Source organism: Halomonas sp. M4R1S46 (assembly GCF_025725685.1).
Lineage (GTDB): Bacteria > Pseudomonadota > Gammaproteobacteria > Pseudomonadales > Halomonadaceae > Halomonas.
Genome location: NZ_CP107008.1, coordinates 1,349,219 through 1,459,685, shown reverse-complemented (window position 1 = coordinate 1,459,685; position 110,467 = coordinate 1,349,219). Strand labels below are relative to the sequence as shown.

General features: G+C 66.8%; 109 protein-coding genes and 2 pseudogenes (2 of these 111 cut by a window edge). 59 read left to right on the top strand and 52 right to left on the bottom strand.

Annotated features, from left to right (window positions below):
- Nucleotides 1–335, bottom strand: the 5' portion of a protein-coding gene (locus OCT48_RS06950; protein ID WP_263591973.1) for a LysE family translocator. The gene continues 265 nt to the left of window position 1, outside the view; the window shows 335 of its 600 coding nt (coding positions 1–335); the start codon lies at nucleotides 333–335; its stop codon lies off the left edge, out of view.
- A gap of 98 nt (nucleotides 336–433) precedes the next feature.
- On the opposite strand from OCT48_RS06950, the gene OCT48_RS06945 reads away from it, so the two are divergent.
- Nucleotides 434–1,831, top strand: a complete 1,398-nt coding sequence (locus OCT48_RS06945) for a PLP-dependent aminotransferase family protein (protein WP_263591972.1) — start codon at nucleotides 434–436, stop codon at nucleotides 1,829–1,831.
- Nucleotides 1,832–1,846: 15 nt separating this feature from the next.
- Nucleotides 1,847–2,163 (top strand): annotated as a pseudogene (locus tag OCT48_RS06940) (ammonium transporter); the annotation flags it as partial.
- Nucleotides 2,164–2,249: 86 nt separating this feature from the next.
- On the opposite strand, the gene OCT48_RS06935 reads toward OCT48_RS06940, so the two are convergent.
- Nucleotides 2,250–2,678, bottom strand: coding sequence for a GFA family protein (locus OCT48_RS06935; RefSeq protein WP_263591971.1), 429 nt, complete (start codon nucleotides 2,676–2,678; stop codon nucleotides 2,250–2,252).
- Nucleotides 2,679–2,834: 156 nt separating this feature from the next.
- Between OCT48_RS06935 and OCT48_RS06930 the strand changes: the two genes are divergently transcribed.
- The 3 genes from OCT48_RS06930 to OCT48_RS06920 are packed head-to-tail and all read left to right on the top strand — an operon-like array spanning nucleotide 2,835 to nucleotide 6,656.
- Entirely contained in the window at nucleotides 2,835–4,583 is a 1,749-nt protein-coding gene (locus tag OCT48_RS06930) for a chloride channel protein (RefSeq protein WP_263591970.1), read from the top strand.
- Nucleotides 4,573–5,688 carry an extracellular solute-binding protein gene (locus OCT48_RS06925; protein ID WP_263591969.1) on the top strand — a complete coding sequence of 372 codons (1,116 nt, stop codon included), beginning with the start codon at nucleotides 4,573–4,575 and terminating at the stop codon, nucleotides 5,686–5,688. Before OCT48_RS06930 ends, OCT48_RS06925 begins: the two co-directional genes overlap by 11 nt.
- 17 nt (nucleotides 5,689–5,705) lie before the next feature.
- Complete coding sequence (locus OCT48_RS06920) at nucleotides 5,706–6,656, top strand: threonine/serine dehydratase (RefSeq protein WP_263591968.1); 951 nt, start codon at nucleotides 5,706–5,708, stop codon at nucleotides 6,654–6,656.
- 107 nt (nucleotides 6,657–6,763) lie between these two features.
- Here OCT48_RS06920 and OCT48_RS06915 read toward each other — a convergent pair whose 3' ends face one another.
- Entirely contained in the window at nucleotides 6,764–7,291 is a 528-nt protein-coding gene (locus OCT48_RS06915) for a MarR family winged helix-turn-helix transcriptional regulator (RefSeq protein WP_263591967.1), read from the bottom strand.
- A 423-nt stretch (nucleotides 7,292–7,714) separates the two neighbouring features.
- On the opposite strand from OCT48_RS06915, the gene hmgA reads away from it, so the two are divergent.
- The 7 genes from hmgA (at nucleotide 7,715) to OCT48_RS06880 (ending at nucleotide 13,562) form a co-directional block, all read left to right on the top strand.
- Nucleotides 7,715–9,025 carry a homogentisate 1,2-dioxygenase gene (hmgA, locus tag OCT48_RS06910; RefSeq protein WP_263591966.1) on the top strand — a complete coding sequence of 437 codons (1,311 nt, stop codon included), beginning with the start codon at nucleotides 7,715–7,717 and terminating at the stop codon, nucleotides 9,023–9,025.
- 61 nt (nucleotides 9,026–9,086) lie between these two features.
- Nucleotides 9,087–10,106 carry a fumarylacetoacetate hydrolase family protein gene (locus tag OCT48_RS06905; protein ID WP_263591965.1) on the top strand — a complete coding sequence of 340 codons (1,020 nt, stop codon included), beginning with the start codon at nucleotides 9,087–9,089 and terminating at the stop codon, nucleotides 10,104–10,106.
- A gap of 19 nt (nucleotides 10,107–10,125) precedes the next feature.
- Nucleotides 10,126–10,770: a maleylacetoacetate isomerase gene (gene maiA / locus OCT48_RS06900; RefSeq protein WP_263591964.1), complete on the top strand. Its 645-nt coding sequence runs from the start codon at nucleotides 10,126–10,128 to the stop codon at nucleotides 10,768–10,770.
- Nucleotides 10,771–10,915: 145 nt separating this feature from the next.
- A complete protein-coding gene (locus tag OCT48_RS06895) occupies nucleotides 10,916–11,338 on the top strand; it encodes a secondary thiamine-phosphate synthase enzyme YjbQ (protein WP_263591963.1) in 423 nt (140 codons plus the stop codon).
- Between the two features lie 301 nt (nucleotides 11,339–11,639).
- The gene (locus tag OCT48_RS06890) at nucleotides 11,640–12,494 is read left to right on the top strand and encodes a Spy/CpxP family protein refolding chaperone (protein WP_263591962.1); all 855 of its coding nucleotides are present in this window, start codon (nucleotides 11,640–11,642) and stop codon (nucleotides 12,492–12,494) included.
- Between the two features lie 50 nt (nucleotides 12,495–12,544).
- Complete coding sequence (locus OCT48_RS06885) at nucleotides 12,545–12,979, top strand: DUF411 domain-containing protein (RefSeq protein WP_263591961.1); 435 nt, start codon at nucleotides 12,545–12,547, stop codon at nucleotides 12,977–12,979.
- 112 nt (nucleotides 12,980–13,091) lie between these two features.
- Nucleotides 13,092–13,562 carry an aminoacyl-tRNA deacylase gene (locus OCT48_RS06880; RefSeq protein WP_183385183.1) on the top strand — a complete coding sequence of 157 codons (471 nt, stop codon included), beginning with the start codon at nucleotides 13,092–13,094 and terminating at the stop codon, nucleotides 13,560–13,562.
- 53 nt (nucleotides 13,563–13,615) lie between these two features.
- Here the strand turns inward: OCT48_RS06880 and OCT48_RS06875 are convergent, their stop codons facing one another.
- Complete coding sequence (locus tag OCT48_RS06875; RefSeq protein ID WP_263591960.1) at nucleotides 13,616–14,812, bottom strand: SAM-dependent methyltransferase; 1,197 nt, start codon at nucleotides 14,810–14,812, stop codon at nucleotides 13,616–13,618.
- A 131-nt stretch (nucleotides 14,813–14,943) separates the two neighbouring features.
- On the opposite strand from OCT48_RS06875, the gene OCT48_RS06870 reads away from it, so the two are divergent.
- The 3 genes from OCT48_RS06870 (at nucleotide 14,944) to OCT48_RS06860 (ending at nucleotide 18,622) form a co-directional block, all read left to right on the top strand.
- Nucleotides 14,944–16,098, top strand: coding sequence for a ChaN family lipoprotein (locus OCT48_RS06870; RefSeq protein ID WP_263591959.1), 1,155 nt, complete (start codon nucleotides 14,944–14,946; stop codon nucleotides 16,096–16,098).
- 376 nt (nucleotides 16,099–16,474) lie between these two features.
- Nucleotides 16,475–17,959, top strand: a complete 1,485-nt coding sequence (gene nhaD / locus OCT48_RS06865) for a sodium:proton antiporter NhaD (RefSeq protein WP_263591958.1) — start codon at nucleotides 16,475–16,477, stop codon at nucleotides 17,957–17,959.
- A 177-nt stretch (nucleotides 17,960–18,136) separates the two neighbouring features.
- Nucleotides 18,137–18,622: an SRPBCC family protein gene (locus OCT48_RS06860; RefSeq protein ID WP_263591957.1), complete on the top strand. Its 486-nt coding sequence runs from the start codon at nucleotides 18,137–18,139 to the stop codon at nucleotides 18,620–18,622.
- Nucleotides 18,623–18,732: 110 nt separating this feature from the next.
- On the opposite strand, the gene OCT48_RS06855 is transcribed toward OCT48_RS06860, so the two are convergent.
- From OCT48_RS06855 to OCT48_RS06845, 3 genes are all read right to left on the bottom strand, one after another.
- Nucleotides 18,733–19,008: a hypothetical protein gene (locus tag OCT48_RS06855; RefSeq protein WP_263591956.1), complete on the bottom strand. Its 276-nt coding sequence runs from the start codon at nucleotides 19,006–19,008 to the stop codon at nucleotides 18,733–18,735.
- Nucleotides 19,009–19,411: 403 nt separating this feature from the next.
- Entirely contained in the window at nucleotides 19,412–20,149 is a 738-nt protein-coding gene (locus OCT48_RS06850; RefSeq protein ID WP_263591955.1) for a hypothetical protein, read from the bottom strand.
- Nucleotides 20,150–20,309: 160 nt separating this feature from the next.
- Complete coding sequence (locus OCT48_RS06845; protein ID WP_263591954.1) at nucleotides 20,310–21,314, bottom strand: zinc ABC transporter substrate-binding protein; 1,005 nt, start codon at nucleotides 21,312–21,314, stop codon at nucleotides 20,310–20,312.
- Between the two features lie 81 nt (nucleotides 21,315–21,395).
- Here OCT48_RS06845 and OCT48_RS06840 point away from each other — a divergent pair, with 81 nt between their 5' ends.
- Genes OCT48_RS06840 through OCT48_RS06830 form a run of 3 tightly spaced genes read left to right on the top strand, consistent with a single transcriptional unit; the run spans nucleotide 21,396 to nucleotide 23,406 of the window.
- A complete protein-coding gene (locus OCT48_RS06840; protein ID WP_263591953.1) occupies nucleotides 21,396–21,881 on the top strand; it encodes a transcriptional repressor in 486 nt (161 codons plus the stop codon).
- Complete coding sequence (locus tag OCT48_RS06835; protein WP_263591952.1) at nucleotides 21,869–22,585, top strand: metal ABC transporter ATP-binding protein; 717 nt, start codon at nucleotides 21,869–21,871, stop codon at nucleotides 22,583–22,585. The genes OCT48_RS06840 and OCT48_RS06835 overlap by 13 nt, the downstream gene beginning before the upstream one ends.
- On the top strand, nucleotides 22,582–23,406 hold the full coding sequence (locus OCT48_RS06830; RefSeq protein ID WP_263591951.1) for a metal ABC transporter permease: 825 nt from the start codon (nucleotides 22,582–22,584) through the stop codon (nucleotides 23,404–23,406). Before OCT48_RS06835 ends, OCT48_RS06830 begins: the two co-directional genes overlap by 4 nt.
- A gap of 47 nt (nucleotides 23,407–23,453) precedes the next feature.
- Here OCT48_RS06830 and folE2 read toward each other — a convergent pair whose 3' ends face one another.
- The 3 genes from folE2 to OCT48_RS06815 are packed head-to-tail and all read right to left on the bottom strand — an operon-like array spanning nucleotide 23,454 to nucleotide 25,041.
- On the bottom strand, nucleotides 23,454–24,362 hold the full coding sequence (gene folE2 / locus OCT48_RS06825; protein ID WP_263591950.1) for a GTP cyclohydrolase FolE2: 909 nt from the start codon (nucleotides 24,360–24,362) through the stop codon (nucleotides 23,454–23,456).
- On the bottom strand, nucleotides 24,359–24,613 hold the full coding sequence (locus OCT48_RS06820; protein WP_263591949.1) for a hypothetical protein: 255 nt from the start codon (nucleotides 24,611–24,613) through the stop codon (nucleotides 24,359–24,361). Before OCT48_RS06820 ends, folE2 begins: the two co-directional genes overlap by 4 nt.
- Nucleotides 24,610–25,041, bottom strand: coding sequence for a TraR/DksA family transcriptional regulator (locus OCT48_RS06815; protein ID WP_263591948.1), 432 nt, complete (start codon nucleotides 25,039–25,041; stop codon nucleotides 24,610–24,612). The genes OCT48_RS06820 and OCT48_RS06815 overlap by 4 nt, the downstream gene beginning before the upstream one ends.
- A 202-nt stretch (nucleotides 25,042–25,243) precedes the next feature.
- Here OCT48_RS06815 and OCT48_RS06810 point away from each other — a divergent pair, with 202 nt between their 5' ends.
- Nucleotides 25,244–25,828, top strand: coding sequence for a DUF1826 domain-containing protein (locus tag OCT48_RS06810; RefSeq protein WP_263591947.1), 585 nt, complete (start codon nucleotides 25,244–25,246; stop codon nucleotides 25,826–25,828).
- Nucleotides 25,829–25,836: 8 nt separating this feature from the next.
- Here OCT48_RS06810 and OCT48_RS06805 read toward each other — a convergent pair whose 3' ends face one another.
- The 4 genes from OCT48_RS06805 to OCT48_RS06790 form a co-directional block, all read right to left on the bottom strand.
- Entirely contained in the window at nucleotides 25,837–26,415 is a 579-nt protein-coding gene (locus OCT48_RS06805) for an antibiotic biosynthesis monooxygenase (protein WP_263591946.1), read from the bottom strand.
- A gap of 28 nt (nucleotides 26,416–26,443) precedes the next feature.
- Nucleotides 26,444–27,385, bottom strand: coding sequence for a pirin family protein (locus OCT48_RS06800; protein ID WP_263591945.1), 942 nt, complete (start codon nucleotides 27,383–27,385; stop codon nucleotides 26,444–26,446).
- A gap of 103 nt (nucleotides 27,386–27,488) precedes the next feature.
- Entirely contained in the window at nucleotides 27,489–28,112 is a 624-nt protein-coding gene (gene ycaC / locus OCT48_RS06795; protein WP_263591944.1) for an isochorismate family cysteine hydrolase YcaC, read from the bottom strand.
- 77 nt (nucleotides 28,113–28,189) lie between these two features.
- On the bottom strand, nucleotides 28,190–29,059 hold the full coding sequence (locus OCT48_RS06790; protein WP_263591943.1) for a pirin family protein: 870 nt from the start codon (nucleotides 29,057–29,059) through the stop codon (nucleotides 28,190–28,192).
- 305 nt (nucleotides 29,060–29,364) lie between these two features.
- Between OCT48_RS06790 and OCT48_RS06785 the strand changes: the two genes are divergently transcribed.
- Complete coding sequence (locus OCT48_RS06785; protein ID WP_263591942.1) at nucleotides 29,365–30,276, top strand: LysR family transcriptional regulator; 912 nt, start codon at nucleotides 29,365–29,367, stop codon at nucleotides 30,274–30,276.
- A gap of 101 nt (nucleotides 30,277–30,377) precedes the next feature.
- Here OCT48_RS06785 and OCT48_RS06780 read toward each other — a convergent pair whose 3' ends face one another.
- Nucleotides 30,378–30,995: a cell wall hydrolase gene (locus OCT48_RS06780; protein WP_263591941.1), complete on the bottom strand. Its 618-nt coding sequence runs from the start codon at nucleotides 30,993–30,995 to the stop codon at nucleotides 30,378–30,380.
- A gap of 206 nt (nucleotides 30,996–31,201) precedes the next feature.
- Nucleotides 31,202–31,660: an HIT family protein gene (locus OCT48_RS06775; RefSeq protein ID WP_263591940.1), complete on the bottom strand. Its 459-nt coding sequence runs from the start codon at nucleotides 31,658–31,660 to the stop codon at nucleotides 31,202–31,204.
- Between the two features lie 129 nt (nucleotides 31,661–31,789).
- Between OCT48_RS06775 and OCT48_RS06770 the strand changes: the two genes are divergently transcribed.
- The 6 genes from OCT48_RS06770 to OCT48_RS06745 all read left to right on the top strand — a co-directional run bounded on the left by OCT48_RS06770 (nucleotide 31,790) and on the right by OCT48_RS06745 (nucleotide 36,502).
- Nucleotides 31,790–32,068 carry a peptidylprolyl isomerase gene (locus tag OCT48_RS06770; protein ID WP_263591939.1) on the top strand — a complete coding sequence of 93 codons (279 nt, stop codon included), beginning with the start codon at nucleotides 31,790–31,792 and terminating at the stop codon, nucleotides 32,066–32,068.
- Nucleotides 32,069–32,229: 161 nt separating this feature from the next.
- Nucleotides 32,230–32,436 (top strand): DUF6494 family protein, encoded by a 207-nt coding sequence (locus tag OCT48_RS06765; protein WP_263591938.1) that lies wholly within the window; start codon nucleotides 32,230–32,232, stop codon nucleotides 32,434–32,436.
- Entirely contained in the window at nucleotides 32,429–33,373 is a 945-nt protein-coding gene (locus tag OCT48_RS06760; RefSeq protein WP_263591937.1) for an ABC transporter ATP-binding protein, read from the top strand. Before OCT48_RS06765 ends, OCT48_RS06760 begins: the two co-directional genes overlap by 8 nt.
- Nucleotides 33,370–34,131 carry an ABC transporter permease gene (locus OCT48_RS06755; RefSeq protein WP_183385160.1) on the top strand — a complete coding sequence of 254 codons (762 nt, stop codon included), beginning with the start codon at nucleotides 33,370–33,372 and terminating at the stop codon, nucleotides 34,129–34,131. Before OCT48_RS06760 ends, OCT48_RS06755 begins: the two co-directional genes overlap by 4 nt.
- Before the next feature lie 68 nt (nucleotides 34,132–34,199).
- Complete coding sequence (gene yejK / locus OCT48_RS06750; RefSeq protein WP_263591936.1) at nucleotides 34,200–35,204, top strand: nucleoid-associated protein YejK; 1,005 nt, start codon at nucleotides 34,200–34,202, stop codon at nucleotides 35,202–35,204.
- 77 nt (nucleotides 35,205–35,281) lie between these two features.
- Nucleotides 35,282–36,502, top strand: coding sequence for a GGDEF domain-containing protein (locus tag OCT48_RS06745; RefSeq protein ID WP_263591935.1), 1,221 nt, complete (start codon nucleotides 35,282–35,284; stop codon nucleotides 36,500–36,502).
- Between the two features lie 122 nt (nucleotides 36,503–36,624).
- On the opposite strand, the gene trxC is transcribed toward OCT48_RS06745, so the two are convergent.
- Nucleotides 36,625–37,074 carry a thioredoxin TrxC gene (trxC, locus tag OCT48_RS06740; RefSeq protein WP_263591934.1) on the bottom strand — a complete coding sequence of 150 codons (450 nt, stop codon included), beginning with the start codon at nucleotides 37,072–37,074 and terminating at the stop codon, nucleotides 36,625–36,627.
- Nucleotides 37,075–37,213: 139 nt separating this feature from the next.
- Between trxC and OCT48_RS06735 the strand changes: the two genes are divergently transcribed.
- Complete coding sequence (locus OCT48_RS06735) at nucleotides 37,214–39,004, top strand: ABC transporter ATP-binding protein/permease (RefSeq protein ID WP_263591933.1); 1,791 nt, start codon at nucleotides 37,214–37,216, stop codon at nucleotides 39,002–39,004.
- Nucleotides 39,005–39,026: 22 nt separating this feature from the next.
- Here OCT48_RS06735 and OCT48_RS06730 read toward each other — a convergent pair whose 3' ends face one another.
- The 24 genes from OCT48_RS06730 to OCT48_RS06615 form a co-directional block, all read right to left on the bottom strand.
- Nucleotides 39,027–41,390 carry a DNA polymerase II gene (locus tag OCT48_RS06730; RefSeq protein ID WP_263591932.1) on the bottom strand — a complete coding sequence of 788 codons (2,364 nt, stop codon included), beginning with the start codon at nucleotides 41,388–41,390 and terminating at the stop codon, nucleotides 39,027–39,029.
- A 666-nt stretch (nucleotides 41,391–42,056) separates the two neighbouring features.
- Nucleotides 42,057–42,773 (bottom strand): FadR/GntR family transcriptional regulator, encoded by a 717-nt coding sequence (locus OCT48_RS06725; RefSeq protein ID WP_263591931.1) that lies wholly within the window; start codon nucleotides 42,771–42,773, stop codon nucleotides 42,057–42,059.
- Nucleotides 42,774–42,847: 74 nt separating this feature from the next.
- The gene (locus OCT48_RS06720) at nucleotides 42,848–43,606 is read right to left on the bottom strand and encodes an SDR family NAD(P)-dependent oxidoreductase (RefSeq protein WP_263591930.1); all 759 of its coding nucleotides are present in this window, start codon (nucleotides 43,604–43,606) and stop codon (nucleotides 42,848–42,850) included.
- Between the two features lie 5 nt (nucleotides 43,607–43,611).
- A complete protein-coding gene (locus OCT48_RS06715; protein ID WP_263591929.1) occupies nucleotides 43,612–44,439 on the bottom strand; it encodes a sugar phosphate isomerase/epimerase family protein in 828 nt (275 codons plus the stop codon).
- Nucleotides 44,440–44,547: 108 nt separating this feature from the next.
- On the bottom strand, nucleotides 44,548–45,807 hold the full coding sequence (locus OCT48_RS06710; RefSeq protein WP_263591928.1) for a TRAP transporter large permease: 1,260 nt from the start codon (nucleotides 45,805–45,807) through the stop codon (nucleotides 44,548–44,550).
- Nucleotides 45,804–46,367, bottom strand: a complete 564-nt coding sequence (locus OCT48_RS06705) for a TRAP transporter small permease (RefSeq protein WP_263591927.1) — start codon at nucleotides 46,365–46,367, stop codon at nucleotides 45,804–45,806. The genes OCT48_RS06710 and OCT48_RS06705 overlap by 4 nt, the downstream gene beginning before the upstream one ends.
- A gap of 16 nt (nucleotides 46,368–46,383) precedes the next feature.
- The gene (locus tag OCT48_RS06700) at nucleotides 46,384–47,352 is read right to left on the bottom strand and encodes a TRAP transporter substrate-binding protein (RefSeq protein ID WP_263591926.1); all 969 of its coding nucleotides are present in this window, start codon (nucleotides 47,350–47,352) and stop codon (nucleotides 46,384–46,386) included.
- 59 nt (nucleotides 47,353–47,411) lie between these two features.
- Nucleotides 47,412–48,410: a transketolase family protein gene (locus OCT48_RS06695; protein WP_263591925.1), complete on the bottom strand. Its 999-nt coding sequence runs from the start codon at nucleotides 48,408–48,410 to the stop codon at nucleotides 47,412–47,414.
- Nucleotides 48,411–48,421: 11 nt separating this feature from the next.
- Nucleotides 48,422–49,282: a transketolase gene (locus tag OCT48_RS06690; RefSeq protein WP_263591924.1), complete on the bottom strand. Its 861-nt coding sequence runs from the start codon at nucleotides 49,280–49,282 to the stop codon at nucleotides 48,422–48,424.
- A gap of 404 nt (nucleotides 49,283–49,686) precedes the next feature.
- Complete coding sequence (locus tag OCT48_RS06685) at nucleotides 49,687–51,012, bottom strand: sodium ion-translocating decarboxylase subunit beta (RefSeq protein WP_263591923.1); 1,326 nt, start codon at nucleotides 51,010–51,012, stop codon at nucleotides 49,687–49,689.
- 10 nt (nucleotides 51,013–51,022) lie between these two features.
- Nucleotides 51,023–52,828: a sodium-extruding oxaloacetate decarboxylase subunit alpha gene (gene oadA, locus OCT48_RS06680; protein ID WP_263591190.1), complete on the bottom strand. Its 1,806-nt coding sequence runs from the start codon at nucleotides 52,826–52,828 to the stop codon at nucleotides 51,023–51,025.
- A gap of 57 nt (nucleotides 52,829–52,885) precedes the next feature.
- Nucleotides 52,886–53,128 carry an OadG family protein gene (locus tag OCT48_RS06675; RefSeq protein WP_263591922.1) on the bottom strand — a complete coding sequence of 81 codons (243 nt, stop codon included), beginning with the start codon at nucleotides 53,126–53,128 and terminating at the stop codon, nucleotides 52,886–52,888.
- Nucleotides 53,129–53,165: 37 nt separating this feature from the next.
- Nucleotides 53,166–54,176 (bottom strand): Ldh family oxidoreductase, encoded by a 1,011-nt coding sequence (locus OCT48_RS06670; RefSeq protein WP_263591921.1) that lies wholly within the window; start codon nucleotides 54,174–54,176, stop codon nucleotides 53,166–53,168.
- A gap of 67 nt (nucleotides 54,177–54,243) precedes the next feature.
- Nucleotides 54,244–54,999, bottom strand: a complete 756-nt coding sequence (locus OCT48_RS06665) for an SDR family NAD(P)-dependent oxidoreductase (RefSeq protein WP_263591920.1) — start codon at nucleotides 54,997–54,999, stop codon at nucleotides 54,244–54,246.
- A 28-nt stretch (nucleotides 55,000–55,027) separates the two neighbouring features.
- The gene (locus tag OCT48_RS06660; RefSeq protein WP_263591919.1) at nucleotides 55,028–55,786 is read right to left on the bottom strand and encodes an SDR family NAD(P)-dependent oxidoreductase; all 759 of its coding nucleotides are present in this window, start codon (nucleotides 55,784–55,786) and stop codon (nucleotides 55,028–55,030) included.
- Between the two features lie 59 nt (nucleotides 55,787–55,845).
- Nucleotides 55,846–56,475, bottom strand: coding sequence for a short chain dehydrogenase (locus OCT48_RS06655; protein WP_263591918.1), 630 nt, complete (start codon nucleotides 56,473–56,475; stop codon nucleotides 55,846–55,848).
- Entirely contained in the window at nucleotides 56,472–57,185 is a 714-nt protein-coding gene (locus OCT48_RS06650) for a GntR family transcriptional regulator (RefSeq protein ID WP_263591917.1), read from the bottom strand. The genes OCT48_RS06655 and OCT48_RS06650 overlap by 4 nt, the downstream gene beginning before the upstream one ends.
- A 63-nt stretch (nucleotides 57,186–57,248) precedes the next feature.
- Nucleotides 57,249–58,268, bottom strand: coding sequence for a proline racemase family protein (locus tag OCT48_RS06645; RefSeq protein WP_263591916.1), 1,020 nt, complete (start codon nucleotides 58,266–58,268; stop codon nucleotides 57,249–57,251).
- 65 nt (nucleotides 58,269–58,333) lie between these two features.
- Nucleotides 58,334–59,815: an aldehyde dehydrogenase family protein gene (locus OCT48_RS06640; protein ID WP_263591915.1), complete on the bottom strand. Its 1,482-nt coding sequence runs from the start codon at nucleotides 59,813–59,815 to the stop codon at nucleotides 58,334–58,336.
- A 24-nt stretch (nucleotides 59,816–59,839) separates the two neighbouring features.
- Nucleotides 59,840–61,087 (bottom strand): NAD(P)/FAD-dependent oxidoreductase, encoded by a 1,248-nt coding sequence (locus tag OCT48_RS06635; RefSeq protein ID WP_263591914.1) that lies wholly within the window; start codon nucleotides 61,085–61,087, stop codon nucleotides 59,840–59,842.
- A gap of 66 nt (nucleotides 61,088–61,153) precedes the next feature.
- Nucleotides 61,154–62,026, bottom strand: a complete 873-nt coding sequence (dapA, locus tag OCT48_RS06630; RefSeq protein ID WP_263591913.1) for a 4-hydroxy-tetrahydrodipicolinate synthase — start codon at nucleotides 62,024–62,026, stop codon at nucleotides 61,154–61,156.
- A 40-nt stretch (nucleotides 62,027–62,066) separates the two neighbouring features.
- Nucleotides 62,067–62,729 (bottom strand): amino acid ABC transporter permease, encoded by a 663-nt coding sequence (locus tag OCT48_RS06625; RefSeq protein ID WP_263591912.1) that lies wholly within the window; start codon nucleotides 62,727–62,729, stop codon nucleotides 62,067–62,069.
- A 10-nt stretch (nucleotides 62,730–62,739) separates the two neighbouring features.
- Nucleotides 62,740–63,411: an amino acid ABC transporter permease gene (locus OCT48_RS06620; protein WP_263591911.1), complete on the bottom strand. Its 672-nt coding sequence runs from the start codon at nucleotides 63,409–63,411 to the stop codon at nucleotides 62,740–62,742.
- 11 nt (nucleotides 63,412–63,422) lie between these two features.
- Nucleotides 63,423–64,241 carry an amino acid ABC transporter ATP-binding protein gene (locus tag OCT48_RS06615; protein ID WP_318152581.1) on the bottom strand — a complete coding sequence of 273 codons (819 nt, stop codon included), beginning with the start codon at nucleotides 64,239–64,241 and terminating at the stop codon, nucleotides 63,423–63,425.
- Nucleotides 64,242–65,115: 874 nt separating this feature from the next.
- On the opposite strand from OCT48_RS06615, the gene OCT48_RS06610 reads away from it, so the two are divergent.
- From OCT48_RS06610 to OCT48_RS06600, 3 genes are all read left to right on the top strand, one after another.
- A complete protein-coding gene (locus tag OCT48_RS06610) occupies nucleotides 65,116–65,943 on the top strand; it encodes a substrate-binding periplasmic protein (RefSeq protein ID WP_263591910.1) in 828 nt (275 codons plus the stop codon).
- Nucleotides 65,944–66,206: 263 nt separating this feature from the next.
- Complete coding sequence (locus OCT48_RS06605; RefSeq protein WP_263591909.1) at nucleotides 66,207–66,653, top strand: universal stress protein; 447 nt, start codon at nucleotides 66,207–66,209, stop codon at nucleotides 66,651–66,653.
- A 2-nt stretch (nucleotides 66,654–66,655) separates the two neighbouring features.
- Nucleotides 66,656–68,191 carry an alanine/glycine:cation symporter family protein gene (locus OCT48_RS06600; RefSeq protein WP_263591908.1) on the top strand — a complete coding sequence of 512 codons (1,536 nt, stop codon included), beginning with the start codon at nucleotides 66,656–66,658 and terminating at the stop codon, nucleotides 68,189–68,191.
- A gap of 66 nt (nucleotides 68,192–68,257) precedes the next feature.
- On the opposite strand, the gene OCT48_RS06595 is transcribed toward OCT48_RS06600, so the two are convergent.
- Nucleotides 68,258–69,178, bottom strand: coding sequence for a LysR family transcriptional regulator (locus OCT48_RS06595; RefSeq protein WP_263591907.1), 921 nt, complete (start codon nucleotides 69,176–69,178; stop codon nucleotides 68,258–68,260).
- 175 nt (nucleotides 69,179–69,353) lie between these two features.
- Between OCT48_RS06595 and OCT48_RS06590 the strand changes: the two genes are divergently transcribed.
- From OCT48_RS06590 to OCT48_RS06565, 6 genes are all read left to right on the top strand, one after another.
- On the top strand, nucleotides 69,354–70,694 hold the full coding sequence (locus tag OCT48_RS06590; protein ID WP_318152580.1) for an aspartate aminotransferase family protein: 1,341 nt from the start codon (nucleotides 69,354–69,356) through the stop codon (nucleotides 70,692–70,694).
- A 775-nt stretch (nucleotides 70,695–71,469) separates the two neighbouring features.
- The gene (locus OCT48_RS06585) at nucleotides 71,470–72,792 is read left to right on the top strand and encodes an aspartate aminotransferase family protein (RefSeq protein ID WP_263591906.1); all 1,323 of its coding nucleotides are present in this window, start codon (nucleotides 71,470–71,472) and stop codon (nucleotides 72,790–72,792) included.
- Between the two features lie 421 nt (nucleotides 72,793–73,213).
- On the top strand, nucleotides 73,214–74,704 hold the full coding sequence (locus OCT48_RS06580) for a CoA-acylating methylmalonate-semialdehyde dehydrogenase (protein ID WP_263591905.1): 1,491 nt from the start codon (nucleotides 73,214–73,216) through the stop codon (nucleotides 74,702–74,704).
- An 84-nt stretch (nucleotides 74,705–74,788) separates the two neighbouring features.
- Nucleotides 74,789–74,920 carry a hypothetical protein gene (locus tag OCT48_RS06575; protein WP_263591904.1) on the top strand — a complete coding sequence of 44 codons (132 nt, stop codon included), beginning with the start codon at nucleotides 74,789–74,791 and terminating at the stop codon, nucleotides 74,918–74,920.
- 96 nt (nucleotides 74,921–75,016) lie between these two features.
- Nucleotides 75,017–76,534 (top strand): sodium/proline symporter, encoded by a 1,518-nt coding sequence (locus OCT48_RS06570; RefSeq protein ID WP_318152614.1) that lies wholly within the window; start codon nucleotides 75,017–75,019, stop codon nucleotides 76,532–76,534.
- Nucleotides 76,531–77,052: a hypothetical protein gene (locus OCT48_RS06565; RefSeq protein ID WP_263591903.1), complete on the top strand. Its 522-nt coding sequence runs from the start codon at nucleotides 76,531–76,533 to the stop codon at nucleotides 77,050–77,052. Before OCT48_RS06570 ends, OCT48_RS06565 begins: the two co-directional genes overlap by 4 nt.
- On the opposite strand, the gene OCT48_RS06560 is transcribed toward OCT48_RS06565, so the two are convergent.
- Nucleotides 77,027–77,173, bottom strand: coding sequence for a hypothetical protein (locus OCT48_RS06560; protein WP_263591902.1), 147 nt, complete (start codon nucleotides 77,171–77,173; stop codon nucleotides 77,027–77,029). The genes OCT48_RS06565 and OCT48_RS06560 overlap by 26 nt on opposite strands.
- 322 nt (nucleotides 77,174–77,495) lie before the next feature.
- On the opposite strand from OCT48_RS06560, the gene OCT48_RS06555 reads away from it, so the two are divergent.
- The 7 genes and pseudogenes from OCT48_RS06555 to OCT48_RS06525 all read left to right on the top strand — a co-directional run bounded on the left by OCT48_RS06555 (nucleotide 77,496) and on the right by OCT48_RS06525 (nucleotide 84,413).
- Nucleotides 77,496–78,995, top strand: a complete 1,500-nt coding sequence (locus OCT48_RS06555; protein ID WP_263591901.1) for a CoA-acylating methylmalonate-semialdehyde dehydrogenase — start codon at nucleotides 77,496–77,498, stop codon at nucleotides 78,993–78,995.
- 468 nt (nucleotides 78,996–79,463) lie between these two features.
- Nucleotides 79,464–79,628: pseudogene (locus tag OCT48_RS06550) on the top strand (IS701 family transposase); the annotation flags it as partial.
- 527 nt (nucleotides 79,629–80,155) lie between these two features.
- Nucleotides 80,156–81,070 carry an NAD(P)-dependent oxidoreductase gene (locus tag OCT48_RS06545; RefSeq protein WP_263591900.1) on the top strand — a complete coding sequence of 305 codons (915 nt, stop codon included), beginning with the start codon at nucleotides 80,156–80,158 and terminating at the stop codon, nucleotides 81,068–81,070.
- 105 nt (nucleotides 81,071–81,175) lie between these two features.
- Nucleotides 81,176–81,913, top strand: coding sequence for a DUF72 domain-containing protein (locus tag OCT48_RS06540; protein WP_263591899.1), 738 nt, complete (start codon nucleotides 81,176–81,178; stop codon nucleotides 81,911–81,913).
- Between the two features lie 202 nt (nucleotides 81,914–82,115).
- Nucleotides 82,116–82,760 carry a hypothetical protein gene (locus tag OCT48_RS06535; RefSeq protein WP_263591898.1) on the top strand — a complete coding sequence of 215 codons (645 nt, stop codon included), beginning with the start codon at nucleotides 82,116–82,118 and terminating at the stop codon, nucleotides 82,758–82,760.
- Complete coding sequence (locus tag OCT48_RS06530; protein WP_263591897.1) at nucleotides 82,757–83,500, top strand: DUF3307 domain-containing protein; 744 nt, start codon at nucleotides 82,757–82,759, stop codon at nucleotides 83,498–83,500. Before OCT48_RS06535 ends, OCT48_RS06530 begins: the two co-directional genes overlap by 4 nt.
- Before the next feature lie 4 nt (nucleotides 83,501–83,504).
- Nucleotides 83,505–84,413 (top strand): N-acetylmuramoyl-L-alanine amidase, encoded by a 909-nt coding sequence (locus OCT48_RS06525; RefSeq protein ID WP_263591896.1) that lies wholly within the window; start codon nucleotides 83,505–83,507, stop codon nucleotides 84,411–84,413.
- Here OCT48_RS06525 and OCT48_RS06520 read toward each other — a convergent pair.
- A complete protein-coding gene (locus OCT48_RS06520; RefSeq protein ID WP_263591895.1) occupies nucleotides 84,410–85,138 on the bottom strand; it encodes a FadR/GntR family transcriptional regulator in 729 nt (242 codons plus the stop codon). The two genes, OCT48_RS06525 and OCT48_RS06520, sit on opposite strands and share 4 nt — an antisense overlap.
- Before the next feature lie 216 nt (nucleotides 85,139–85,354).
- Between OCT48_RS06520 and OCT48_RS06515 the strand changes: the two genes are divergently transcribed.
- From OCT48_RS06515 to OCT48_RS06485, 7 genes are all read left to right on the top strand, one after another.
- Complete coding sequence (locus OCT48_RS06515) at nucleotides 85,355–86,329, top strand: TRAP transporter substrate-binding protein (RefSeq protein WP_263591894.1); 975 nt, start codon at nucleotides 85,355–85,357, stop codon at nucleotides 86,327–86,329.
- Between the two features lie 69 nt (nucleotides 86,330–86,398).
- Nucleotides 86,399–86,953 carry a TRAP transporter small permease gene (locus tag OCT48_RS06510; protein WP_263591893.1) on the top strand — a complete coding sequence of 185 codons (555 nt, stop codon included), beginning with the start codon at nucleotides 86,399–86,401 and terminating at the stop codon, nucleotides 86,951–86,953.
- On the top strand, nucleotides 86,950–88,230 hold the full coding sequence (locus tag OCT48_RS06505; RefSeq protein ID WP_263591892.1) for a TRAP transporter large permease: 1,281 nt from the start codon (nucleotides 86,950–86,952) through the stop codon (nucleotides 88,228–88,230). Before OCT48_RS06510 ends, OCT48_RS06505 begins: the two co-directional genes overlap by 4 nt.
- A 13-nt stretch (nucleotides 88,231–88,243) precedes the next feature.
- Nucleotides 88,244–89,275 (top strand): 4-hydroxythreonine-4-phosphate dehydrogenase PdxA, encoded by a 1,032-nt coding sequence (locus OCT48_RS06500; protein WP_263591891.1) that lies wholly within the window; start codon nucleotides 88,244–88,246, stop codon nucleotides 89,273–89,275.
- Nucleotides 89,276–89,314: 39 nt separating this feature from the next.
- The gene (locus OCT48_RS06495; RefSeq protein ID WP_263591890.1) at nucleotides 89,315–90,487 is read left to right on the top strand and encodes an L-rhamnonate dehydratase; all 1,173 of its coding nucleotides are present in this window, start codon (nucleotides 89,315–89,317) and stop codon (nucleotides 90,485–90,487) included.
- 8 nt (nucleotides 90,488–90,495) lie between these two features.
- Nucleotides 90,496–91,494 (top strand): AraD1 family protein, encoded by a 999-nt coding sequence (araD1, locus tag OCT48_RS06490; protein WP_263591889.1) that lies wholly within the window; start codon nucleotides 90,496–90,498, stop codon nucleotides 91,492–91,494.
- Nucleotides 91,495–91,508: 14 nt separating this feature from the next.
- The gene (locus tag OCT48_RS06485) at nucleotides 91,509–93,086 is read left to right on the top strand and encodes an aldehyde dehydrogenase (NADP(+)) (protein ID WP_263591888.1); all 1,578 of its coding nucleotides are present in this window, start codon (nucleotides 91,509–91,511) and stop codon (nucleotides 93,084–93,086) included.
- Between the two features lie 35 nt (nucleotides 93,087–93,121).
- Here the strand turns inward: OCT48_RS06485 and OCT48_RS06480 are convergent, their stop codons facing one another.
- On the bottom strand, nucleotides 93,122–93,697 hold the full coding sequence (locus OCT48_RS06480; protein ID WP_263591887.1) for a helix-turn-helix domain-containing protein: 576 nt from the start codon (nucleotides 93,695–93,697) through the stop codon (nucleotides 93,122–93,124).
- 119 nt (nucleotides 93,698–93,816) lie between these two features.
- On the opposite strand from OCT48_RS06480, the gene OCT48_RS06475 reads away from it, so the two are divergent.
- The 5 genes from OCT48_RS06475 (at nucleotide 93,817) to OCT48_RS06455 (ending at nucleotide 99,213) form a co-directional block, all read left to right on the top strand.
- Nucleotides 93,817–95,010, top strand: coding sequence for a benzoate/H(+) symporter BenE family transporter (locus tag OCT48_RS06475; protein WP_263591886.1), 1,194 nt, complete (start codon nucleotides 93,817–93,819; stop codon nucleotides 95,008–95,010).
- A 105-nt stretch (nucleotides 95,011–95,115) separates the two neighbouring features.
- A complete protein-coding gene (locus OCT48_RS06470) occupies nucleotides 95,116–95,712 on the top strand; it encodes a GNAT family N-acetyltransferase (RefSeq protein WP_263591885.1) in 597 nt (198 codons plus the stop codon).
- Entirely contained in the window at nucleotides 95,709–96,620 is a 912-nt protein-coding gene (locus tag OCT48_RS06465) for a carbon-nitrogen hydrolase family protein (protein WP_263591884.1), read from the top strand. The genes OCT48_RS06470 and OCT48_RS06465 overlap by 4 nt, the downstream gene beginning before the upstream one ends.
- Nucleotides 96,621–96,815: 195 nt before the next feature.
- Entirely contained in the window at nucleotides 96,816–98,537 is a 1,722-nt protein-coding gene (locus OCT48_RS06460; RefSeq protein WP_263591883.1) for a proline--tRNA ligase, read from the top strand.
- 28 nt (nucleotides 98,538–98,565) lie between these two features.
- Nucleotides 98,566–99,213 carry a lytic transglycosylase domain-containing protein gene (locus tag OCT48_RS06455; RefSeq protein WP_318152579.1) on the top strand — a complete coding sequence of 216 codons (648 nt, stop codon included), beginning with the start codon at nucleotides 98,566–98,568 and terminating at the stop codon, nucleotides 99,211–99,213.
- Between the two features lie 90 nt (nucleotides 99,214–99,303).
- Here OCT48_RS06455 and ccoM read toward each other — a convergent pair whose 3' ends face one another.
- From ccoM to rfaH, 5 genes are all read right to left on the bottom strand, one after another.
- On the bottom strand, nucleotides 99,304–99,426 hold the full coding sequence (ccoM, locus tag OCT48_RS06450; protein ID WP_263591882.1) for a cytochrome c oxidase subunit CcoM: 123 nt from the start codon (nucleotides 99,424–99,426) through the stop codon (nucleotides 99,304–99,306).
- Between the two features lie 178 nt (nucleotides 99,427–99,604).
- Entirely contained in the window at nucleotides 99,605–100,801 is a 1,197-nt protein-coding gene (locus tag OCT48_RS06445; protein ID WP_263591881.1) for a PqqD family peptide modification chaperone, read from the bottom strand.
- Nucleotides 100,801–101,118, bottom strand: coding sequence for a hypothetical protein (locus OCT48_RS06440; RefSeq protein WP_263591880.1), 318 nt, complete (start codon nucleotides 101,116–101,118; stop codon nucleotides 100,801–100,803). The genes OCT48_RS06445 and OCT48_RS06440 overlap by 1 nt, the downstream gene beginning before the upstream one ends.
- A gap of 136 nt (nucleotides 101,119–101,254) precedes the next feature.
- Nucleotides 101,255–101,761, bottom strand: coding sequence for an FKBP-type peptidyl-prolyl cis-trans isomerase (locus OCT48_RS06435; protein WP_263591879.1), 507 nt, complete (start codon nucleotides 101,759–101,761; stop codon nucleotides 101,255–101,257).
- Nucleotides 101,762–101,788: 27 nt separating this feature from the next.
- On the bottom strand, nucleotides 101,789–102,331 hold the full coding sequence (rfaH, locus tag OCT48_RS06430) for a transcription/translation regulatory transformer protein RfaH (RefSeq protein WP_263591878.1): 543 nt from the start codon (nucleotides 102,329–102,331) through the stop codon (nucleotides 101,789–101,791).
- A 166-nt stretch (nucleotides 102,332–102,497) separates the two neighbouring features.
- Here rfaH and OCT48_RS06425 point away from each other — a divergent pair, with 166 nt between their 5' ends.
- A complete protein-coding gene (locus OCT48_RS06425; RefSeq protein WP_263591877.1) occupies nucleotides 102,498–103,859 on the top strand; it encodes an AmpG family muropeptide MFS transporter in 1,362 nt (453 codons plus the stop codon).
- A gap of 12 nt (nucleotides 103,860–103,871) precedes the next feature.
- On the opposite strand, the gene OCT48_RS06420 is transcribed toward OCT48_RS06425, so the two are convergent.
- Together OCT48_RS06420 and OCT48_RS06415 are read right to left on the bottom strand one after the other, a co-directional pair.
- On the bottom strand, nucleotides 103,872–105,695 hold the full coding sequence (locus OCT48_RS06420; RefSeq protein ID WP_263591876.1) for an SEC-C domain-containing protein: 1,824 nt from the start codon (nucleotides 105,693–105,695) through the stop codon (nucleotides 103,872–103,874).
- Nucleotides 105,696–105,758: 63 nt separating this feature from the next.
- Nucleotides 105,759–107,003: an ABC1 kinase family protein gene (locus tag OCT48_RS06415; protein WP_263591875.1), complete on the bottom strand. Its 1,245-nt coding sequence runs from the start codon at nucleotides 107,001–107,003 to the stop codon at nucleotides 105,759–105,761.
- Nucleotides 107,004–107,124: 121 nt separating this feature from the next.
- Between OCT48_RS06415 and OCT48_RS06410 the strand changes: the two genes are divergently transcribed.
- The 3 genes from OCT48_RS06410 to OCT48_RS06400 form a co-directional block, all read left to right on the top strand.
- Nucleotides 107,125–109,059 (top strand): DNA topoisomerase III, encoded by a 1,935-nt coding sequence (locus OCT48_RS06410; RefSeq protein WP_263591874.1) that lies wholly within the window; start codon nucleotides 107,125–107,127, stop codon nucleotides 109,057–109,059.
- Nucleotides 109,056–109,949, top strand: a complete 894-nt coding sequence (locus OCT48_RS06405) for a ketopantoate reductase family protein (protein ID WP_263591873.1) — start codon at nucleotides 109,056–109,058, stop codon at nucleotides 109,947–109,949. The genes OCT48_RS06410 and OCT48_RS06405 overlap by 4 nt, the downstream gene beginning before the upstream one ends.
- Nucleotides 109,950–110,045: 96 nt before the next feature.
- Nucleotides 110,046–110,467, top strand: partial view of a hypothetical protein gene (locus OCT48_RS06400; RefSeq protein WP_263591872.1) — the 5' portion only. It continues 154 nt past the right edge of the window; the window shows 422 of its 576 coding nt (coding positions 1–422); it begins with the start codon at nucleotides 110,046–110,048; its stop codon lies beyond the right edge, outside the window.

The following is a 110,467-nucleotide window of genomic DNA, read 5'->3' as shown; positions in this document are numbered from 1 at the left end:
GCCTGCCAGAAGCTCAGCGGGCGTCCCTCGGCGTTGCCGAACTCCGGCGGCGGCGCCGTGGCGATGCCCCAGGCCAGGTACAGCAGGTAGAGGCTGCCGATGATGCGCAGCAGGGTCTGCACGATCGGGAAGCGCTCGAAGACGATGCCCAGGCCCAGCGCAATGGCCCCGAACAGCAGGAAGCAGCCGCCCATGATGCCCAGCAGGTGTGGCAGGGTCCGGCGAAAGCCGTAGTTCGCCCCGGAGGCGGTGAGCATCACGTTGTTGGGCCCGGGAGTGAGGGTCATGGAGATCATGAACAGGGACGCGGGTCCCAGGAAGGCCAGGGTTTCCATGGTATTGTACCCATACAATTTTGGATTGATCGCTGGATATTGCGCGTCTTTCAGAGCATAATAGGTACAATAATGGCGTCAAAGGTTTTATTGTCACCATGACAATCTGGACACCGACCCTCCCCGACGATGGCCCCCGCTATCGCCGCATCGCCGAGGCCCTGGCCGAGGCCATCACCAGCGGCGAGCTGGCCCCGGGCGAGAAGCTGCCGCCCCAGCGCCAGCTCGCCGATCGCCTGGGCGTCACCGTGGGCACCATCACCCGGGCCTACGCCGAGGCCCACCGCCAGGCCTGGGTGGAATCCCGCGTCGGCAGCGGCACCTATGTGCGCCGACCGGCCGAGGCGGACCACGCGCCCTTCTTTCGCGCCGGCCAGCCGGTGGCGGACGGGGTCATCGACATCAGCATGAGCCTGCCGCCGCCCCACCCGCTGCGTGCCCGGGGCCTGCAGCGGGCGCTGCAAGCGATCACCGAGGACCCCGCGGCCCTGCAGGCCGCCACCGACTACCAGCCGGAGGCGGGCAGCGAGGCCCAGCGGGCGCGCATCGCCGCCTGGCAGGGCAGCCTCGGCCTCCCCGACGACCCCACGCGATTGCTGATCACCCAGGGGGGCCAGCACGGCATTCACCTGGTGACGCGCACCCTCGCCCAGCCGGGCGACCTGGTGGCAGGCGACGCCCTGACCTATCCCGGCTTCGTCTGCGCCGCCCAGCAGGCTCACCTGCGTCTGATGGCAGTGCCGATGGACGAGGACGGCATGGACGTCGAGGCCCTGGCCCGGCTGTGCGCCCGTCAACCGCCACGCCTGCTCTACACCACTCCGGACCTCAACAATCCCACCGGGGCACGGCTCTCCGACGCCCGTCGCGAGCGCCTGGCGGCCCTGGCCCGGGAACATGACATCTGGCTGGTCGAGGACGCGGTGCAGTACCTGCCCGAGGCCGAGCGAGGCACGCCGCTGATCGAGCTGGCCCCCGAACGCACCCTGCACATCTTCAGCACGTCCAAGGTGCTGGCCGGCGGGCTGCGCATCGGCAGCCTCACGGTGCCTGAGCAGTTGCAGGAACGCCTCTGCTCGGCCCTGCGCTCCCAGAGCTGGATGGTGCCGCCGCTGATGGTGGAGGCGGCCTGTCGCTGGATGGAGGATCCCGGCAGCCGCGAGCTGCTGCGTTGGCAGGTCGACGAGCTCGCCGCTCGCCGCACCCTGGCACTGGAACGCCTGGCCGCCTACGGGCCGATGAGCCGCGAGGGCTCGTCGCTGGTATGGCTGCCGCTGCCGGCGGGACGACGCAGCAGCGAGGTGCAGGCACTGCTCGCCCGGCGAGGGGTCAAGGTCTCCACCCCCGAGCCGTTCTGCATGGGCAGCGAGCCGGCGCCCCAGGCCGTGCGACTATGCCTGGGCCCGGCCGAGACCCGCGAGATCCTCGATCGAGCGTTAACAATCGTCGATGAGCTATTATCGGAGCCGCCCTCCTCGCCCTGGCAGACCCTATGACGGCGTGATTCACCCTTCGTGGTGCTCTTCGAGTGGGCCCAGGAACGGGTCGAGCGCCTCGACGACGTGCTGGGGGTCTGGCCGCTGCACGGCGTGTGCGGCCTGTGGGGCGGCATCGCCGCGGGCATCTTCGGCCAGGCGTGGCTGGGCGGCCTCGGCGGGGTCAGCCTGATGGCCCAGCTGGTCGGGTCGCTCGCCGGCGTGGCGGTCGCGGTGGCCTGGTCGTCTACGGCCTGGTGGCCAGGGTCTCCGGCCTGCGCCTGACCCAGGAGGAGGAGTTCAACGGCGCCGACCTGAGCATCCACCGCATCGGCGCCACCTCGCTGGACTGATCCCGCCCGTGGGGCACCGCGTGTGCCGCAACTCCTTGCTGGCGCTGCCCGCCGAGACTCACCGGCGGGCAGCGGACGGTCAGGGCCTATTCGTCCAGGGTTTCTCCGGACCCGCCGAGCTCCACCGGGACGTCCTTCATCTTGGGCAGGCCATCAGGGATCCGCAGCACCGCCTCCTGGTAGTGCACATGCAGCCGGGGCTCGAAGGGCAGATCGGCCAGCAGCGCCGCGTAGACATCGACCAGGCCCATCCCGGGGTGCTCGGTCAGGACATGGCCGCCGCAACGCCGGCACCATTGGCGCCGGCTATTGGGGGTCTTCTGGTAGCTGTCCAGCTCCTCACGGCCTTGGGTGATCTGCACCGCCTCGGGCTTCCAGAGGGTGAAGGCGTTCACCGGGCCGGCCGACCAGTGCCGGCAGGACTCACAGTGACAATACCCCATGGCCTCCGGCGCCCCCACGACCTCTACCTGCACGGCGCCACAGAAACAGCCGCCTCGATAGTGCTGACTCATCGTTCACCTCCGTCGCCACCACTGGGTTCCCGTTCAGTGTAGCGTCCGGATCGTCCCGCCCTCCCGGCGGAATGAACGAGCGATGCCGCGCCCGGGGGGCCGGAGCCTCCGAGGGTGGACCTTCCGTCGCCCAGCACCTACACCTTGAACATGGGCATGCCACAGGCAGGGGACCGCGCGGTGCAGGGACCGGGGGGCGTCATTCGCTTCCTGGGCCTGGTGCTGCTGGGGGCACTCATCGGCGGCCTGGCGGCGCTGGCGGCCGTGGGGTTCGTGGCCGCGGTGCTGTGGCTCAACGACCTGCTGCTGATCTCCCCCCGCGGGCGTATGATGTTCGCCCACCCCGAGCTGCTGGCCCTGGCCACCGTGCTGGTGCCGGCCATCGGCGGCCTGGTGGTGGGCCAGCTGCACCGCGCCATTCCCGAGCGTCGCCCCCACACCCCCGCCGACGTGATCGCCGCGGTCCAGACCCGGCGCGGCCGCCTGCCTGCCCGGGCCGGGGTGCTCTCGGCCCTCTCCGGCCTGGTCTCCCTGGGGGCCGGGGCCTCGGTGGGCCAGTACGGCCCGCTGGTGCACATGGGCGCGACTCTCGGCTCGGCGGCGACGCGGCTGCTGCGCCTGGGCCGCTCGGAGGACAACATCACCATCGCCTGCGGCGTCGCGGCGGCCATCGCCACCGCCTTCAACGCGCCCCTGGCGGGCATCGTCTTCGCCCACGAGGTGGTACTGCGCCACTATGCCCTGCGCGCCTTCGCGCCGGTGGCCGCGGCGGCCCTGGTCGGGCACGTGATCGCCACCAACGTGCTGGCCCGCGGGGCCCTCTTCCACGTGGTCGAGCCCGCCCTGCCCCGACCCTGGGAGTTCGCCGCCTTCCTCGCCATCGGCGGCCTCGGCGCCCTGGTGGCCGGCGCCTACATGCGCAGCATCCTGGCGGTGGGCCGCCTCGCCGCTCGCCTGCCTTTGGCGCCCCCGCTGCGCCCGGCGCTGGCCGGGGCGATGCTCGGCGTGGTCGCGCTGTGGGTCCCCGACATCCTGGGCATGGGCCAGGAGGCCCTGCGCTTCGCCACCATCGCCGGGGCCTTCGGCGGCCTCGAGCTGGGCGTGGTGCTGGTGCTCAAGCTGGCGGCCACGGCGCTGTGCCTGGGGATGGGCTTCGGTGGCGGGGTGTTCAGCCCGGCGCTGGTGATCGGCACCCTCTTCGGTGCGCTGTGCGGCACCCTGGTGGCCGCGGCCGGCGGCGCCCAGGACACCTTCGTCTTCTACGCCATCTGCGGCATGGTGGCGGTGACCGCGCCGGTGATCGGCGCCCCCCTGACCAGCCTGCTGATCGTCTTCGAGCTCACCGGCAGCTATGCCCTGACCACCGCGGCCCTGGCCAGCGTGACCCTGGCGAGCCCCATCGCCGCCCAGCTGTTCGGCCGCTCGCTGTTCGACATCCAGCTCGCCGGGCGCGGGCTCGACCTCTCCTCGGGGCGCAGCCGCGCGGTGCTCGAGGACGCCCGGCTCGAGCAGCTGATGAGCCAGGAGGGCGTGACCCTGCGCCCCGACGCCAGCGTGGCCGAGGCCGTGGCGCGGCTCGGCCGAGCCGGCCACGGCGAGGCCTACCTGGTCGACGCCGAGGGCCGCTACCGGGGCAGCGTGACCCTGGCCGACCTGGAGGTGATCCGCGAGCAGGGCGAGGAGGCGCGCACGGTGGACGACTGCCCGCAGACGCCGCGCCCGGTGCTCGGCCCGCAGACCTCGGTGTGGACGGCGATGCGCCAGCTGCAGGAGATGACCGGCGAGGCCATCGCCGTGGTGGATGACGACGACACCTTCCTGGGCGTGGTCTTCGAGGCGAGCATCGCCCGGGCCTTCCTGCGCTACAGTGACGAGCTGCGGCGGGAGGAACACGGTGCGGGCTAGCGGCCTCTGCCGGGCGTGCGCCCTGGCACTGGGGCTCTGGGCGGCCTGGCCGGCCGCCGCCGCCCCCGAGGGCATCACCGTGCTGAGCTGGGGGGGCGCCTACGAGCGCGCCCAGCAGCGCGCCCTCTTCACGCCCTTCACCGCGGCCACCGGCACCCCGGTCAGCGTGGCCCGCTACGATGGCGGGCTCGCCGGCCTGCGCCGGGCCGTTGCCACGGGCGAGGTGCCCTGGGACGTGATGGACATGACCCGCAGCGAGGCCATGGCGGCCTGCCGCGAGGGGCTGCTCGCGCCGCTGTCGCCGTCGCTGGCCGAGCCGGCACCGGACGGCACCCCCGCCGAGCGCGACTTCATCGACGGCGCCTTCGGTCCCTGCAGCATCACCCACTCGGTGTTCGCCACCGTGGTGGCCTATCGCCGCGACGCCTTCCCCGGCCGGCGGCCCACGCGGATCGCCGATCTCTTCGATCAGCGGCGCTTCCCCGGCCCGCGGGCCCTGCAGCGCACCCCCTCGGTCAACCTGGAATGGGCCCTGCTGTCCTACGACGTGCCCCGCGAGGAGCTCTACCGGCTGCTCAGCACTCGGCGCGGCCTGTCGCTGGCCCTGGAGCGCCTGGCCGGCCTGGAGGACCTGCGCTGGTGGGAGGCCGGCAGCACCCCGCCCCAACTGCTGGCCGAGGGCGAGGTGGTGATGGCCTCGGGCTACAACGGCCGTTTCTTCGATGCCATGGTCAACCGCGACGTGCCCATCGACATCCTCTGGGACGGCCAGGTCCAGGAGCACGAGGTGTGGGCCATCCCGCGCCAGGCGCCGCATCCCGAGGCGGCCCGGGCCTTCATCCGTTTCGCCACCGCCACCGAGCGCCAGGCGGCGCTGACCCGCTATATTCCCTACGGGCCCTCGCGGCACAGTGCCGCCATGCGCATCACCACCCACGAGGACAGCGGCATCGACATGCGCCTGCACATTCCCACCCATCCGCTCAACGCCGAGCGGGCGGTGACCAAGGACGAGGCCTGGTATGCCCGGACCCGGGAGCGCATCGGCGACTACTTCCGCGCGGCCCTGCTCCCCGACGCCGACGAGACGACGCCCGACGACTGACCCTCACAGGAGAGCCCATGCTCGACATCGCCACCCTTCGCGAGGCCCGGGCGCGCCTGGGCGACACCCTGCCCGTCACGCCCCTGGTGCCGGACCATGGCCTCTCCGAGCGCCTCGGCCGGCGGGTCTGGCTCAAGGCCGAATCGCTGCAGCGGACCGGTTCCTTCAAGGCCCGCGGGGCCCTGAACTGGCTGCGCACCGCGAGCCCCGACGAGCTGGCCGGCGGCCTGGGGGCGGTCTCGGCCGGCAACCATGCCCTGGGGCTGGCCTGGGCCGCCCGCCAGGCCGGGGTGCCGGTGACCATCGTCATGCCCGAGGACGCCAGCGCCTTCAAGGTCGCGGGCAGCCGCGAGCTGGGTGCCGAGGTGATCCTCCACGGCGACATCCACGCCGCCTGGACGCTCATGCACCGGCTGGTGGACGAGCGCGGCCTGACCCTGGTGCATCCCTACGACGACGAGCGCATCATCGCCGGCCAGGGCAGCGTCGGCCTGGAGCTGCTCGACCAGGCCCCCGAGGCCAGTGCCGTGCTCTGCCCCATCGGCGGCGGCGGACTGATCTCGGGCATCGGCGTGGCTGCCGCGGCCCTGCGGCCGTCGCTGCGCCTGATCGGGGTGGAGCCCCTGGGCGCGGCCAGCATGGCCCATGCCTGGGCCGAGGGCGGCCCGGCCCCGCTGGCCCGGGTCGAGACCGCCGCCAAGAGCCTCGCCGCGGCCATCGTCGGCGAGCACACCTACCCGCTGTGCCGGGCCCATGTGACGGCCCTGGCGCAGGTCGGCGAGGCCGACCTCGAGCGCGCCATGCATCACCTGCTCTACGGCGCCAAGCTGATGGTCGAGCCCGGCGCCGCCGTGGGCATCGCCGCCCTGCTGGCCAGGCACGGGCCCGACCTGCCGCCGGACGGCGACCTGGTGGTGGTGCTCACCGGCGCCAACCTCGGCCCCGACGAGCTGCGCGACTTCACCTGATAGAGGGATCGCGGGCACTGCCGCCAAGAATCACGCAGCGCCACAGCGAGGACACCCGGCGCAGGCCGGCTGTCGGAGAGGGTGACGGGGTACGGCGAGGCGAAGGGCTAACGCCGGCCGATCCGCTCCAGCTGCCGCTCCAGCTTGCCCATGGCATTGAACAGGTCGCGATACTCGCCAACGCTCAGGGTGGCCACCAGTTCGGCTTCCCAGGCCTGCGCATCGGGGACCAGGCTCGCGAGCAGTTCCTCGCCCGCCGGGGTCAGGTGCAGGTCATGGACGCGCTGGTCGTGGACCGACGGCTCCCGATGGATCAGGCCACGGTCCTCCAGCGCCTGAACGGCGCGCGAGACCCGCGCCTTGTCCATGTTCGTGTAGGTGCAGATCTTCTTCGCCGTCAGCTCGTCGCAGTGGCTGAGCCAGGCCAGCACCCGCCACTGGGCGACATTGATGTCGTAGCGCTCGGCGTACATGCGCTCCAGCTCGTCGCTGATGCGATCGGCCAGCCGGTTGAGCCGATAGGGCAGGAACTGGGACAGATCCAGCTCCGCACGGGGAAGGGAACCGGATCCGGCATCCCCCTCCGCGCCGGCGGAGGCCCCATGCTCACCGCTTGATCGCTCGTCTACCTCCATGGGCCCTCCTCAGTAAGGTCGTGTCGCCGGGGAGAGTACGACAGCGGGCAGGGCCGGCGCCAGCCAGCCCGTGGCCCCACCACCCCGGCCACTGGATAGTCTCATCATCAACCAAAAAACCGACATTCACGCACAAGACTTAAGTCTACACACGGGGTAACCGTCTGTTTTACCTCGATTACCATACCCAGCTACGACATTTCCCGGCAGGAGGTGCACCAGCTCGCTGGACAAATGGTTTCAATAGAAACTATATTGCCGTCATTCGCCCACGGCGGCCGGTAAGGCCAGGGCCCCGTCGCCCACGATCGGAGACACTGCCGGGGCCCGCCTGACCCGGCATTCGGCGTCCCGGCCGAGGCCGCCGAATCGCCAGGCCCGTCAGGCCAACAGGAACAGCGCCGATTTCCAGAGGATTACGAGATGGTCACCGATACCCTTGAGTATCAAAGCGGTTTTCGCAATCACTTCGCCACCGAGGCGTTGCCCGATGCCTTGCCCAAGGGTCAGAACTCTCCCCAGCGCTGCGCCTATGGCCTCTATGCGGAACAGCTGACCGGCTCGGCCTTCACCTCGCCGCGCCCGCAGAACCTGCGCAGCTGGCTGTACCGCATCCGCCCCTCGGTGGTGCAGGGCGCCTATCAGCCGCTGGACAACCGGCGCGTGGCCACCGCGCCGCTGGCCGAGCCGGCCGCCGACCCCAACCAGATGCGCTGGGATCCGGCCCCCCTGCCCGACGCCCCCACCGATTTCGTCGAGGGTCTGCTGACCATCGCCGTCAACGGTGACGCCGGCGCCCAGTCGGGCTGTGGCGTGCATGTCTATGCCTTCAACGCGGACATGACCGAGCGCTTCTTCTACGACGCGGACGGGGAACTGCTGATCGTGCCCCAGCTGGGCACGCTGCGGCTGCGCACCGAGCTGGGCGAGCTGGACGTGGCCAATGGCGAGATCGCGGTCATCCCCCGCGGGATCAAGTTCCAGGTGCGGCGCGGCGACGGGGTGGACGCGGCCCGGGGCTATGTCTGCGAGAACTACGGCAGCCCCCTGGAACTGCCGGGCCTGGGGCCCATCGGCGCCAACGGCCTGGCCAACCCCCGGGACTTCCAGAGCCCGGTCGCGGCCTACGAGGACCGCCCGGGCGACATCTCGCTGGTGGCCAAGTTCGCCGGTCGCTTCTGGCAGACCCGCCTGGACCATTCCCCGCTGGACGTGGTGGCCTGGCACGGCAACTACGCGCCCTACAAGTACGACCTGGCCAACTTCAACACCATCAACACCGTGAGCTTCGACCACCCGGATCCCTCGATCTTCACGGTGCTCACCTCGGCCTCGGACACCCCGGGCATGGCCAACCTGGACTTCGTGATCTTCCCGCCGCGCTGGATGGTGGCCGAGAACACCTTCCGCCCGCCCTGGTTCCACCGCAACCTGATGAGCGAGTTCATGGGCCTGATCCACGGCGCCTACGATGCCAAGGCCGAGGGCTTCGTGCCGGGAGGCGCCAGCCTGCACAACTGCATGTCGCCGCATGGGCCGGATGCCGAGACCTTCGACAAGGCCTCCACGGCAGAGTTAACACCGCAGTATCTAGGGAATACGTTGGCCTTCATGTTCGAGAGCCGCTATGTCTATCACCCGACCGGCGCCGCGCTGGACGCCGATTTCCGCCAGCGCGACTACGTCGATGTCTGGTCGACGCTGCGCTCGCACTTCGACCCGACCCAGCCCTGAACCGCTGACTTCCGGACGGGGCCGCCACGGCCTCGCCCCCTGACGAAAGGATCAAGAGACGATGAAACTCGCTACCCTCAAGACCGGTCGTGACGGCGAACTGATCGTGGTCTCCCGCGACCTCAGCCGCGCCGTTCGCGCCACCGAGATCGCCCTCACCCTGCAGCAGGCCATCGAGAACTGGGACGAGTTCAGCCCGCAGCTCGAGGCCCTCTACACCCGGCTCAACGAGGACCAGGCCGAGGGCGCCTTTGACCTCGACATGGCGAGCCTGCACTCGCCGCTGCCGCGCACCTACAACTGGGCCGACGGCTCGGCCTACCTCAATCATGTGCAGCTGGTGCGCCGGGCCCGCAATGCCGAGATGCCGGAGACCTTCTGGACCGATCCGCTGATGTACCAGGGCGGCGGCGATCGCTTCCTGGGACCCCGGGACGACATCGAGGCCGTCAGCGAGGCGCATGGCATCGACTTCGAGGGCGAGATCGCGGTGATCACCGACGACGTGCCCATGGCCGTCGCCCCGGAGCAGGCCGCCGGCCACATCAAGCTGGTCATGCTGGTCAACGACGTCAGCCTGCGCGGCCTGATCCCGGGCGAGCTGGCCAAGGGCTTCGGCTTCTTCCAGGCCAAGCCGGCCTCCGCCTTCTCGCCGATCTGCGTGACGCCGGACGAGCTGGGCGACGCCTGGCAGGACGGCAAGGTCCACCTGCCGCTCACCGTGCACCTCAATGGCGAGAAGTTCGGCGAGCCGGAGGCGGGCCCCGACATGATCTTCGGCTTCCCGCAGCTGGTGGCCCATGCGGCCAGGACCCGCTACCTGGGCGCCGGCGCCATCATCGGCTCCGGCACGGTCTCCAACCCCGACGCCGATGGCGGCCCCGGCAAGCCGGTCGCCGACGGCGGGGTGGGCTACAGCTGCCTGGCCGAGGTGCGCATGGTGGAAACCATTCTCCACGGCGAGGCGAAGACCCCCTTCATGCGGTTCGGCGATCGCGTGCGCATCGAGATGTTCGACCGCCAGGGCCAGAGCATCTTCGGCGCCATCGACCAGCAGGTCGTGAAGTACGACCCCGAGTGACGGCCCCGAGGAGGCAACCATGACGACGCTGTATGGCTACTTCCGCTCGTCGGCCGCCTATCGGGTGCGCATCGCGCTGAACCTCAAGGGCCTGGCCTATGACCAGGCCCCGGTCAACCTGGTCAGGGGCGAGCAGCGCGGCGACGACTTCCGGGCCCGCAATCCCCAGGGCCTGGTCCCGGTGCTCGAGACCGACGAGGGCCACCGCCTGACCCAGTCGCTGGCGATCTGCGAATACCTGGAGGAGCGCCATCCCGCCCCCGCCCTGCTGCCGGCGGACGCCGCCGGGCGGGCCCGGGTCCGCGGACTGGCCCAGCTGGTGGCCAGCGAGATCCATCCCCTCGACAACCTGCGTGTGCTCAAGTACCTGGTCCACGAGCTCGAGGTCGACGACGCGGCCAAGCTGGCCTGGTACCACCACTGGATCCACGAGGGCTTCGCCGCCCTGGAGGCCATGCTGACCCGGGAGGCCGGCACGGGCGAGTTCTGCCACGGCGACACGCCGACCCTGGCGGATATCTGCCTGGTGCCCCAGGTCTTCAATGCCGAGCGCTTCGACTGCGACCTCTCGGCCTACCCGACGATCCGGCGGATCGTGGCCACCTGCCGGGGGCTGCCGGCTTTCCAGCAGGCCGCCCCGCAGGCGCAGCCGGACGCCACCTGAACCGCCACATCCAGACGACGTGACGGGCGCGGTGGCCACCGCGCCCGTCTCGGTCAGACACGCCGACCCTAGGCACCCGAGCAGGGTGTCGAGGGGCACATACTCCCTTTATGCTGGCCACAATCGACGACCAAGGGAGACCACCATGACCTGGGACCAGCAGGAGATCCGCCTCGCCCCCCGCCCCCGGGGCTTTCACCTGATCACCGACGAGATCACGGCCGCCCTGCCGGGGCTCGCCGACCTGGAAGTAGGCCTGCTGCACCTGCAGCTGCTGCATACCTCGGCCTCGCTGACCCTCAACGAGAACGCCGACCCGGACGTGCGCCATGATATGGACGCCTTCCTGCGCGACCTGGTGCCCGGCGACCTGCCCTACTTCCGCCATACGCTAGAGGGGCCGGACGACATGCCCGCCCATGTGGCGGCGAGCCTGCTCGGCACCCAGCTGACCCTCGCGGTGCGCGGCGGTCGGCTGGCGCTCGGCACCTGGCAGGGCCTCTGGCTCGGCGAGCATCGCGATCAGGGCGGTGCCCGACGGCTCATGGCGACCCTCAACGGGCGCTGAGCACGTTGAGGCACAAGAAGCTGGCGCGGCCCGCGAGCGTCCCACAGGCGAGCGCGGTCCAGGCCGAGCGCCGGCTCCCCCGCGCCGATCGAATCATGAAAAATCACTGCATAACAACGACCTATGTCCTGCACACAGGTTTACTTCCCGCCGCGCCATTGATACAAGTCAAGGGTCCACATCCGCTGCTGAGCTAGCCTTGAAGGCACCTGGGTTCCGCGCACGTTGCACAGGCGGACCGCGGGGCAACCACCGATCGATGCTGACTCGAGCGGGCCCCGGGCCCGCCAGGAGACATACCATGCAACGTCGCAGCTTTCCCCTCTCCCTGGGCACGGCCCTGGCCCTCGCGGTGCTCGCCAGCCCGGCCGCCATGGGGCATGGCGGTGCGCATATGGACCCCGATGATCAGGACCGAGGCCCCGCCATGATGGGCGGCTATCCCGGCCAGGACATGGGCCCCGGCATGATGGGCGGCTACCCCGGCCAGGGCACGGGGCCCGGCATGATGGGCGGCTACCCCGGCCAGGGCATGGGGCCCGGCATGAGGGGCGGCTACCCCGGCCAGGGCATGGGGCCCGGCATGATGGGTGGCTACCCCGGCCAGGGCATGGGCCCCGGCATGATGGGCGGCTACCCCGGCCAGGGCATGGGCCCCGGCATGATGGGCGGCTATCCCGGCCAGGGCATGGGCCCCGGCATGATGGGCGGCTACCCCGGCCAGGGCATGGGGCCCGGCATGATGGGCGGCTATCCCGGCCAGGGCATGGGGCCCGGCATGATGGGCGGCTACCCCGGCCAGGGCATGGGCCCCGGCATGATGGGCGGCTATCATGGCCAGGGCATGGGGCCAGGTTTCTGGACCCTGCTCACCCCGGAACAGCACCAGCAGGCCCGACAGCTGATGACGGAACACCAGGCCGCCCAGTATGAGCGCCGCGGCGAGATGATGCGGCTCCGGCAGTCCCTGATGGCGGAACTCCATGCCGAGGACGCACCGGATGCCGACGCCCTCGCGGAGACCCAGGCCCGCCTGGCCGAGCTGCAGCGCCAGATATGGCTCGAACATCGCGCCCTGCATGATGCCCTGCTGGGCCTGCTCGACGAGGAGCAGCGCCAGCGACTCACCCCCGGGGACCAAGCCTCCCCCGAATGACCTGCGACCCGGCCGGCCCCCCGCCGGCCATCCATCACCGGAGACCCACGATGAAAGCCAGCCTGGCCCCCCTGCTGACCACCGGCCTGCTGCTCACCGGCGGCATCGCCCACGCCGATGCCCTCGAGGCGCGGCTCTACAAGAATCCCTCCTGCGGCTGTTGCACGGCCTATGCCCGCCAGATGGAGGCCCGCGGCTTCGAAGTGGAGGTCATCGACACCCAGGACATCGGCAGCGTGAAGCAGGCCGCCGGCATCCCCTACGGGGAAGGGGCCTGCCATACCATCGAGCTCGAGGGCTATGTGATCGAGGGCCATGTGCCCTTCGCCGCCATCGATCGCCTGCTGGAGGAACGCCCCGACATCGACGGCATCGGCCTGGCCGGCATGCCCACGGGTACCCCGGGAATGCCCGGCCCCAAGCAGGCCCCCTATGAGGTGAAGCAGTTCACCGACCGTGAGGCCTCGCCCTGGATGACGATCTGATCGCATCCACGGCCAGCCGCGCTATGCTGGAAGGTGTGGAGTCCTACATGCCAAGAGAAGGGAGACACGGTAACCCGACGTTTCGGCCCTGGCGGCCGAAGGAGGCAATGTCATGGCCATGCCGATGACGATACGGGAATACCTCCGCGCCTGTGATATCGACTACGAGGAAGTTCCCCACCCACGCGAGGTCTCGACCAGCCGCATTGCGCAGATGTCGCATGTCGGCGGCAACCAGATGGCCAAGGCGATCATGCTGCATGGTGACGCCGGCTATCGCGTCGCCGTGGTGCCCAGCACCTGCGATGCCGACCTGGAGAAGCTCTCGCAACTCTTCCACGAGAAGCTGGAACTGGCCTCGGAAGACGAGATCCGGCGGGAGTTCGAGGACTGCGACCCCGGGGCCACCATCGCGGTGGGCCAGGCCTACGGGCTGCAGGTCTATCTCGACGACCAACTGCGTCACCAGCCGGATATCTACTTCGATGCCGGCGACCATGAGACCCTGGTGCACATGAGCGGCAGCGAGTTCGACCGCCTGATGGCGGACAGCCGCCACGGCGAGTTCAGCCGTCACCACTGACACCAGGCCTCTCGACCTCGACCGGCCATGCGGATACCCGCATGGCCGGTGTTCTATGGGGGCGTGGCCTCGATCAGCAGGTTGCGCGGGGTGAGATCCCGCTCGCAGAAGGTGGCCAGGGCGACCCGGAAGCCGGCCTCCTCCAGCAGGCGCACGCGGTCCAGGGCCAGCCAGATCTCCAGCGGGCGCCGGAACAGGTGGCGGACCAGCTCCAGCCGCGTGACCGCGGCCAGGCGCCGCCAGCCGGCGGCCTCATAGGCGGGCCAGTCGAGTCCCGCCGGCAGGGCCAGGCCCTTGCGCTCGGCCGCCCAGTGGCAGAAGCCGGCGAAGCCGTCGGGCAGCTTGCCATAGGCCAGGCTGGGCACCGGCAGGTAGGCATCGACCTGCCGCACCTCCCGCTGCAGCAGGTCGAACCCCAGCCGCCAGGCATTGGCCCGTTCGCGGTGGCGGCGCACGCCGCGCGGCGCGGTGACCGTCTCCTGCACCGCCATGGCCAGGTCCTCCCGGCTCGGCGTCCAGTCCCCGGCCGCCAGGAGCTCCCGGCCCTGGCGGGACAGCGGCCGGTAGTCCGCCGCGGCGGTGCGGTGGTAGCAGCAGGGGGCCAGGCTCACGGCGGTGCCGGTCGCGGCGGCCAGGCTCAGCAGCCGCCCATGCAGGTCGCCGCAGGCATGCAGGGCCGCGACCCGCACGCCGGGCGCCAGCCAGCGCGCGGCGTCGGTGGCCATCACGTCCTGGGGCTGCAGGCGGACCGTCAGGCCCTGCCGGTCGGCCCGGTCCTGGCCCGCCTCGCAGAGGCTCGGCTGCCACTCCAGCCCCGTCACCGGTCGCCGATGCAGCCGTGCCAGGGTCCGGCCCAGGTGGCCCTTGCCGGCACACCACTCCACCAGCTCCCCCTCACCGACGGGCACCCGGGACGCGAAGGCCTGGATCTGTCGCCACTTGCGCGCGCCGATGCCCTCGCCCCAGTCATCCGGCAGCGCGGAAGCGGGCGACGCGCCCGACGGCAGGGCCACCAGCGCGGCCAGCTCGTCCACCGGCAACCAGGCCGCCAGTGGCGAGTCCTCGAAGGGCGCGGCCTGCAGCCGATCCACCGCGTCGTCGGGCAACGCCAGCAGGGTATCCGCGAGACCGGCGGCGCGACCGCGCCAGGGCATCTCGCGATGCTGGAAGGGCAGCGGGCGCCACAGGGCCTGCCACTCGGCCAGCAGGGCGGTCAGGCGCTGGAAGCGTTGGGCATGGGACAGGGGCATGACGCCTTCCGGGGATGGATCGCGGGAGACGCAGGGTAACGCATTCCCCGCCCCGGAGCATGGCCCGCTTTGCTCGCGCCCCGCCTCGGGGTAGGGTGAGATACCCAGCCGCCCCCGCGAGGAAGCCTCCCATGTCGCGACGTGCCCGTCTCGCCGACCTCGGGTCCCGCCTGGCCCTGGTGGCGGGGCTCGCCCTGCCGCTCACCGCTCTGGCCGAGCCCTGCCCGGCGCCCGGCCAGTGGCTGGCCGCCGACGGCACACCGGTGGCCGCCGACGCGCTGATGCGCGACCTGGCCCGCCAGTCGGTGGTGCTGCTCGGCGAGGAGCACGACCGGCTGGCCCATCATCGCTGGCAGCTGCATACCCTGGCCGGCCTGCATGCCCTGCGCCCCGACATGGTGATCGGCCTGGAGATGCTGCCCCGGGAGGCCCAGCCGGCCCTGGATGCCTGGGTGGCCGGTGAGCTCGATGAGGCCGCGTTCCTCGAGGCCAGCGACTGGGCGGCGGCCTGGAGCCTCGACCCGGCCCTCTACCTGCCGATCCTGCACTTCGCCCGCATGCATGGGGTGCCCCTCAGGGCGCTGAACGTCGCCCCCGCCCTGCGTCGCCGGCTGGCCAGCGACGGCTGGGCGTCGGTCCCCGCCGGGGAGCGCTTCGATATCCCGCCTCCCGCCGCCCCCTCGCCGGCCTACCGTCGCTCCCTGGCCGAGGCCTTCGACCGGCATGCCGGGGACGACGATCCCGCCGCGCTGGAGCGCTTCGTCGCCGCCCAGCTGGTCTGGGACCGGGCCATGGCCAGCGCCCTGGCCGAGGCCGCCGAGGGCGATGCCCTGGTGGTGGGCCTGATGGGCCTGCGCCACCTGACCTTCGGGCACGGCGTGCCCCATCAGCTGGCCGACCTGGGCGTGACCGATCAGCAGAGCCTGATGCCACGCCCGCGGCAAGCGGACTGCCAGGCGCCACCCGAGGGGCTGGCCGATGGCTACTTCACCCTCGGCGACGAGGCTCCCTTCGCGCCCCCGGCGCCGCCGCGCCTCGGCGTGATGATCGGCCCCCACCCGGTCGGGGTGGTGATCCAGTCGGTCGGGCCGGACTCGGTGGCCGCGGCGGCCGGCCTGCGCGAAGGCGACGTGATCCTCGCCGCGGCGGGTCGGCCGCTGGACGCCCCCGCGGAGCTGTCCGCCCGGGTCCGCGAGCAGCCCCCGGGGACGCTGCTGCCCCTCGTGATCCGTCGCAACGACGATGTCCGGGAGGTGCTGGCCCGCTTCCCGGCCACGCCCCCGTGACGCGGTGGCGTCCTGCACCATCATGGCCGGCACCGCCATGTGGTCCAGGATGCCGGCGGCGAGACGCAGGCACCTGGCCGGCGCCCCCGCCTCGCTCTCGGTGCGCCCGCCACGCCCGGGAACGAGGGTCCCCGGGGCCCGTCCTCCCCGCGGCCCGCCCTTCCTTAAGAAAGCCTTAAGCTTTCCCCCTCAGACTACCGCCGCCACGCACGCCCCGCCGGCATCAGGATCCTCGGCCATGCAGGACGGGATATCCCGTCGATGACGACATTTCATAAGTCGATCAACCAGACCAAATAGTGATATCTCCGGTCCTGATGTAGAATCTTGCGCGCTTCCACCCCCTCCTCCCATCTTTCCCAGGATGTTTTCGTTCATGCTGACTCACCGACATTCCCCCCACTGGCTCCGGCACAGCGCCCGATGGCCAGGGGTTCTCGTGCTCGTCGTTCTGGCGCTGTTCAGCCCACCGGTGCTGGCCGCCGGTGCCGGTGAGCTCGACCTGACCTATTCGCTGAGCGGCTTCACCGCGGTGATGCTGTTCCTCGTCGCCTATGGCCTGGTGATGGCCGAGGAACAGCTGCACATGCGCAAGTCGAAGCCCGTGCTCGTGGCGGCGGGCCTTATCTGGATGTTGATCGGTTGGATCTATGTCCAGGAAGGCCTGCCGGACGCCGCCGAGCACGCCTTCGGCGAGACCCTGCTGGAGTACACCGAACTGCTGCTCTTCCTGCTGGTGGCGATGACCTACGTCAACGCCATGGAAGAGCGCCGCGTCTTCGACAAGCTGCGCGCCTGGATGGTGCAGAAGGGCTTCAGCTACCGCACCCTGTTCTGGATCACCGGCATCCTGGCCTTCTGGATCTCGACCGTCGCCAACAACCTGACCACCGCCATGCTGATGTGCGCGGTGGTGCTCAAGGTGGCCGAGGGTGACAAGCGCTTCATCAACCTGTGCTGCGTCAACATCGTGGTGGCCTCGAATGCCGGTGGCGCCTTCAGCCCCTTCGGCGACATCACCACCCTGATGGTATGGCAGGCCAAGCTGGTGGAATTCCAGGAGTTCTTCGAGCTGCTCGGGCCGTCGCTGGTCAACTACCTGCTGCCGGCCCTGGTGATGAGCGCCTTCATCAGGAACCGCAAGCCCGGCTCCCTCGAGGAGATGGTCTGGCTCAAGCGCGGCGCCCGGCGCATCGTCTTCCTGTTCCTGCTGACGGTGGTGATCGCCGTGCTCTGCCATACCGTGCTGCAGCTGCCGCCGGCCCTGGGCATGATGATGGGCCTCGGCTTCCTGCAGTTCTTCGGCTATTACCTGCGCCGCAGCCTGCCGCGCTCCCTGGCCCGCAAGCGTACCCGCTACAGCCAGCGCGGCGACTGGCGCAAGCTCGAGGCGCTGGGCAGCGTGGTGCCCTTCGACGTCTTTACGCGTATCGCCCGCTCCGAGTGGGATACCCTGCTGTTCTTCTACGGCGTGGTGATGTCCGTGGGCGGCCTGGGCTTCATGGGCTACCTGGCCCTGCTGTCCGAGAGCCTCTATGCCGGCTGGGATCCCACCTGGGCCAACATCGTGCTGGGCATGGTCTCGGCGGTGGTCGACAACATTCCGGTGATGTTTGCGGTCATCTCCATGGAGCCGGACATGTCCATGGGCAACTGGCTGCTGATCACCCTCACCGCCGGTGTCGGCGGCAGCCTGCTCTCCGTGGGCTCCGCGGCCGGGGTGGCGCTGATGGGCCAGGCCCGGGGCATCTACACCTTCGCCGGCCACATGCGCTGGGCCCCGGTCATCGCCCTGGGCTATGTCGCCAGCGTGCTCATGCACCTGTGGCTGAATGCCGAGAGCTTCAACGTCTTCCACTGATCCTGCCCCGCCCGGCGCCTCGGCGCCGGGCCCGCCATGGCTCCTCGAAGCGGGCCATCTCTCCCTCTCCCGCCGCTTGGCGTGACGTCGACGCCCGCCGCCATCGGCCCGGGGAGGGTGACGGCACTGCTATGCTGTTCGGCAAGTACAGCCAGAGCCGCTCCGGCCCCCTGACCCATGACACTCTACCGTTTCGTCACCTGCTGGCGGCTCGAGGCGCCCATCGACCGGGTCTACCGGGCCTTGAGCCACCCGGACCAGTGGCCGGGCTGGTGGCCGGGGCTGGTCGAGGTGGAACCCCTGGCCCGGGGCGACCGACGGGGCATCGGCAGCCGCTACCGCTATACCTGGCGAAGTCGCCTCGGCTACCGATTGCGCTTCGCGATTCGCGTGACCCGGGTGCGCCCGCCCACGCTGATCGAGGCCGAGGCCCGGGGGGACCTGGAGGGCGTGGGACGCTGGGAACTCCGCGAGACGGGAGACGGTACCGAGGTTCGCTACCACTGGCAGGTGCGCACCCGCCGGCGCTGGATGAACCTGCTCGCTCCCCTCGCCCGCCCCCTCTTCACCTGGAGCCATCACGCCATGATGCGACGAGGCGCGCTCGGTCTGGCCGGCTTCCTCCGGGTCCGGCTGCTGGCCAGCACCCCGGCTCGGGAGTGACGCTCGCGACGGCCCGGCTCAGCGCACCAGGCCGAGGCGCGCTCCCGCCCGGCATCGCCAACAAGAGGGCCGGGGCACGAGGCCCCGGCCCGAGACATGCTGTCACCGCCTTACCGCCACCAGGGAGTCTCTTCCCTGACGCTGCGCTGCTGCTCCTGGAGCTGTTCCTGGGGAACCAGCGCCTTGTGCAGGCGTGCACTGCGTTGTTCCCAGTAAGCGGAATCGTTGGCCAGGACCGGAAGCTCACCGGCCTGCATCAGGCTGGTACCACTGCCGGTGTGTAGCCCCGCACTGCGCTGCTGCAATGCCGACGAATCCATGGCCAGCGCCGATGCGGAGGCCAGCAAGCACAGGACGAACGAGGTCGTAAGAATCGTGCGTTTCATGGGACACCTCGAACTGCCGTGAAGCCATCAATGCCGTTCCGCGGAGGCCTGATCCACCTCGTCAAGGCGATCCGCAGACAACCATGCCAGGTCCGGCCGGTCCTGGTGAGAGAGAAGAGGAATCGCATGAAGAAGATGAGGTCGCACATGGGGTACATAGACCCAGGTTCTTTGCGCTTAGCCTTCTGGCCGCCTGGGGTGGGCGTCCGGCCTGGCCTATTAACTATAGTCCCTGGCGAAGCCGAGGGTATCGGCAACCCAGGGGAAAAGGCGGTGGCCGATGCAAAATCAGGCTTTCGACTGCCGAGAGACCCGGCCATGGGCCGGCGACCTTGATGGGCGCCCTATTCTCGGGACTGAGCGCCCGGGACCGGCCCTTGGGCACCGACCGATACCAGCATGGTTAGCGTGCCGCCGCCAGATCACCGAGCAGGGTCGGCGGACAGGCGGGCCACCCGAGGCGCTTGAGCCCCGCCCAGAGGCTGACCTGGTTGGCGGTCAGGACGACGCTGCCGGCCTCCCGGCCCACCGCCGCCAGCCGACCGAGCGTGTCGACGGCCGTGTCGGGCACCAGCAGGGGCATCGAGGGATCGGGGTGCCGGTCGCGGAAGCGGCGGATCTCCGCCAGGAGATCGGCCTGGTGGGAATCGGCGGCATAGGGGCAGTCCAGCGCCTTGGCGTGGCGCACCGTGACGCCCCCCTCACGGAGGAAGTTCACCAGCCGCAGCGTCACATCATCGGGATAGGGGCTCAGCAGGTCGACGTGGTCGCGCCCCAGCGCCTCGAGGGCCTCGAGGAAGGCCAGCGCCGTGCTCGTGACCGGTACGCCCAGTGCGGCCTGCAGCGCGGCGGCCTGCTGCCGGGCCCAGTCCAGGCCCCCGACGAAGCTGGCGCTGGTACAGGCCCAGACCACCGCCTGGGCGCCCTCCGCTACCAGCGCGGTCCCGGCCGGGGCAAGCCGTTCGGGGGCGCCGAGGGCCAACAGTGCGGCCGGGGTATGGTGGCCATCGCTGGGAATCCTGCCGATCTCGAGGCGGGGCAGTCGCTCAGCGTCGGGCCGTGTCGTCCCCAGGGTGTACCACTCGTAGTCATCCGGCCCGTCATCGGGCAGCAGGATGCCCAGGCAGGGCGCAGGCGTCATGGTCGGCCTATTTCGGTCACAACGGAACGCTTCGATCTCGTCTGGCCTTACGCTGGCACATGGCATGTCCCTGGGCAATCCCGTCGGTCAGGCATCGCCAACCTTTCCGGCGCTTCCCGCCGCCTGCATCGAGGCCTCACGTCCTGGGGGCGAGCCGGCGTCACTCTGCCGCGCAACGTGCCACGCCCTCCGCCAGGTCGTGGATGACGCCGGCATAGAGAGCCGGACCGGGCGAGTGCCCCACGCCCAGGGGATCGATGACCACCGAGGTGTCCACGGCCATGTCGCCGAACACGCTGCGCACCAGCTCGGGATTGTACTGCGGCTCGGAGAACACGCAGTCGATGTCGAGCGCCTCGACCCGGCGCTGGATCTCCCGCACCCGCGCCGGGCTCGGGTCGGAGGCATCGCCCAGGGAGATGGCACCGGCGGCCGGCACATCGAAGCGCCGCTCGAAGTACTGGTAGGCATCGTGGAAGACGATGAAACGGGACTCCCCGGCCGCCGCCAGGCGCTGCTCGACGTCCTCGATCAGCCGCTCCAGCTCCGCCTGGCCCTGCAGGGCGTTCTCCCGATAGGTCGCGGCGTGGGCCGGGTCCGCCTCGGCCAGCGCCTCGGCCATGACGCCCAGCCAGACCTGGGCATTGCGAGGATCGAGCCAGGCATGGGGATCGGGGCCCTCATGGCCATGCTGATGGCCACGCTCGACCTGGTGGTCATGGTCATGGTCATGGTCATGGTCATGGTCATGGTCGTCAGTATCGTGGTGACCATGCGCCGGTTCCTCGCCATGCGCATGGGCCTCGAAGGTGGCCCCGTGGCGGTAGTCATGGCGGACCAGGCCGGGCACGTCCAGCAGCTCGACCGTGGTAGCGTCGCCGGCCAATGACGCGAGCGAGCGCTCGAGCCAGGGCGTCAGCGCCTCCCCGACCCAGAACACCACCTCGGCCCGGTCCAGGCTGGCGGCCTCGGAGGGACGCATGGAGTAGCCATGGGGCGAGGCACCGGGCCGGATGACCAGCTCGGGCGCACCGAGGTCCCCCATGACCTGGGAGGCCAGGGCATGCACCGGCGGGATGTCCACCGCCACCGTGGGGACCTCGGCGGCCGCCAGGGCGGGGGTGGCGAGCAAGGGAAGCAGTAGCGAGCGGGAACTGACGAGCATGCGATATCTCCGAGAAGGCCCGTTGCCGGCCATGTTATGTAATGATATAACATCACCAAAATTACCAAGTGTCTCATCAGCATGCAAGGCGATACCACGGTCCTTCCCTCACCGCCAACCCCCCGGCTGCTGGCCGAGGCGGAGCGCCTCTGCCGGCGACGGCGCCTGCAGCTGACGCCCGGCCGTCGGCGGGTCCTGGAGATCCTGCTCGACCGCCGGCGGGCCATGAAGGCCTACGACATCCTCGATTGCCTGGCCGAGGAAGGCGCAGGCGCCCAGCCGCCGATCGTCTATCGCGCGCTGCGCTTCCTGGTCCATCACGGCCTCGTCCACCGCCTGGAGAGCGCCAACGCCTTCGTCGCCTGCCGCGCACCGGAAGCGCGCCATGAGGCGGCCTTCACCCTGTGCCGGCGTTGCGGGTCGGTCGAGGAGATCCTCCTCGAGCCGGGCACCACCGGGATGGTGGCGCCGCCCGGGGGAGCCGGCTTCCGGGTCGACGCCACCATGATCGAGATGCACGGACTCTGCGCCACCTGCCGTCACGAGGACACTCCATGCCCCTGCTGACCCTGCACGACATCGGCGTCACCCGGCGCGGCAACACCATCCTGGCGGGCATCGACCTGGCCCTGCAGGCGGGCGAGATCGTGACCGTCGTGGGACCGAACGGCTCGGGCAAGACCACCCTGCTGCGGGTGATCATCGGTGCCCTGACGCCGACCCGGGGCAAGATCGAGCACCACTCGGCGTTGACCCTCGGCTATGTGCCGCAACGCCTGCACATCGATCCGACGCTGCCCATGACCGTGGCCCGCTTCATGGCCCTGCCCCGGCGCCGGCCCGCCGACGCCCTGCACCGGGCACTCGAGCAGGCCGGCGCCGAGGGGCTGGCCGACCGCCAGATGGCCACGCTCTCGGGGGGCCAGTTCCAGCGCGTGCTGCTGGCCCGCGCCCTGCTCGGGCGGCCCGACCTGCTGATCCTCGACGAGGCCAACCAGGGTCTCGACCATCGCGCCACGGCGGCCTTCTATCGCCAGATCGACCGCGTGCGCCGGGAGCTCGGCTGCAGCGTGCTGATGGTCAGCCACGAGCTGCACGTGGTGATGAAGGCCTCGGACCGCGTGATCTGCCTCAACGGCCACATCTGCTGCCAGGGCCGGCCCGAGGCGGTGGCCAGCTCTCCGGCCTACCGCAACCTGCTGGGCATCGACGAGCGGGACGCGGTGGCCTTCTACCGACACGATCACGCCCTCACGGAGGCCTTGCCATGATGCTCGACGACTTCCTGGTCCGCGCGGCCCTGGGCGGTACCGGCGTGGCCCTGGCCGCCGCGCCGCTGGGCTGCTTCGTGGTCTGGCGACGCATGGCCTATTTCGGCGACGCCACCGCCCATGCGGCCATCCTCGGGGTGGCACTCTCCCTGGTGCTGTCCACCTCGCTGTTCGCCGGGGTGCTGACGGTCTCCTTGCTGATGGCGGTGACCGTGTCGGTGCTGAGCGGCCGGGGCTACGCCATGGATACCCTGCTGGGCGTCACGGCCCACTCGGCGCTGGCCTTCGGGCTGGTAGCGGTCTCCTTCGTCTCCGGCGTGCGCATCGACCTCATGGGCTATCTCGTCGGCGATATCCTGGCCGTGAGCCGGGCGGACCTGGCGATCATCTGGGGCGGCGCGCTGCTGGTGCTGGCCTTGCTCGGCCTGCGCTGGTCGGCCCTGCTGACCGCCACCCTGAGCCCGGACCTGGCCCATGCCAGCGGCATCGACCCGAAGCGCGAGCAGCTGGTGCTCACGCTGTGCCTGGCGATGGTGGTGGCCGTGGCCATCAAGGTGGTGGGCGTGCTGCTGATCGCCGCCTTGCTGATCATCCCCGCCGCCGCGGCCCGGCCCTTCAGCCGTACCCCGGAACGCATGGTGCTGGTCGCGGCGGCGATCGGCGTCCTCTCGGCCAACGGCGGCCTGGCCGCCGCCTATCGCCTGGACACCCCCACCGGCCCCACCATCGTCTGCCTGGCGACGCTGCTGTTCCTGGCGGCCAGCCTGGTCGGACGGCGGCTCGGGCCCACGGCCCCGCGGTCCACCGGACCACGCCAATAGGCGGGCGAGCCTTCTCGTCGCGCCCTCTCGGCCGATGGATCGAGGCGTCAGATCGGCCCTGCCTCGCGCCAGTTCCACTGGCTGCGCGCCACGGCGTCATGGGCGTGCAGGCTCTCGGCGTGCACCACCCGCAGCCGGAAGCCGATCACGCCGGGCTGCTCGCGCAGGACGCGATCCAGCCGACGGGCGGCGTCCTCGCAGAACATCAGGTTCTGCCCGTTGGCCAGGGCGAAGGCCTGCTCGTCGACCCGCTTGACCGCCGTCTGCAGGGCCGTGCCCAGGGCCGACTCCACCCGGTCGATGACCTCGACCACGGGCAGAGTCTCGGTGTCGGGAGCCAGCCGCAGCTGGAGATGCGCCTGGCTGCGCTGGCTGTGCGGCGTGGCGGCGATGCCCTGCTCGTTGCCCAGCCAGGCCCGCACGGCCTCGCGGTCGACGGCCTGCTCCCCGGCGAAGTCGCGGTCGAAGCGTTCCTGGATGAGCTGGCGGGCCAGGGCCGCGGAGCAGGGACAGGTCGAGGAGTAGCCGATGCTCAGCTCCAGCCGCGCCTCGAAACCCGCGGAGGTGAGGCGGCTGCGGATGGCCAGGGGATAGGCCTTCCAGCCCGCCAGGGGGCTGACCAGGGCGGGCCGGCGCAGCATGGCCTCGCCCTCGAACTCGAGGAAGGCGCTCTGCGAGAGCCCGTGGTGGCTGTCGAGGAAATGCGCCAGCACCTCGCGCAACCGCGTCGGGGTGAGGTCCTGGCCGACCAGGCGCTCGAGGGCCAGGTAGAGCCGCGACATGTGGATGCCCCGGGCCTCGGTGTCGTCCAGGCTGACCCCCGCGTCGGCCCGGGCGGCCATGGGCTGCCCCGCCACCTGCAGCGGCAGGTCGATGCCCTCCATGCCGACCCAGGCCAGGATGGCGGGCTGATGGGCGCTGCCCTCGGCGATGTCGATGAGTGAGGTTTGCGTCATGCGTTCGGGTCCTCGGCGGTCTCCGCCTCGATGTCGTGGGTAATGAAGACGAACCGCGGGATGCCGTCGGCATGGGGGCTTTCGTCGCCCGTGTGCAGCCCGGTCCCGATCAGCAGGTCGGCGGCCAGAGCGCCCCGTGTGACCCGGAGCTGCTCGGCGGCGGGGGAGACGTGATCGTCCGACACCGGGTCCGCCTTGCTGATCAACAGCCGGTCGGCGAAGGGGCCGGGCAGGGACTGAGACTGGCTCATCGGGTATCTCCTCTCGCCTTGTGGTAATGGCGTTCCCGTTGTTCCTGACGTGCCTTGGCCTCGACGCAGAGCCGTGCCGTGGGACGAAACATCAGGCGGGCCAGGCCGATCGGCAGGCCCGTCTCCTCGCAATAACCGTATTCGCCCTCGTCGAGGCGTCGCAGCGCCGTATCGATGTTGCGCAACAGGCGGGTCTCACGATCCGCCTGGCGCAGCGCCAGGCGCATCTCTTCCTCGCCGGCGGCCTGATCGAGCTCATCGCCGCCACGCTCATGGTGGGCGATCGATTCGCGCACCTCCTGAAGGCGCATCCCGATGATCTCTCGCTCGGCGAACAGACGGCGCCGAAAGAAGGCCCGCTGCTCGTCGTCCATGTAGGCCTCGTCGGGCATCGCCAGCAGGCGACGCTCCTCTGCGCTGTACGCCATATCGGGGGACTCTCCTGAGCAGCGGGGCGGAAGGTGGCTTCAAACGGCGAAAAAAAGATACGTTATAACATACCATTAAATCAAGCCACTCACGCGTGCCGAACGCTACCGCCGAGGAGTTGCCCATGCCGCTGACCGCCCCCCTGCCCTGCCCCGCCCCCCCGCCACGACGCCTCACTGGGCGGAAGGCGGGGACATCGAGGTGCTGCCACGCATCTTCGAGGACGCCATCAACCTGGCCATGCTGCGCCGTCCGCTGCCCCATGATCTGCTGGCCGGTGCCCTGGCCGAGACGCAGGCCAAGCGCCCCCTGTCCTTCACCTGGCGTGGCGAACCCGGCGATGCCTTGCGGAGCGCGCTGCGGGAGGTGCTGCACTGCCCCGTCGCCTGCGGCCCCCTGGTGGAGGACATCCAGACCCTGGCCGAGGCCATGGCGTTCCTGTTCGATACCGACGAGGTGGGCCTGCGGCTGCGCCGGCTGGACGCGCCCATGTGCCCGCGCTTCCACTGCGACAACCTGCCGGTGCGGCTGGTCACCACCTACCTGGGCCCGGGCAGCGAGTGGCTGCCCGAGGCGGCGGTCGACCGCGCCGGCCTCGGCGCCCCGCACCCCGACAAGCCGGATATCGTCCTCGCGGATGCTGCCATCCAACGACTGCAGGCCGGGGATGTCGCCCTGCTCAAGGGCAGCGGCTGGATCGGCAACGAGGGCCGAGGGCTGGTCCATCGCAGCCCGGCGATAGGGGCCGACCAGCCGCGGCTACTGCTGACCATCGACCCCGCCTAGGGAAGGTCCTACTCGAACATCCAGTGCGCCACCAGGCGCACCACCCGGGGCATGACCAGGTAGACCACCAGGGCCACCACGGTGGCGGCGACGATCCCGTGTCGCAGCCCCCAGCTATCGAGCAGGGGAAAGAGGGAGAAGAGCGGCTGCCAGAGCAGCGGTACCAGCATGGTCAACGGCCAGATGACGCCCGTGGTAACCAGCCACTGCTTCCAGCGGACGGGCTGCCTGGCCGTCGACGCCTGGGGCGTGAACCAGTAGTCGATGCCGCTGAGGATCTCGACCGCCTCGTCCTGCTGCAGGGCATCGCGGATGTCGTCCAGCAGCTCGCGGCGGTCATCGGAGGCGCGCCAGCGCTCGGCCTGGGCCTCGGAGGCGAAGCGCACCGCGATCTCGTAGTCCTGGCCGCCCTCATGGGGCCTCAGGATATGCACGCCCTGATGGCCGGCGTAGCGCCCGGCGACCGCGATGATCCGGCGCAGCCAGGTCTCGTAGCGGTCCTTGGCGTCGGGACGCACCCGATGGTGGATGCGCAGAGTGATGCCCTCGCCGCCTTCGGACCGCGAGGAAGCATGGGGATCGATCATGTCCTGGCCCCTTCGGTGATGGCTTGCCTTAGCCCTTCCAGGGTAGCGGCGGCGGCATCAGGCGCTCGCCGTCGTAGTCGGGAATGCTGCCGAAGCGCTCGCTGCCGGCTTCCCAGTCCCGCTGCGCCTCGGCGATCTCGGCCTTGCTGTGGCCGACGAGGTTCCACCAGATGAGGATCTCCTCGTCCAGGGGCTCGCCACCGATCAGGATGGCCCGGCCGCCTGCGGGCAAGTCGAGGGTGACGGCCTCGCGGCCCCGGCCCAGGTAGGCCAGCTCGTTGGGCGCGAAGCGGTCGCCCTCGATGGCCAGCTCGCCCTCCAGGGGCAGCACGCCGTACTCGAAATCTTCCCGAAGCGTCAGCCGCAGGGTGCTCGCCTCCCGGCTGACGAGATCCAGGCCGACCAGCGGCGAGAAGGCCAGGGTCGGTGCCCGCCGGCCGGCGAACTCGCCGGTAAGCAGGGTGAAGGCGACGCCCTGCTCCTCCCAGGACGGCAGGTCCGGGTAGTGGTCGAAGCGCGGGTCGGTGCGTCGGTCCGCCTCCGGCAGGGCGATCCATAGCTGGGCGGCATGCAGCTGGCTCTCGCCGGGCACCGATTCCTCGGTGTGGCTGATGCCGCGTCCGGCGGTCATCAGGTTGACCTGGCCGGGGCGGATCACCTGCCGGTTGCCCAGGCTGTCGCGGTGCAGCACCTCGCCCGCGATCATCCAGGTGAAGGTCTGCAGGCCGATATGGGGGTGGGGACCGACCCGCAGGCCGCGGGAGTCGCCCTTGAAGACGGCCGGGCCGGCATGGTCGAGGAAACACCAGGCGCCCACCAGGCGCCGCTGCCGCGACGGCAGCACCCGGTTGACGGGGATGCCGCCGACATCGGCGGTGCGCGGCGTCACGTGCTGGACCAGCCGCCTGCCCTCGACGACCGGGCAGTCCAGCGACGAGGCCAGGTCGCGATCATCGACGAGAGTGCTCATGTGCGTATCCTTTCGAAAGAAGCGAACGGGGCTCGGCCCCACGGGGGCCGCCTTCAGCATAGGCGGCCCCCTGGACTATCGCTCGGGACCGAGTCGACCGCGCTTAGCCCTGGCTCTGCTGGGCGTAACTCTGCATCAGGTTGGCATAGGCCGGGAGATGGCCGGCCAGCAGGCCGCCGAAGCCTTCGATGTCGTTACGCCAGTCACGATGCAGCTCACAGCCGACGCCGAACCAGGTGACCATCTGGGCCCCGGCCTGGGACATGCGATCCCAGGCGGCGTCCCGGGTAATCGGGTTGAAGGTGCCGGAGGCATCGGTGACCACGAACACCTCGAACTCCTCCTCCAGGGCGGAGAGCGCCGGGAAGGCCACGCAGACCTCGGTGACCACGCCGGCGATCAGCAGCTGCTTCTTGCCGGTGGCCTTGACCGCCGCCACGAAGTCCTCGTTGTCCCAGGCGTTGATCTGGCCCGGGCGGGCGAAGTAGGGCGCATCGGGGAACGCCTCCTTGAGCTCCGGCACCATGGGCCCGTTGGGGCCATCCTCGAAGCTGGTGGTGAGGATGGTGGGGATGTCGAAGAACCTGGCGATATCGGCCAGCGCCAGGACGTTGTTCTTGAACTCGTCCGGGCTGTAGTCGCGCACCAGGGACAGCAGGCCGGCCTGGTGGTCGACCATCAGCAGGGCCACGTCATCCTTGTCCAGGCGGTTGTAGGTAAAGGACATGGTGGGTCTCCTTTCATCGGGTTGGAAAGGCCCGGCAGCCCAACTGCCGGGCAAGCACGCCAGCGGAAGTTCCCCCGCTAGTCGTTCAGGGCGCCGTACTTCCCGCGCTGGAAGTCGGCGAAGGCCTGGTGGATCTCCTCCACGCTGTTCATCACGAAGGGCCCGTGGCCGACGACCGGCTCCTCGATGGGTTCGCCGCTGAGCAGCAGCAGCTTGGCGCCGTTGTTGGCCTCGAGGTGCAGCTCCTCGCCGCGACGTTCGAAGCTCACCACGGCCTCGTCGCGCACGATGGTCTCGCCATTGACCTGGACGGTGCCCTCCAGGACCACCAGCAGGGTGGTATGGCCGTCCGGCACCGGCAGGGTGGCATGCCGGCCCGCGGCCAGCCGCACGTCCCACAGGTTGATCGGCGTGAAGGTGCTGGCGGGCCCCGCGTGTCCAAGATACGCCCCCGCCACCACGCGCACCCGGCCGGCCTCGTCGTCCAGCGGCACGCTGGGAATGTCGGCGTCGAGCAGCGTCTGGTAGGCCGCCGGGGTATCCTTGTCCCGAGCCGGCAGGTTGACCCAGAGCTGCACCATCTCCAGCCTGCCGCCTCGCGCGGTGAAGGCCCGGGAGTGGAACTCCTCGTGGAGGATGCCGGCACCGGCGGTCATCCACTGCACGTCCCCCTCGCCGATCTTGCCGCCGCTGCCGGTGGAATCGCGGTGCTCGAGCTCCCCTTCGTAGACCAGGGTCACCGTCTCGAAGCCGCGGTGGGGATGCTGCCCCACGCCGCGCGGCCGCTTGGCCGGCTTGAAGGTGTGGGGACCGGCGTGATCCAGCATCAGGAAGGGGCTGATGTGCTCGGCGCCCATGCGGTCATAGGTGAACAGGGAACGCACGGGGAAGCCGTCGCCGACCCAGTGGCCGTGGGGGGCGCCGTATACCGCCTGGATCTGTTTCATGGTCGGGCTCCAGAGTGTGGTGGGGAGGCATGTGGCCTCGATGCAGGAAGCCTAGGAAAGGAACGCCGCCTACAGTAGATGGTAGAATTCAGACGGACCGTTCCACTGACAGAACAATCAACTCCCCTTTCCAAACACCCCGCGGTGGTGGGCGCCGGGGGCAAGACGAAGCGAGGGTCTTTTGCCATGGATAGCAAAAGTAGCGCCCAAGGACGGGTTTACAGCGCCCTCGCGATGGTCCGACACTTCGGGACTTGCCGCCGGGGAAGCCCATCCTTACTGCAGGGTTGTGTGAGGAGTTATCAATGCCGGACCTCAACGACCTCTACTACTTCGTTCAGGTGGTGGATCACGGAGGGTTCGCCCCCGCCGGCCGCGCCCTGGGCATCCCCAAGTCCAAGCTGAGCCGGCGCATCGGCCAGCTGGAGGAGCGCCTGGCGACCCGGCTGCTTCAGCGTTCGACGCGGCATGTCTCGGTGACCGAGCTCGGCCAGGCCTACTACCGACACTGCGTGGCGATGCTGGTGGAAGCGGAGGCCGCCGAGGAGCTGATCGCGCGCCACCGCGCCGAGCCGCAGGGCACCGTACGGCTGAGCTGCTCCCCCAGCGTGCTGCACTACCTGATCACCCCCCTGCTGGTTCGCTTCATGGCCCGGTGTCCGAAGGTGGAGGTGCAGGTCGAGGCCACCAGCCGGCGCGTCGACGTGGTCAAGGAAGGCTTCGACATGGCGATCCGCATCCGCTTCCCGCCCCTGGAAGACAGCGACCTGACCATGAAGGTCCTGTCGCGCAGCCCCCAGCGGCTGGTGGCGGCCCCCGGCCTGTTCGCGGACCGCCCGCGCCCCCGCACGCCTGCCGACCTGTGCCAGCTGCCCAGTCTGGATTTCGAGCAATACCACAAGCAGCACGCCTGGGACCTGGTGGGCCCCGAGGGTGCCACCGCCCAGGTCCACCACCGGCCGCGCCTGGTGACGGACAGCGCCGAGACACTGCATGAAGCGGCCCTGGCCGGGATGGGTGTGGTCAAGCTGGGCCTGCTGGTCGCCGAGCGCGACCTCCAGGCCGGCCGGCTGGTCGATGTGCTGCCGGGCTGGGAGCCCCGCGGCGGCATCCTGCATGCCGTCTTTCCCTCCCGGCGCTGCCTGCTGCCCTCGGTCCGGGCCCTGCTGGACTTCCTCGCCGAGGAAATCGCGGAAGAGGATTTCATCCTGGCCTAGGAGCCTGCTTCGTTAAATAGCACGCTACTCGCCTCAACAGATCGATAAATTTGACTCGAAATCCGTGAATCTCGTGACGATCGGTCAAATCCGACAGGCTCCTAGTGAGACGCCCCGCCGCGGGGCCGGTAGAAGGCGAACCTGCCGACGTCGACCGTCTTGTCGAATTCCGCGGCCCAGGGAGGGAACACCGAGCGGTGGTGGAAATAGAGGGCACCGTCGGTGCGGTCGCTGAGCTGCTGGTTGAGGGCGCGCCGGGCGATCTCCTTGGCCTGCGCATAGGCGGCGTCCTCGTCGGCCTCGTCCACACGACCGTCACACCACCAGGAGAACTGGCAGGCGCCCTGCTCGGCCCCCTGCCTGACCACCGCGCAGACCGTGTCGGGGAAGCCCTCGTGGGCGAGGCGGTTCATCACCACATTGGCCACGGCCTCCATGTCGGCGACCGTTTCGCCCCGGGCCTCCCAGTAGATGCTGCGGGCCAGGCAGGTGATGGCATCGTCCAGCGGCTCTTCACCGCTCGGGTCGACCGCCTGGGCCTCCGGCTTTTCGATGGTGACGGCCGGCGTGTCGGGGCCGTCCTCGCCCGCCTCCGCCACACTTTGCTCCAGCTGCGCCGCCTTGCGCTCGGCCACCTCGGCCGACTCGTCCGCCATGGCCAGGGGCACCAGCAGGCCGGCGGCCAGCCAACACACGAAGAAACGCCAAGACTGGCGCATGCCATGTCTCCGGGCGTCTCTCGCCAGGCCAACTTCCTCGACAGTCGCCGGGACGCCGACGACACCCGGATCGGCAGGCCCGGACAGCGGCTGGCGAGACCCATCGTGCCGCCCCGCAGGGCGGGCCGATGCCATCTCAGTGTAGCCTCAAGCCCGCCATGACGGGCGCTGTCAGGGGGATCCCAGGGGGCCAGGGGGCCAGGAGGCTAGGCGAAGGTGCGGATCCGGGCGGCGAGTTCGGCGAGCCGCTCGTCGTCGGCCCGGCGGTAATCGTGCGAGGACAGGTAACCCTCGTAGCGCTCGAAGTACTTGTCCACCCGTGACTCCACGGCCTGGAAGGTCGGGTCGTTGCCCGTGCCATGCATGGGAAACAGCTTGCTGTGGAGGTGATCGACGCCGTAGCCCTCGAAGAACATGCCAGTGCGGGCGACGCCTTCCAGCGCCCGGTCCAGCAACCGAGCCACGCGCTTGGTGGCGAGCATCAACTGGCACAGCACCTCGTCCGACTGGTCGAAGGCATAGCTCGCGTGGTGGACCTTGGGAATCACCACGGTGAAGCCCGGCGTATTGGGGTAGAGGGAGAGGAAGGCCAGGTGCGCCTCGTCTTCCCATATCCGATGACAGGGCGAGCGCCCCGCGACGATGTCACAGAAAATGCAGCTCATGGGTGGTTCCTCCTTGAGCCGGCTGACCAGCGCGGCCAAGCGCGCCGTTGTGGCGTCCCACCGCGGGGCCGGCGTGGTATCCTTGTCCCTTCATCCACCACCCTATCATGCCCCTGTGAGGAGATTCCCATGACTCAGGCATCCGCCCGTCACATCCTGGTCAGCAGCGAAGAACAGTGCCAGGCCCTCAAGGCCGAGATCGAAGGCGGCCGCGACTTCGCCGAGGTCGCCCGCGAACATTCCCAGTGCCCGTCCGGCCACCAGGGCGGCGAGCTCGGCAGCTTCGGCCCGGGCCAGATGGTGCCGGAGTTCGACAAGGTCGTGTTCTCCGCTGAGCTCAACAAGGTCCAGGGTCCCGTGAAGACCCAGTTCGGCTACCACCTGCTGGAAGTCACCAGCCGCACCTGATCCGCGGTGAGGACCCGCGATCCCCGGCGTCCTCCCAGGCGGACCCTGACCAACGAAAGCCGCGTGTGGGCCACCACCGCGGCTTTCGTCTTTGGTGGGCGATGTTCCATGGCGCCAGCCGCGCTAGGATGGGAGGGCAGCCCACCCATAAGGAAATACCGATGAATGACGAGACCTTTCACCAGAGCATCCGCAAGCTGCTGAAGACCGTCGGGGTCCAGTCCCAGCAGCACATCGAGGAGGCCGTGGCCCAGGCGCTGGCCGAGGGACGACTGGCGGGTGACGAGTCCTTGCCGGCCAGTGTGACGCTGGAGGTGGCCGGGCTCGAGCTGAAGGTGGAGTTCCGGGGAGACATCGAGCTTGAGTGACGACACCGTGATCCGCGTCGAGGGCCTGTCGAAGACCTATGACAGCGGGTTCCAGGCGCTCAGCGATGTGGACCTCGCGATCCGCCGCGGCGAGATCTTCGCCCTGCTCGGCCCCAACGGCGCCGGCAAGACGACCCTGATCAGCGTGATCTGCGGCCTGGTCAATGCCAGCCAGGGCCGGGTGCTGGTGGATGGCCACGACAACGTCCGCGACTTCCGCCGCGCCCGGGAACGCATCGGCCTGGTTCCCCAGGAACTGACCAGCGAGGCCTTCTCCACGGTCTGGGACACGGTGAGCTTCAGCCGCGGGCTGTTCGGCAAGCCGAAGGATCCCGCCCATATCGAGAAGGTGCTGCGCTCGCTGTCGCTCTGGGAAAAGCGGCGCAACCGGCTGATCACCCTCTCCGGGGGCATGAAGCGCCGGGTGCTGATCGCCAAGGCGCTGGCCCACGAGCCCGAGATCCTCTTTCTCGACGAGCCCACCGCCGGCGTCGATGTCGAGCTGCGCCGCGACATGTGGGAGGTGGTGCGGGGCCTGCGCGACAGCGGGGTGACCATCATCCTGACCACCCACTACATCGAGGAGGCGGAGGAAATGGCCGACCGCATCGGGGTGATCCGCGGCGGCTCGCTGGTGCTGGTGGAGGAGAAGCGCGAGCTGATGCGCAAGCTCGGTAGAAAGGAACTGACGCTGCACCTGCGCGAGCCGATCTCGCGGGTACCGACCACCCTCAACGGCCACCGGCTGACCCTGGCCGATGACGGCCATGCCCTGGTCTACACCTATGACGGCCGCCACAACGGCGAAGACGACCAGGCCGGCATCGCCGAGCTGCTGGCCGACCTCGATGCCGCCGGCATCCGCTTCAAGGACCTCCACACCCGGCAGAGCTCGCTGGAGGAAATCTTCGTCAACCTGGTCAGGGAGCGCACATGAACCTGCAGTCCGTGAAGACCATCTACCTGGCGGAGATGGCCCGCAGCCTGCGTACGGTGCTGCAGAGCATCGTCTCGCCGGTGATCTCCACCTCGCTGTACTTCGTGGTGTTCGGCGCGGCCATCGGCACCCGCATCAGCGAGGTGGACGGGGTCAGCTACGGGGCCTTCATCGTGCCCGGCCTGATCATGCTGATGCTGCTGACCCAGAGCGTCTCCAACGCCTCCTTCGGGATCTTCTTCCCGCGCTTCTCGGGGTCGATCTACGAGATCCTCTCCGCCCCCATCTCGTACTTCGAGGTGGTGCTCGGCTTCGTCGGCGCGGCGGCCACCAAGTCGGTGCTCCTGGGATTGATCGTGCTCGGCACGGCCAGCCTCTTCGTGCCCTTCTCCATCGCCCATCCGCTGGTGATGCTGCTGTTCCTGGTGCTCACGGCGCTGACCTTCAGCCTGCTCGGCTTCATCATCGGCATCTGGGCCGACGGCTTCGAGAAGCTGCAGCTGGTCCCCCTGCTGGTGATCACCCCGCTGACCTTCCTCGGCGGCACCTTCTACTCCATCGACATGCTGCCGCCCTTCTGGCAGGCGGTGACGCTGGCCAACCCGGTGGTCTACCTGGTCAGCGGCTTTCGCTGGAGCTTCTACGGCCTGGGCGACGTCAGCATCTGGGCGAGCCTGGGCATGATCGCGCTGTTCCTGGCGGTCTCGCTGGCGGTGGTCAGCTGGATCTTCCGCACCGGCTATCGCCTCAAGCCCTGAGGGGCAGCCGAGTACGGGGTGGCTGCGGTATCATCGCCGCCTTTCCACCGCAAGTCGCGAGGTCCCCCATGCCGATCCTGCACAGCATCATCCACCGCATCGACAAGGGCGACGGCGAGACGCCGGCGCGCCTCGCGCCCGCCCAGGCGGAACTGGCCGCCTCCCCGGCACTCGACGACCTGCTCGCCGGGCTGGGCGACGCCTATCACGCCAAGACCAAGACCTGGGGCCGCTTCGTCGACGACGAGGAGGCCGCCGGCCCCTTTCCCGTCGCGCTGGCCCGCTACCTGGAGGACGGCCTCGACTTCGCCGAGCTGACCCGGGCGCTGGCCGAGCGCCTGGCCCCGCTGATCGATGCTCACCTGCCGGTGGGCGGCCACTTCCTGGTCATCGACCACCGCCAGGGCGAGGCCCGTTACCTGATCATGGCACTGCTGCACCATCGCCAGGGATTCGGCATCAGCGAGACGCTCGAGGTGGTGCCGAGCCACCAGCTCAACCTGACCCAGATGACGCTGGCCGCGCGGCTCGACATCGGCCAGTGGCAGGGCGGCTCGTCCTCGCACCCCTACCTGTCCTGGACCCGCGACCGCGGCGGCAAGAAGCTGGCCGAGGGCTTCGCCGAGGTGCTGGGAGCACGGGAGCAGGTCGATGCCACCCAGGAGACCCGCACCCTGCTCAAGGCCTTCAGCGACTACGTGGAGCAGGAGGACCTGCCCGAGGAGGCGAGCCGCGAGAAGACCGACGCCCTGATCGACTACGCCAGCGACCAGGCGAGCCGTGGCGAGCCGATCACCCTGGAGGAACTCTCCGAGCTGGTCGACGAGCAGCAGCCCAAGGCCTTCTTCGATCACATCCGCAACAGCGACTATGGCCTGGCGCCGGAGATCCCGCCGGACAAGCGCACCCTCAAGGCGTTCCGGCGCTTCACCGGGCGCGCGGCGGGCGTGTCGATCAGCTTCGACTCCCACCTGCTGGGGGCCGCCGTGGAGTACGATGAGGAGCAGGATCGCTTGATCATCAAGAAGGTGCCCAACGGCCTGCGTGACCAGCTCAAGCGGCGCCAGGAGTGATGCGCCCGCAGCCGCCTATCGCGGGAGACGCCAAGCCGAACTAGTCTGTCGAAAGGGCCCCATGGAGCCGTCTCACCGTGATTGCATCGGACCGTCATGTCCTGACGCCGTGGACCGCGGAGTTTACCGATCCTCGGCTGGAAGCCGACTATCGGCGTTCCGTGCTGCCCCGTACCGCCGGCCAGCTGCAGACCTCGCTGCTGGTCATCGCCCTGCTGTTCACCCTGCTGGGCCTGGCCGACTATACCCTGCTCGGCGCATCGCCGACCTTCTTCCTGCTGTTGACCCTGCGCGTGCTGGTGGCGATCGCCTGCCTGCTGACCTGCCTCGCCGTGCGCCGGCAACCCGCCCGGGTGTTTCGCTTCCTGCCCCTCAACCCGGTGCTCTGGCTCGGCTGCCTGGTGATCATCCTGATCGTGCCGCTGCGCGCGGAATCCATCGGCATCCATGCCCCCTCCACGGCCGTCGCCGTGATGGCCCTCTACCTCTTCGTGCCCAACCGCCTGCCGTGGATGATCACGGCCAGCCTGCTGCTGAGCCTGGGCTTCCTGTCGGCGATGGTGATCTGGGCCGCGGTGCCCGCCGGCGTCACCCTCATCCAGGCGGTCGTGCTGCTGTTCGCCAACACCGTGGGGCTGATCACCGCCCGGCGCCTGGCGCGCCTGCAGCGCGAGCAGTACGCCTCGCTGCTCGACGAGCACGCCTTCAACGAGCGGCTGAGAAACGAGATCGGCGATCACCTGCACCTCGAGGAGCGGCTTCGCCACATGGCCGGCACCGATGAGCTCACCGGCCTCGACAACCGTCGGCGCTTCTTCGAGCGTGCCGACCAGGAACTGCGTCGCGCCCTTCGCCATGGCTCGCCACTGAGCTTCTGCATGGTCGATATCGACCACTTCAAGGCCATCAACGACCAGCATGGCCACTCGGTGGGCGACCTGGTACTGGCCCAGGTGGCAACCCGCCTGCGCGAGCACCTCCGCGGGGTCGATTTCATCGGGCGTTTCGGCGGCGAGGAGTTCGTCATCGCCCTGCCCGGTGCCGACCTGGCGGCCGCCCGGGAAGTGGCCGAACGCTTGCGCGGCTGCATCGCCGAGCTGCCCCACCCCGACTCCGGCATTCCTCGCCGGTTGAGCGTGACCATCGGCATCGCCCGGCTGGCTCCCGGCGAGACGACCCTGGCCCCGGTGCTGAAGCGGGCCGACCAGGCGCTGTATCGCGGCAAGGCCAGCGGCCGCAACACCGTGGTGCTGGTCGACGAGCGGGAGGAGCCCGGGCTCGCGGCGGTGGAAGGCTGAGCGACCGACCGCGCGGGTCGAGGCCTTCCTGGACGAGGCAGGCAACCCCTAGGAGTGCAAGGGGGCGGATCGGTTCGGTGGAGAGGCTGGCCCGTTGCGTGTGGGGCGAGGGAGCGCGCCGATCACCCCGGCTCACCGGCCAGGTGAGGCACCAGCCACTGCCGGAGCTGTGGCCCCTGCAGCAGCCCCGGCTGGCGCGCCACCTCCTGACCGCCCCGGAACACGATCAGGGTGGGAATGCTGCGGATGCCGAAGCGGGCGGCGAGCCCCTGTTCGGCCTCGGTGTCGAGCTTGGCGAAGCGCATGCGCGGCTCGAGCTGCCGGGCCGTTTCGGCGAAGATCGGCGCCATCGTCTTGCAGGGGCCGCACCAGCTGGCCCAGAAGTCCACCACCACCGGCAGCTCGCTGCGCCCCACCAGGGCATGGAAGTTGGCCCCGGTCAGCTCGACGGGCTCGCCGGAGAACAGCGGCAGCTTGCACTTGCCGCAGCGGGGACCGGACGCCAGGCGGCCGGCGTCGACGCGATTCAGGGCGGCACAGTGGGCACACCCCAGGACGAGGGATTCGGACATCATGCGGCTCCGCGGGCAGGGATCACTGCCGACGACTATGGCCGCTCGACGGGGCTCCATCAAGCCCATGCAGCCTCGCCGGTGGGCTGGTAACGTGCCATGAGACCGACGCCCTCCCCACCCGCTCCCGGAGAACGCCATGGGTCCAAGGCCTGATCCGCGTGTCCTGCTGCGCCTGCTGGGGCTGCTGCGTCCCTACCGCTCTCGGCTGCTGCTGGCGGGACTCGCCCTGCTGGTGGCGGCCGGCTGCGTACTGTTGCTTGGCCAGGGCCTGCGCCTGGTCATCGACCAGGGCTTCCTGGCCCGCGATGCCCGGCAGCTCAACCAGATCCTGATGGGCATGATCGCCGTGGTGGCAGTGCTGGCCGGCGCCTCCGCCCTGCGCTACTACCTGGTGACCTGGATCGGCGAGCGGCTGGCCGCCGACCTGCGCCGCCGCGTCTTCGACCGGCTGCTCGACCTCGAGCCCGGCTTCTTCGAGAGCGCGCAGGAGGACGACCGCGGCGCCGGCGAGATCGCCTCGCGGCTGACGGCGGACACCACCGTGCTGCAGAGCCTGTTCGGGTCCTCGGTGTCGCTGGCGCTGCGCAACCTGCTGCTGCTGATCGGCGCCGCAGGCCTGATGCTGGTGACCCAGCCCTGGCTCTCGGCGCTGGTGCTGCTGGGGATTCCCGCCACCCTGGCCCCGATCCTCTGGTACGGGCGCCGGGTACGCCGCCTCTCGCGCCATAGCCAGGACCGGGTGGCGGAGCTGGGCCGCTACGCTGGCGAGGCCCTGTCGGGGATCCGCACCATCCAGGCCTTCAACCACGAGGAAGCCGACCGCCGCGGCTACGGCCGTCGCGTCGAGGAGGCCTTCGACACGGCGATCGCGCGCAGCCGCCAGCGGGCCTGGCTGACCGGGGCCGCCCTGCTGGTGGTGTTCGGTGCGGTGGGCATCATGCTGTGGCAGGGCGGCCGGGCGGTGCTCGCCGGCGACCTCACCGCCGGGGAGCTCTCCGCCTTCGTCTTCTACGCCGTGCTGGTCGCCGGGGCCGTGGCCACCCTGGCCGAGGTGGCCGGTGACGTGCAGCGCGCCGCCGGGGCCGCCGAGCGCCTGCTGGAGCTGCAGGACGCCCGGCCGCGGATCGCCGCCCCGCCGGCGCCCACCGTCCTGCCCCGACCGATCGCCGGCGCGATCCGCCTCGAGGCGGTGGACTTCACCTACCCGGGCCGCGAACGCCCGGCGCTGGCCGGGCTGGACCTGACAATCCAGTCCGGGGAACGGGTCGCCCTGGTCGGGCCCTCCGGGGCCGGCAAGAGCACCCTGCTCGCCCTGCTGCTGCGCTTCCACGACCCCGACCGTGGTCGGCTGAGCCTGGATGGCATCGACCTCCGGGACCTCGACCCGCATGCGCTGCGCGCGGTGATCGGCCTGGTGGCCCAGGAGCCGGTGCTGTTCACCGGTTCCGCCGCCGAGAACCTGCGCTTCGGCAAGCCGGACGCCAGCGACGAGGAGCTGCGCCAGGCCGCCCGCGACGCCAACGCCCTGGACTTCCTCGAGGCCCTGCCCCAGGGCCTCGACACGCCCCTGGGCCCGGGCGGGGTACAGCTCTCCGGCGGCCAGCGCCAGCGCCTGGCCATCGCCCGAGCCCTGCTCAAGTCACCCGCCGTGCTGCTGCTCGACGAGGCCACCAGCGCGCTGGATGCCGAGAGCGAGCGGCTGGTCCAGCAGGCCCTGGACCGGCTGATGACCGACCGCACCAGCGTGGTCATCGCCCATCGCCTGGCCACGGTGGTGGCCGCCGACCGCCTGCTGGTGATGGACGAGGGACGGCTGGTGGCGGCCGGGCGCCACGACGAGCTGCTCGCCTCGAGCCCCCTCTACCGACGGCTCGCCGACCTGCAGTTCGGCCGGCCGCCAGGGGCCAGGGCCGCCGGTGGCGCCTGAGGCGGCTGCGCCGGGCGCCGACTCAGAACAGGCCGAGCTGACGATCGATCAGGGCCGCGAAGTCGTCGCCCACGAAGGGCAGGATGGCATCCGCCACCGGCCGCAGCTGGCTCGTCAGGTAGTGGTCGGTGTCGATGACCGAGCGCCGGCGCTCCAGGGGCTCCGGCCCGGCCACCGTCATCACGTAGCGGATCCAGCCGCCCTGCTGGTACTGGCGCGGCCGCCCCAGCCGGTCGTTGACCTCGTCGGCGAGCCGGGCGGCCCGCACGTGGGGCGGCACGTTGCGCCGGTAGTCGGAGAGTCGCCGGCGCAGGCGCTTGCGATAGACCAGCCGGTCGTCGAAGTCGCCGGCCAGGGTGCGACGCACGTAGTCGCGCACGAAGTCCCGGTAGGGCTCGCCGGTGAAGATGCGTCGGTAGAGCTCCTGCTGGAACTCCTTGGCCAGGGGCGTCCAGTCGCTGCGCACGGCTTCCAGGCCCTTGAAGACCACCCGCTCCCGCCCCGCCGCGTCACGCACCAGCCCGGCATAGCGCTTCTTGCTGCCCGCCTCGGCGCCGCGGATGGTGGGCATCAGGAAGCGCCGGTAGTGGGTCTCGAACTGCAGCTCCAGGGCGCTCTGCAGGCCGTACTCGTCGGCCAGGTGCGCGCGCCACCAGGCATTCACCCGGGCCACCAGCCGTCGGCCGATCGCCGCCGCCTGCGCCTCGGGATGCGCGCTGCCGAGCCAGACGAAGGTGGAGTCGGTATCCCCGTAGATAACGGTATATCCCTCGGCCTCGATCAGCGCCCGGGTGCGGCGCATGATCTCGTGGCCGCGCAGGGTGATCGACGAGGCCAGGCGCGAATCGAAGAAGCGACAGCCCTTCGAGCCCAGCACCCCGTAGAAGCTGTTCATGATGATCTTCAAGGCCTGGGCGAGCGGGACATTGCCGGCGGCCTTGGCGGCCTCGCGCCCCGCCCAGAGCTGCGCCACGATGGCCGGCAGGGCATGCCGCGTGCGCGAGAAGCGCGCCCCGCGAAAGCCCGGCACCGAGGCGGCCTCCGAGGGGTCGGCCAGGCCCTCGAGCAGCCCCGCCGGGTCGATCAGGAAGCTGCGGATGATGGCGGGATAGAGGCTCTTGAAGTCGAACACCAGCACCGAGTCGTAGAGGCCGGGGCGGGAATCCATGACGAAGCCGCCGGGGCTCTCGGCGGACTGCCCCTCGCCGAGGTTCGGCGCCACCAGGCCCAGGCGATGCAGGTGCGGCAGGTAGCGGTGGGTGAAGGCCGCCACCGACCCGCCGCTGCGGTCGGCGGGAAGCCCGGTCACGCAGGCCCGCTCCAGCAGGAAGTCCAGCAGCTCGGTGGCCGCGAAGATCCGTGTCACCAGCTCGCAGTCCCGGAGGTTGTAGCGCGCCAGCGCCGGCTTGTCCTCGGCGAACATGCGCAGGATGTCGTCCAGGCGCTGGTAGGGACTGTCGATGGCCTTGCCCTCGCCGAGCAGGGTGCGGGCGACGTTCTCCAGGCTGAAGGAGGGGAACTGCCAGGTGGCCGAGCGCAGCGCCTCGATGCCGTCGATGATCAGCCGCCCCGCCGCCGAGGCCACGTAGCGGTTGGCCTGGTGGCCATGGGCACGCCACTCCAGCGTTTCCCCGCCGCGGCCCAGCCGCAGCGCCACGCCACACCCTCGGGCATGCTCGTGGAGGATCCGCAGGTCGAACTGCACCAGGTTCCAGCCGATGATCGCGTCCGGGTCGTGCTCGGCGAACCACTGGTTCAGCCGCTCCAGCATCTCTGCGCGGCCGGCGCAGTAGCCGAGGCGGAAGTCGAGCCCCTCGGCCTCGCCGTTGGGCGGGCCCAGCATCAAGACCCGACGCTCGTCGCCGCTCTGCAGGGCAATGGAGTAGAGCTCGCCCCGGGCACTGGTCTCGATATCCAGCGACACCAGCCGCAGCCGGGGGCGATAGTCCGCGGCGGGCCCGAGTCGCGCCGCCACCAGGCCGCCCTGCCCGTCGGGCTCACCCTCGACACTGACAGATGCGGTGATAAAGCGCTCCATCAGGTAGCGCTCCGGCGGGCGGATGTCGGCCTCGTAGAGCGCCACGCCGGCGTCCTTCAGGCGGCGCGCCAGGGCGACCAGCCGGCGGTGCTGCCGGCAGTAGAGCCCCAGCACCGGGCGACGCTGGAAGTCGCACAGCGACAGCGGCCGCAGGTCGACGTCCGACGCGTCGCGCAGGGCGGCCGCCGCCCGCTCGCGCTGCTCCGCCGGCAGGAAGGCCACCGACGGCCGGGGCGGCAGGCGTACCCTGAGCGGCCCGGCGTCGGTCGCCAGCCAGAACGCGACCTCGATGCCCTCGGGCGTGTCCTGCCAGTGCCGGGTCAGGATGAACCCCTGTCGTGACTCCACCGCCGTTCCTCGCCCGCTGCCCTCGACGCCTCGATCTTACAGGCGCCCGCCCCGCCTCACACCTTGATCACCGGATCGGGAGGGATGCTCGATGATCCGGAATTCCGGCATCGATCGGAGCGCCGCCGGCTCCGCCACTACCGGATCGTGGTCGGGCACCTCGGCATGCAGCGCGAAATCGGTCCACAGGGTGAGGCCATGGAAGCGCACGCCGCTCAGGGTCAGGCTGCGGTTGTCCAGCAGGTGGATGCCCAGCCGCGCTGGCCAGTTCGGTGCGCAGCCTCGCCATGCAGGTGCCGTAGAATTCGTGGTTGCCGGGCATACACAAGTAGCTGGCCCTACCTCGCTTCAGGATCTAGCGGAGTTGCTGCATCAGGCGTTGTAGACTGGACGTGGGGAGAGTCAGCCGTGGCAGCGTGTAGCCCAGATACCCCCGATTCCAGGGGCGATCCACCGCACTCTTGGCGCGGTTGCCCGTCAGCCGGAGTGAGCTCTCGAGAAAATCACTCAGGCTGGCCATGACACGCTCGCCCGCCCGCCGGCTCCTGACATACACTTACAGGTCGTCAGCGTAGCGGCAGACGCGGTGTTGCCGCCCGCTCATCGCAAGATGAGTGGGCTTGGATTACCGATGAGCATCACTTGGCCCTGGCCGGTAATTTCGTACTATTCCTCTATGAGACTATCCGTTGGCTGGCGATAAATATTCATGATGTTCTGATTCCATGTCTCGAAATGCTGATCCATGGCCTGGCGGGCCTGCTCCCTGTCTCGAGTCTTAACGGCATTCACGATGGCAATATGGATCTTGTTGGTCTTCTCCTGGGCGACTATCGATCGCCGTGCCAGCACGCGGCGCTGATGAAGCACCTTCTTTAGCACAGATGACAGGCCTTGGAAAATAATCAGGATGGCAGGGTTCTTGGCCATGATAGCCAGCTGTTCATGGAACTCATAGTCAGCCTGGATTCCTTCCAGTACATCCTTGGAATTCACGATCCTGTCGCAGATCGCTTCCAGCGTTTCTATTTCCGAGTCCATGTGGTTGACCGCGGCAGCCTGGATGATCTCCCGCTCGAACATTTCCCGTGCGGTTTCCAGATGATCGACCGAGATGTAATTCAGCTTTAGAGCCAACTCGAAATACAACTGGATGAAGATCGGCTCCGGCATCTTGAGGAAGGTGCCACTGCCCTGTTTCCGCTCGATAAACCCCAAGCTCTGCAAGACAGAGAGAACATTTCTAACTGACGTTCTATGCATGCCGAAATGGTCGCAAAGAGCTCTTTCGGGAGGCAGCTTCAAGCGACCATCCTTGGAAAGCTCTGACACGGAAACGAATTCCTTGAGTCTATCCAGAAGTCTCGGGTCAATATCGTTCATAGGGTCACCTCATCCCGCCCCTGACGATCCCCTTCTTCTTTTCGGAAGGGGCCATCAGGGACGGCCTAGTGTCACTAATGGATGTGCATGCCACCATTTACGTCGATCGTGCTACCCGTAATGTAATCGGAAAGATCGGAAGCCAGGAACAGGAAAGCCTTGGCAACGTCTTCCGGATTGCCCAGGCGATTGAGGGGAATACCTTCCAGAATCTTCTGCTTCATGGCATCGTCCAGCTTGTCGCCGGTGATATCGGTGGCGATCAGGCCAGGGGCCACGGCGTTGACGCGGACTCCGAAGCCACCCAGTTCCCGCGCCATGGCCTTGCCCAGCCCGAGCATGCCGGCCTTGGCTGCGCTGTAGTGGGGCCCGCCGAAGATACCGCCACCGCGCTGGGCGGAGACGGATGAGGTATTGACGATGGATCCCGAACTCTGCTGCTTCATCTGAGGTGTTACCGCCTGGGACATGTACAGCATACCACGCAAGTTGACGTCGAGAATTCTATCATAGTCCTCGGGCATGATCTCTTCGAACTTCACGGGCTGAGTGATGCCGGCATTATTCACCAGGACATCGATGCGGTCGAACTTTGCCACCGTCTCCCTGGCCACTCGCTCGCAGTCATCCTTGCTGGCCACATTGGCGACCAGTACCAGCGATCGGTCCTGGTCGAACAGGTGACGAACGTCGTCACAGGCCCTCTCGTTGACATCGGTGATGACGATGGACGCGCCGTTTTCATAGAACAACTTGGCGGTACGCAGCCCGATGCCGTTGATACCGGCCGCGCCGGTCACAATGCAGACTTTATTGTCGAGTAACTTGGTCATGGTGATCAGATCTCCGATTGGATGTTGTTGACCCATTGAATCGAGTGAATGATATTTTCCTCGATCTCTTTCAGCGGCACTGCTGAATCCAGTCGCCACGGTTGCGCATCACGATCACGGCGCAGCCGGAAGGGCAGTTCCAAGGAAAACGGGATACCGTCCTTCAACAGCCGTCGAAGCAGTGGTGCCTCATCGATATCCCCCTCACCCAGGTAGGTAAAGACAATGCCGTCGTCACCCCGGTGACAGGGCTTGATATGGAAATGATCCACGCAAGGCACTGCTGCCAGGGCGTCAGCAAGAGGGTCGAACTCCGGGCAGTGGGATAGCAGGTTGCCCACGTCAAAGTTGATGCCGAATTCCGGAGTTGCCAGCTTTTCCAGGATGGGGGCGAGGTGGCCCGAGTGGTCGATCAGGTTGGCGATGCGGTTTCCCGGGTTTTCCAGCAGAATGCGCATGCCGTAATGCCTGGCGATAGCGGCCAGCTCATCGGCCTGGGCCAGGAAGGCTTCGCTGGAGGCCATACTGGCCGCATTGGTGATCACGAAAGACGCCCCGAGGGAAGAGGCGAACCGGCAGCGTGCCTCCAGCCGTTGACAGGCGTCAGGCTCGCCCAGGTCGATATGGCCGGAGAAGTAGCGGCACTCCTGGCCGTTGCGGCGCATTTCCTCCCGAAGCTCGCGACCATAGGCCGTGGTCAGGTCATCGTCGGAGAAGGCCGCGACATAGCCCTCGATAAAGGCGACCTCGACCTGTTCCACGCCACACCGAGCAAGTGACGGGAAAATTTCATGGAAGTCATAGCCATCGTACGCTGCGGTGCTGACCGACATAGGCCGGGTCTTCGTTTCACTGCACATTGCGTTCTCCGCTGTCCGTTGCCGCTTCATCGGCGATGTTTCGCTTGCCATCCTGCCCGTGCCCTGGTGCAGGCGCGCCTCCTAGTAGAGGATCAGCGCAGGCACGAAGGACACCAGCAGCAGGACGGCCAGTGCCACTAGATAGAACGGCACCAGTTCCTTGACCACTGCGCCGATCTTTTCCTTGGCGATCGCCGAGGATACGAACAGGGTGGTGCCGATGGGCGGTGTGAACAGGCCGATGCTCAGGTTGACGCACATCATGATGCCGAGCTGGACCAGATCCAGGCCGATGGCGTTGGCAATGGAGACCAGGGTCGGGCCAAGCAGCAGGATGGCGGCTGGCAGATCCAGGAACATGCCAATGACCAGCAGCAGCAAGTTGATGGCAAGGATGATCAACAGGGGATTCTGGAGATATTCCAGCGCCCAGTTGGCGACGGCCTGGGGTACGCCACCAGACGTCAGAATATAGCCGATGATGTTGGCCGCGGCGATGATCAGCATGACCACACCGGTGGTGATCACGGTATTCTGCAGGGCTGCCATGATCCTGGCGCCGTTCAGGTCGCGGTAGATCACGGCACTGACCATCAGGGCATAGGCCACGGCGATGATACTGACTTCGGTTGGAGTCGCGATACCGACCCGCAGCAGCACCAGAATGAACACTGGCATCATCAAGGCAGGCAGGGCACTGAGAAGGGTCGACCTTACCTCGGCCCGGGTGTATTTCATTGTCAGCCGGGGGAACCCACGACGCTTTCCGGTTATGTAACAGGCGAGCATCATGCCGATGGCCAGCAGCAAGGCCGGAATCACGGCGGCAATGAAGAGAGAGGCGATAGAGGTGTTGGATACTACCGCGAACAGGATCAGTGGGATGGACGGCGGCATCAGGCCGGCGATGACCGAAGATGACGAGGTAACCGCGGCACCGAACGCCCCCGGATAACCCTCTTTCTTCTGCCAGGGAATCAGCATGGAGCCCAGCGCCGAGGCTTCGGCCACGGAGGAGCCAGAAACCCCACCGAAGACGGTAGACCCCACGACGGTGACCTGGCCAAGGCCGCCGTGGTACTTGCCGACCAGCATGGAAGCGAGGCTCACGAGTTTCTGGCCCAGCTTGCCGGACATCATCAGGCTGCCTGACAGGATGAAGAATGGAATGGCCAACAGAGGGAAACTCTGGGTCGGCTGGAAGATCTTCATCACCACCATGCTGGATGGCACTGAACCGAAGACCGAGAGCGCCGCCCAACCGCTGATGACCAGGGAGTAACCCACCGGCATGGCCAGCAGCATGAAGACAATAAAACCCAGCAACATATGGACGGTCATAGCTCTTCCTCCCCGTGAGGGACCTGGGATGCAGCATGTTCCTCCCGGCCGGTAAGCAACATTCCGATGTTCGCCAAGGAGACGACTGCCATGGCTGCGAATCCGGCCACCACCGACCAGTAGGCCCAGGACATGCCAACCTGAGTGATGGGCAGGCGTTGACTACCGGCAATATTGACCACATCCAGGCCGCGGTAGGCGATCAGTCCGAAGGCGATCACGGCCAGGGCGTTGGTCAAGAAGAGAACCGGCTTCCTCATGAGCACTGGCAGCTGATCCACAATCAGGTCGATGCCAATGTGCTCGTTCCTGGCCGCCGCTGCGACGATGGCGCTCATGGTCAGCCAGGGAAAGAAGAGGTTGGGTATTTCCGTCACCCAGCCCAGGTTGGTGGAAAGTACGTAGCGCACTATCACACCTGTCATCAGCGACAGGAACATGATAACGATAGACAGGATAGCGACCCACTTGGCTAGCTGGTAGATCGCATTCTTGGAGCTCATCATCAGCGAGGTGGCCGGAGCCACCTCACCGACGTGGCTCTCCTCGGAGAGCTTCATCACAGCGTCCTCCCGCTCACTGAGCATCGCCCTGGGCTGCCTCGACGACCATATCCACAAGCTCCGGATACTCTTCACGCCAGGCGTCATAGACCGAAGAGGTGGCCTGGACGAAAGGCTGCTTGTCGACCTCATTGAATTCGACACCGGCCTCGATCATCTGGCTCTTCAGCTCCTCGTCGGCTTCGAGTGAAGCCTTCCGGTTGAATTCGCCGGCTTCGAGTGCGGCCTCCTGGATCGCTTCCTGATACTCCGGCGCCAGGGAATCCCAGACCATCTTGCTCATCAGTACAGGTGTCGACTCGTACTTGTGGCCTGTCATCGAGATGTAGTCCTGCACCTCGTGAAGCTTGGATGAGTAGATGTTCATCAACGGGTTCTCCTGCCCGTCCACGACACCCTGCTGAAGCGCGATGTAGAGTTCCGAGAAGTTCATCGGGGTCGGGTTGGCACCCAGGGCCTCGAAAATGTCGACGGTCATTTCATCCGGTGGCGTGCGAATCTTCAAGCCATCGAGGTCTTCCGGTTTCTCGATCGGTTTCACGTTGTTGCTGACATGACGAATGCCGTTATCCCACATGGCGAGCAACACCAAGCCATTCTGTTCAGCGAGTTTTTTCAGCTCGTCGCCCACTTTTCCATCCATGACACGCCATGCAGTGGGCAGAGAATCAAACAGGAATGGTAGGCCGAGCACGGAGAATTGGGGCACCACAGAGGACGTGGTGCCTTGGGAGTTGGCGCTCAGCGCCAGGGTGCCCAGGCGCATCTGCGTCAGGGCCTCCATGTCGTCGCCATACTGGGAGTTGCCGCCTACATCGATCCGGATCTCAGCGTCGGTCGCTTCCTGGACCAGCTCAGCGAACAACTCGGAGGCCTCCCACTTGGGGTTGCCCTCGGCGGCACTATGGGTCATCTGTAATGTTTGTGCAGCCAGCGCGGAAGAGGTGACGAGCATTGAGCCGGCGACAAAGGCATATTTCATGAAGGGTTTCATTAGCGATAGCTCCGTATTGTGCGTTGTTGTGTCGTTGATGCTTTCACTCAAGCTTCGAGCGAACCTTCTATTTTTCTTACCACCTCCCGAGTCGAAATGCCGTAGCGATCATGCAGGGTGGGCAATGCCCCGGCATTCAGGAACTCGTCCGGCAAGCCGATCTGCTGGAACCTGGCCTGTACACTGTTCCGCATCAGCAGCGAGGCAACGCTTTCGCCCAGCCCACCGACCACGGAATGGTTCTCGGCGACGAACACCGGCTTGCCTGAATGACGACGTGCTTCGGCCAGGATCGTCTCCTCGTCCAGCGGCTTGATGGTCGGGCAGTGAACGACCGTGACTGCAATACCTTTCTCTTTCAGCTCGTCGGCGGCCTCCACCGCGCGCATGGTCATCAGACCGGTTGAAATGATCAGCGCATCGCCGCCATCGATCAGGCGCTTGGCCTTGCCGATCTCGAAACGGTAATCATCGAAGCGATCCAGCACATTGGGCACCTTGCCGCGCAGCAGGCGCATATAGACGGGACCATCGTGGTCGACCATGGCCTGTACGGATTGCTGGGTGTCGATGGCATCGCAGGGGTCGATGATGGTGAGATTCGGCATGCCCCGGAAAATGGCGACATCCTCGGTGGCCTGGTGGCTGGGGCCATAGCCGGTAGTCAGGCCCGGCAGGGCACAGGCGATCTTCACATTCAGCTTTTCCTCGGCGATGGCCATGGCGATGAAGTCATAGGCCCGGCGCGAGGCGAAGACACTGTAGGTGGTGACGAAGGGGATGAAGCCTTCCCGGGCCATGCCGGCACCGGCGCTCATCAATAGCTGCTCGGCCATACCCATCTGGTAGAAGCGATCGGGGTACTCGTTACCGAAGATATGCAGGTCGGTATATTTGGCCAGATCCGCGGACATGCCCACGATCCTGTCATTCGATGCCGCCGCTTCCACCAGGGCGTGCCCGAAGGGAGCCGCCGTCGTCGATTGCCCTTCCGAGGCGATGGAGGCGATCATCGCCGAGGTCTTCAACTTCTTCTTGGCTGTCATGCCGTGTCTCCTCACTCGATCCCGTAAACGTCGTCCAGCTGTGCCAGTGCGACGCTCCATTCGTTTTCATCCACCCGGATGAAGTGGGTCTTGTCGCGGGTTTCCAGCAGCGGGACGCCGCGGCCCATCAAGGTGTCGCAGATGATTACGCGAGGCTTGTCGGACTGACTGCCGACGGCGGCGTCGAAGGTCTGTGTCAGCGCTTCCAGGTCATTGCCGTTGACACGCCAGGTTTCCCAGCCGAAGGCCGTCCACTTGTCCGCGATCGGCTCGTAGTTAAGCACCGTCGATGACTTGTCGTCGGCCTGCTGGTCGTTGACGTCGACGATGGCGACCAGGTTATCCAGCTTCCAGTGAGCGGCCGATGCCGCCGCTTCCCAGGTGGAGCCCTCGTTCAGCTCACCATCGGAGAGCAGGTTGTAGATGAGCGAGTCGCTGCTCTTGCGCTTGAGGCCCAGGGCCATGCCGACACCTATCCCCAGGCCATGACCGAGGGAACCACCGGTGATTTCCATTCCTGGTGTATAGGCCGCCATGCCGGACATGGGCAGGATGCTTTCATCGCTGCCGTAGTTCTCGATCTCGTCTTCCGAGACGATGCCGGCCTCGATCAGGGCGGCATAGAGTGCGATGGCATAGTGGCCGATGGAGAGCAGGAAGCGATCCCTGCCTTCCCATTCGGGGTCATCGGCCCGGAACTTGAGGTGGCGGAAATAGGCCACCGCGAGCACATCGGCCACGCCCAGCGCCTGGCCGACATAGCCCTGTCCCTGCACCTCCCCCATCCGCAGTGCGTTGCGGCGGATGCGGTACGCATGCTGCTTCAGCTGCTCCAGATCCTCGGGCTCTACTCTCGACAACGAAGCACTCATTGGTCGTTCCTCATATTGGTTGACCAATACAGAGTAGGCTTGAGAGCTACTGAGCGATATTGAACTTTTGTCTATGCCATATATATTCTTCAACCTATTGATTATAAACATTAATAAGAATTTACAACTTTATATATTGCTTTTTCTTCGGTCTTTTTTTGGGCATTACAAATGTCGACCATTTGTCACCTGAGATGATATTGGCACCACTGCGCTGCGCACCATTACAGAGAGCGCCCTGGCGGGCCATGCCTGCTGCAGGACCAGAGTCCATATTGCAGGACTGGTGCCGACCGATCGGAAGATCGTTGGGGGGTGAGCCGGCAGGTAACAGGAAGATGGCGGCCACAACGCGAAACGGCGCCCCGAGGGGCGCCGTTTCGCGGACGGACGTGGCGGCGCCCTCAGCCGAGGTACTTGATCATCACGCCGGCGGCCACCGCCGAGCCGATCACGCCGGCCACGTTGGGCCCCATGGCATGCATCAGCAGGAAGTTGTGGGGATTGGACTCCAGTCCCACCTTGTTCGACACCCGCGCCGCCATGGGCACCGCCGAGACGCCGGCGGAGCCGATCAGCGGGTTGATCGGCATCTTGCTGACGCTGTTGAGCAGCTTGGCCATCAGCACACCGCAGGCGGTGCCGATGGCGAAGGCCACCATGCCGAGCCCGAGGATGCCCAGGGTCTCCACCGCCAGGAAGCGGTCGGCCATCAGCTTGGAGCCCACCGACAGCCCCAGGAAGATGGTCACGATGTTGATCAGGGCGTTCTGGGCGGTGTCGGACAGCCGCTCGACCACCCCGCACTCGCGCATCAGGTTGCCGAAGCAGAACATCCCCAGCAGCGGCGCGGCATCCGGCAGGAAGAGCACCACCAGGATCAGCAGGCTGAGCGGGAAGACGATCTTCTCCAGCTTGGACACCGGCCGCAGCTGGGTCATGGCGATCTCGCGCTCGTGCCTGGTGGTCAGGGCGCGCATGATCGGCGGCTGGATCAGCGGCACCAGCGCCATGTAGGAGTAGGACGCCACGGCGATGGCCCCCAGCAGCTCCGGGGCCAGGATGCTCGAGACATAGATCGAGGTCGGCCCGTCGGCGCCGCCGATGATGCCGATGGCGGCAGCCTGGTTGAGCGTGAAGTCCATCCAGCCCATCGCCGACATGCCCACCGCCCCGAGCAGGGTGGCGAAGATGCCGAACTGGGCGGCCGCGCCGAGGAACAGCGTGCGCGGGTTGGCGAGCAGCGGACCGAAGTCGGTCATCGCGCCCACGCCCATGAAGATCACCAGCGGCGCCACGCCGGAGGCGATCGCCACGCTGTAGAACTGGTAGAGCATGCCGGGGGCATGGCCGGCCCCCTTGGCCACGTCGTTGGCGGCGCGGATCAGCTCGGGCGGGGTGTCGCCGTGCAGCACCTCGGTGAGGGTGTGGCGCCAGGCCTCGACGCCGGCGGCCGGGTCCAGGCTCAGCTGCAGCGCCGCCGCCATGCGCTCGAGCAGCTCGGGCCCGGCCAGGTGGGCCGCCTGCTCGGCGGCCGACAGCGCCAGCCCCGCCTCGGGAATGTTGGCCAGGATGCCGCCGAAGCCGATCGGCACCAGCAGCAGCGGCTCGAACTTCTTGGCCATGGCCAGCCACAGCAGCAGCAGGCCGACGGCCAGCATCACCGCCTGGCCGAGACTCAGGTTGTAGAGCCCCGAGCCGGTCCAGAGCGTCAGTATCTTCTCGGTCATGGAACCTTCCTCAGAGCACGACGAGGGCGTCGCCGACGGCCACGCTGTCGCCTTCGCTGACCTTGACCGCCGAGACGGTCCCCGCCGAGGCGGCACGCACCTCGGTCTCCATCTTCATGGCCTCGAGGATGATCACCACGTCGCCCTCGGCGACCGGGTCGCCGACGCTGACGTTGACCTTGAAGATGTTGCCGGCGAGCGGCGCGGCGATGGTCTCGCCCGAGGAGGCGGCCGGAGCCGCCGGAGCCGCCGGGGCGGCGCCCTGCTCCTGGACCTGACCGATCTCGCCGCCCTCGGCGACCTCGACCACGTACGCCTTGCCGTTGACCTTGATGGTGTAGGTCTCGGGGTCGGCCGGAGCGCCACCCTGGGTCGCCGGCGCCCGGGCACCCGGCTGGGTACCGGCTTGCAGCGCCTGGGGGGCCGGCTCGAAGGCGTCGGGGTTGTCGCGGTTCTTGAGGAACTTCAGGCCGATCTGCGGGAACAACGCATAGGTGAGCACGTCGTCGATCTCGCGCTCGCCCTCGGCCAGGCGAATGCCCTCGGCCTTGGCCTTGTCCTTGAGCTCGGCGGTCAGCCTGTCCATCTCCGGCGCCAGGTTGTCGGCGGGGCGGCAGGTGATCGGCTCGCCGCCCTCCAGCACCCGTGCCTGCAGCTCCTTGTTGAGCTCGGCCGGGGCGGCACCGTACTCGCCCTTGAGCAGCGCCTGGACTTCCTTGGAGATGGACTTGTAGCGTTCGCCCATCATCACGTTCATCACCGCCTGGGTACCGACGATCTGCGAGGTCGGGGTGACCAGCGGGATGTAGCCCAGGTCCTCGCGGACCCGGGGGATCTCCTTGAGCACCTCGTCGAGACGGTCGCCGGCGCCCTGTTCCTTGAGCTGGTTCTCCATGTTGGTGAGCATGCCGCCCGGCACCTGGGCCACCAGGATGCGGCCGTCGATGCCCTTGAGCGAGCCCTCGAAGGCGGCATACTTCTTGCGCACCTCGCGGAAGTAGGCGGCGATGTCCTCGAGGGCCTCCAGGTCGAGGCCGGTATCGCGCTCGGTGCCCTTGAGCATGGCCACCAGCGACTCGGTGGGGCTGTGGCCGTAGGTCATGGACATCGAGGAGATGGCGGTGTCGACGTTGTCGATGCCCGCTTCCACGGCCTTGAGGGCGGTGGCGCTGGACAGCCCGGTGGTGGCATGGCACTGCATGTGGATGGGGATATCCAGCGTCTGCTTCAGCCGCGACACCAGCTCGAAGGCATCGTAGGGGGTGAGCAGCCCGGCCATGTCCTTGATGGCCAGGGAATCGGCGCCCATGGCGGCGATGGACTTGGCCAGCTCGACCCAGCTGTCCATGGTGTGCACGGGGCTCAGGGTGTAGGAAATGGTACCCTGGGCGTGCCCCTCATTGGCGCGCACCGCCTGGATGGCCCGCTCCAGGTTGCGCGGGTCGTTCATGGCGTCGAAGACGCGGAAGACATCGACCCCGTTGGTCCTGGCGCGCTCGACGAAGCGGTCGACCACGTCGTCGGCGTAGTGGCGATAGCCGAGCAGGTTCTGGCCACGCAGCAGCATCTGCTGGCGGGTGTTGGGCATGGCCGCCTTCAACGCCCGTATCCGCTCCCACGGGTCCTCGCCGAGGTAGCGGATACAGGCGTCGAAGGTGGCGCCCCCCCAGGACTCCAGCGACCAGAAGCCGATCTTGTCGAGCTTCTCGGCGATGGGCAGCATGTCGTCCAGGCGCATGCGGGTGGCGAACAGCGACTGGTGGGCGTCGCGGAGGACCACGTCGGTGATGCCGAGTGGGCGGGCGTTCTCACTCATGAGACGTTCCTTATCGTTATAAAGGATGGAAAGGGACAGGGGGAAAGCGGCCTGGCCTCAGCGGCGCTGGCGATAACGGTGCACCGCGGCACTGATCACGGCCATGAGGTCATCGTCGCCGGCCGGCGCGGCACGCCCGGGCCGGGACGGGGCAGCCGGGGCCGGCTCGGGGAAGAAGCGGCCGATGACCTTGGACATCAGGGTCGTGACGATCACTAGCACGGTAAGAAAAACAAACACGAAGCCCATGCCGAGCCCCATCAGGGCCAGGCCTTCGTTTACAAGCGACGAGTTGTTCATATCAATGGTCCTTTTCGGTACAGCCGCGCATGACGTGTTATTTCGCCAGCGCTTCCCAGTCTTGCCGGGTGATCGGGATGCCGTGCCTCTCGGCATCGCGGCGATGACGCAGGCGACGCTCGCCCGGCAGCCGTGACTGACCGGCCGAGCGGACGGCCTCGAGCAGCCCAGCCACACGGCGGGCAAAGGCGGCATTGTCGCCTCGGGCGGGATCGATCAGGAGCAGGAACTGCCCCGTCCTGGGTGTCTGCGCCCCGGGATGCCCGGACAGATCAACTTCGCTGGAAAACTGCCCGCCGGTCAGGGCTGAAGCCAGGATCTCCACCATCAGGGCAATGGAGCCGCCCTTGTGCCCCCCAAACGGCGACAGACCACCCTCAAGGATGGATTCCGGCGAGTCACTGGCATTGCCGGACCGGTCCACCCCGGTGCCCATCGGCACCGTCTTTCCTTCCCGGGCGGCGATCTGGAGGTCACCATGCGCCATGGTGCTGGTCGCCTGATCGAAGATCAGTGGGGGCGCCTCTGCCACCGGAGTGGCGAAGGCGATGGGGTTGGTGCCGAAGACCGGCGTATGGCCGCCAGGCGGCACCACGTGGGCGACCCCCGTGACCGTGGTGAAGCCCACGTAGCCGGCCTCGGCAAAGGGCTCGAGGTCGGGCCACAGGGCACTGAAATGGTGGGAGTCCCGGATGGCGACAATGCAATGGCCGCTACGCGCCAGGCTGTCCTCGATCTGAGAACGTGCCGCGTCGAGCGCAGGCTGGGCAAAGCCGTTTGCCGCATCGACACGCAGGTAGCCATCCCCGGCCTGCTCGACCCGGGGTTGCGCACGCCCGTCCACCCAGCCACTCTCCAGCGAGCCGAGGTACCCCGGGATGCGGAAGATGCCATGGCTGTGCACCCCGTCGCGCTCGCAGCGAGCGCAGTTATCAGCCAAAATGCCGGCGTTGTGCCGAATAACTCCGGCCTGGCGGAACACTTCTGTCAAGCGGGCACGAAGTCCCTCGAACGAGACCCGCTGGATCTCGACGCTGCCATCGATCATGAGGTGTTACCTGCTGATGATAGTGGTCTGGTGCGCGGCCAGTAGGGCGCGCGCCGGACAAAAAAGCTCAGGACACGGCCTGGGCCCCGGTGATCTCCACCGTCGAGCCACACATGAACGGCGCCTCGTCGGAACTCAAGAAGGCCACCAGGGCGGCGACCTCTTCCGGCTTGCCGATACGACCGTAGGGTACGATCCGGTCGAGGTCCTCGACAGTTTTGCCGGCTCTCCGCAGCCCCGACTCCAGCATGGCGGTATGGATTTCGCCGGGGCACACAGAGTTGACGCGGATCCGTTGCGGGGCTCCGTCCCGGGCGAGACTCTTCGAGAAGGCCACCACCGCCGACTTGGTCACGTTGTAGGCGATATGACCGGGCGCCGGTTGCAGTCCCCACTGAGAAGCGGTGTTGACGATCGCCCCACCGCCCGCGGCCGCCATGTGCGGCACCGCCGCCCGGCACAGGTAAAACATCGCATGCAGGTTCACGGCGAAGCTGGCATGCCAATCATCCGTCGAGACCTCCGTGATATCACCGCGGCGATTGATTCCGGCATTATTGACCAGAATATCCAGGCGACCGAACTCTGACAGGACGTCATCAACCAACTGCTGGCAGGCCGCCTCCTCGGTGATATCGACGGTCTTGACCAAGGCTCGGCCGCCCTCGCCCTCTATCTCCGCCTTCACGCTTCCTGCGGCCTCGACATCGTGATCGACGATCACCGCTAAAGCGCCCTCCCCGGCCAAACGACGACAGATGGCACCGCCGATGCCACCACCCCCGCCAGTCACCATCGCGACCTTGTTCTGAAAGCGACTCATGAGACTTCCTCTCTGATGATGTAGTGTCTCAGCGGATGTAGCTGCCGCCGTTCATGTCAAAGGTCGCACCATTTATGGAACGCTGAGAGGGTTTCAGGCAGAAGCCCACCAGCTCGGCTACTTCCTGCGGTGTGGCGATATCGCCAATGGGAATGTCCGCGACAGCCGCCTGGAAACCATGCTTGGCGATGAATGCCTCCGCCATCTCGGTCCTGACCCAGCCCGGGGCGATGCAGGCCGAAACGATGCCGAGGTGTCCGAAGGAAGTCGCGACCGACTTGGACAGGTTGATCAACGCAGCCTTGGTGACCCCGTAGGGCAAGGCCTCGGCACTGTAGCCGCGCTGCCCAGCCCGGCTGGCCATGCTGATGATCCGCCCGCTCCCATGCTCGGAAAAATGTGGGATGGCCAGGCGGTTCAGGTCGGCAACGGCCTGGATGTTGATCTGCAGCTCCCGAGCCCAGGCGGCGTGCCAATCGTCCCAGTCGGACTCGAGGGAAATCTCCATTCTCACCCCGGCATTATGCACCACGGCATCGATACGCTTTGCCTTGGCAATACAAGCCTCCCAGAGATCTTTCGGCCCCTCGCGGGCCGAAAGATCGGCCTGCACCAGTAGACCATGCCCGTTCACGGCCTCAAGCAAGGTCCCCGCCGCTTGCCGATTGTGTCGATAATGCATCAGCGGGAAGCCGCCGCAGCGGGCAACTTCCTTGACGATGGCCGTGCCGATGCTGCCCGTGGCCCCAGTGACCAGGACATTCATTCCTTCAAGATCGTGAACCATTCACAGTTCCCCACTTGCAGAGAAGACGACGGGCTAACAGCACCTGATTCCACCCGGCCTTACCAGACTTTCAGGACCTGGCCGGTGACGAGGGATTCAACGCTGCGACTGTAGGCCAGCGCCACATCGGCAGCTTCCACTGGCTTGAAGCCACGAAAGAAGGGACCGTACTTTCCCAGCGACTGACGCAGCACGCTCGGGCTCACGCTGTTGATGCGGATGCCGCGCGGCATTTCCATGGCAGCCGCCTTGACGAAGGCATCCAGGGCGCCGTTGACCATGCTGGGCGACACGCTACCCGGCACCGGATGCTCGTTGAGGATGCCGGTGGTTAGGGTGATGGAACCTCCATCGGTGAGATAGTCCCGCGCTACCTGGGCGACATTAATCTGCCCCATCAGTTTGTTCTCGATTCCCAGCAGGTGCTTGGAATCGCTCAGCGGGGCTGACTCAAGCTCGTTAAAGGCCGCGAAAGTTGCCTTGCCCAGGGTCATGATCACGGCATCCAGCGGGCTCAGCTGCTCGAAGGCCTCCTTGATCGAGGCCGGATCGGTGATATCGATATGAACATCGCCGCTCTTGGAGCCAGCTGAGATTACCTCGTGGCGCTCGGAAAGGTGTTCCTTGACCGCGCTACCGATCGTCCCAGTCGCACCGATAAGCAAAATCTTTAGGCGTTTATCACTCATTGCGTAATCTCCGTTTCCTGATCGATCCAATCGAGTCGCATTTCATCGACATGGCTCTTGTTCAGATAATCGATGAAGCGCTTGCGAAACAGTTCAGTATGCTCATGTGCAGCCTCTTCGGCCCGATTCACATCCCGCTCTTCGATGGCACGGATGATGGCTTCGTGATCGTTGCCGATTTGACGGTCCAGGTCACTCACGATGAAGTTCAACTGAAGGTGAATCAGACGCTGTCCTTCATCGAGCAGTGTCTCGTAGTATTGGGTGAAATAAGGATTGCCGGCCGCTTCGGAGATTCGCAGGTGAAACTCCTTGTTCTTTTCCGACATCATGCGGAAATCGGATTGATTGACGGCCTCCATATACTCCTGGTTCTTGGCGCAGATCTCTTCCAGGTCAGACGCTGTTCGATGTCTTGCCGCCAAGCGAGTCACCGCTCGTTGCACCAGGTCAAGCGCATCGATATAGCGAGGAAGCTCATCGAATTCGATAGGCTTCACGATGGCACTGCGGTTACTCAGCACGGTAACCAACCCCTCACTCATCAATCGTGCCAAGGCATCTCGTACCGGTGACCGCGACAGGTTGAAATGCTCTGCCAGGGATACCTCATCGAGAGGGCTACCGGGCTTCAACTCCAACGTCAGGATCCGCTGGCGTAGAGTTTCGTAGATGTAGCGCCCGCCGTGTCGTTTTGCTGTGCCCGCCATAGTCGTCTCCCGCGATAGTGGAAAAGGGATACCTTACTCTCGCCAGCGACCCGTATGAAGCACTCAGCCGGCGCCCCAGGTGTCGGAAAGCGTGAAACCGTCGGACAGCGGATCGTCGGGGTCCATACCCAGCTGGTGGAAGCCATAGACCCAGGCACGCCCCGTCACGGACGGAAATGCCGCTGGCCGCCCGGCGACCTCGCCTATATCCCGAAGCGAGACCTGGAACTCGCCGCCGATGATCGAGCGTGACACCAGGGTATCGCCCTTCTCGACGAGTCCCCTGGCCAGCAGGGTCGCCAGGTTCGCGGAGCTGCCGGTGCCACAAGGCGAACGATCCACCCTGCCCGGGGGCAGAGTGGTGCAGGTCTGATACACCTTGTCGGAAATCCGGTGGCGGAACATGACGTAGGCCACGCCGCGAATCGATGCCAGCTCAGGGTGCAGCACCTCGATCTCCCGATTGACGACCTTCTTGATAGTCATCCCCAACACGGCGAGCCGATGAGCGTTCTCGGGTGCGATCTCGAGGCCCACTTGATCGACATCGACGAGCGCATAGAAGACGCCGCCAAAGGCGATATCCAGGGTGATACGCCCCAGCCCGGGCACCTCGAGCTCGCGATCGAGGGAATCGACGAACGCCGGCACCATGTCCAGCGTCACGCTGTTGCAACGCCCATCCTCGCAGTGGGCCTGCGCCGTGACCAGCCCTGCAGGCGTGTCGACACGCACCCGGGTCAGCGGCTCTTCCATGGGCACCATGCCCAGCTCGAGCAGCGCTGTCACCACGCAGATGCAGTTGCTTCCCGACATGGGATGCGCCTTGTCGGCCTGCAGGATGATCAGCCCGGTATCCGCCTCGGGCCGCGTGGCCGGCAGCAGCAGGTTGACCGACATCTGCAGGCAGCCGCGTGGCTCCTGGGTCACGAAGCGACGCAAGGAATCGTCCACTTCGTTGATGTGGTCCATCTTGTCGAGCATCGTCTCCCCGGGCATGTCGAGGACGCCGCCCGTGATCACCTTGCCGACCTCACCCTCGCAGTGCACGTCAACCAGCTGTAGTGTTTTACGCCAACGCATGTGTCTCTCCCGGCACGACGATGCTGTCGACCGGGCCGGTCGGCGACGCCGACCGGCCGGTCACGTTACTTGATGAACCAGCCCCAGGGCTTGTCGCTGACATAGCTGGTGATCTGCTTGGTCTCGAAATAGTTCTCGTAGCCCCACTCGCCGAGCTCGCGGCCGATGCCGCTCTTCTTGTAGCCGCCCCAGGGCGCCTCCACGAAGGTGGGCTGCGAGCAGTTGATCCAGATGATGCCGGCCTGCAGGTTGCGGGCGACACGCTCACAGCGCTCGAGATCCCTGGACATCACGGCGCCGGCCAGGCCGTACTCCGAGTCGTTGGCCACGCGCACGGCCTCTTCCTCGGTGGCGAAGCGGCGGATCGCCACCACCGGGCCGAAGACCTCTTCCTTCCACAGGTCGCTGTCCTCGGGCACGTCGACGAAGATGGCGGGCTCGAGATAATAGCCCTTCTCAAGGCCGGGCGGACGCTCGCCGCCGTACGCCAGGGTGGCGCCGTCACGCTTGCCCGCCTCGATGGCCTTGGTCACCTTCTCGTACTGGGCGGCGTTGACCAGCGGTCCGAGCAGGACGCCGTCTTCCATGCCGTTGCCGATCTTGAGCTTGCGGGCTTCCTCGACCAGGCGGTCCATCAGCTTCGGATAAAGGTTCTCCTGCACCAGCACCCTGGAGGTCGCGGAACAGACCTCGCCCTTGTTCCAGAAGATGCCGAACATCAGCCACTCGACGGCGTCCTCGAGGTCGCAGTCGTCGAAGATGATCAATGGCGACTTGCCGCCGAGCTCGAGGCTGATGTTCTTGATGTCCTGGGCGGCCATCTTCATGAGCTTGCTGCCGGTCGGCACGCTGCCGGTGAAGGCGATCTTGTCCACCAGCGGATGCTCGGTGAGCGGCGCCCCCGCCTCGGCCCCGATGCCGGGGAGGATGTTGACCACGCCGGGCGGGATCTCCGCCTCCTCGCAGATGGCCGCCATTTCCAGCGCGGTCAGCGAGGTGACCTCGGAGGGTTTGAGCACCACGGTGCAGCCCGCGGCGATCGCCGGCGCCACCTTCCAGGAGGCCATCAGCATCGGGAAGTTCCAGGGCGTGATCGCCGCCACGACACCCACCGGCTGCTTGATGGCCTTGGACACGAACCCGTCTTCCGCCAGCTCCACGGTTTGCTCGGGGTGCTCATCGCTGCGCTCGGCCAAGTCGGCGTAGAAGTCGAAACACCCTGCTGTGTCCTCGATGTCCCAGACGGCCTCCGGCATCGGCTTGCCGTTGTCGCGCACCTCCAGGGTGGCCAGCTCGTTGACCCGCGCCCGTATCCCTTCGGCGACACGACGCAGATAGCCGGCACGCTCCCTGCCACTCATCTTCGGCCAGGGACCGTTGTCGAACGCGGCTCGCGCGGCCTTGACGGCGGCGTCGACGTCCTCGGCCGTCGCGGAGGCCACCTCGGCGAAGACGCTTTCATCACTGGGGTCGATGGCCGGGAAGGTCTTGCCCTGCGCAGGCGCGACCCAGTGTCCATTGATGTACAGGTTATTGTACGTTGTCATAGTTTGGCCCTCTTTCATGTCGGTTCAAAAACGGGAGGCTCGGAAGGGGCGAAGATCCTGTTCACTCTGCCGGCCTTGCACCATGTCGGTGATCAGGCGCGCCGTCGTGGCGCCGAGTGTCAGCCCAAGCTGCCCATGCCCGAAGGCCATGTACACATTGTCGAGATTCGGCGACTTGTCGATCACCGGTTTGGTATCCGGAAGGAATGGACGCCACCCGATGCCATACTCGACGTCGGCGGTATTCAGCGAGGGGAAGATTCGCTTGGCTTTGTCCAGGATGATCTTGGCACGATCATAGTTGGGCTCGGGATTCTCGCCGGCGAACTCGATCGTCCCGCCGATTTGGAGTCCCCTGGACATGGGAATGAAGCCGAAGCCGCCATCGGCATAGACGGTGGAATGCCGCAGGTCGATACCGGGATCGCGCACCACGACCTGGTAGCCACCAATGCCCATCAGCGGCACCTTGACGCCCAGCGTCTTGAAGAATGCCTTGCTGCCGTTGCCTGCTGCGACCACGACGTGGTCGGCGGGCAGCTCCTTGCCGCCGTCCAAGACGATCCGCTCGGCCTTCCCCTGCCGCGACTGGATCTCCTTGACCGTGTCCTGCACCCTGACGCCGCCTTGGTCAACAAAGCTCCTGGTCAACGCCACCATGAAGCCTTCCGTATCCTTGACGGTCCTCCAGTCGGAAAGCAGCAGACCATGCGAAAATTTTCCCGCCAGTGATGGCTCGATATCGCTGATCTCTTTCTCGCCCAGGGACTCCACCTTGTAGCCGAGCTTTTGACGCAGAGAGATGTAGGTCTGCTCATCCCTTAGGCCGGAGAGACTGTCAAAGACTTCGAGTGTCGGTGTGGAGCCGATGAGCTCCTTGTCATCACATTTTTCGAGGAGAGGCTGATAATCCTCGTAAGCCTTGGCCGTGAGCGTCGCGAGCTCCTCCGCAATCTGGTCGATTCTGGAGCGCCGAGCGTTGGCCATGAAGCGTAACATCCATGGCATCAGCTTCGGGACAGCCGCGGGCCGTAGGGCCAAGGGGCCCTTCTGATCCAGAATCCAGCCCGGCACCTTCTTGATGATGCCCGGCTTGGAGAGCGGGATGATTTCGCTGACGGCCATCTGGCCACAGCTCCACTTGGCGGTGCTATCGCCGGGTTCGGCGGGATCCACCAGTGTGACGTGCATCCCCTCCCGCTGCAGATAAAGTGCACAGCAGATACCGACAATGCCACCGCCAATGACAACAGTAGATGGAGCGACGCTCATCAGCTGACCTCGCGCGTTAGCAACAGGCACGGCCAATCCCTCAACCGTGCCTGCCAATTCCCAGTGTTATACCTGCTCGTAGGCCTTGCGGAACTCGGCCTTCTCGGCATCGCTGAGAGGCTGTAGCGGCATGCGGGCGTTGCCGACCGGGAAGCCGCTCAGCTCACAGCCGTACTTGATCTTCTGGATAAACTTGCTGGTTTCCAGGCTATTCATGACCGGGAAGATCTTCTGAGAGATGCCTTTGGCACTCTCGATATCACCCGCCATGTAGTCGTTATAAAACTTGTTGATGTTCACCGGCATGATGTTGGCCGGCGCGCTTATCCAGCTGGTGGCGCCCCACAGGAAGTAGTCCAGGGCGATATCGTCAGAGCCGCAGCACAGGTCGATCTTGCCCTTGTACTTGGTGCCGATGTCGATGGCACGCATCAGCTCGCCACTACTTTCCTTGATGGCAATCACGCGCGGATCATCTTGCAGGCCATCCATCACGCTGTAACCGAGCTCGATGGCCACGCGCATCGGGTAGTTGTACAGCACCAGCTCGACATCGGGCACCGCGTCCAGGATGGCACGATAATGTCCCAGCAGTTCCTCGTCTGACGGCACGGAGTAGAAGGGAGGTGCGACCAGCACCGCGTTATAGCCGGCGTCACGGTTTTGCTTGACTTGTTCGATCACCTCGCGGGTGGAGGGCGCGTTGGCGCCGGCGATCAGCATGCCACGGTCACCCACCACTTCCTTGACGGTCTTCAGGACTTCACGACGCTCTTCGTTGGTCATCGCGTAGGATTCGCCGGTGGAGCCCAGCGGCGCGAAACCGGTAGCACCCATCTTAAGCTGGTGCTCGAGCAAGTCGGCCAGAACCTGATGGTTGATCTTGTCGTTGGCGTCGAACGGGGTGACGAGCGCGGGAATGATACCTTCGAGTTTCATAGCAACCTCCGGGGTTGGGTTGGACTGATTCTGGGTTTGATCAGGTGAAGCGACGCAGTAGCTTCTGTTCAATGACATCGACCAGGCGAGTCACCGGGAAGGCCACGGCAAAGTAGATCACCGCTGCCGCCGTCAGAAACTCAACAGGCCGGGCTGTGCTGGACGAGATGTTCGAGCTGACGAACATCAAGTCCGCGATACCCACTGAAGAGATCAGGGCACTTTCCTTGAAGAGTGAAACCACATTCGACATCAGCGGCGGAATGGAGCGCAACAATGCCTGAGGAAAGATGACATTGATGGCCTTGACCCTGAAGCTGAGACCGAGGGCGACACAGGCATCATGCTGCTCACCCGAGATGGATTTCAAAGCCCCTCGGAACGTCTCGCTGGTAATGGCGCCCATAAACAGCACCATCGACAGCAACACTGACACATAGGGCGGAATGTCCTGCCCAAGCACCAGCGGCAGGCAGAAGAAGATCCAGAAGAGCTGAATCAGCATCGGCGTGCCGCGAAAGAACTCCACATACAGGCGAGCCGGCCATTTCAGAAGTCGACTAGGGCTCACCCTCAGCAGGCTGACCACGAATCCGAGCAGGGTACCGACGATGGCCGCACTGATGGTAAAGAACAGCGTGATCCCAAGCCCATTGAGGAGAACATCCCAATAGCTGAATACACGCAAGAAATCGAAATTCATGATGACCTCCTCAACGCTCTACCGATGCATCTTGACGACGCTCGATGATGCCAACCAACTGAGAAATCGGAACAGACATCAGGAAGTAGATGACGGCTACGACGGTGTATACCTCCAGAGGCCGATACAAGTCAGTTGCCAGGATCTTGCCTGCGTACATCAGATCGGCAACCGCCACGATGGCCACCAGGGCACTTTGTTGAAGAATGGTAATTCCATTCGTCATCAGCACCGGAATCGCGTTTCTCAGGGCTTGAGGAAAGATCACATATAGGGTCTTTTTCCACCCCCCCAGTCCCAGGGCAACACAGGCATCATGGTGTTCCTTGGGTACGGCCTGAATCCCTGCCCGATAGGCCTCGGCGTTGAAGGCGATCAGGTTGAGCCCCAGCGCAAGCACCCCCATGGTGATAGGATCAAAGAAAATGTTAAAGAGAATTGGAACACAATAGAAGAACCACACGACCTGGATCAACACGGGCGTGCATCGAAAGAATTCGATGAATATCTTGGCCGGCAACCTCAGTATCCAGAGCGATGCCATCGCCATCAGACAGACGAGGAACCCAATCGTCAGCCCCAGGGCATTGGCCCCAAGTGCGAGCATTATGGTTGTCTTAAGCCCTTCCAGAAGAGGACCAAAATGCCCGAATAGCGCGGTGAAGTCGAACTCGTAACTCATGATGATTTACCTCACTTAAGATGCAGAACCTTGTTGAGGAAATCCTTTGTTCTCTCCTCCTTCGGATCATTGAACATGATCTCAGGATCACATTTTTCAACGACCTTTCCACCGGCTATGAACACCGACTCGGTAGCGATCTTTTTGGCAAAATACATATCGTGAGTCACGATCATCATGGCCATCTTCTGCTTGGCAAGATCCATCATCACCTTTTCGACCTCGGCCACCATCTCCGGATCGAGGGCAGATGTCACCTCATCGAACAGCATGAGGCGCGGCTCCAGCATCAGGGCACGTGCGATGGCAACACGCTGCTTTTGACCACCCGACAGCTTCCCTGGAAAGCTGTTGATCTTGTCCTCCATGCCGAGTATTGCCAGATATTCCCTGGCTCGATCCTCCGCTTCCGACTTGGCCATCCCATGTACCTTGACGGGAGACAGGGTCAGGTTGCTCAGCACAGACAGGTGAGGGAAAAGCGTGTAATGCTGGAACACCATGCCGATATGGTTACGAATGGCAAGATCGGTTTGCGTGACGCCCTTCTTGTTGACGCTGATATAAGGCTGTGAGTCGAAATAGATCTCGCCCTTGTCGATCTTCTCGAGGCCCATCAGCACACGAAGCAGGGTACTCTTGCCGCTGCCGCTTGGCCCGATGATGACCAGACGGTCCCCCGCCTTCATCTGCAAGTCCATTTCATCCATCACACAGGTGTCGCCAAACCGCTTGGAAACCCCCTTGAATTCGATCAATGGAGCAGAGGTAGCAGGTTGTGGCATGCCATCGCCTGCCTTGCGCGTGTTAAGACTTTCGACAACGTTCATAAGCCTCTCCTGAACCGCATTCGGTTTTTGATATTGGAATCTTCGTGCATGCGATGCGTAACCAGGCGAAGGCCTAGATAGCACGCTGCAGGGGATGTATCAGGATGAAGTCATTGAGCGACTGGAGCATGAGGAGCCTCTCTTATTTATTGTGTTGAGATATTATGTAGCGGGGCCTGAACCGCTGTATGCAGCAATGCATACAAATGTAGTCACCTCCTCGACACCCTGTCAAGGCATGCAAGGCATGACCTTGAAAAACCCCGGACCGCAAGTAACACCACCAGCCGTTTCAAACCGGCCCTAATCATCTGATGGATAAGCTTTTTCAAGCGCCGGAAGGACAATGGCAATGGGGCACATGCTGGGGATCCGGGCATCCATACTCGGGGAGTCCTTCCTGGCTAGGCTCCTCTCCTGTGGCAAGAGAGCGGGCGCACCCTATTGGGGGCCGTGAAAGTTCCCCTCCGTCCAGAGCCCCCTACGCATGACGTTGAATGGCATGCCTCAGTGGCTTTCCGGCCCCCTGGCCACGTACCTGATCGGACCACCTCCACGTTTCGATCAGCGAGCCTCGGTATGGGAAACGCGAGGTGGATGGTATTCGACCAATGGACTTGGTCCGACAGGGCTAACGTCGAGCGGCGATACCCGTCGTATCTGTCGAGGCCGAGAGGCGGAGAGCCTCCTTACTGAGGTGAGGCAAGACTGTGTTGACTTGTCGGACGCTCGCTCCTACCTTGTATGCAGGCCTGCATACTTTGAAGAATCAGGCCGGCTCGTCAGGAAGCCTGGGCTATGCCCACTTGGTCACCTGACGGGAGACAGACACCGAGAATCACTTCATATCACATAAAAAATAAGGACTTATGAAATGAACCATCTCACCAAGCTGCGTCCCTTTGCTGCACTTTGCTGTGCAGCCACCCTCGGCATGGCATCCGCCTCGTCTGCATTGGCAGCCGAGCACACCTGGCAAAGCGTCAAGGAAGCCGGTGAGCTCCGCTGCGGCGCCGCCATTGCCACCCCCTACGTCATGAAGAACCCCCGGACCAACGACTACAGCGGCTTTTTCGTCGAGGTATGTCGTGACTTCGCGGAGCACCTGGGCGTTGAGGCCACCTTCGTCGACACCAACTGGGATAACCTCGTGGCGGGGGTCCAGAGCGAGCGCTGGGATCTGGCGATGGCGCTGAACCAGACACCGGAGCGTGCCAAGGCCGTTGCCTTCTCCGAGCCCGTCTCCAACTATGAGGTGTCCTTCCTCTACAACAAGGAAAACTCAAAGCTGCCGGAGACGGTGGACGGTCTGGAGGATATCGACAACTCCAACATCACCGTTGCCGTGATGTCGGGCACAGTGCAGGACAAGGCGGTGACGGCCAATCTCGAGAATGCCAACATCATGCGTCTCCCGGGCATGGATGAAACCCGGCTGGCGGTCATGTCGCGCCGTGCGGACGTCCTGGCCGATGCCAATGACACCAATCTACTGTTCCAGCACGCGAACCCTGAATGGGCGGAGATTATGACTCCCAATCCCCCGCTAGCCCGCCAAGGCGTTGCATTTGGTCTGAACAAATCAACACCAGAGGCTGATATTCAGGAGCTCAATGAATTCATCTTGAGCAAAAAGGAAGCTGGCGAAGTTGAAGAAATGATAGACGAGGCTGCAAAAATCGCTATTGAACAGATGGAATAACTCACACCCATAGAGATATCAGGATTTTCTGTCCGGCGTTGATTCTCGCTGGACAGTAAATCCGAGCAGCTCATAATGTAGTTGCGGCTTTCTTTAGAATTTTAAACGCTTACTGAAACTTTCACTGTCAGCCATTCTTGCCTCATGGCACTAATGAGACCTTGCCCTGTAAGATAATAAAGTCATTGATGGAGCTTTGTTTCGCCTGCTCATTTTTCATGACTCGCCTTGAGGCTTTCAACTATAACGATAGGTGAAGTGCTATGGATTCAGTTCTTGTTGGGGTGGATAGGAGTCGTCGGTCCTGGCGTTCTGTAAAGTTTGCGCTGGAAAGGGCAGCGATGCATGACTGGGATGTCACAATAGTTCATGTCATCAACTGGTCTCCTTATAAGTTCTCAACAAAAGAAGATAATGAGAGGCGGCCTATCAAGAGGCAGCAGGAGATTTCGCGCGCGGAATCCGATGTTATTAAACCCTTGATGGAGTGGATTTCCGAAGAGAATCTATATCCTGATACTACCAAGGTAACAACGCTGATAAGGCATGGCCGCCCTTCTGATACGATCATCAAGTTGGCCAAGAGTGGTGACTACGATCTAATTGTTGTTGGTCGTGCCGGTGAGTCAAGGATGCGGTCGGCTTTATTCGGCAGTACTGCCAGTCGTGTTGCCGAGAATTCTTCTGTTCCCGTGGTGGTGGTGCCCTGATCATGATGGCTCTTGAATCGATATTTACAGCAGAACTCTTCGTTCTTTTCGACAGCGGTATTATTGATGCAACCTTGGATCGGTACTTTCAGCCATTTGCTGCATGGTTGGCATCGATCGTCTTTTATCCGCTTCCATTATTTGGTACAGAGGCTCCGATTATTGTTCTTTGGCTTATCGTTGCCGGTACTTTTTTCACTGTGTGGTTGCGGTTCCTCAATATTCGTGGGATGAAGCATGCCTTTAACCTCGTTAGAGGAAAGTATACGCCCGATGATGCTGTCGGAGAAGTCAGCCACTTTCAGGCACTGTCTACTGCTGTTTCCAGCACCGTAGGGCTTGGCAATATTGCAGGTGTTGCAATTGCCATCACATTAGGTGGCCCGGGTGCTGCCTTCTGGATGGTTATTGCCGGTTTTTTCGGCATGTCTACCAAAATGGTCGAATGCATGCTGGCTGTTAAGTACCGGCATGTACACCCGGATGGCACTACCTCTGGTGGGCCAATGTATTACCTACGAGATGGCTTGGCGGAGCTTGGCTTTGTCAAGATTGGTAAAGCCCTTGCGGTGTGTTGGGCATTGTTCATGATGATCGCGGCTCTTGGTACCAATGCATTTCAAGCGAATCAGGCCACCCAGCAGCTTGTTGATGTGGCTAATATTGAGTGGCTGATTAATAACAAGTGGGCTATTGGTATGCTGCTTGCCGCTTTGACAGCTGCAGTTATCATAGGTGGGATAAAATCCATCGCCCGGGTCACAAGCATCCTGGTGCCGTTCATGACCCTGCTTTATGTTACTGCCTGCCTTGTTGTTATTTCCATTAATATCACTGGCGTTCCTGCTGCTATCGGTGAGATAGTTACGGGCGCCTTTTCACCGCAAGGTGTCGCAGGTGGTATTGTGGGCTCACTAGTTGTTGGTCTCCAGCGAGCTACGTTTTCAAACTCCGCAGGTGTTGGTGATGCGGCGGTAGCTCACTCGGCCGTCAAGACAAATCGCCCCGCCACTGAAGGATTTGTGGCCTCTCTGGAACCTTTTATTGATACGATCATTGTATGCTCGATGACAGCTCTTTGCATCGTTCTCACCGGAACTTGGCAAGGTTCTGATGTGCATGAGGTTAGCGGTGTTACGCTGACATCCCGTGCCTTTGAGACTGTCTCCCCATCCTTTTCTTATGTGCTTGCATTCGCCGTATTTCTATTTGCCTACTCAACGATTCTCAGCAACTCTTATTATGGCATGAAAGGGTTTGGCTTTCTTCTTGGTGACAACCCCAAGGCTGAAGTCGCCTATAAGGTAATTTTCCTTTGCTTTACAGTGATTGGAGCTGCCACCGCTCTTGCACCTGTCATTCTTTTCGCTGACTCGGTGTTTTTCCTGTTGGCTCTCTGCAACATTATCGGGCTTTACTTCCTGGCTAACGTTGTTCGCAGGGAGTTCAATAACTACTGGAAAAAACTGAAATCCGGTGAGTACAAGGTCATCGATAACAGTGACTCTTCTCTCAGCGGTAGCACTTGGCGTTCATGAGACTTTTATCCTGACTGCCAGTTATAATCCCCACGACTCTTGTACCCGGCCTTCTTGGCCGGGTTTTTATTTCGCCGTCAGCTTCTCCAGCGCTTCAAGATAGCTCTCTAGCACCAGGTTGGGTGGCGCCCCCTTGCGGGTGATAGCGCTGTAATAGGTGAGGTAGTGCCAACTTTCGGGATTCAGTGCGCGCATCCGGCCATCGCGAACCCAGCGTTCGGCGTAGTGGTTCGGCAGGTAGCCGATATAGCGACCGGAGAGTATGAGAAAGGCAATGCCTTCCCGATCAGTTGCGGTGGCGGCGGAGTTGAGGGGTTCATGGCATGCCTTGATCTCCGGCGTCTGGGCATAGGCCGGTAGCACAGCATCGTAGCTCGTCAGTTGCTCTTCCGTCACGGACTCGGCTTGGAAGAGTGGATGCCCCGAAGCGCAGTAGAGCCGTGAGGTTTCCTCGTAGAGCGACAGGTACTCTAGGCCGGGCATGGTCTTGAGGGCCGGAATCACACCGGTGTGCAGGCGGCCGTCCAGCACGGCAAGCTCGATATCGTGGGGTGGGATCATGCGGATGTTGATGCGCACGTCGGGACCGCGCTCCTTGAGGGCATTGAGCGCATGAGTGATATGCATCTCAGGCATGGTCACCAGGTTGTCGGTGATGCCGATGTTAAGTTCGCCCTTGAGCCAGGCATGCAGGCCGTTGACCCGGGTACGGAAGCCTTCCACCGCCGCCAGCAACTGCAGCACAGCTTCGTAAACCTCGGCGCCTTCGTCAGTGAGGGAGAAGCCGCTACGCCCACGCTGGCAGAGCCGCAGGCCGAGCCGTGTCTCCAGATCATTCATCGCCATGCTGATGGCGGCACGGGTGATATTCAATTCCACCTCGGCGGCGGAAAAACCGCCACACTCCACCACCTTGCGGTAGATCCGCAGCAAGCGCAGATCGGCATCACTCAGCTGGCCTGTCAAAGACCCCTTGCGGTGCGACATAGGCCTTCCCCATTCTCATCCATCGTCCTAAGGTCGGTGGTAAGGTTAGCAGGAGCGCCGCATAAGGTTAAGCAGCGGATTTCACGAGATTAAGATTTATTGGTTTATACTTATCGATACCCGGACCTACCTTGCCTCTTACAACGACCAAAACGGCCTAACTACGGGGTGCCCCATGTTGGATCGAGACCTCCCAGACGCCTCGGGCCTGAGCCCAGAACAGCTGGATGCTTACTGGATGCCCTACTCCGGCAACCGCCAGTTCAAGCGCGACCCGCGGATCATCGTCGGCGCCGAGGGTAGCTACTACACCGCGGCCGACGGTCGCCGGATCTACGATGGCCTCTCCGGCCTGTGGACCTGCGGCGTCGGCCATGGCCGTCCCGAGATCGCCGAGGCGGTCAGCCAGCAACTCGCCCAGCTGGACTATGCCCCCGCCTTCCAGTACGGCCACCCCAAGGCCTTCGAGTTGGCTCACCGGATCCGCCAGTTGACCCCGAAGGGCCTCGACTACGTGTTCTACACCGGCTCCGGCTCCGAGAGCGCCGATACCTCGCTGAAGATCGCCCGCGCCTACTGGCGCAAGAAGGGCAAGCCCACCAAGACCAAGCTGATCGGCCGGTCCAAGGGCTATCACGGGGTCAACTTCGGCGGCATCAGCCTGGGCGGCATCGGCGCCAACCGCGTCCTGTTCGGCCAAGGCGTCGACGCCGACCACCTGCCGCATACCCTGCTCGAGGAGAATGCCTTCACCCGTGGCATGCCCGAGCACGGGGCCGAACGCGCCGACGAGCTGCTGGAGCTGATCGCCCTGCACGATGCCTCCAACATCGCCGCGGTGATCGTCGAGCCCCTGGCCGGCTCGGCCGGGGTGATCCCGCCGCCCCGGGGCTACCTCCAGCGCCTGCGCCAGATCTGTGATGCCCACGACATCCTGCTGATCTTCGACGAGGTCATCACCGGCTTCGGCCGCATGGGTGCGATGACCGGTGCCGAGGAGTTCGGCGTGGTGCCGGACATCATGAACGTCGCCAAGCAGCTGACCAACGGGGCCGTGCCCATGGGCGGGGTCATCGTGCAGGGGGAGATCTACCACACCTTCATGGAGCAGGGCGGCCCCGACTACATGATGGAGCTGCCCCATGGCTACACCTACTCGGGGCACCCGGTGGCCTGTGCCGCGGCCCTGGCCACCCTGGACGTGCTCGAGAACGACCGCCTGGTCGGCCGCGTCCGGGAGATGGCGCCGATCTTCGAGGACGCCCTGCACGGCCTCAAGGGCAGCCGTTATATCAGCGATATCCGCAACTACGGCCTCGCCGGCGCCCTGCAGATCGAGCCCTGCCCCGGCGAGCCGGCACGGCGGCCCTTCGAGATCGCCATGAAGTGCTGGGAGAAGGGCGTCTACGTGCGCTACGGCGGTGACACCATCCAGCTCGGCCTGCCCTTCATCGTCGAGCGCGAGGAGATCGACCGCCTCGTCAACGTTCTCGGCGAGGCCATCGGCGAACTGTGAGCCATCAGCGAACCGAGCTCAAGCACCTCAACCCATCACCCCGGACATTCATGATGGAAGTCTGATAAGCCGCTACCCATTCGTCAATACCTCTACACACCGGGCAGTAAGTTAAATGGCAACTCACACGAACGAAAGCATAATAATATTTATTGATACGAAACCCATATTATATTCTTTTCCAACATGGTCAGAAACTGAAGTGTCCTCTGCATTGCTTGGTGCAAAAGGACATTTGAGCAACGCCACCTCATAGGTGTCGTGCCATAAGTGTTGCCGGATCGGGGGAACCCGATTCGGCCTTTTTTGTTTATCGCACCTTCTCGGAAAAGAGGCATAACCTTCAGGAAAAGCCGACCATGTTCGCGATACCCACCTCAGCGTAGCCAGCTGAGGGCTGACAAGCCGTCACCTATTTCGCCGGAGCCTCGACACGACAGCCAAAAAGTTAAGCGTCAGCTTACACGAACTAAAGCATAACAATATTTATTGGCACCGAACCCCATCATATCATGGCTCTCATAGGCAGGAACTGGAGCGCCCTTCGCCCCTGCTCGAGGCCAGTATCAAGCAGGCAACGGCAGGCGCGGCACACGATAGCGAATCGTTTGCCCCGCTACGCCGATGGCAAGCGCTCCATCTTGATGCCCCGCATCTCCACGGCCCGGATGGCCTTTGCTTCTACGCACGCATGAAGACGGTGATGGCACGCTGGTTCTCCGGTCTTCGCGAAACGACTAACCGATACACCATGCCAACACTTGAAGGTGGCTAAATGACAGCTTTCTATAATGAATCGCTTAGCAATCAGGACGTCAAGCAACTGGACCGCAAAGGAGTGTTTCACTCTTGGTCGGCGCAGGGTTCACTGGACCCGCTAGTGATCAAGAGTGGTAGTGGCTGCCGCCTGTGGGACTATGAAGGGCGGGAGTATCTCGATTTCTCAAGCCAGCTGGTCAACACCAACATCGGCCATCAGCACCCGAAGGTCCTCGCCGCCATCAAGGCACAGCTGGACGAACTGGCCACCGTGGCGCCTTCACATGCCAACTACGCTCGCAGCCTGGCAGCCGAGAAGATCCTGGCACGCGCACCGGCCGGCTTCGACAAGGTCTTCTTCACCAACGGCGGTGCCGATGCAAACGAAAACGCCATTCGCATGGCGCGCACCGTCACGGGCCGGGAGAAGGTGCTGTCGGCCTATCGCTCCTATCATGGCGGCACCGGCTCCGCCATCGTGGCGACCGGCGACTTCCGCCGCGTGCCCAACGAGTATGCCCGTGGTCACGTCCACTTCTTCAACCCCTACCTGTACCGCAGTGACTTCTGGGCGCAGAACGAAGAGGAAGAGTCCGCACGCGCCCTGCAGCACCTGCGCCGGGTCATCGAGTCTGAAGGCGCCGCGTCCATCGCCGCCATCCTGCTGGAAACGGTACCGGGTACCGCCGGCATCCTGCTGCCGCCCAAGGGCTACCTGAATGGCGTGCGCGCGCTGGCCGACGAGTTCGGCATCGTGCTCATCTTCGACGAGGTCATGGCCGGGTTCGGCCGTACCGGCAAATGGCTGGCGCTGGATCACTTCGGCGTCACGCCCGACCTGATCACCTTCGCCAAGGGCATCAACTCGGGCTATGTCCCGGCCGGTGGCGTTATAGTCTCGGAGCAGATCTCACGTCACTTCAACGAGAACATGTTCTTCGGCGGTCTCACCTACTCTGGTCATCCGCTGGCGATGGCCGCCATCTGTGGCACGCTCGACGCCATGGAAGAAGAGGATATCGTGGGCAATGCAGAGCGTATCGGCGCCAACGTCCTGGCGCCTGGCCTGAAGCAGATCGCCGAGCGTCATGATGTTGTCGGCGAGGTCCGCGGATTGGGGGTTTTCCAGGCTATCGAACTGGTGGAAGACCGTGAAAGCCGCCAGCCGCTCAACGCCAAGGCGGTGGGGCAGCTCAAGGCGTCCATGATGGAGTGTGGCCTGCTGCCTTTCGTGGTGGCCAACCGCATTCACGTGGTGCCGCCTTGCGTGGTCACCGCCGAAGAGGCAGAACAGGGCCTGTCAATCATCAGTGACGCGCTCGGAAGCCTCAAGAAATAAGTCTTGAGTCAAATCGGCACGGGTTCTTCTTCCCGTCCTGACATCCAGGGCGTTTGAGAAATATCGGGCAATGATGTTGCCGGGTGAGAGACCCCCTATTCGGCCTTTTTCTTGGGTGGTCACGGCACGAAACGGCAATAAGCCCTTCTGCGACCGAAGAAGCGTTCGATCATCCACTGTTTGGACCTAGTTTCGCTCGATATGTCGAGATGAGAAGACCGGGTGGAGTATCCCCACCAGCGCGAAAAGTTAACCGCAAACTTACATAGAATTAAAAACTTCTGAGTTTAACCCAGCACTGAACGGTATTAGCCTGCAATCAGAGCAGCAACAGTAGCGACGCCATCGGCGAACTGGACTGAGCCAACGGCACCCCGAACTCACGACCTACCCATAACGACGACTTAAGAGAGGTATCACCATGACCACCCTCGGCCATCTGATCAACGGCGCCCGCATCGACGACAATGCGCGCACCCAGGACATCTACAACCCCTCCACCGGTGAGGTCGGCGGCCAGGTGAGCCTGGCCAGCAAGGCCACCGTCGAGGCGGCCATCGCCGCCGCCCAGGCCGCCTACCCGGCCTGGCGCGACACCCCGCCCGCCAAGCGCGCCCGTGTCATGTTCCGCTTCAAGCAGTTGCTGGAAGAGCATACCGACGAGATCTGCCGCCTGATCGGCCAGGAACACGGCAAAATCGTCCACGACGCCAGGGGCGAGCTTGCGCGCGGCATCGAGAACGTCGAGTACGCCTGCGGCGTACCGGAGCTGCTCAAGGGCGAGTACAGCAAGAACGTCGGCCCCAACATCGACTCCTGGAGCGACTTCCAGCCGCTGGGCGTGGTGGCCGGCATCACGCCGTTCAACTTCCCGGCCATGGTCCCGCTGTGGATGTACCCGATGGCCATCGCCACCGGCAACACCTTCGTGCTCAAGCCCTCCGAGCGCGACCCGACCTCGACGCTGTACATCGCCGAGCTGGCGCTGGAAGCCGGCCTGCCCGCCGGCGTGCTGAACGTCGTCAACGGTGACAAGGAAGCCGTCGATACCCTGCTCGATGATGCCCGTGTGCAGGCCGTGAGCTTCGTCGGCTCCACGCCGATCGCCGAGTACATCTACAGCCGCGCCAGCGCCAACGGCAAGCGCTGCCAGGCCCTGGGCGGTGCCAAGAACCACGCCATCGTGATGCCCGATGCCGACATGGACAACGTGGTCAACTCCCTGACCGGGGCCGCCTTCGGCTCCTCCGGCGAGCGCTGCATGGCGCTGTCCGTGGCCGTGGCGGTGGGCGACGCGGCCGCCGACGCCCTGATCGCCAAGATGCAGGCGCAGATGAAGACCCTCAAGGTCGGCCCCTTCCATGACACCGAGAACGACTTCGGCCCGGTGATCACCAAGGCCCACCAGGAGAAGGTCTGCGGCTACATCGACAGCGCCGAGCAGCAGGGCGCCGAGATCGTCGTCGACGGCCGCGGCGTCCAGGTGCCGGGCTTTGAAAACGGCTTCTATGTCGGCGGCACCCTGATCGACCGCGTGACCCCCGAGATGACCTGCTACCTCGAGGAGATCTTCGGCCCGGTGCTGCTGGTGGTCCGTGCCGGCTCCATGGAAGAGGCCATGCAGCTGATCGACGATCACGAGTACGGCAACGGCACCTGCATCTACACCCGCGACGGCGAGGCGGCCCGCTACTTCAGCGACAACATCCAGGTGGGCATGGTCGGCATCAACGTGCCGCTGCCGGTGCCGGTGTCCTACCACAGCTTCGGCGGCTGGAAGCGCTCGCTGTTCGGTGACCTCGCCGCCTACGGCCCGGATGCGGTGCGCTTCTACACCAAGCGCAAGACCGTCACCCAGCGCTGGCCGTCCGCCGGCGTCCGCGAAGGGGCTCAGTTCTCCTTCCCGTCCTGAGGTTCATCCTGAGGTTCAATGGCCCCGCCCCGTGCGGGGCCATTGCGTAGGTGGAAATATCGACAACAAGCAGTGGAGACAATGATGTTCGGACTCCCCTTATCCACGACCTGGCTGGTCATCGGTGTCCCGGTGTTCTGGGTGCTGTACACCTTGGGCTTCCTCTGGGTGACGCGCGGCTGGCCGGGGTTGAAACGCTCGGATGCGGACCGCTGAGTCGAGGCGACAGGGTCGCGACAACAATAACTCGTGTGATAGGAGAAGGATGTGAACTCGACAGTATTACTCTTCCTTGCCCTGTACTTTATCGCCATGCTGGCGGTGGGCGTCATATCCATGCGACGGGGCGGCTCCAATAGCATGGAAGGCTATTACCTCAGTGGCCGCAACGTCGGTCCTCTGGTCACCGCCATGACCATGCAATCCACGTCGATGAGCGGCTACATGTTCCTGGGGGCGGGCTCCCTGGGCTATACCCAGGGCTATCATGGCTTCTGGTACGCCGCCGGTGACATCGGCGGTGGTGTGGTGAACCTCTCGGTGCTCGGGCGGCGGATGCGCAAGCTCTCGCAGATCATGGGCGCACTGACGTCCATCGAATACCTCGAGAAGCGCTATCCCAACAAATGGGTCCGGCTGATCGCGGGGGGGCTGTCCGTCTTCCTGCTGGGGGCCTATGTGCTGGCCCAGTTCATCGCCGGCGGCAAGGGACTCGAGCTGGTGACCGGGCTGCCCTATGAAGTGGCGCTAGCCATCGCCGTGGCCGTCATCCTCGCCTACAGCCTGATGGGGGGCTACGGCGCGGTGGCCTATACGGACCTGCTGCAGAGCTTCGTGATGATCATTGGCATCGTCTGGATCCTGATCGCCACCCTGCAGGAGGTCGGTGGCCTGACGGCGGCCAACCAGGCCATCGCCAGCCTGGATCCGACGCTGCTCAGCGTCTGGGGACGAAACCTGGCATACGAGGGGCAATGGGGCATCGTGCTGGGCGCCTTCCTGGTCTTCTCCATCGGCTACATGGGCTGGCCCCATGTCGTGACCCGTCACATGGCGATGCGCAACCCCTTCCACGCGCGCCGTGCGGGGGTCTACTCCACGCTGTGGAACCTGGTCTTCGTCAGCGCCCCCTACATCCTTGGGGTCCTCGCCATCCTGGTGCTGCCCGACCTCGACGACCCCGAGCAGGCAATCTTCGCCCTGGCGCAGAATCTGCTGCCTGCCGCGGTGGTGGGTATCGTGATGGCTGCGATCATGGCGGCGATCATGTCCACGGCCGACTCGATTCTGCTGCAGACAGGCAGCATCGCGGCCCGCGACCTCTACGAACGCTTCATCAACCCCGCCATGGAAGAGAAACAGATGGTACGGGTCTCCCAGATCATCGTCTTGCTGCTGGGGACGATCTGTGGCGTCGCGGCACTCTTCGAGCCACCCGCTGTCTTCTCCATCGTCGTCTTCACGACCTCAGTGCTGGGCAGTGCCTTCCTGCCGGCCTACGTGGCCGCCGTCTGGTGGCGCAAGGCCAATACCCCCGGGGCTCTGTCCTCGATGATCGTCGGCAGCATCGTGGCCTTCGTCTGGCAGTACCTGGCGCTGGACGGGGTGACTGGCGTGCATCCCATGCTGGCCGGCGTCGGGCTATCCAGCCTGTCGATGGTCGCCGTCAGCCTGCTGACCCAGGCCAGCCATCCCGTCCCGGAGCACATCCTGCAGGCGATGGAGGAAACCGCCGAGCTGCGCCCCCTGCCGCGGCCCCTCAAGGCGCAGCAGAGCTTCGAGATGGCGCATGAAGCCCTGACCCTCAAGGCCAGCGAACGCACGGCATGAACGCGGCATCGGGGAGCATAATCCACGACGCTGGGGAACACGAGGACGCCTGGCTCGAGACCAGGCTTCCCCTCGAGGGTCTCGAGCGGCGGGTCATGGGGATCGACCCCGCCTTGGGCATCTGTGGCGTCCAGGCGATCGGCTTTCCCTACCTGCTGTGCCTGTACCGTTGGGAAACTCGCCGCTGGGGCGTGCGGCGCCAGGAACTGATGAGCTGCCTGGTGGATCGTTGCCAGGGGGTCAGCACGACCCTGGAAGGCGTCGAGTTCGGCGATCCCCTGGCCTCGGCGGTACTGCCACCGCCCGAACTCGACACGCCACCGCTCGAGCGCAAGGCGCGCCACCACGTCATGCAGGTGTGTCGTCACAGACTGAAACGCCGCAGCGCGGCAGGGCTCGAGCTGGTGTGCTGTCAGAGCGTCAGGAAACCCCTGTGGCGCGTCACAGGGTGTCACGCTCGGCATGGCGAGCTCGAGCTGCTGATCGATGGCCTCAATGGGGGCTATTACCTGCTGTGAAGCCCAGGCCCTGCCGGCGCAGCACCTCCTCACTGTCGGGGAAGTCGGTGTAGACTTCGTCGAGGATCCGCTGGTGCTCGGCGTTGACGAGGTCAGCGGTACGGCGGCGCAATTCCCCCAACAGCCGATCATAGAGCGCCCGGCCCTTGGCGGTCAGGGCAGGCCACGTTGCTCGATCTCGCCGAAGCGGGCGGTATGGGTCCCCTGGCACTCGCCGGGGCTCTCCATTCCGTCGATAATGACGTGGTAGACGCCCTTGTGCTTGGCACCCTCAACCTCAAGCGTCTCGGCGCGCCAGTTCAGGTTGGTGGCGTACCCCGCACTCTGCCCGGTGGTGTGGAAGCCGCCTCGATCGCAAGCTCACTCGGTTGCACACGGTCTGTCACATCTATACTGCACTGGCACGATCCCACCTTGATAATCACTTTGATCGAGGTACTGATATGCCACGTATAATCAACCACTTCATGAACGGAGAAGAGAAGACGGGCCAAGGCACGCGTACCAGCCAGGTGTTCAATCCCGCAACCGGTGAACAGACCGGCAGCGTGCTACTGGCAACCACCGAGGAAGTACGTGAAGTCGTCGCGGTTGCCAAGCAGGCCTTCCCCGCCTGGTCCACCACCCCCCCACTACGTCGCGCTCGCATCCTCAACCGCTTCCTCGGCATTCTGGAAGAGCGCATCGACGACCTGGCGGCCGTGATCACAGCCGAGCATGGCAAGGTACTCTCCGATGCCAAAGGTGAAATTCAGCGCGGCATGGAAGTCGTCGAATTCGCCGTGGGTGCGCCGCAACTGCTCAAGGGCGATGTCACCGAGAACGTCGGCACCCGAGTCGACAGCCATGCGTTGCGGCAGCCACTGGGCATCGTCGCCGGCATTACCCCTTTCAACTTCCCCGTAATGGTACCGATGTGGATGTTCCCGGTTGCCCTGGCCTGCGGCAACTGCTTCATCCTGAAGCCTTCGGAGCGAGATCCTTCGGCGTCCCTGCTGATCGCCGAGTGGCTCAAGGAAGCGGGTTTGCCCGATGGCGTTTTCAATGTCGTTCAGGGCGACAAGGAATCGGTCGACGCCCTGCTGACCGATCCGGACATCGCCGCCGTCAGCTTCGTCGGCTCGACACCGATCGCCCGCTACATTTACGAGACCGCAGCACGCACCGGCAAGCGCTGTCAGGCACTAGGGGGCGCCAAAAACCACATGATCATCATGCCGGACGCCGATCTCGACCAGGCCGTCGATGCGCTCATGGGTGCGGCCTACGGCTCGGCCGGCGAGCGCTGTATGGCCATTTCGGTCGCGGTTCCCGTTGGCGAGGCAACCGCCGACGCCCTGGTCGCCAAGCTCGAAGCCAAAGTGCGGGATCTCAATGTTGGACCGGGTACCGATGCCACCTCGGATATGGGCCCGCTGGTGACGCGCGAGCACCTCGATCGGGTGCGCGGCTATATTGCCTCTGGGGTAGAGGAAGGCGCCAAGCTGATCGTCGACGGCCGGGAACTCAAGGCATCGGGGCACGAAAACGGCTACTTCATCGGCGGCACCCTGTTCGATCATGTCACGACCGATATGAAGATTTACAAGGAAGAGATTTTTGGCCCAGTACTCGCCGTGGCACGAGCGGACTCCTACGACACCGCCGCGCGCTGGATCAACGAGCATGAGTTCGGTAACGGTACTGCGATCTTTACCCGCGACGGCGATGCGGCCCGTGAGTTTGCCCACCAGATTCAGGTCGGTATGGTCGGCATCAATGTGCCGATTCCAGTACCGATGGCGTTCCACTCCTTCGGGGGCTGGAAAGCCTCGCTCTTCGGCGACCATCACATGCACGGTCCCGAAGGCGTACGTTTCTACACCAAGCTCAAGACCATTACGTCTCGCTGGCCTACCGGCATCCGTGCCGGTGCGGACTTCGTAATGCCGACCATGGAGTAACCTCAGAACGGATCTTGCAGGCATCAAGGTCTGTAGGTTTCGATAGATATTAACCCGACGGAATCGCCGGGTTAATAACCTTTTCAACTTTCACTCTACAAGGCTTGGGCAATGTCAGTTTTCAATATGATGACTTCGACTATGTTGCCCGTGCGATCATTGAGCCATCCAACTCCCTGATCACCGGATCATGCGGCCCTGCCATATTACATAGAGCGCGTTGTAGATGGACTCATGCGAGACTTGGCGACGTGAATCGTTGGGAGACATCCGCTTCAGTGTGCGGGCTATCTGTTCAGGCGACCAGTACTTGCGCAACTAAACACCTAGTACTACAGCCGTAGCTGAATAAGCTACAATGCATGTGTATGATAGGGAAGCGATCATAGGGTGAAGGATGCAAGCGCTGGATCTCTCCGCCTCAGTATTTTTGTTTGGATGGCCTGGCAGACCGGTTAGGCCGGCTCTTTCCCCCGTTCGGAAACGCGCGATCGCGCACTCCGTTACCTCCAGGGGCTGCTCAGTCAGTGTGAGCGCAAGTATGGATGGCATCTTGCCGAGTGGCTCGGGGATGCCACCCCAGATGGGGTGCAGTACTTGTTGGAACGTGCCCGCTGGGATGCAAAGGCCATGTCGGGCCCCGGAGACAGGTTCAGCAGGACCGCCGTGGAGAGGAAGGTCATCCAGTGGGCCAGGGAATAGGAGGGCTTCGCGAGGAGGGGGAACGTTCACGCTAGGCGATGGCGCCGATGACGTCCAGTCAGGCGGGCCACGGCGGGTCGCCCGGAGGACATCACTGGCGATATAAAAAAGGCCTCCCGAAGGAGGCCAGGTGGAGCACGCCAGCTCACTGGTGACGTCGTCCGCCGTGCAGTGGTACCACGCCGGACGACCCGGTGACCGGCGGGGGAACCAGCGGCGCGTGCCACCTTCCCCGTGTTGTCGGCCACCTCTTGCCTATTTCCTTACAAGCGTCGTGCCACTTTCCACGGCTTTCATTCAATATCAGCTAGTTAAGACATTCCTGATGGTATCCCGGTGAGCTGTCGCCCCGCGCCGGCGGCGATCCCCGCACCATCGCGATCCCCACGGATGCCGCCCTGCATCATGGCGGGGCCTCGAGCGTCGGCCAGACTTGATGGAAATCCCTTCCATCAAGCATGCTGTGGGCTTCCCCGACCCTGCGGAGAGACCCCATGACCCACCCCCGCCTCGGCTTCATCGGCATCGGCCTGATGGGCGACCCCATGACCCGCCGCCTGCTGGCCGCCGGCTTCGACGTCTGCGTGTGGAACCGCTCCCCGGACAAGACCGCGGGAGTGGCCGCGGCCGGCGCCCGGGTGGCCGGCTCGATCGGCGAACTGGTGGCCGACGCGGACGTGATCCTCTTGTGCCTGGCCAACACCGCGGTCGTCGAGGCGGTGGTGTTCGGCGAGGACGGTGTGGCGGCCCATGCCCGCGCCGGCCAGCGGCTGGTCGACCTCTCCAGCAGCGACCCCGAGGCCACCCGTCGCTTCGCCGCTCGCCTGGCGGCCGACCCCGGCGTGCCCTGGGTGGATGCCCCGGTCTCCGGCGGCGTGGCCGGCGCCGAGGCCGGGGAGCTGGCCATCATGTGCGGCGGTGCCGCCGAGGATGTCGAGGCCGTGCGGCCTTTGCTCGGCCCCCTGGCGGCCCGGGTGACCCATATGGGGCCGGTGGGCAGCGGCCAGGTGACCAAGGTGTGCAACCAGATGATCGTCGGCTGCCAGGCGGCGGTGATCGCCGAGATGGTGGCCCTCGCCGAGGCCAGCGGGGTCGACGCCCACCGGCTCACCGAGGCGCTCGCCGGCGGCTTCGCCGACTCCACACCCTTTCGCATCCTCACCCCGCGCATGGCCGCCAGCGACTTCGTCGCGCCCCCCTGGCACCTGCGCACCCTGCTCAAGGACCTGGACATGGCCGTGGCCCAGAGCGGGCGGGTCACCAGCGCCACCCCGATGAGCGCCCTGGCCGCCCAGCTGATGCGCGGCCATGCCGGCCGCGGCCACGCCGACGCGGACCCGGCGAGCCTGGTCGAGGCCTACCGCAAGCCCTGAGGGCACGCCCGGGCGGCCGCCGCCTGGCGACACGGGGCGTTCCGGGCCATCCTTCCCCTGCGCCCTCCTCTTCCCGTCCACCCGGCGAGGGCGCGGGGGAGCGGCATGAGGCAATCGGGACGCGCGCAGATCGGCACCTCGGGCTACCAGTACGACCACTGGCGTGGCGTCTTCTACCCCGAGGGGCTGTCCAGGCGCCAGTGGCTCGCCCACTACGCCGCCCACTTCGCGAGTGTGGAGATCAACAACACCTTCTACCGGCTGCCCGGCGAGGCCACCTTCCGCACCTGGCGCGACAGCGTACCGGCGGGGTTTCGCTATGCGGTCAAGTTCAGCCGCTACGGCAGCCACATGAAGAAGCTCAAGGAGCCGGAGGCGACCATCGGCCACTTCCTGGAACGGGTGGACCTGCTGGGCGACCGGCTCGGGCCGATCCTGGTCCAGCTGCCGGGGCACTGGCGAGTCGATGCCGGACGGCTCGCGGCCTTCCTGGCGGCGGCACCGCCCGGCTATCGCTGGGCGATCGAGGTCCGCGACGCCTCCTGGTGGTGCGAGGCGGTCTATCGGGTACTGGAAGCGCATCACGCGGCCCTGTGCTGGCACGACGGCCTGGTCGATCATCCCCGGCGCCTGACCGCCGACTGGACCTACCTGCGCTACCATGGCGCCCCCGAGGGGGGAGGCTATTCACCCCAGTACCTCACGGCCCAGGCCAGGCGGCTCCGCGCCCTGCTCGACGGCGGCACGGACGTCTACGCCTACTTCAACAACGACGCCGCCGGGCACGCCGTGGCCAACGCCCGCCAGCTGCGTCGCTACCTCGACCACCGCTCGCCGGACTAGTCCGATCCCGGCATGCTCCGGGGGCGGCCGCATTTCCCCCTGATGCCGGCCGGACGGGAGGACGCCATGCGCGAGCTGGCACGCCGATCGATATAGCCCTTACTATCTATTTTTCTATTTTATAGCCTATTTGGGCTATAAAATAGAAAAATAGCCATTTATAGTTATAATTGAGCCAAGATCACCGACCGGAGAGCGCCCCATGAGGCAGCCCATCGCCGTGCTGACCGGCGACGTCATCGCGTCGCGCCGGATCGCCGACACCCCGGCCCTCTACCGGGTGCTCGATGCCACCCTGGGCCGCCTGGCCGAGCATTACGGCGGCCGCTTCGAGCGCTACCGGGGGGATGGCTTCCAGCTGGCTCTGCCCGCGGCCGGCGCGGCCCTGGATGCCGCCGTGGCCCTGCGCGCCGCGCTGATCATGCACTCCGACGAGCGGCGCTGGGATGCCCGGGTCGCGATGGCCGTGGGCAGCGACGACTGGCAGGCCGACCGCGCCCTGGCCTCCGCCGACGGACCGGTGTTCGTGGCCTCCGGCCGGGCCCTGGATGCCCTGGCCGAGGGGGCGGCGCACCTGGCCCTGACCCGCCCCGGCGCGCCCCGGGACGCGGCGCTGGCCCTGCTGGTCCGCTATGTCGACGAGCTGGTCGATGGCTGGTCTCGCTACTCCGCCGAGATCGCCTGCCTGAGCCTGTGGCATGATGAATCCCAGCAGGCCATGGCCGAGCGTCTGGGCATCCGCCAGCCCAGCGTGCACAAGCGCCTGCGCACCGCCCGCTGGGCGCTGCTGGCCGACACCCTGGACTTCTTCCGACACCGCCTGGCCACGGAGGGCCCTGCCCCATGACCGCCCCGCAACTGGCGACCCTGCTCGGCCTGCTGCTGGCCCACCTGAGCGGCGACTTCCTGCTCCAGCCGCGACGCTGGGTCGACTCGCGACAGCGCCACAAGCGACGCTCGCGGGCCCTCTACCTGCACGCCGGGCTGCATGGCCTGCTGGTGCTGCTGGTGCTCGGCATCGCCGGGAGCGCGCCGGGCATCGCCCTGGCCGGCACCCTGCTGGTGGCCACCAGCCATGCGCTGATCGACCTGGGCAAGGCGCACCTGGACCCGCGTCGGCTGCGCTGGTTCCTGCTCGACCAGCTGCTGCACCTGGCGGTGCTGCTCGGGCTGTGGCTCGCCTGGCTGGGCAGCCTGCGGCCGCTGGCCGAGGTCGCGGCCTGGCTGGCCAGCCCGCAGACGCTGACCCTGGCCGGCGCCTACCTGCTGGTGACCCGGCCGATGGCCATCGCCATCGCCCTGGCCATGCGTCCCTGGAGCGACGAGGTCACCGACCCCGGCACCCTGGTCGCGGCCGGGGCCCGCATCGGCATGCTCGAGCGCTTCCTGGTGCTGACCCTGGTGCTGCTGGACGAGCTGACCGCCGTGGGCTTCCTGCTGACGGCCAAGTCGGTGCTGCGCTTCGGCGACCTCCGCGAGCGTCGCGACCGCAAGCTCACCGAGTACGTGCTGCTGGGCACCCTGCTCAGCGTGTCGGCCACCCTGGCCCTCGGCCTGCTGGTGCGCTCCACGCCCTGGGGAGGCTGACGCCATGCCCGCGCGCCTGCTGGTCGTGCTGCTGCTGGGCCTGGCGATGGGCGGCTGTACTCGCCAGGGGGGCATCACCCCCCAGGCCGGCTACGCGGTCGACACCCGCCATCCGGCCTCGTCGCACTCCAGCCGCGTGCACCACCTGATCCTGCACTACACCGACGCCGACGAGGCCGAGTCCCTGGCCATCCTGACCGGCCCGCGGGTCAGCGCCCACTACCTGCTGCCCCGGCCGGCCCGCCATCACCGCGGAGAGCCGCTGGTCTACCGGCTGGTGGAGGAGTCGCGGCGCGCCTGGCATGCCGGCGCCAGCGCCTGGGCGGGCCGCCGTCACCTCAACGACACCTCGATCGGCATCGAGATCGTCAACCCCGGGCCCGACCGCTCCTTCGCCGCGCTCGAGGCCGGCGAGCCGGTCCGCTGGGCGCCCTTCCCCGACGCCCAGATCGCGGCGCTGATCCCGCTGCTGCGCGACCTGATCGCCCGCCACGACATCGCCGCCACCGATATCCTGTCCCACGCCGAGATCGCCCCCACCCGCAAGATCGACCCGGGCCCCGCCTTTCCCTGGCGCCGGCTCTTCGCCGCCGGCATCGGCACCTGGCCGGACGCGGCCCGCGTCGCCCGTCATCGCCGGGCGCTGGCCGACCGTCCCCCGTCCCTGGCCACCCTGCAACGGGCACTGGCGGCCTGGGGCTATGCGGTGACGCCCGGCGGCAGCCTGGATGCCGAGACCCGCGGGGCGCTGCGTGCCTTCCAGATGCGCTACCGGCCCGCCGACTATCGCGGCGAACCGGATCTCGACACCGCCGCGCGGCTCTGGGCGCTGCTCGAGCAGTACCGGCCCGAAGCGCTCGAGCAGTTGGACAAGACTTCCGCCGACCTCGAGGGTGAACGAGATCCGCCTTAGCCGGTGATCTTTTCCCTGGTGGTGCGATAGACGCTGTCGAGATGCGCCAGCATCGCGCGCTCGGCGGCGTCGGGGTCGCCGCGCCGCAGGGCATCCACGATGTGACGATGCTCCCGGTAGCTGCGCTCGATGGCCCCGGCCTCGACCATCACCTGGCGACGAATGTTGAGCCCGAAGGCATACAGTTCCTCCGCATAGCGCAGCAGGATCTCGTTATTGGCGTACTCGGAGATCAGCTTGTGGAAGTTCTGGTCGGAGAGCTGGAAGTGCACCGGCGAGTCGAATAACCGGCTCTGCGCTTCGAGCAGGCGTTCCAGGTCATCGATTCCCTTGGCATCGATGTTGATGGCGGCCCGCCGGGCGATGGCGGCTTCCACCACGATGCGGCTCTCGAACACGCTGTCCACGTCGAAACGGTTCATCTCGGGGGTGGGGCTTTCCGGGTGCGCGGCACGAAAGCGGCTCAGCGCCTCGTCGTCGGCACGGATGCGCGTCTTGCTGCCATGGGAAACACTGATCAGGCCATAGGCAGCAAGCTGCGACAGGGCGCCGCGCACGGTCTCCCGGCTGACGCCGAACAGCTGGGCCAGTTCGCGTTCACTGGGCAGTTCGTCCCCGTCCCGCAGCAGGCCAGTGAGGATCATCTCGATCAGCTTGTCGGCCAGGATGTCCTTCTTGGTGCGATTCTTGAGTGTCTTCTCGAAGGCGAATGCCGGATTGTCCATGGCGCCATTCCTCTAGCTCTAGCGTGACTGGTCTATACCTTAGACCAGGAAGGCCGCAGGCGCTAGACACCCCATCCATTCGTTACGACAAAAGTCGCATATACAGGGTTTTCCCTTGACGGAATATCACGCGGGCAACTAACTTCTGACCCTACTGGTATGGTCAGCCAACCACCAGACCAGTAAGCCACCATCGATTACAACAAGGAGTGCATCATGCTCAAGAAGCTGCTCGGTCTTTCCGCCCTCTCCCTCGCCGTGGCCACGGCGAACGCCCAGGCGGACAAGATCGTCTTCGCGATCGGCGGCACACCCAACAGCCTGCAGGGGCAGACCGCCCAGGAGTTCAGCGATCGCCTGCAGGAACGCCTCGGCGACGCCCACCAGGTGGAGTACTACCACAGTGGCCAGCTCGGCAACGAGCAGCAACTGGTCCAGAAGCTGCGCCTGGGCACCGTCGACCTGGCCGCCATCTCCTCCATCATGTCGTCCATCGATTCCCGGTTCGCCCTCTTCGACATGCCCTTCCTGGTCAAGGACCGCGAGCACCTCAAGCGCCTCGACCAGGAGATCATCATGCAGGACCTCGCCCAGAGCGCCGACGAGCAAGGGTTGAACATCATTTCCACCTGGGAGAACGGCTTCCGCCACATCACCAACAACGAACGCCCGATCGAAACGCCGGAAGACCTGGAGGGCCTGAAGATCCGCACGCCGAAGAGCGAGTGGCGCACCCTGATGTTCGAGACCTGGGGTGCCAACCCCACGCCGATGGCCTTCTCCGAGGTGTTCGTGGCACTGCAGACCGGCGTGGTCGACGGTCAGGAGAACCCCCTCAGCAACATCAACGGCGCCAAGTTCCAGGAAGTGCAGGACTATCTGTCACAGTCCAACCACGTCTATTCGCCGATCTGGCTGACTGCCGGCAAGGGCGGCTGGGCGAAACTGCCCGAAGAGGTCCGTACCGCCATCACTGAGATCGCCGCCGAGACTCAGGACTGGGCCCTGACCAAGGGCGCGGAACTCGACGACAACCTGATCGGCACCATGCGCGAAGCCGGCATGGAGATCAACCAGGTCGACCGCGATGCCTTCGTCGAGGCCAGCGCACCCGTCTACGAGGCCTATGCCGAGCGTGTCGATGGCGGCCAGGCGCTGATCGACCGCGCCATGGCACTCGCCGAGGAGTAACGCGAGATGTCATCCCATTCGGGCGCCGTCACGGCGCCCTTCTCCACGAGATCGCAGGAGGTCCACGCCATGAGCTTGCTGGCTCGTGTCAATCTGCTACTGGAACGGATGTTGGAGGTGCTGACCGTCTTCCTCCTGCTGGCGTTGACCACCATCGTCATCGCCGCAGTAGGCTTTCGCATGGTCGGCAACTCGTTCTCCTGGTACGACGAGGTCGCCTCCATCGGCCTGGCATGGTTGAGTTTCTATGGAGCGAACCTAGCCGCCCTCAAGCGAACCCATATGGGCTTTCCCGGCCTGGTCAGCCGCGCGCCGGCACCCATTCGCACCACCTTGTTCATCCTCTCGGAAGCCATCGTGATCGGCTTCTTCCTGGTCATCGCCTACTACGGCCATTTCGTCCTCGAGATCCTCGCCTGGGACAGCCTGGTTTCCCTGCCGTGGATCGGGCTCGATGTCACCCAATCGGTGATCCCGATCAGCGCGGTGCTGTTCATCCTCTGTGAGCTGCTCAGCATGCCCATGGCCTGGCGCAAGATGCGCAGCGGCGTGAACAGTGAATCGGAAGAGATCGAAACCGCCATCCGGCAAGCCGAGGAAGACCTCAAGGAGCACCGCGCATGACACTCCTGATCATCATCGCCGCTCTCTTCGCCCTGGTATTGATCAACGTGCCCATCGCCGTTGCCATCGGCGTGGTGGGCATAGTCGGCGTCTACCTGAACATGGGGGCCGACGCCTTGGTCAATGTGCCGCTGACGCTGTTCAACGGTGCCACCAAGTTCCCACTGATCGCCATTCCGCTGTTCATCTTCGCCGGGGCGCTGATGAACACCTCGGGCATCTCCCTGCGCCTGATCAACCTGGTCACCGCCATCGTCGGCTTCGTGCGCGGTGGGTTGGCGATGGTCAATGTCGGGGTCTCGCTGTTCTTCGCCGAGATCTCCGGCTCGGCCGTCGCCGACGTGGCGGCTACCGGCTCGGTGCTGATCCCGGAGATGAAGCGGCGCAAGTACAACCCGAACTTCTCGGCGGCCATCACCTCCTCCTCGGCGTCGCTGGCGATCATCATCCCGCCGTCGCTGTCGATGATCCTCTACGGCGCCATCGCCGACACCTCCATCGTCAAGCTGTTCGTCGCCGGCATCGTGCCCGGGCTGATCGGTGCTGCCGGTCTGGCCGGCGCCTGCTACTACTATGCGGTGAAGTATGACCTGCCCCGAGAGGACTCCTTCTCGCTCGGTACCCTGCGCAAGGCATTCAGAGAAGCCTTCTGGGCACTGTTGCTGCCGGTAATCATCCTGGGCGGAATCTTCGGTGGCTTCGTCACCGCCACCGAGGGTGCCGGCATCGCCGTCCTCGCCGCCCTGCTGATCGGGGGCCTCGTCTACCGCGAACTGAACATCAAGATCCTCTATCGTGCGGTGATCGAGGGTGTCATCCAGACCGCGGTGGTGATGCTGCTCGTGGCCACCTCTGCCGTACTCGGTCTCTTCCTGACCGAGATGCAGCTGCCCCAGCAGCTGGCCAGCGAAATCACCGCCATTACCGAGAATCCGGTCCTGGTGCTGGCGCTGCTCAACATCCTGCTGCTGCTGCTGGGCATGTTCCTGCACGGGGCCGCCGCCATCATCCTGGTCGTCCCCATCGTCATGCCGCTGGTGCACCAGATCGGCATCGACCCGATCCACTTCGGCCTGATCCTGACCCTCAACCTGGCCATCGGCCAGCAGACGCCGCCGGTCGCCTCGGTGCTGGCCACGTCCTGCTCCATCGCCAAGACCGACATGTGGGAAACCACAAAGGTCAACCTGCCGATGATCCTGGTGCTGTTCGTGGTGCTGATGCTGGTCACCTATGTGCCGGCCATCCCCATGACGCTGGTCAACCTCTTCTATTGATACGGAGCTTCCAATGACCGATTCACACCCCCTCGTCGCCGTCACCCTGGGAGATCCCGCCGGTATCGGCCCGGAGCTGATCGCCCGGCTCTTCGCCGATGCGCCACTCTTCGCCGACGTCCACGCCGTGCTGGTGGGTGACCGCTGGCTGTGGCAGGAAGGCCAGCGGGTGGCCGGCCAGTCCCATGAGCTGCCCGAAGTCGCCGACTTTGCCGACGCCCGCCAGCATGACGGGCCGGTCTTCCTGCCGGTCGACAGCGTGGCCGAAGGCGCCGTCGGCTATGCCGAAGAAACCGCTGCAGGCGGCGCCTCCGTGCTCTCGGTCCTGTCACGTTGTCTGGACGCCGCCCAGGCCGGCGAGGTCGATGCCATCTGCTTCGCCCCGCTCAACAAGTTCTCGATGAAGAAGGGCGGCCTGGCCCACGAGGACGAGCTGCACTTCTTCGCCGAGAAGCTAGGAGTGACGGGCTATTTCTGCGAGTTCAATACCCTGGGCAGCCTCTGGACCTCGCGCATCTCCTCCCATATCCCGCTCAAGGACGCCGCAAGCTACGTGACCGAGGAACGCATCGTCGCCGCCAGTCGGCTGATCCATGACTCGCTCAAGCTGGCCGGCATCGAGGCACCACGCGTCGCCGTAGCAGCCTTCAACCCGCATGGGGGAGAAGGTGGCACCTGCGGCCGCGAGGAGATCGAGGTCATCGAGCCTGCCGTGAAGCAGTGCCAGGCCGAGGGCTACCCCGTCGCCGGCCCCTTCCCCGCCGATACCATCTTCCTCAAGGCCCGCGACGGCGAGTACGACGCCATCGTCACCATGTACCACGACCAGGGCCAGATCGCCATCAAGCTGCTGGGCTTCAAGCAGGGCGTCACCGTCCAGGGTGGCCTACCGATCCCCATCACCACCCCGGCCCATGGCACCGCCTTCGACATCGCCGGCCAGGGCAAGGCCGACGTGGGCCCGACCCGCAATGCCTTCACCATCGCTTGCCGCATGGGCGAGAACCTGAGACGCCGGCGTCTCGAGACCGTTACCAGCGCCTGACAACACCACGCATCCACACGCCTACGAGGAAACCAGCACATGAAGATCACCCAGGTCAGAACCCGCGTCTTCGAATGGAAGGGCCACACCGTACCGGCCCAGCCCCACTTCTGCTCCAACGCCATGGACGAGCTCTGGGACAAGAGCGACTCCATGGGCACCTTCCGCTTCCATGGCTGGACCACGGTCGAGATCGAGACCGACACCGGCCTGGTGGGCCTGGGCAACGTCGCCCTGGCGCCGCGGATTGCCAAGGCGATCATCGACCAGTATCTGGCACCGTTGGTGATCAACCAGGACCCCTTCGACTACGAGTACCTGTGGCAGCGCATGTACCGCGCCACTCATGCCTGGGGCCGCAAGGGCATCGGCATGGCGGCCATCTCCGGGGTCGACATCGCGATCTGGGACATCATGGGCAAGGCGGTGGATAAGCCGGTGTTCAAGCTGCTCGGCGGGCGCACCAAGGAGAGGATCCCCTGCTATGCCTCCAAGCTGTACCGCACCGACCTCAAGAGTATGCAGGAGGAGGCCCAGTCCTATCTCGACCAAGGCTTCACGGCGATGAAGATGCGCTTCGGCTATGGACCCAAGGACGGCCCGGCCGGCATGCGCAAGAACCTCGACAGCGTCGCCGCGGTGCGCGAGGTGATCGGTGAGGACATCGACCTGATGCTCGAGTGCTACATGGGCTGGAACCTGGAGTACGCCAAGCGCATGCTGCCGCGTCTGGAGCGCTATCAGCCACGCTGGCTGGAGGAGCCGGTGCTGGCCGACGACATCGACGGCTACGCGGAACTGAACCGGCTGACCAGCATCCCGATCTCCGGCGGCGAGCACGAGTTCACCCACTACGGCTTTCGCCAACTGCTCGAGAAGCGCGCCGTCTCGGTGGTGCAGTACGACACCAACCGAGTCGGTGGCATCACCGCGGCGCGCAAGATCAATGCCATCGCCGAGTCATTCAGCGTGCCGGTGATCCCGCACGCCGGGCAGATGCACAACTACCACCTGACCATGTCGACCCTGGCCTCGCCGATGTCCGAGTTCTTCCCGGTCCACGACGTGGAGGTCGGCAACGAGCTCTTCTACTACCTGTTCAAGGGCGACCCCGAGCCAGAGAACGGCTTCATCGACCTCGACGACGACGAGCCGGGTCTCGGCCTGTCGCTCAACGATGACTACTTCGACCAGTTCCATATCATCGAGTGAGGCCGAGCATGCGACTGATCCAATGTGAACATCAGGGCCAGGTGCTGGCCGCGCTGGTGGAAGATGAACGCACGGTGCGCCTGACCGACGCCGACACCTACACCCTGGCGCGCCGCGCCATCACCGACGGCCGGTCGCTCACCGAGGGAGTCGAGGCGGCGCTGACCGAGACGCGGCTCGACTACGCTCAGCTCGTCGACGAGCAGCGCCTGCTGCCGCCGCTGACCCACCCCGACCCGGCCCATTGCCTGGTCACCGGCACCGGCCTGACCCATCTGGGCAGCGCCGACACCCGCTCGGCGATGCACGCCCCGTCTCAACAACAGGCGCAGGCCGACGAGGCCGAGCTGACCGACTCGATGCGCATGTTCCGGCTCGGCGTGGCGGGCGGCAAGCCCGCCGCCGGCGAGACCGGCGCCCAACCGGAGTGGTTCTACAAGGGCGACGGCGACTGCGTGGTGGCCCCCGAGGCGCCGATGCCGGTACCGGCCTTCGCCGAGGACGCCGGCGAGGAGCCGGAGCTCGCCGGGCTCTACCTGATCGGCGACGACGGCCGCCCCTGGCGGGTCGGCTACGCCATCGGCAACGAGTTCTCCGACCACGTCACCGAGCGCTTCAACTACCTGTGGCTGGCCCATTCCAAGCTGCGCCACTGCAGCTTCGGCCCGGAGCTCTTGATCGGCGAGCTGCCCGAACACCTGGAGGGCGTGAGCCGCATCGTCCGCGACGGCGAGACCCTGTGGGAGAAGCCGTTCCTGACCGGCGAGGCCAACATGGCCCATAGCCTGGCCAACCTCGAGCATCATCACTTCAAGTACCCCGGCTTCCGCCGCCCCGGCGACGTCCACGTGCACTTCTTCGGCACCGCGACGCTGAGCTTCGCCGACGGCGTCCAGACCCGCGACGGCGATCGTTTCGAGATCGCCCTGCCGGCCTTCGGCCGGACACTGCGCAACCCGCTGGCGTTCGACACCGACACCACCGATACCCCCGTTCATTCCCTGTGACCTCAGGAGGCTCCATGACCCTGGAAGGCAAGCAACTGATCGGCCAGGCGGCCGTGACCGCCGACGGCAAGGCGATCCACGCCATCGACCCGGCCACCGGCGAGACCCTGTCCCCGGCCTATGCCGCGGGCGGCAAGGCCGAGGTGGAACAGGCCTGCGACCTGGCCTGGGCGGCCTTCGCGACCTACCGCGAGACCGGCCTCGAGGAACGCGCCCGTTTCCTCGAGGCCGTCGCCGACGAGATCGAGGCCATCGGCGATGCGCTGATCGAGCGCGCCATGGCCGAGTCCGGCCTGCCCCGGGCCCGCCTCGAGGGCGAGCGCGGCCGCACCTGCGGCCAGCTGCGCCTGTTCGCCCAGGTGGTGCGCGCCGGCGAGTGGCTCGACCTGCGCCTCGACCCGGCGCTGCCGGAGCGGGCGCCGATGCCGCGCGTCGACCTGCGCCAGCGCCATATCGCCCTGGGCCCGGTGGCGGTATTCGGCGCCTCCAACTTCCCGCTGGCCTTCTCGGTGGCCGGTGGCGACACCGCCTCGGCCCTGGCCGCCGGCTGTCCGGTGGTGGTCAAGGCGCACTCCGCCCACCCCGGCACCTCCGAGCTGGTCGGCCGCGCCGTGCAGCGCGCCGTGGCCAGGTGCGAGCTGCCCGAGGGCGTGTTCTCGCTGCTCTACGGCTCCGGCCGCGAGGTGGGCCAGGCGCTGGTGCGCGATGCGCGCATCAAGGCGGTGGGCTTCACCGGCTCGCGCTCCGGCGGCACCGCGCTGATGCAGGCCGCCCAGGCGCGTCCCGAGCCGATCCCGGTCTATGCCGAGATGAGCTCGATCAACCCGGTGTTCCTGCTGCCGGCGGCCCTGGAATCCCGTGCTGCCGAGCTGGGCGAGGCCTTCGTCGGCTCGCTGACCCTGGGCGCCGGCCAGTTCTGCACCAACCCGGGGCTGGTGATCGGCGTCAAGGGCGAGGGCCTCGACGCCTTCGTGGCCGCCGCCGGCGAGGCGGTGACGGGCGCCGCGGCCCAGACCATGCTGACCCCGGGCATCCATGACGCCTATGTGCAGGGCGTCGATGGCCTCCTTCAAAGCCGCAAGGCCCGTGAGGTGGCCCGCGGCCCGGTCGGCGAGGGTCCCAACGCCGGCCAGGCCGGGCTGTTCGTGGCCTCGGCCGCCGATTTCCTGCGTGAGGAGGCCCTGCAGGCCGAGGTGTTCGGCGCCAGCGCGCTGGTGGTCGAGTGTGCCGACCAGGAGGACGTGAAGCGCGTGGCCGAGCATCTGGAAGGCCAACTGACCGCCACCCTGCAGATGGACGACGGCGACCTGGAGGCCGCCCGCGACCTGCTGCCGACGCTGGAGCGTCGCGCCGGCCGGGTGATGGCCAACGGCTGGCCCACCGGCGTCGAGGTGTGCCACGCCATGGTCCACGGCGGGCCTTATCCGGCCACCTCGGACGCCCGCACCACCTCGGTGGGCAGCGCGGCGATCCACCGCTTCCTGCGCCCGGTGTGCTACCAGAACCTGCCCCAGGGCCTGCTGCCCGAGGCGCTGCGAGACGGCAACCCGGCCGGCGTCAGCCGCCTGGTCGAAGGCCGGCGCGAGGCCTGATCGATGCCGTCATTGCCCAGGCCCCTTCGCGGCAGCTAGCCACCGACCCCACGGGGGTAGTGGATCACGTCGTGGAAGCGCACGGGGGGGCCGGCGGGATTGCGATAGGCGTGGGGACGGTCCGCGGCGAACCGCACCCCCTCCCCCGCGTCGAGACGCTGCCACCGCCCTTCCAGGCACACCTCGAGCGTGCCCTCGACCACCACCAGGTGCTCCACCACGCCCGGGGCATGGGGCGCCGACTCACTGACCGCCCCCGGGGCCAGGGTAATGACGAACAGCTCGAAGCCGAGCACGGGGTCGAAGGGAAACAGCGGCACGACCTGCATGCCCGCGGCATCCTCGCCCCATGCCGCCCGTCGCTCGGGCTGGACCGTCGTCGCCTCGCCGGACACCTCCGCCGTCGGCGCCAGCAGGCTGGAGAAGGAGACGCGGAAGCCACTGGCGATCTTCCACAGCGTCGCCACGGTGGGACTCGACTCACCGCGCTCGATCTGGCCGAGCATGGCCTTGCTGACGCCGGTCTCCCGGGCGGTGCGATCCAGACTCCAGCCCTGCTGGCGTCGCAGCCAGCGCAGCCGGTCGGCGATGTGCTGCGAGATCTCCTGCATGCGGCCCGTCTCCTATGCGGTGCGTGTCGATGTGGCAGGCGCCATTGTACGTGATAACGCACGGTGGTACCGTGCCGCGATCGTGCGCTATAACGCACAGTCGTTCACGGGAGCCCTCGATGCCAGCCTCCGACCTGCCGCTTCGTCGCCGCTTCGCCTGCCTGCGCGATGGCAGCCTCTCGACCCTGACCGCGGGCTTCATCGCCGTGCTGATCGGCTACTCGAGCTCGGCGGTGATCATCTTCCAGGCCGCCGAGGCGGCCGGCGCCAGCCAGGCACAGATCGGCTCCTGGCTGTGGGCGCTGGGCATCGGCGCCGGCCTCACCTCCATCGGCTTCTCGCTGCGCTACCGCATGCCGCTGCTCACCGCCTGGTCGACCCCGGGGGCGGCCCTGCTGGCGACCAGCCTGCCCGGAGTGCCGATGAGCGACGCCATCGGCGCCTTCCTGTTCTCCTCGGCGCTGATCACCCTGTGCGGCGTGACCGGCCTCTTCGAGCGGCTCATGCACCGCCTGCCCCGCGCCCTGGCCTCGGCCATGCTGGCCGGAGTGTTGCTGCGCTTCGGGCTCGACCTCTTCCTGACCCTCGAGCACCGGCTGGTGCTGCCGCTGTCGATGTGCCTGGCCTATCTCCTGGGCAAGCGCTGGTGGTCGCGCTATGCCATCCCGCTGGTGCTGGCGACGGGCTGCCTGGTGGCCCAGGCGCAGGGGCTGTTGCACCTCGAGGAGGTGACCCCGCGCCTGGCCCACCCGGTGGTCACCGCGCCGACCTTTTCGGCCTCGGCCCTGATCGGCGTGGGCCTGCCGCTGTTCGTGGTCACCATGGCCTCGCAGAACCTGCCCGGCATCGCCGTCATCCGGGCGGCGGGCTTCTCCCCGCCGGTCTCGCCGCTGATCGGCGGCACCGGCCTGGCCTCCCTGGCGCTCGCGCCCTTCGGCGGCTTCGCCCTCAACCTGGCGGCGATCAGCGCCGCGGTGTGCCTGGGACCGGAGTCCCACGCCGAGCCGGGACGGCGCTACATCGCCGGGATCGCGGCCGGCGCGTTCTACCTGCTGCTGGGCCTGTTCGGCGCCACCGTCACCGCCCTGTTCGCGGCCTTTCCCGCCGAGCTGGTGATGGCCATCGCCGGCCTAGCCCTGCTGCCCACCCTGGGGGCCGGCCTGGCCGATGCCCTGGGCGCGGACGGTCACCGCGACGCCGCCCTGGTCACCTTCCTGGTGACCGCCTCGGGCATCAGTCCCGCCGGCATCGGCGCTGCCTTCTGGGGGCTGGTCGCCGGCCTGGGGGTCATGCTGGCCGGCCGCCGTCCCTGACGGCGAGTGTCGCCCCCGGCATGCTGGCCGTCGCCGAGGCGATTGGCGTCATGCGCACCAGCTGCTAGGGTCGCCGGCGAGCGCCCCGATCCAGGAGACATGCCCATGACGGCCATCACCCTCACCACCCTGCAGGGGCGGGCGATCGCCCCGCACCTCGAGGCCCTGGCGCGGCTGCGCATCAGGGTCTTCCGCGACTTCCCCTATCTCTACGACGGCGACCTGGCCTACGAGGCCGAGTATCTGGACCGCTACGCCCGCAACCCGTGCAGCCTCTTCGTGCTGGCCTTCGACGGCGACACCCTGGTGGGCGCGGCCACGGGGCAGCCGCTGGCCGACGAGGTGGACGAGTTCCGCGCCCCCTTCGAGGCCGCCGGCTATCGTCCGGCGAGCATCTTCTACTACGGCGAGTCGGTGCTGCTGCCTGAGTACCGCGGCCAGGGTGTCGGCAAGGCCTTCATGGAGGCCAGGGAAGCACATGCTACCGAGAGCGGATACGCCTGGGCGGCCTTCTGCGCCGTGGAGCGCCCCGACGATCATCCCCGCCGGCCGGCGGACTACCGGCCCCTGCACGGCTTCTGGAACGCCCGGGGCTATCGGCGCACGCCCTCGCTTTCCACCACCTTCGCCTGGAAGGACCTGGACGAGGCCGAGGAGACCGAAAAGCCCATGGTCTTCTGGCTCAAGGCATTGGGCGCATGAGCCCGGGCAGCGAACGCCCGGTGACGGTGGCCACCGCCCAGTACCCCATCGAGGTCTTCGATGATCTCGAGGGCTTTCGCGCCAAGGCGGCGCGCTGGGTCCAGGACGCCGCGAGCCGCGGCGCCGAGCTGCTGGTCTTCCCCGAGTACGGGGCCATGGAGCTGGCCTCGCTGCTGCCCGAGGCCGAGCGGGGCGACCTGGCGGCCCAGCTGCACGGCCTGCAGCCCTGGCGAGACGTCTTCGTCGAGACCTGGCGCGAGCTCGCCCGCCGGCACGGGGTGACCCTGCTCGCCCCCTCGCTGCCCTGGCGTCTCGACGACGGCCGCTTCGTCAACCGGGCCTGGCTGTGCGGTCCCGACGGCCGCCTGGGCCATCAGGACAAGCAGGTGATGACCCGCTTCGAGAACGACGACTGGGGCGTGGACGCCGGCCAGGGCCTCAGGGTCTTCGACACCCCGGCCGGGCGACTGGGCGTGCTGATCTGCTACGACAGCGAGTTCCCGCTGCTGGCCCGTGCCCTGGTCGAGGCCGGCGCCGAGCTGCTGCTGGTGCCGAGCTGCACGGATACCCAGGCCGGCTACCAGCGGGTGCGCCTGAGCGCCCAGGCCCGCGCCATCGAGCAGCAGGTCGCGGTCATCCAGTCGCCCACCGTCGGCGAGGCGCTGTGGTCGCCGGCGGTGGACATCAACATCGGCCGGGCCGGCGTCTACACGCCCTGCGACCACGGCTTCCCGCCCGACGGCGTGCTGACCCAGGCCCTGGACGCCACCCCGGGCTGGCAGCTGGCCCGCCTGGACCTGGCCGAAATCCGCGCCCTGCGCGAGCATGGCCAGGTCAACAACCACGCCGACTGGTCGCACCAGGCCGCCCGCCTGGCGCCGGGAATCGAGGCCGTGGCGCTGGCGTGAGCCGGCCCCGGCGTTTTGCCGCCACTGGCGCTTGGCCGTACAATGCCCGTCATGTTCCCGCCACCAGGCGCCTGTCGAACCGACCACTGCTGATCTACCGCGAAACCCGTGCTCCTCGCGACGATCGGTCAGCCGACAGGCCCCAGGCGACCCGACCCGCTTCCCAAGACTCTTGCTCGAGGACACCCCGGACCCATGCGCGCCACGCAACTGTTGATCTCCACCCTGAAGGAAACCCCCGCCGACGCCGAGGTGATCAGCCACCAGCTGATGCTGCGCGCGGGCATGATCCGCCGCCTGACCTCGGGGCTCTACACCTGGCTGCCGCTGGGCCTCAGGACCCTGCGCAAGGTGGAGCGCATCGTCCGCGAGGAGATGGACCGCGCCGGCGCCCAGGAGGTGCTGATGCCCGCCGTCCAGCCGGCGGAGCTGTGGCAGGAATCCGGCCGCTGGGAGCAGTACGGCCCCGAGCTGCTGCGCCTCAAGGACCGCCACGAGCGCGACTACTGCGTCGGCCCGACCCACGAGGAGGTCATCACCGACCTGGTGCGCAAGGAGATCTCCAGCTACAAGCAGCTGCCGTCGAACTTCTACCAGATCCAGACCAAGTTCCGCGACGAGATCCGGCCGCGCTTCGGGGTGATGCGCTCCCGCGAGTTCCTCATGAAGGACGCCTACTCCTTCCATGTCGACGAGCCCTCGCTGATGGAGACCTACCAGGTGATGTACGACGCCTATGTGCGCATCTTCACCCGCCTGGGCCTCGACTTCCGCCCGGTGATCGCCGACACCGGCGCCATCGGCGGCACCGACTCCCACGAGTTCCACGTGCTGGCCGACTCCGGCGAGGATGACATCGTCTTCTCCACCGAGTCCGACTACGCCGCCAACATGGAGAAGGCCGAGGCCCTGCCGGCCCCGCTGGGCAGCAAGGTCGAGCGCGCGGCACCCGGCGAGGCGCTGCGCCTGGTCGACACCCCCGATGCCCGCACCATCGCCACCCTGGTGGAGCAGCATGGCCTGCCCATCGAGAAGACCATCAAGACACTGATGGTCCAGGCGGCCGAGGGTGGCCTGATCGCCCTGCTGGTGCGAGGCGACCACGAGCTCAACGAGGTCAAGGCCGAGAACCTGCCCGAGGTGGCAAGCCCCCTGACCATGGCCACCGAGGCGGAGATCCGCGCGGTGGCGGGCGCCGGCCCCGGCTCGCTGGGCCCGGTGAACCTGGACATGCCGATCATCATCGATCGCAGCGTGGCGTTGATGAGCGACTTCGGCGCCGGCGCCAACATCGACGGCAAGCACTACTTCGGCATCAACTGGGAGCGCGACGTGGCGCTGCCCAAGGTCGCCGACCTGCGCAACGTGGTCGAGGGCGACCCTTCGCCGGACGGCAAGGGCACCCTCGCGATCAAGCGCGGCATCGAGGTCGGCCACGTCTTCCAGCTGGGTCGCAAGTACAGCGAAGCGATGAACGCCACCGTCCTCGACGACAACGGCAAGGCCACGCATCCCTGGATGGGCTGCTATGGTATCGGGGTGACCCGGGTCGTGGCCGCCGCCATCGAACAGAACAATGACGCGGGCGGCATCATCTGGCCGGACGCCATCGCCCCCTTCCATGTGACGGTGGTACCGATGAATGCCCACAAGTCGCAGCGGGTCCGCGAGGAGAGCGAGCGCCTCTACCAGGCACTGCGTGCCGCCGGCTTCGACGTGCTGCTCGACGATCGCGACCTGCGCCCGGGCGTGCGTTTCGCCGACCAGGAGCTGATGGGCATTCCCCATCGCCTGGTGGTGGGCGACCGGGGGCTGGACAAGGGTGAACTGGAATACAAGGGACGCCGTGATACCGACGCCACCATGGTACCCGCCGAGGAGATCCTCGACTTCCTGCGCGAGAAGATCGACGCCTGAGGGACGCCGGCTCGCCGTCGCCCTGCTGGTGACGGCGTGGTTCGCGAGCCCGCCCGCCCTGGCCCGGGGCGAGGCGGGCTTTCTCGCGGCGCTCTCCGCCACGCCGCCGCGCGAGCTGCCCGCCGGCGTGCGCGCCCTGCCCGAGATGCCCGCCTCGCTGCGCACCACCCTGGTCGGCGTGCGCCAGGCGCCGCGCGCGCCCGCGGAGATCTGGGCGGCCCGCCAGTGGGTCCGGGACATGACGCCACGCCTGGCGCGCTACGTGGCCGACGACGCCTACCGCCAGGCCCTGCTGGCCCGCGTCCACCAGGAGGCGCGCCTCGCGGGGCTGGCCCCGGAGCTGGTGCTGGCGGTCATCCAGGTGGAGAGTGCCTTCCGCGCCGATGCCGTGTCCTCGGCCGGGGCCACCGGCCTGATGCAGATCATGCCGTTCTGGATTCGCGAGCTGGGGCTGCCCGCCGACGACCTCAAGGATCCCTGGCGCAACCTGCGCTATGGCTGCACCATCCTCGCCCATTACCTGGCGGTGGAACGGGGCGACCTGACCCGGGCGCTGGCCCGCTACAACGGCAGCCTGGGCAAGACCTGGTACCCCGAGCGGGTGATGCGTGCCCTCGCCACTCGCTGGACGCCCACCGGCGGCGACGCCGTGGAACGGGCCACCGCCCAGCGCTGACGGTTTCCGGATAAAAAAAGGCCGATCCAGGTGGATCGGCCTAGTGGGGGGAAGCTCCCCCCTCCCCTGACGACTGATGGAGCGGCTGGCTCAGTGTCCGTGCTTGCCCTTGCGATGGTGGTCGCGAACGATGAACCCGATCCAGCCCCCCATGAAAGCGATCATCATCCCGACGGTGGCCAACCCGAAGATCACGGCGTCATCCCAGTACATGGTGTGGTCCCCCGTCTCGATGTGTTGAGTGCACTCTAGCGTGGCGAGGGGGAACGGGAGCTGACCTGAATCAAGTTTGTCGCCGGCCTCGCCCCTGGAGGCCGGCGTGACTTGACGCAGGTCAGATTCGGGCGAGGCCGGCGACGGGATGGGCGGAGGGGAGACCGCCTGACGTGGCCTAGCAATCGGCGGGCGCGATCAGTCCGGCCGCCGCCAGGTCGTCGAAGAGTATCGCCACATCGCGGCTCAGCCGGGACCGCCCGACGTCGGGGAAGCGCTCGGCCAGCAGCGCCGCCACCTCGGCACCCGCCAGGGGCTCGAGCCCCAGCAGGCGCCAGATGCCGCCGGCCACGGCGCTGAGCCGGTGGACCGCGCCATGGACATCGACCAGGAAGTGTTCCTCGCCCAACGCATACTCCGTCTCCACCGGCAGGCGACGCCAGGCCGCGTTCGGGTCACCGGCGGCCGGCGGGTCGTCTCGCGCCGCCGGGGGCGCCTCGGGACAACGCTCGTCCGCGGGCGCCTCGGCCAGCCCCGCCGCCACCGCCTCGACGGCCGCCATGGGATCGTCGTAGCGGAGCAAGCGACAGGGCAGGTCGTGCATCATCGGCAACAGCCGCTCGAGCAGGCGTGCGGGATCATGGTCCTCGCCGGCGAGGCTCTGCCCCAGCAGGTGCAGGAGCCCATCGCCGGGGGTGAGTCGGGTCAGGCTCGCGCCCGGCGTGCCGAGCACCCGGTCGAGCATCACGATGGCGCCGATGGGCCGTGCCTCGCCGTGGCCGGCGAGGCACTCGTCGTCCAGGGCCAGGTAGCGGTAGCGATCATCCGAGACGCCATCATGGTCCGCGATGAAGCGCGCCAGCCCAGACGGCAGGGTCGGCGGCAGGGGCAGTCGCAGCCGCGGCGCGATACCCAGCGCCCTGCCCTGCCCGTCGTCGGTCAGCAGCAGCACGTCGTCGCCGAAGATCCGGTAGCCGGCGGCAGCGAAGGCCGCGCTGAGCAGGCTCTTGCCGGTGCGGTGGGTGGCGGGGAACAGCACCAGCTGCCCCCCGACCTCCACGGCGGCGCAGTGCAGGCCGAGCAGCCGGGGCCGGGCCTCGAGGATCAGCGGAATCAGGTCGGCGATCAGGCTGCAGGCCGCCGTGGCCAGGCCGGGCAGCCGCCGGGGGCGCGGCCGGCCCGGCACGGCCTGGTAGTAGCAGTCGCCTTCCCGCCATGCCGCCAGCTCGCGGGACAAGGCCGACGGCGCCGGCCAGCGGGCCAGCGGCCAGCCGGGCATGGCCGTGCGCAGCGCCTCGGCGAGTCGCGGGGCATTCTCCAGTCGCACGGTCACCCCGAGCCCCGACGGCTGCAGGGTCTCGATGAGCCGGCCCATCACCAGCGACTGGGATAGCTGTGGCTGTGGCTGTGCCGGCTATGGCTGTGGCGGCTGTGTTTCGAGTGCCGATGGCCATGCTGGTGATGCTGGTGGTGGCGACGACGGCGATGCTCGCGATAGTCGTCCACATAGCGACGGTCCCGGGCATCCGGGTGGGTCTCATAGACGATCCGCCAGCGGCCGTCGTCCCAGTCACCGGCCTGGGCCTGGCCCAGGGTGGAGAGCGTCGGGGCGGCGTAGGCGGCGATCCCGACCAGGCCGAGGGCCGCCAGCAGCTTGCGACGGCGGGGGCAGGTGGCAGCGGTGTCGCTCATGGTCGGCTTCCCTGTGTGGCTGAACGATGCCCCAAGCCTACCGCGCACCCGCCACGATGACCCCGCCCCCACGGCCGTTTCCCCAGTCGCTGCAAATTGGCCATCGCGCTGTCGCCCGACGACGACGCCACGGCGCTCAGGGCATCTTCTTGTCTTCCACCTCGCCCGGCGCGGTGCCCGGCGGCAGGGGATGCCCCTTGGCCAGCTCCGCGCGGGTGGCCTCGCGGACCTCGAGGACCTCGAGGCGATAGCACAGGGTGTGGCCGGCGAGCGGGTGGTTGGTGTCGATCAGCACGCTGTCGTCGCGCACCTCGACCACCGTGACGATCTCCGGGCCGGCGTCGCCAGGCGTCTGGAAGCGCATGCCCGGGGCGAGATCGGGCACCGGGAAGGCACCGCGGCCGACCTCGCGCACCAGGGCCTCGTCACGCAGGCCGTAGGCCTCCGCCGGCATCAGGGTGACGCTGAGTTCGGCACCGCTGGCCCGGCCCTCGAGGGCGTGCTCCAGCCCGGCCAGGATATTGCCGTGACCATGCAGGTACTCGAGCGGCGTCTGGCGGGCATGCGAGTCGTCGAGGACGTTGCCGTCCCGGTCACTGAGCACATAGTGCAGGCTCACGACCCGCTGCGGGGCGATAGTCATGGGAATCTCCAAAAACGGGGGAAGCGGTCAGTCGCGCCGGCGCAGCTGGGCGACGGGCATCTCGAGGCGCTGCTGCTTGTGCAGCATGTTGAGCAGCACGATGGCACGCTCCTCGCCCCTGTGGCTGGAGAAGACCGCCTGGAGGTCCTTGAAGGGACCCTCGGTGATCTCCACCGTCTCGCCGGCACGGAAGTAGACGTTGGCCGCGTCCTCGGCGTCCGGGCTGCCCTGCTGGCGCAGCGTCTCCACCAGCGCGTCGCTCACCGGCACCGGCAGGTCGAGGCCGAAGGTGACGAGCCTGAGCACGCCCCGCGTCGAGCGGATCGGCCGCCAGTTGCTGGACAGACGGTCGAGGCGGATGAACAGGTAGTAGGGGAACAGCGGCTCGCTGATCCACTCGAGCTTGCCGCGTCGCTTCTTCTGGACCTGCAGCACCGGGTGGAAGACCTCGTACTCCTGGTTGCCCAGGTGCTCGGCGGCGCGAAAGGACTCGCCGCCCTTGCACTGGATCACGTACCAGCGAGGCACGGCATCGTCGGCATTGTCCAGGCGGATATCGTCGTCACTCATGGCGCTCCTGATCGAGGTTTTGGCTGGTATCACCGCCGGGGCTCTGCAACAATCGGCTCGCGTGCCGCCCGTGTCGCGAGTCGCCCGACCGCGGGGGCAATCTTACCATCGTTGGCCTCGGCGCGTGGCCCCGACCGAGGCGCGTGCCGCAAGGAGAGCCTACGCCATGCCGATCCCTTCCGCGCAGCGCAGCTGGCGTGACGCCCTGTCGATCTACCTGCGGGCACCGGTCCTGACCATGCTGTTCCTGGGCTTCTCGGCGGGCCTGCCCTTCCTGCTGGTGTTCTCCACCCTCTCGGCCTGGCTGCGCAGCGACGGCGTGGAGGTGGCGGCCATCGGCTTCTTCGCCTGGATCGGCATCCTCTACTCGATCAAGTTCTTCTGGGCGCCGGTGGTCGACCGCCTGGCGCTGCCCGGGCTGACCCGCGCTTTCGGCCAGCGCCGCGGCTGGATGCTGCTGGCCCAGCTCGCCATCGCCGCCGGCCTGGTGGGGCTGTCGAGCCTCGACCCGGTGGGCCACCTGCCGCTGGTCGCCGCCTGCGCCCTGCTGGTGGCCTTCGGTTCGGCCACCCAGGACATCGCCATCGACGCCTTCCGCATCGAGTCGGCCCCCGACGACATGCAGGCGGCCATGGCCTCCACCTACATCATCGGCTACCGCGGCGGCCTGATCGCCGCCGGCGCCGGCGCGCTCTACGTCGCCTCGCTGGTCTCCTGGCAGGCCGCCTACCTGAGCATGGCCGCCCTGGTGGGGGTGGGGGTGGTCACGGTGCTGGTGCGCCCGGAGCCCGAGCGCCTCGCGCTGACCACCCAGCTGATCCACGAGCCCCGGGTGCGCGCCTTCCTGCGGGCCAGTCGCGGCCGCGCGGCCTGGCAGCGTCGCCTCGGGGCCTGGGCCATCGGCGCGGTGGTCTGCCCCTTCACCGACTTCTTCACCCGTCACCGGCGCAAGGCCCTGTGGCTGCTGCTCTTCGTGGCGGTCTTCCGGATCAGCGACCTGGCCATGGCCTCCATGGCGAATCCCCTCTACATCGACCTGGGCTTCAGCCTGGCGACCATCGCCAATGTGACCAACGTCTTCGGCATCGCCATGAGCATCGGCGGGGGGGTCCTCGGCGGGCTGCTGGTGGCGCGCTACGGCATCGGGCCGCTCCTGGTGCTGGGGGCGGCGGCCACCGCCCTGACCAACCTGCTGTTCGTCGCCCTGTCGATGGCCGGGGACAACCTGGCCATGCTGGTGACCACCATCATCGGCGACAACCTCTCCAACGGCCTGGCCAGCGCGGTGTTTATCGCCTTCCTGTCGAGCCTGACCTCGCGGGCCTACACCGCCACCCAGTACGCGCTGTTCTCGTCGCTGATGACCCTGCCGGGCAAGTTCCTCAGCGGCTTCGGCGGCCTGATGGTGGCCGGCCAGGGCTATGCCGGCTTCTTCCTGCTGGCCTCCCTGCTGGGACTGCCGGCCATCGCCCTGGCGATCTGGATCAGCCGCGATCGCTCGCTGGTGCAGGCCGCCGGGACCGCCTGAGGGCCACGGGGCTCAGGAAAGCTGCTCGTCGAGCCATCCCAGGGCCCCCGGCGTGGCGCGCCACTGGTCGCGCATCAGGGTGCGGTACTGCCAGGCCTCGGCCCGGGAACCGGGCGAGGCGGTGCCGTTGGTGCCGGGGCTCGCCGGTCGCGGGTTGTCGGCACACAGCATGGCCAGGGCATGGGGGTTGTGGCGACGGGCCTGGGCCAGGGCCTCGGCGGCCTCCTCACGCCGGCCGAGACGAAACAGCGCCAGCACCCGTCCCATCAGCATGCCCAGCAGGGCCGCCTCCTCGTCCGGCCGCTCCACGGCCCGCTCGCTCAGGGCCAGCGCCTCGCGGTCGCGCCCCTCGCGCAGCAGCTGGTCGAGCACCAGCTCGCGCAGCCCCAGGCTGTCCTCGTCGTCGAGGGTCAGCAGGGTCTCGGCGAGCTCCCGCGAGCGTTGGCGGGCGCCGCGCTCCATGCCCACCACCAGGGCCAGGCCGGTGCGCAGCAGCACGGCGTTGTCCGCCACCTCCCAGCCCAGGGTCGCCTCGCCGGTATGGCGCGCCTGGTCCAGCCAGCGTTCCAGGCGGTCGGCCAGCGGCTCGAAGAGGCTCGGCGCCATCCACGGCAGGCTGCCGAAGTGGCTGGTCAGCGCCAGGGCCAGGGACTGCACCACGGCGGGGGCGTCCAGCCACTCCGGATGCGCACACAGGGCCGGCAGCCACTCCCCGGCCTGGAGCCAGGGATCGCTGTCGAAGCCCATGGGCGCCTCGCCCTCGACCTGGGCCTGGAAGACCGCCTGGAAGGCCGCGAACAGGGTGTCCTCCCGGGCGCTGCGGTGATAGGCCAGGGCCCCGTCCTCGGCCCGGATGTCGAGTCGCGGGGCGGTGGGCAGCGCCTCGAGCAGCGCCTGCAGGGAGACCAGCGGCTCCGCCAGGTCCTCCTCGGCGTTGAGCAGCTGCTCGGCGAGGGTGGCGCCCGGGTTCTCCGCCAGGTCGGCGAGGAACTGCAGCTGTTCGGGTTCCAGGTCGCCCTGCCGGGACAGCCGGCGGAACCAGAAGCGCGAGCGCTCCGCGGCCTCGTCCTCGTGGCCCTCGTGGAGCAGCAGCATGGCCTCGATGTAGGCCAGGGTCGGCGAGTCGGGCAGCGCCTGCTGGGCGCGCACGAAGGCCGCCCGGGCGCTGTCGAGGTCGTCGTTGTCGAGGTGCAGCAGGCAGAGCCGCTCGAGGGCCACGCCGCGCAGGAACAGCGGCCCCCGGTCGAGCACCTCGTCGAGGAGCGCCTCGCGCTTGCGATGGAAGCCGCGCTCCTGGTAGAGGTCGACGAGGATCTCGAAGGCCGGCTCGGCCTGCTCCGGCAGCCGCGACCAGTCGGCGTTCTCGAACAGCGACTCGAGGATCTGCTGGGCCCGACCGCGCTGCCCCGACTCGGCGGCGATCAGGCCCGCCTCGAGCAGCGCCTGGGCCGGCGCCCGGCCACTGGCCAGCGCCGCCTTGAGGGTGTCGCCCTTCCAGTCGCGCAGCGACAGCATCCACATCAGGTGCGAGGGGACATGACCGGGCAGCGTCACGGCGCCGCAGCAGTGCTTGGTCTTGCGCCCGGAATCGCACCAGCAGGGCTCGTTGCGTCCCGGCCGGGCCAGGGCCTCGCAGGCGAAGCCGAGACGCGCCAGGGGCGTCTGCGACCAGAGTTCCGGGGCCAGCGCCTGAGCCAGCGCCAGGTCGCCGCCGACCAGGGCGGGACCCTCGCTGCGCGCCCAGGCCATCAGCGTCGGATAGCGTTCATCTTCACGAATGGCCGTGAGGGCTCCCGAGGCGAACCCCAGCAGCTGTTCCACCCATACCGCCAGCATTGCCGTCTCCACTACCGGAAAACCGTACAGTCTACCAGCCGACAGGCATGTGGGCAGCCGCTTTCAGGCCAGGGCCCGCGCCATCAGGGGCCGCACCCGCGCGTGCATGTCCAGGCGGGCGCCGAGGCGCACCAGGTTCCAGTAGTGGCCGTTGAGGGTCCGCGACAGCAGCAGGGTCTCCGCCGGCGGCTGCAGCCGGTCCATGGCCGCCCACACCCGGGGACTGAGCTCGCGCAGGCGACGGTGGACGCGCACGTCGCCGAAGTCCTGGGGACCGGGGGCGAACAGCGGCGCCACGGCCGCCGCCGCCTCCCGGTAGAGCGCCAGGGGCGCCCCCTCCCCCTGACGGCCGCCCAGGGCCCGCAGGGCCGTGTCCATGGCCAAGGGGTCGGCGGCCAGGGTGGCCTCGAGCAGCCGCAGCATGGCGGCGAGACGCTCGCGGGGGACCGGGATCACCGCGCCCAGGTCGTAGATCACCAGCCGCCCCCGCTCGTCGGCGGCGAAGTTGCCGGCATGGGGATCGGCGTGCAGTTCCCCGAAGGTGAAGAGTTCCTCGGTGAGCCAGTCGGCCAGGGTGGTGGCGATGCGCTGACGGGTGGCGTCGTCGCCGGCCTCCAGCTCCCGCAGCGGCGTGCCAGGCACGTAGCGCATGGCCAGCACCCGCGGGCCGCACAGCGCCGGCAGAGGCTCGGGGATCACCAGCGACGCGAGGTGGGCGTAGCGCGCCCGGTAGCGCGCCAGGGCCTCGGCCTCGGCGCGGTAGTCGAGCTCGCCGCGCAGGCTCGCCGCCAGCTCCTCGAAGAGCGCGTCGAGGCGCGCCTGGGGCACCCGCAGCCAGCGGCCCAGCCGCATCAGCCGGCGCAGCTGGACGAGGTCGTCCTCCAGCACCTGGTCGAGCCCGGGATACTGCACCTTCAGCACCACCGTCTCGTCGTCTCGGGTGACCGCCCGGTGCACCTGCCCCATGGAGGCGCTGGCGAAGGGCCGGGGCTCGACGGAGGCGAAGACCGCGTCCAGGTCGTCGTACTGGGCGTCCAGGGTGCGACGGATCTCCGCCCAGGGCATCGGCTCGGCCTGGCGCTGCAGGCGGGCGAGCTCGTCGACCAGCTCGGCGGGCAGCAGGTCGTCCCACTGGGCCATGATCTGGGCCACCTTCATGGCCGGCCCCTTGAGCTCGGAGAGGCCGTCGAACAGCGCCTCGCCCAGGGCCCGCCAGTCGCTCTGCCCGCCCAGGCGCATCTTCAGCACCGCTCCGCCGGTGCGGGTGCCGAGCCCCAGCAGGCGTCGTGTCCGACCGCGTTCACGCATGGCGTCGCCTCCGCCGTAAAGTATTACAAGCCTTGTACAAGCATGTGTCCATGTTACACCTGGCGACCGCCACGGAATACTGTAAGAATTCCCATGACCCTCAACGGCCGCACGAGGTCCCATGCGCCTGATCATCGCCGAGAAACCCAGCCTGGCCCGCGCCATCGCCGACGCCCTGCCCGTGCCCAGCCGCCGCGAGGACGGCGCCCTGGTGGCCGGCGAGACCGTGGTCACCTGGTGCCTGGGCCACCTGCTGGAACAGGCCCCGCCCGATGCCTACGACCCGGCCTTCAAGCCCTGGCGGCTCGACCAGCTGCCGATCCTGCCCGAGCGCTGGAAGCTCACCCCGCGCCCCAAGGCCCGCGGCCAGCTGGCGGTGATCCGCAAGCGGCTGAAGCAGGCCGGCGAGGTGGTGCATGCCGGCGACCCCGACCGCGAGGGCCAACTGCTGGTGCAGGAGGTCATCGAGCACCTGGGTTGGAAGGGGCCCGTCTCCCGGCTGCTGATCAGCGACCTCAACGGCCCGGCGGTCAAGCGCGCCCTGTCCCGCCTGGAGGACAACGCCCGCTATGCGCCGCTCTACCGGGCCGCCCAGGCCCGGGCCCGGGCGGACTGGCTCTACGGCATCAACCTGACCCGGGCCTGGACGCTGATCGGCCGCCAGGCCGGTCACGACGGCGTGCTCTCGGTGGGTCGGGTACAGACGCCGGTGCTCGGCCTGGTGGTGCGCCGCGACGGCGAGATCCGCGACTTCGAGCCACGCCCCTTCCATGTGCTGTGGGCCGACCTGTCGGTGGCCCGGGGCCAGCTGCGGGCCTGGTGGGTCCCGGGGGAGGCACACCCCCTGGACGACCAGGGGCGGCTGCTCGCGCGGGCCCCCGCCGACGCCCTGGCCGCGCGGCTGCCCGGCGCCGAGGGCCGGCTAAGCCACCTGGAGCGCCGCGACAAGCGCCAGGCCGCGCCACTGCCCTACTCCCTCTCGGCGCTGCAGGTGGATGCCGCCCGCCGCCACGGGCTCTCCGCCAAGGCGGTCCTGGATATCTGCCAGCGCCTCTACGAACGCCACCAGTTGATCACCTATCCCCGCTCCGACTGCCGCTACCTGCCGGAGGAACACTGGGCGGGGGCCCGGGCGACCCTGGAGGGCGCCTGCGGCGGCGACGCGACCCTGCGCCGCTGGCTGGCCGGCGCGGACTTCTCGCGGCGCTCCAAGGCCTGGAACGACCAGCGGGTCGGCGCCCACCACGCCCTGGCGCCCACCGGCAAGGCCTTCGACCCTAGCCGGCTGTCGGGCCAGGAGGCAGACGTCTTTCGCCTGATCGCCCGCAATGTCCTCGCCCAGTTCTATCCCGCCCTGTCGACCCGCGAGGTCAAGGCCGAGTTCACCCTCCTCGGGGAATGCTTCCGCGCCCGGGGTCAGGAGGTACTGGACGCCGGCTGGAAGCCGCTGTTCACCACCCGGGACGAGGCGCCGCCCCTGCCCCCCCTGAGCGAGGGCGAGGCGTGTCGCGTCGAGGATGTCGGCGTGGAGGATCGCGAGACGCGTCCCCCCGAGCCCTTCACCGACGCCAGCCTGATCATGGCGATGATGAACATCGCCCGCTACGTCGATGACCCGGCGATCCGCCGCACCCTGCGCGACTCCGACGGCCTGGGCACCGAGGCCACCCGGGCCGGCATCATCGAGACCCTGCTCGAGCGCGGCTACCTGGCCCGGGAGGGCAAGGCGCTGAGGGCCACCCGCCTGGGCAGCGCCCTGATCGCCTCGCTCCCCGAGGCGGTGGGGCGCCCCGAGCGCACCGCCCAGTGGGAACAGCGACTGTCGGCCATCGCCGAGGACGGCGACGCCCCGGCGCCCTTCCTCGATGGCCTGGTCGCGGACCTGCGCGACCTGCTGGGATGCGCCGACGCCGGTCGCATGCAGCGGGCCCTGGCCGACGCGCGGGGCGCGGACGCCGGCCCCTCCCGGCGCGGCAAGGCACAGCGCAAGCCGGCCAGCCGGCGCCAGGCCGGCAAGCGCCGCGGCGCCGGGCGCCCCCGGAGCAAGCGGCCATGAGCCACCAGCTGATCATCGGCCCCGGGGCCCTGGGACGCCTGGTGGCACTGCACCTGGCCGCCCGGGAACGGGTGACGCTGCTCGGCAGGCGCCCCCTCCCGCCCCGCCAGACCCTGACCACCCCGACGGGCGAGACCCGCACCCGCGAGCTTCCCTGCCTGACCCTCGAGGCCCTCGATGAGGCGGTCGGCGCCGAGATCACCGCCGTCCACCTCACCACCAAGGCCTATGCCGCCGAGGCGGCCTTCGCTGCCGTCGTCCCCTGGCTGCCCCCCAACACGCCACTGGTGCTCTGGCAGAACGGCTTTGGGGTCCAGGCGACCCTGACCGAGCGCTGGACGGGGCCGGTGCTGTGCGCCACCACCACCGAGGGCGCCTACCTGCAGGGTGACGCGGGCGTGGTGCATGCCGGCCATGGCCGCACCCTGGTCGGCCACCTCGGCGGCGGCCACGGCGCGCTCGCCGCCGCCCTGGCGACCCGGCTCGGCGCGGCCGGCCTGCCGGCCGCGGCGGTGCCCGACATCCGCGTACGGCTCTGGCACAAGCTGGCGGTGAACGCCGCCATCAACCCCCTGGTGGCGCGCTTTCGCATCCGCAACGGCCAGCTCCGCGATCGCCCCTTCCGGCCCATGGTGGACGCCGTGCTCGACGAGTTCGCCGCCGTGATGGCCGCCGAGGGCCTGCCACCGCCCGCCGAGGGGCTGGCGGGCCTGGTGTGGGGGGTGGTGTCGGGCACCGCCAACAACCGCGCCTCGATGCTGCAGGACGTGCTGGCCGGCCGGCCCACCGAGCACGAGGCGATCCTCGGCCCGCTGCTGGCCGCCGGACGCCGCCATGACCTGGCCACGCCGCGGCTCGCCGCCCTCTACCGCCACTTCGCCGAGCGCTGACCGCAGCCTGGCGGCGGGCAGTGTCGCCTGCTAGCCTCAACAAGGATAATGAACGGACGGGTCAGCCGCCGGCGGCCGGTCCAAGGTCAGGTATCCATGAACATCCAAGCGGTATGGCGCCCCCTGGTGGCCGCCATCGCAGTGGTCGTTGCCGTCCCGGGCCTGGCCGCCGCCGAACGCCCGGCCTTCTCCGGACAGGCCACCGACCTCGCCCGACTCGACAACGGCCTGAGCCTGCAGGGCGACGACGTCGACTCACCCGACGGTGTCACCTCGGGCTTTCGCCTGACCGCCGGCTTCTCGCCTCCCGGGCTGCCCCGGCTCGACTTCGGCGCCGAGGTCAGCTATCGCGAGAGCGACGACGTCCCCGTCTCGGCGGACGGCCAGCAACGGATCCTCGACACCACCAGCCTGGGCGGCAGCCTGATGGCCGGCGTCCGCCTCGGCCGCCTCGGCCTCTATGCCAAGTCGGGGCTGGCGGGCTGGCAGGGCGAGGCCGTGAGCGGCGGCGTCGACGA

Excerpts from the sequence above, each read along its gene's own strand:
- OCT48_RS06945 (WP_263591972.1), top strand. The coding sequence starts at position 434 with ATGACAATCTGGACACCGACCCTCCCCGACGATGGCCCCCGCTATCGC.
- OCT48_RS06935 (WP_263591971.1), bottom strand. The coding sequence starts at position 2,678 with ATGAGTCAGCACTATCGAGGCGGCTGTTTCTGTGGCGCCGTGCAGGTA.
- OCT48_RS06930 (WP_263591970.1), top strand. The coding sequence starts at position 2,835 with ATGCCACAGGCAGGGGACCGCGCGGTGCAGGGACCGGGGGGCGTCATT.
- OCT48_RS06920 (WP_263591968.1), top strand. The coding sequence starts at position 5,706 with ATGCTCGACATCGCCACCCTTCGCGAGGCCCGGGCGCGCCTGGGCGAC.
- OCT48_RS06915 (WP_263591967.1), bottom strand. The coding sequence starts at position 7,291 with ATGGAGGTAGACGAGCGATCAAGCGGTGAGCATGGGGCCTCCGCCGGC.
- hmgA (WP_263591966.1), top strand. The coding sequence starts at position 7,715 with ATGGTCACCGATACCCTTGAGTATCAAAGCGGTTTTCGCAATCACTTC.
- OCT48_RS06905 (WP_263591965.1), top strand. The coding sequence starts at position 9,087 with ATGAAACTCGCTACCCTCAAGACCGGTCGTGACGGCGAACTGATCGTG.
- maiA (WP_263591964.1), top strand. The coding sequence starts at position 10,126 with ATGACGACGCTGTATGGCTACTTCCGCTCGTCGGCCGCCTATCGGGTG.
- OCT48_RS06895 (WP_263591963.1), top strand. The coding sequence starts at position 10,916 with ATGACCTGGGACCAGCAGGAGATCCGCCTCGCCCCCCGCCCCCGGGGC.
- OCT48_RS06890 (WP_263591962.1), top strand. The coding sequence starts at position 11,640 with ATGCAACGTCGCAGCTTTCCCCTCTCCCTGGGCACGGCCCTGGCCCTC.
- OCT48_RS06885 (WP_263591961.1), top strand. The coding sequence starts at position 12,545 with ATGAAAGCCAGCCTGGCCCCCCTGCTGACCACCGGCCTGCTGCTCACC.
- OCT48_RS06880 (WP_183385183.1), top strand. The coding sequence starts at position 13,092 with ATGGCCATGCCGATGACGATACGGGAATACCTCCGCGCCTGTGATATC.
- OCT48_RS06875 (WP_263591960.1), bottom strand. The coding sequence starts at position 14,812 with ATGCCCCTGTCCCATGCCCAACGCTTCCAGCGCCTGACCGCCCTGCTG.
- OCT48_RS06870 (WP_263591959.1), top strand. The coding sequence starts at position 14,944 with ATGTCGCGACGTGCCCGTCTCGCCGACCTCGGGTCCCGCCTGGCCCTG.
- nhaD (WP_263591958.1), top strand. The coding sequence starts at position 16,475 with ATGCTGACTCACCGACATTCCCCCCACTGGCTCCGGCACAGCGCCCGA.
- OCT48_RS06860 (WP_263591957.1), top strand. The coding sequence starts at position 18,137 with ATGACACTCTACCGTTTCGTCACCTGCTGGCGGCTCGAGGCGCCCATC.
- OCT48_RS06855 (WP_263591956.1), bottom strand. The coding sequence starts at position 19,008 with ATGAAACGCACGATTCTTACGACCTCGTTCGTCCTGTGCTTGCTGGCC.
- OCT48_RS06850 (WP_263591955.1), bottom strand. The coding sequence starts at position 20,149 with ATGACGCCTGCGCCCTGCCTGGGCATCCTGCTGCCCGATGACGGGCCG.
- OCT48_RS06845 (WP_263591954.1), bottom strand. The coding sequence starts at position 21,314 with ATGCTCGTCAGTTCCCGCTCGCTACTGCTTCCCTTGCTCGCCACCCCC.
- OCT48_RS06840 (WP_263591953.1), top strand. The coding sequence starts at position 21,396 with ATGCAAGGCGATACCACGGTCCTTCCCTCACCGCCAACCCCCCGGCTG.
- OCT48_RS06835 (WP_263591952.1), top strand. The coding sequence starts at position 21,869 with ATGCCCCTGCTGACCCTGCACGACATCGGCGTCACCCGGCGCGGCAAC.
- OCT48_RS06830 (WP_263591951.1), top strand. The coding sequence starts at position 22,582 with ATGATGCTCGACGACTTCCTGGTCCGCGCGGCCCTGGGCGGTACCGGC.
- folE2 (WP_263591950.1), bottom strand. The coding sequence starts at position 24,362 with ATGACGCAAACCTCACTCATCGACATCGCCGAGGGCAGCGCCCATCAG.
- OCT48_RS06820 (WP_263591949.1), bottom strand. The coding sequence starts at position 24,613 with ATGAGCCAGTCTCAGTCCCTGCCCGGCCCCTTCGCCGACCGGCTGTTG.
- OCT48_RS06815 (WP_263591948.1), bottom strand. The coding sequence starts at position 25,041 with ATGGCGTACAGCGCAGAGGAGCGTCGCCTGCTGGCGATGCCCGACGAG.
- OCT48_RS06805 (WP_263591946.1), bottom strand. The coding sequence starts at position 26,415 with ATGATCGATCCCCATGCTTCCTCGCGGTCCGAAGGCGGCGAGGGCATC.
- OCT48_RS06800 (WP_263591945.1), bottom strand. The coding sequence starts at position 27,385 with ATGAGCACTCTCGTCGATGATCGCGACCTGGCCTCGTCGCTGGACTGC.
- ycaC (WP_263591944.1), bottom strand. The coding sequence starts at position 28,112 with ATGTCCTTTACCTACAACCGCCTGGACAAGGATGACGTGGCCCTGCTG.
- OCT48_RS06790 (WP_263591943.1), bottom strand. The coding sequence starts at position 29,059 with ATGAAACAGATCCAGGCGGTATACGGCGCCCCCCACGGCCACTGGGTC.
- OCT48_RS06785 (WP_263591942.1), top strand. The coding sequence starts at position 29,365 with ATGCCGGACCTCAACGACCTCTACTACTTCGTTCAGGTGGTGGATCAC.
- OCT48_RS06780 (WP_263591941.1), bottom strand. The coding sequence starts at position 30,995 with ATGCGCCAGTCTTGGCGTTTCTTCGTGTGTTGGCTGGCCGCCGGCCTG.
- OCT48_RS06775 (WP_263591940.1), bottom strand. The coding sequence starts at position 31,660 with ATGAGCTGCATTTTCTGTGACATCGTCGCGGGGCGCTCGCCCTGTCAT.
- OCT48_RS06770 (WP_263591939.1), top strand. The coding sequence starts at position 31,790 with ATGACTCAGGCATCCGCCCGTCACATCCTGGTCAGCAGCGAAGAACAG.
- OCT48_RS06765 (WP_263591938.1), top strand. The coding sequence starts at position 32,230 with ATGAATGACGAGACCTTTCACCAGAGCATCCGCAAGCTGCTGAAGACC.
- OCT48_RS06755 (WP_183385160.1), top strand. The coding sequence starts at position 33,370 with ATGAACCTGCAGTCCGTGAAGACCATCTACCTGGCGGAGATGGCCCGC.
- yejK (WP_263591936.1), top strand. The coding sequence starts at position 34,200 with ATGCCGATCCTGCACAGCATCATCCACCGCATCGACAAGGGCGACGGC.
- trxC (WP_263591934.1), bottom strand. The coding sequence starts at position 37,074 with ATGTCCGAATCCCTCGTCCTGGGGTGTGCCCACTGTGCCGCCCTGAAT.
- OCT48_RS06735 (WP_263591933.1), top strand. The coding sequence starts at position 37,214 with ATGGGTCCAAGGCCTGATCCGCGTGTCCTGCTGCGCCTGCTGGGGCTG.
- OCT48_RS06725 (WP_263591931.1), bottom strand. The coding sequence starts at position 42,773 with ATGAACGATATTGACCCGAGACTTCTGGATAGACTCAAGGAATTCGTT.
- OCT48_RS06720 (WP_263591930.1), bottom strand. The coding sequence starts at position 43,606 with ATGACCAAGTTACTCGACAATAAAGTCTGCATTGTGACCGGCGCGGCC.
- OCT48_RS06715 (WP_263591929.1), bottom strand. The coding sequence starts at position 44,439 with ATGTCGGTCAGCACCGCAGCGTACGATGGCTATGACTTCCATGAAATT.
- OCT48_RS06710 (WP_263591928.1), bottom strand. The coding sequence starts at position 45,807 with ATGACCGTCCATATGTTGCTGGGTTTTATTGTCTTCATGCTGCTGGCC.
- OCT48_RS06705 (WP_263591927.1), bottom strand. The coding sequence starts at position 46,367 with ATGAAGCTCTCCGAGGAGAGCCACGTCGGTGAGGTGGCTCCGGCCACC.
- OCT48_RS06700 (WP_263591926.1), bottom strand. The coding sequence starts at position 47,352 with ATGAAATATGCCTTTGTCGCCGGCTCAATGCTCGTCACCTCTTCCGCG.
- OCT48_RS06695 (WP_263591925.1), bottom strand. The coding sequence starts at position 48,410 with ATGACAGCCAAGAAGAAGTTGAAGACCTCGGCGATGATCGCCTCCATC.
- OCT48_RS06690 (WP_263591924.1), bottom strand. The coding sequence starts at position 49,282 with ATGAGTGCTTCGTTGTCGAGAGTAGAGCCCGAGGATCTGGAGCAGCTG.
- OCT48_RS06685 (WP_263591923.1), bottom strand. The coding sequence starts at position 51,012 with ATGACCGAGAAGATACTGACGCTCTGGACCGGCTCGGGGCTCTACAAC.
- oadA (WP_263591190.1), bottom strand. The coding sequence starts at position 52,828 with ATGAGTGAGAACGCCCGCCCACTCGGCATCACCGACGTGGTCCTCCGC.
- OCT48_RS06675 (WP_263591922.1), bottom strand. The coding sequence starts at position 53,128 with ATGAACAACTCGTCGCTTGTAAACGAAGGCCTGGCCCTGATGGGGCTC.
- OCT48_RS06670 (WP_263591921.1), bottom strand. The coding sequence starts at position 54,176 with ATGATCGATGGCAGCGTCGAGATCCAGCGGGTCTCGTTCGAGGGACTT.
- OCT48_RS06665 (WP_263591920.1), bottom strand. The coding sequence starts at position 54,999 with ATGAGTCGCTTTCAGAACAAGGTCGCGATGGTGACTGGCGGGGGTGGT.
- OCT48_RS06660 (WP_263591919.1), bottom strand. The coding sequence starts at position 55,786 with ATGGTTCACGATCTTGAAGGAATGAATGTCCTGGTCACTGGGGCCACG.
- OCT48_RS06655 (WP_263591918.1), bottom strand. The coding sequence starts at position 56,475 with ATGAGTGATAAACGCCTAAAGATTTTGCTTATCGGTGCGACTGGGACG.
- OCT48_RS06650 (WP_263591917.1), bottom strand. The coding sequence starts at position 57,185 with ATGGCGGGCACAGCAAAACGACACGGCGGGCGCTACATCTACGAAACT.
- OCT48_RS06645 (WP_263591916.1), bottom strand. The coding sequence starts at position 58,268 with ATGCGTTGGCGTAAAACACTACAGCTGGTTGACGTGCACTGCGAGGGT.
- OCT48_RS06640 (WP_263591915.1), bottom strand. The coding sequence starts at position 59,815 with ATGACAACGTACAATAACCTGTACATCAATGGACACTGGGTCGCGCCT.
- OCT48_RS06635 (WP_263591914.1), bottom strand. The coding sequence starts at position 61,087 with ATGAGCGTCGCTCCATCTACTGTTGTCATTGGCGGTGGCATTGTCGGT.
- dapA (WP_263591913.1), bottom strand. The coding sequence starts at position 62,026 with ATGAAACTCGAAGGTATCATTCCCGCGCTCGTCACCCCGTTCGACGCC.
- OCT48_RS06625 (WP_263591912.1), bottom strand. The coding sequence starts at position 62,729 with ATGAATTTCGATTTCTTGCGTGTATTCAGCTATTGGGATGTTCTCCTC.
- OCT48_RS06620 (WP_263591911.1), bottom strand. The coding sequence starts at position 63,411 with ATGAGTTACGAGTTCGACTTCACCGCGCTATTCGGGCATTTTGGTCCT.
- OCT48_RS06615 (WP_318152581.1), bottom strand. The coding sequence starts at position 64,241 with ATGAACGTTGTCGAAAGTCTTAACACGCGCAAGGCAGGCGATGGCATG.
- OCT48_RS06610 (WP_263591910.1), top strand. The coding sequence starts at position 65,116 with ATGAACCATCTCACCAAGCTGCGTCCCTTTGCTGCACTTTGCTGTGCA.
- OCT48_RS06605 (WP_263591909.1), top strand. The coding sequence starts at position 66,207 with ATGGATTCAGTTCTTGTTGGGGTGGATAGGAGTCGTCGGTCCTGGCGT.
- OCT48_RS06600 (WP_263591908.1), top strand. The coding sequence starts at position 66,656 with ATGATGGCTCTTGAATCGATATTTACAGCAGAACTCTTCGTTCTTTTC.
- OCT48_RS06595 (WP_263591907.1), bottom strand. The coding sequence starts at position 69,178 with ATGTCGCACCGCAAGGGGTCTTTGACAGGCCAGCTGAGTGATGCCGAT.
- OCT48_RS06590 (WP_318152580.1), top strand. The coding sequence starts at position 69,354 with ATGTTGGATCGAGACCTCCCAGACGCCTCGGGCCTGAGCCCAGAACAG.
- OCT48_RS06585 (WP_263591906.1), top strand. The coding sequence starts at position 71,470 with ATGACAGCTTTCTATAATGAATCGCTTAGCAATCAGGACGTCAAGCAA.
- OCT48_RS06580 (WP_263591905.1), top strand. The coding sequence starts at position 73,214 with ATGACCACCCTCGGCCATCTGATCAACGGCGCCCGCATCGACGACAAT.
- OCT48_RS06575 (WP_263591904.1), top strand. The coding sequence starts at position 74,789 with ATGTTCGGACTCCCCTTATCCACGACCTGGCTGGTCATCGGTGTCCCG.
- OCT48_RS06570 (WP_318152614.1), top strand. The coding sequence starts at position 75,017 with ATGCTGGCGGTGGGCGTCATATCCATGCGACGGGGCGGCTCCAATAGC.
- OCT48_RS06565 (WP_263591903.1), top strand. The coding sequence starts at position 76,531 with ATGAACGCGGCATCGGGGAGCATAATCCACGACGCTGGGGAACACGAG.
- OCT48_RS06555 (WP_263591901.1), top strand. The coding sequence starts at position 77,496 with ATGCCACGTATAATCAACCACTTCATGAACGGAGAAGAGAAGACGGGC.
- OCT48_RS06545 (WP_263591900.1), top strand. The coding sequence starts at position 80,156 with ATGCTGTGGGCTTCCCCGACCCTGCGGAGAGACCCCATGACCCACCCC.
- OCT48_RS06540 (WP_263591899.1), top strand. The coding sequence starts at position 81,176 with ATGAGGCAATCGGGACGCGCGCAGATCGGCACCTCGGGCTACCAGTAC.
- OCT48_RS06535 (WP_263591898.1), top strand. The coding sequence starts at position 82,116 with ATGAGGCAGCCCATCGCCGTGCTGACCGGCGACGTCATCGCGTCGCGC.
- OCT48_RS06530 (WP_263591897.1), top strand. The coding sequence starts at position 82,757 with ATGACCGCCCCGCAACTGGCGACCCTGCTCGGCCTGCTGCTGGCCCAC.
- OCT48_RS06525 (WP_263591896.1), top strand. The coding sequence starts at position 83,505 with ATGCCCGCGCGCCTGCTGGTCGTGCTGCTGCTGGGCCTGGCGATGGGC.
- OCT48_RS06520 (WP_263591895.1), bottom strand. The coding sequence starts at position 85,138 with ATGGACAATCCGGCATTCGCCTTCGAGAAGACACTCAAGAATCGCACC.
- OCT48_RS06515 (WP_263591894.1), top strand. The coding sequence starts at position 85,355 with ATGCTCAAGAAGCTGCTCGGTCTTTCCGCCCTCTCCCTCGCCGTGGCC.
- OCT48_RS06510 (WP_263591893.1), top strand. The coding sequence starts at position 86,399 with ATGAGCTTGCTGGCTCGTGTCAATCTGCTACTGGAACGGATGTTGGAG.
- OCT48_RS06505 (WP_263591892.1), top strand. The coding sequence starts at position 86,950 with ATGACACTCCTGATCATCATCGCCGCTCTCTTCGCCCTGGTATTGATC.
- OCT48_RS06500 (WP_263591891.1), top strand. The coding sequence starts at position 88,244 with ATGACCGATTCACACCCCCTCGTCGCCGTCACCCTGGGAGATCCCGCC.
- OCT48_RS06495 (WP_263591890.1), top strand. The coding sequence starts at position 89,315 with ATGAAGATCACCCAGGTCAGAACCCGCGTCTTCGAATGGAAGGGCCAC.
- araD1 (WP_263591889.1), top strand. The coding sequence starts at position 90,496 with ATGCGACTGATCCAATGTGAACATCAGGGCCAGGTGCTGGCCGCGCTG.
- OCT48_RS06485 (WP_263591888.1), top strand. The coding sequence starts at position 91,509 with ATGACCCTGGAAGGCAAGCAACTGATCGGCCAGGCGGCCGTGACCGCC.
- OCT48_RS06480 (WP_263591887.1), bottom strand. The coding sequence starts at position 93,697 with ATGCAGGAGATCTCGCAGCACATCGCCGACCGGCTGCGCTGGCTGCGA.
- OCT48_RS06475 (WP_263591886.1), top strand. The coding sequence starts at position 93,817 with ATGCCAGCCTCCGACCTGCCGCTTCGTCGCCGCTTCGCCTGCCTGCGC.
- OCT48_RS06470 (WP_263591885.1), top strand. The coding sequence starts at position 95,116 with ATGACGGCCATCACCCTCACCACCCTGCAGGGGCGGGCGATCGCCCCG.
- OCT48_RS06465 (WP_263591884.1), top strand. The coding sequence starts at position 95,709 with ATGAGCCCGGGCAGCGAACGCCCGGTGACGGTGGCCACCGCCCAGTAC.
- OCT48_RS06460 (WP_263591883.1), top strand. The coding sequence starts at position 96,816 with ATGCGCGCCACGCAACTGTTGATCTCCACCCTGAAGGAAACCCCCGCC.
- ccoM (WP_263591882.1), bottom strand. The coding sequence starts at position 99,426 with ATGTACTGGGATGACGCCGTGATCTTCGGGTTGGCCACCGTCGGGATG.
- OCT48_RS06445 (WP_263591881.1), bottom strand. The coding sequence starts at position 100,801 with ATGGGCCGGCTCATCGAGACCCTGCAGCCGTCGGGGCTCGGGGTGACC.
- OCT48_RS06440 (WP_263591880.1), bottom strand. The coding sequence starts at position 101,118 with ATGAGCGACACCGCTGCCACCTGCCCCCGCCGTCGCAAGCTGCTGGCG.
- OCT48_RS06435 (WP_263591879.1), bottom strand. The coding sequence starts at position 101,761 with ATGACTATCGCCCCGCAGCGGGTCGTGAGCCTGCACTATGTGCTCAGT.
- rfaH (WP_263591878.1), bottom strand. The coding sequence starts at position 102,331 with ATGAGTGACGACGATATCCGCCTGGACAATGCCGACGATGCCGTGCCT.
- OCT48_RS06425 (WP_263591877.1), top strand. The coding sequence starts at position 102,498 with ATGCCGATCCCTTCCGCGCAGCGCAGCTGGCGTGACGCCCTGTCGATC.
- OCT48_RS06420 (WP_263591876.1), bottom strand. The coding sequence starts at position 105,695 with ATGCTGGCGGTATGGGTGGAACAGCTGCTGGGGTTCGCCTCGGGAGCC.
- OCT48_RS06415 (WP_263591875.1), bottom strand. The coding sequence starts at position 107,003 with ATGCGTGAACGCGGTCGGACACGACGCCTGCTGGGGCTCGGCACCCGC.
- OCT48_RS06410 (WP_263591874.1), top strand. The coding sequence starts at position 107,125 with ATGCGCCTGATCATCGCCGAGAAACCCAGCCTGGCCCGCGCCATCGCC.
- OCT48_RS06405 (WP_263591873.1), top strand. The coding sequence starts at position 109,056 with ATGAGCCACCAGCTGATCATCGGCCCCGGGGCCCTGGGACGCCTGGTG.